Source organism: Rhodococcus sp. Q1 (assembly GCF_004153645.1).
Lineage (GTDB): Bacteria > Actinomycetota > Actinomycetes > Mycobacteriales > Mycobacteriaceae > Rhodococcus > Rhodococcus gordoniae.
Map to the genome: position 1 here is coordinate 1 of NZ_SDMJ01000008.1, position 114421 is coordinate 114421.

The following is a 114421-nucleotide window of genomic DNA, read 5'->3' on the forward strand; positions in this document are numbered from 1 at the left end:
CGGCACACTGTTGAGTTCTCAAAGAACACGCACACACCATCGATCCCGAACCTTCCGGTTCGTTCACTCCGGGGTGAGAAGTTCCATCCGGAAGTCTTTTCAACTTCCGGGGCGGCCACCGACCTTACCAGAAGAATCGGGGACTCGTAAACACGTCCAGGCGCCTTCGTCCAACCTCGTTGTCCCGTTCCTTTCGGCCCGGGTCGGTGTCCGTGTCGCTCTGACCTGGATTAAGTTACGCGAGGATCAACTGCCCGCCAAATCGCCTGGTCAGAGGGGGTGAGTCGCGAGGAATCCCCAGGTGGGCAGGTCCGAGCACCGTCTGCCGGCCCGACATCCCTTCGGGTGACGCCCGCCACAGATGTTCGATCAGGGATGTACGCCTAGCGCGACAGGAGCCGGTCTTCGTCGACACCCACCCGCTCGATGGTTCCCCCGAGCTCCTGGAGGATCTCGACGAATCGCGGATAACCACGATCGATGTGATACACGTCGTGCACTTCCGTGACCCCGTCGGCGCACAGGCCGGCGAGCACCAATCCGGCGCCCGCACGGATGTCCGACGCCCACACAGGAGCACTCGACAACTGCTCCACTCCGCGCACGACCGCGTGGTGTCCGTCGGTGCGGGCGTCCGCTCCGAGACGCACCATCTCCTCGACGAATCGGAATCTGGCTTCGAAGACGTTCTCGGTGATCATCGATGTCCCGTCCGCGACGGCAGCGAGACCGATGGCCATGGGCTGCAGGTCGGTCGGAAATCCCGGGTACGGCAACGTCGCGAAGTTGACGGCACGGGGGCGTTCCTTCTGCACGACGTGGAACCCGTCGGCCAGGGGCGTGACCTCGGCACCGGCGCTGCGTAACTTGTCCAGCACCAACGCCAGGTGCTTCGGGTTCACCCCATGGACGCTGAGCTCGCCTCGCGTCATCACTGCCGCGATCCCCCACGTCGCCGCGACGATCCGGTCGCCGATGCAGCGGTGTTCGGTGGGCCGGAGCGAGGCGACGCCCGAGACCCGAAGCGTCGTACTACCCGCACCGGTGATCCGCGCGCCCATCCGGACGAGCATGGTGCACAGGTCGACGATCTCGGGTTCGCGGGCAGCGTTGTCGATCGTTGTGTCGCCCTTCGCGAGGACTGCTGCCATCAGGATGTTCTCCGTCGCTCCCACCGAGGGGAACGCCAGGCGGATGGTGGCGCCGTGCAGATCGTCCGCTTCGGCGACGACGCATCCGTGTTCGATCGTCGAATGCGCGCCGAGCAGACGCAGACCCGCCTGGTGCATGTCGAGGGGGCGAGAGCCGATGGCGTCACCCCCGGGCAGGGCCACGATCGCCTTGCGGCATCGGGCGACCAGCGGACCCAGCACGCAGACCGATGCCCGGAACTGGCGCACGGCCGCGAAGTCGGCGCGGTACTCCGGTTCGGCAGGTGTCGTGATGCGGACCGCGTCGCCGTCGAGTTCGACCTCGCACCCGAGTCCGCGCAGGACGTCGGCCATCAAGGGCACGTCGAGGATGTCGGGGCAGTTGGTGATCGTGGTCGTGCCTTCGGCCAGCAGAGCTGCGGCCATCAACTTGAGGACACTGTTCTTGGCACCCCCGACGACGACGTCGCCGGAAAGGCGGCTCCCACCTGTGACAAGAAAGCGTTCACTCACAACGACACAGCGTAACGGCGTGTCCGCCGGAAGAGCAGAGCCGGTACCGTGACGCCCATGGCAGTCCACCTCACACGGATCTATACGCGCACCGGAGACGACGGAACGACGGGGCTCAGCGACTTCTCCCGCGTCTCGAAGAACGACCCTCGTCTGATCGCCTACGCCGATTGCGACGAGACCAACGCGGCGATCGGTGTGGCGCTCGCACTGGGCGCGCTGCCGGAACGGCTCGTCTCGGTCCTTCGGCAGATCCAGAACGATCTCTTCGATGCCGGCGCCGACCTGTCGACTCCCGTTGTGGAGAACCCGAAGTACCCGCCGCTACGCATCACGCAGCAGTACATCGATCGACTCGAGGGCTGGTGCGACGAGTTCAACGAAGAGCTGGAACCGCTCGATTCGTTCATTCTTCCGGGTGGCACGCCGGGCGCTGCTCTGCTGCACACCGCCAGGACGGTCGCGCGACGCGCCGAACGGTCGGCGTGGGCGGCGGTGGATGCTGCTCCGGACGACACCGACGTCTTGCCGGCGAAGTACCTGAACCGGCTCTCGGATCTTCTCTTCATCCTGTGCCGGATCGCGAACCCGGACGGAGACGTGCTGTGGAAGCCCGGAGCAGGAGCGTGACGAAGTCTCTCTAGAGGGGGCGGCGGCGCTGCGACCGGCCGTCGGGCCTGGATTCGACCCAGGACATGAAGGCCATCAAAGCGCCGCTGTCGAGCGCGATCTCGTACGAGTCGTCGCGGTCGACCACATCGAGGATCACGATGTCCTCGGTCATGATGTCGAATTCGGTGTTCTTCGGCGACCGCCGCGACCGCACGTCGATGCCCTGACGGGCCAAGCGCAGGTCGGGTCCGGGCCGAAGGCTCGAAAGCCTGTAGAACGCGAGTGTCTCGTCGCCGTAACGGACGATTCCGTGCCTCCAGCCGGAACCCTCGTTCTGAGGCATCACTCGCAGGATCGCGGCGGTACCCCCGCCGCGCAGGGTGAACAGTCGGTACAACAAAGCCGCGACGGAGACCGCGAGCAGCACCACAAGGATAGTGAGAATCAGAAATCCGAGTGACACTGCTCGTCGGCTCCGTCGCGGCTTCTCGTTGTTCGACGATCAGGCTCGTTCGACAGCCCGCAGGCGGCCTCGGGCCGCTGCGATCTCCGACTCGTCGCGATTCTCATCGTTCAGAGCCGACTTGGCTGCCTCGACGTCGATGTCCTCCACGCGGTCGGCGGCTTCGGCGAGCACCGTCACCGTCGTCGCGGTCACCGAGAGGAATCCGCCGTGGACGGCCATGACGATCCGCTGACCGTCCGCGGTCTTGACGGACACGACGCCACCCTCGACGAGCTGGCCGAGCACGGGCTCGTGACCGGGCATGATGCCGATCTCGCCCTCGGTGGTCTGGGCGGTGACGAGAGTCGCCGATCCGGACCACACACGCTCCTCGACGGCAACGATGTCCACGCTCATCTCAGCCACGGTGGCCTACTTTCCGGCGATCTTCTTGGCTGCAGCCTCGACGTCGTCGAGTCCACCGCAGCTGTTGAACGCCTGCTCGGGCAGGTGGTCGAACTCACCCTTGCACACGCGGTCGAAGGCCTCGATGGTGTCGGCGAGCGGCACGACCGAACCCGGTTGACCCGTGAACTTCTCGGCGACGATGAAGTTCTGGCCGAGGAACTTCTGGAGACGACGGGCACGGGCGACCGTGACCTTGTCCTCTTCGGAGAGCTCGTCCATACCGAGGATGGCGATGATGTCCTGCAGTTCCTTGTACTTCTGCAGGATGCGCTTGACCTCGTTGGCCACCCGGAAGTGGTCGGCACCGACGATGCCCGGCTCGAGGATTCGCGAGGTCGACGTCAGCGGGTCCACAGCGGGGTAGATACCCATCTGCGAGATCGGACGCGAAAGCTCGGTGGTCGCATCGAGGTGGGCGAACGTCGTGGCCGGCGCGGGGTCGGTGTAGTCGTCGGCGGGCACGTAGATCGCCTGCAGCGAGGTGATCGAGCGACCACGCGTCGAGGTGATGCGCTCCTGGAGCTCACCCATCTCGTCCGCGAGCGTGGGCTGGTATCCCACGGCCGACGGCATACGGCCGAGGAGGGTCGAAACCTCCGAGCCTGCCTGCGTGAAGCGGAAGATGTTGTCGATGAACAGGAGCACGTCCTGTCCCTGGACGTCGCGGAAGTACTCCGCCATCGTCAGGGCCGACAGAGCGACGCGCATACGCGTTCCCGGCGGCTCGTCCATCTGACCGAAGACAAGGGCGGTGTCCTGGAGGACGCCCATCTCTTCCATCTCGAGGTGGAGGTCGGTGCCCTCACGGGTGCGCTCACCGACGCCGGCGAACACCGACGTGCCGGAGAACTCACGCGCGATACGGGTGATCATCTCCTGGATCAGAACGGTCTTGCCGACACCGGCGCCACCGAACAGGCCGATCTTGCCGCCCTTGACGTACGGGGTCAGCAGGTCGATGACCTTGATGCCGGTCTCGAGGATCTCGGTCTTGCCCTCGAGCTGGTCGAAGGCCGGGGGCTTGCGGTGGATGCCCCACTGCTCGCCGTCGCGGCCGGTGCCCGGCGCGTCGAGGCAGTCGCCCAGCGCGTTGAACACGTGGCCCTTGACGACGTCGCCGACGGGAACCGAGATCGGCTTGCCCGTGTCGGACACCGGGGCACCGCGGACCAGTCCGTCGGTCGGCTGCATGGAGATCGTGCGGACCAGGTTGTCACCCAGGTGCTGCGCGACCTCGAGGGTCAGGGTCTTCGCCACGGACGGCAGAGTGACCTCTGCGTGCAGGGCGTTGAACAGCTCGGGCACGGCGCCACGCGGGAACTCCACGTCGACGACGGCGCCGATGACGCGGACGACGCGCCCGGCAAGGGCCGACGCCGCACCGGCGTTGTTGTCGGTTACTGCTGCGGTCATTGTGGTTCAGTCACTTCCTGCACTCGAGGCGAGCGCACCGGCACCGCCGACGATCTCGCTGATTTCCTGGGTGATCTGGGCCTGGCGGGCCTGGTTCGCCTGACGGCTGAGGGTGTTCACCAGTTCCGTGGCATTGTCCGTCGCGGCCTTCATGGCGGTACGACGGGCCGCCGACTCGGAGGCCGCCGCGTCCAGCAGCGACGCGTAGATACGCGTGCTGATGTACTTCGGCAGGAGAGCCTCGAGCAGGACTCCGGCCTCGGGCTCGAAGTTGTACACCGCCTGAGGTCCCTCGGTGCCCGTGCCACGGTGCCCGTCGGTGAGCATGTCCTCGCCGAGGTCGATCTCGTCCTCGGTGATGCTCACCTCGAGCGGAGCCATTCTGCGGACCTGGGGGGTCTGCGTCAGCATCGACACGAAGCGGGTGTAGACGATGTGCAGTTCGTCGACGCCCTCGACGGTGCCTTCGCCGTTCGGGGCGGGCACCTCGGTGCCCGAACCCGCCATGAACAGCTCGACCAGGTGGCGGCTCGCCTTCGCGGCGTCCGTGTAACGAGGATCCTGCGAGAAACCCGTCCAGGCAGCGACCACTTCACGCTCACGGAACGTGTAGTAACCGAGGCCCTTGCCGCCCATCACGTACAGCACAGGCTCCTTGCCCTCGCTGAGGAGCAGCTGACGCAGCTCCTCGGCTTCCTTGAGGACGTTGGAGTTGTAACCGCCGGCCATACCGCGGTCGCTGGTCACGACCAGCACTGCGGCACGCTTGGGGTTCTCACGCTCGTTGAGCAGGGGGTGATCCAACGAGGCCGACGCACTCGCCAGCTCGGAGAGCACCTTGGTGATCTCCTCGGCGTACGGCTTGGACGCTGCCACTCGGGCCTGGGCCTTCGTGATACGCGACGTCGCGATCAGTTCCTGCGCCTTGGTGATCTTCTTGGTCGAGTTGACCGACTTGATCCGCGAGCGCAGTTCGCGCAAGTTCGCCATTCGTCGATCACACTCCCTTCACTGGACGCTGGGTCATGGACTCCCCGCTCACTTGCGAACGGTGGTGCGCTTGACGGAGACCTGCTCCTGCTCGACCTCGTCGGCACCGAGAGCCTCGGCCTCCGCCTCGTTCACGACACGGCTGCCGTCGGAGGCGATGAAACCCTCCTTGAACTTGGCGGTCGCGGCGTGGAGAGCCTCGATCGACTCGTCGGACAGGGCCTTGCCACCGGCGATCTGCTCGTAGACGCCTGCGGCGTTGCGGTGCAGATCCTCGAGGAGCTCGGCCTCGAAGCGACGCACGTCTCCGACCGGAACCGAGTCGAAGACACCTTCGCCGGCGAGGTAGATCGACACGATCTGGTCCTCGACCGCGATGGGAGCGTACTGGTCCTGCTTGAGCAGCTCGACGAGACGCTGACCGCGCTCGAGCTGAGCCTTCGACGCGGCGTCGAGGTCGGAGGCGAAAGCGGCGAAGCCTTCGAGCTCACGGAACTGGGCGAGCTCCAGACGCAGCGAGCCGGACACCTTCTTCATGCCCTTGGTCTGGGCGGCGCCACCGACTCGGGAAACCGAGATACCCACGTTGATGGCGGGGCGGACACCCTTGTTGAACAGGTCGGACTCGAGGAAGACCTGGCCGTCGGTGATGGAGATGACGTTGGTCGGGATGTACGCCGACACGTCGTTCGCCTTGGTCTCGATGATCGGCAGGGCCGTCAGCGAACCGCCACCGAGCTCGTCGGAGAGCTTGGCGGAGCGCTCCAGCAGACGCGAGTGCAGGTAGAAGACATCGCCGGGGTATGCCTCGCGGCCCGGCGGACGACGCAGCAGCAGGGAGATGGCGCGGTACGCCTCGGCCTGCTTGGTGAGGTCGTCGAACACGATGAGGACGTGCTTGCCCTGGTACATCCAGTGCTGGCCGAGGGCCGAACCGGTGTAGGGGGCGAGCCACTTGAAGCCGGCGGAGTCGGAGGCGGGAGCCGCGACGATGGTGGTGTACTCCATCGCGCCGTTCTCCTCGAGTGCCTGCTTGACACCCGCGATGGTCGAGCCCTTCTGGCCGATCGCGACGTAGATGCAGCGGACCTGCTGCTTCGGGTCGCCGGTCTCCCAGTTCGCCTTCTGGTTCAGGATCGCGTCGATGCAGACCGCGGTCTTGCCGGTCTTGCGGTCGCCGATCACGAGCTGACGCTGGCCACGGCCGATCGGGGTCATCGCGTCGATGGCCTTGATGCCGGTCTGCAGCGGCTCCTCGACCGGCTGGCGCTCCAGCACGGTCGCGGCCTGCAGCTCGAGGGCGCGGGTCTCACCGGCTTCGATGTCGCCGAGACCGTCGATCGGCTGACCGAGCGGGTTCACGACGCGGCCCAGGAAGTTGTCGCTCACCGGCACCGACAGAACGTCGCCGGTCCGCTTGACTTCCTGGCCCTCCTCGATGGTCTGGAAGTCGCCCAGGATAACGGCACCGATCTCGGTGGCCTCGAGGTTGAGGGCCACGCCGAGGACGCCGCCGGGGAACTCCAGCAGCTCGTTGGCCATCGCCGACGGCAGACCGCTGATGTGCGCGATGCCGTCACTGGTGTCGACGACCACGCCGACCTCCTCGCGGGAGGCCTCCGGGGAGTAGCTCGCGGTGTAATTGTCAATCGCGCTACGGATCTCGTCGGAGGAGATCGTCAGCTCCGCCATGTTCTTCCTGCTCTCGGTATCTGGTCTTCGAAAAGATCTATGTGTGTGTTCGGTAGTGGACTACGTGAGGCTCTTGCGCACTGCAGCGAGTCGACCCGCGGCACTACCGTCGATGACCTCGTCGCCCACCCGGACGACCAATCCACTGAGAAGCTCGGGATCGACCTCGACGTGCACCGTCACAGGCTTCCCGTAGATGCGGGTCAGGGTCGCGGAGAGCCGCTCCTCCTGCCGCGCATCGAGCGGTGCCGCGCTACGGACATGCGCAACGGCACGGTCCCGCTGGGCTGCTGCGAGTGCCGACAACTCGTCGAACGTGCCGGCCGGAGACTCGCTCAGCCGACCGACCGCATGGACGGCCAGCGTTTCGGTGACCGCGGTCACCTTTCCGTAGAGCAGGCGCGTCAGCAGATCGCGCTTGGCCGAAGCCGGCGTGCCGCGATCGGAGAGCGTCTGCTCGAGGTCGGGGTTGCCGGCCACGATGCGACCGAGGCGGAACAGTTCGTCCTCGACGGTGTCGAGCTGGTCCTGGTCCGCTGCAGCCTTCAGCAGCGCCTCCCGACCGAGCTGGACGAGAGAGTTCGTCAGATCGGACTGGGCCGACCAGTCCTGCCCCGCTGCTGCCTTGACGGTCGCGAGGGTCTGAGCCGAAACCTTGCCGCCGAAGACCTGCTCGGCCAGCCGCTCACGAACGGCAGCCGGGGCCGAGGCGTCGGCCAGCGCGGTCCGAAGAGCCCGCTGGCTGTCGAGCGCCTCGACCACCGAGAAGAGTTCGGAACCGGCCTGAGCCGCAGCGGCAGTCGCGGCACCCGAGCCCAGGGCGGACTGCAACGCGGAACGCGTATGAGCGAGTGCCTCACGGCTTGCTGCGTACATGGTGCTCACTTTCCGGATGCAGAGTCAGCGCTGAGGGAGTCGAGTTCGTCGAGGAATCGATCGATCGAGCCGGCACGCTTCACGTCGTCCGCGAGCGCTTCGCCGAGGATCTTCTCGGCGAGATCCACGGAGCTGCGTCCGAGATCGCTACGCAGCTCGGCCACGATCTGCTGGCGCTGGGCCTGCAGCTGGTTGTGACCGGCGGCGACGATACGGTCGCTCTCCTCCTGGGCCTGCGCCTTCATGTCGGCGATGATCTGCTGGCCCTGTGCACGGGCCTCTTCACGGATCTGCGCCGCCTCGGTGCGGGCCTCGGCGAGCTGGCTACGGTACTGCTCGAGCGCGGCCGCAGCCTCCGCCTGAGCTTCCTCTGCCTTCTTGATGCCGCCTTCGATCAGCTCCGAACGCTCGTCGAGCACCTTCTGGAACATCGGAAGCACGAACTTCCAGAAGACGAATCCGACGAGAATCAGGGCGACCAGCGACCAGACGATGTCGTATGTCGCGGGAAGGAGGGGGTTGGGAGTCTCCCCTTCCTCGGCCGCGAGAATCAGGATGCTGTCAGCCATGGTGATCGTCGGATCAGAAGATGAAGCCGGCGACGATGCCGATCAGCGCCAGGGCCTCGGTGAACGCGATACCGAGGAACATCGTGGTGCGCAGCTGGCCGGCCATCTCGGGCTGACGAGCCATGCCCTCGATCGCCTTGCCGACGACGATGCCGATGCCGATGCCGGGGCCGATGGCGGCGAGGCCGTAGCCGATGGCGCCTGCACCCGAGATCGTGGTGTCCTGGGCGAGGACGTCTGCTGCCTGAAGCGCAACGCTCATTGGTGTTCCATTCCCTTTCTTGTGGCTCGGCCCCGGGAGTCGGCAACCGAGTCAGTCTGTGTGTAGATGTGGGTCGTGCCGTTCGTCGAGCTAGTGCTCTTCGGCGTGCAGCGCCAGATCGATGTACACCGCGGTGAGCAGCGCGAAGATGTAGGCCTGCAGGACGATCACCAGGAGCTCGAAGAAGGTGAACGCGATTCCGCCGATGAGAGAACCGATGCCGAACACCTTCATGAAGCCGTCGGAATCGAAGAAGAAGAACTGGGTGGCACTGAAGAACAGCACGAGCATGATGTGACCGGCCAGCATGTTGGCCATGAGACGAATGGTCAGCGTGAACGGCCGCAGAATGAACGTCGAGACGAACTCGATCGGGATCACCAGCACGTGGAGAGCGGGCGGCAGGTTCGGAATGACGATGCTGCTCTTGACGTAGCGGAAGAATCCGTACTTCTTGATGCCCACATAGTTGAAGACGATGTAGGCGAGTGCCGCGAGCACGATCGGCATACCGATTCGTGCGTTGGACGAGATGTTGAGGAACGGGATGACCGATGTGAGGTTCAGACCGACCACCAGGAAGAAGATGGTGACGATCACCGGAAGGAACCGGCGTCCCTGTTCCTTACCGAGGATGTCCTCGGCGATATGGATCCGGACGAAGTCGAGCATGATCTCGGCGACGTTCTGCACGCCCCGCGGCACGATCTTCGGACTCCGCAGCGCGAAGAAGAAGAACAGAGCGACGATCAGGGCGACGGCGACGCGGATGAGCATCAACCGGTCCATCTCGAAGGGGGTGCCTTCGAACAGGACTGCCGGTGGGAAAAAATCAGCTAGTGACGGCGCGTGGAATTCTCCGGCTGCCAAGGTGGTGACGCTCAGCGCTCTCTCCCGTAGTCGGCCGCAGGCATGCCGTCTGCGGTTCGATCGGACATTGACGATCCAGAAGTCGACCAGGTCGGCTCGCGTATTCGCCAGTGTTCCGAACCGCGTGAACGGTCCTGCTTCCTGCCGGTGTCGGCGACTCTCGTCGACTCGGCGGCCATTTGAACACGGCCGCCTACGAAGTCACAACTGCGCACCGTTTCCAAACCGGATGCGGCCAGTGTCACTCTCGCAGAACTCACCCTACCAACTGCTCTACGACAGCGCGTAGGTGGGTTCCTACGTGGGGGGTTATGGACATCCGGCGCTACTACCGATCGTCGTTGTTCACCTCGGGCGACGGGCGGGGATCGACGTACAGGGCGCGCTGCGAGAGCACCCCGTAGGTCTCCGCTCCCAGAACGATGACCAGCGCGAAAACGATCGTGAGCACCAGCGCGTTGCGGTTGTAGAAGTCGAGCGAGTCGAGCGAACCCATCACGACGATGGCGAGGATCAACTTCAGCAACCAGGTGCCGAGAAGAACGGCACCGGCGGTCATCGCCGGCATCTTCGACGTCAGGAGCACACCGAGCGCGGTGAAAAGGATGAATCCTCCGCCGACGGCCGCGCCGATCAGCGCGCCCCACAGTCCCGGCATCCCGGCGACGAGCACCGAGACCACCGATGCCACCACGGCGAGCGCGAGAAGACCGAGGACGCCGTAGCGCACCGCCGCGCGCATGGGTGCGATCGGGTCGGGCAGCGAGGGCAGACCGTGGTCGGGTTCGGGATGATCCGGGTTCGTCACGATATCCGAGCCTAACCGACCTCTCGGGAGTGCTCCGGTGGTGTCTCCCCCGACTCGTCGTGCCGCCGCAGCGACGGCACCGCGGTCACGACGAGAGCGAACACGAGACCGCCCGCGAGAATCAGCACCACGGCCCTCCGATCGAGCAGCGAGGAACCGACGGCCCCGAACGCGAGGATGCCGACCCACAGGTAGAGCAGGAGCACCACGCGACGGTGGGAGTGCCCGATCTGCAGGAGGCGGTGATGGAGGTGCATCTTGTCCGGGCTGAACGGGCTGACACCGGCCCGCGTGCGGCGCACGATCGCGAGGAGCAGGTCGAGGATCGGGATGAACATCACCGCACCCATCAGAATGAGCGGTGAGAGCAGACCCAGCAGGTCGCGCGAGCCGTATGCGCTCAACGGGATGAGCCCCGAGGCGCTCGTGGAGATCGCGGCGAGCATCAGGCCGATGAGCATCGATCCGGAGTCGCCCATGAAGATCTTGGCGGGCTGGAAGTTGTGCGGCAGGAAGCCGAGGCACGCACCCGCGAGGGCCGCAGCCATGAGGGCCGGCGGGTAGGCGGAGACGTCGCCACCCTGATCGAGCAGCAGGCCGACGGAGAACGCACAGATCGCCAGCGCGGCGATGAGACCCAGCCCGGCCGCGAGTCCGTCGAGCCCGTCGACGAAGTTCATCGCGTTGATCATCACGGCGGCGACGACGACGGTGATGAGCCCGCCCTGAAGTTGGTCGAGCACGAGCGTCGACGCACTGAAGGGGTCGTAGATGACGATCCAGCTCACGCCCATGACCACGAGCACGCCGGCCGCGGTGACCTGCCCGACGAACTTGGTGAGCGCGTCGAGACCCCACCGGTCGTCGACGATCCCGACGACGACGATGATCGAAGCTGCGACGAGCGCCGCTCCCATGTCCGGGGTGTATTCGAAACCCCTTGTCAGAGCTGGCAACTGCTGAGCGAAGATGATCCCCGCAACGAGACCGATGTACATGCCGACCCCACCCATCCGGGGTGTCGGCGTCACGTGCACGTCGCGATCACGGGGCACCGCGACCGCCCCGAACTTCAGTGCGAGGATCCGCACCACGCCGGTCGCGAGGAAGGTCACCACCGCGGAGGTGAGCAGGACGAGGAGAAGCTCCCGGATGGGAACGCCGGCGCCGCGCCCGGCCTGAGCGAGCAGTACGGCGGTGGTGTCGGCTGCAGTCACGTGCTCCGTTCCTCCGCCGCTACTCCCCGCCGGAACGAAGACGCTCGGGATCGTCGCCGAGCACCTCCGCGAGCGCTTCGGCCGTCACGGCGCCTTCGCGCAGGATGCGCGGACGGTCACCCGTGAGATCGACGATCGTCGAGGCGATGCCGTGTTCGGCGGGACCACCGTCGAGATAGACACTCGCCGACGCTCCGAGTTGCTCGCGCGCCTCGGTGACGTTCGTCGCCGGCGGCCGGCCGGAGACGTTCGCGCTGGACACCGCGAGCGGGCCGACCTCGCGCAGCAGTTCCAGGATCACGGGGTGCAGCGGCATGCGGAGCATGACCGTGCCGCGCGTGTCCCCGAGGTCCCAGGCCAGGGAGGGTGCCTGATGCACCACGAGGCTGAGCCCACCCGGCCAGAAGGCACGGATCAATTCCCGCGCCTCGGGACGTACCGAGGCGACGAGGCCGTCGATGGTCGTCCAGGAGCCGACGAGGACCGGCACCGGCATGTCGCGTCCGCGGCCCTTCGCGCGCAGGAGCGAGGTCACGGCGTCGGAGTCGAACGCATCTGCCGCGATGCCGTACACCGTGTCGGTAGGTACGACGACGAGTCGTCCGGCCTTGAGTGCACCACGCGCCGCGTTGAGTCCGGCGGCGCGCGAAGCTTCGTTGTTGCAGTCGTACACGGTGCTCACGCGCTCATCCTTCCACTTCGGCCGGAGTCGGCACCGGACGGGTCCTGCCCGTCAGCCGTCCGCAGCAGACCGTACCGACTTCATGCGGTCGGCCTCCACCGCGGTGGGAACCCGGTGGGCGGTGACGAACCGGGCCTTACCGGCGAGGTCGGGGTGCCGGACGACATCGCCGAAGACGCGACGCTGTTCGAACAGTTCGGCGACGAGCAGACTGTGTGTGTCGTCGTGCTCGACCGCGGCCGCTCCCCCGATCCGCAGCCATCGCGCGATGTTCGACACCATCGGGCGGATGACGGACAGACCGTCGACCCCTCCGAAGAGCGCCGAGTGCGGGTCGTGCTCGATCACCTCGGGTTCCAGTTCGGCGCCTTCCGGGATGTAGGGCGGGTTGGCGACCACCAGGTCGACGGCGCCTTCGAGGTTGCTGAGCAGGGTGCGGTCGGTGACATCGCCCTGATACAGCCGGATCGGGGTGTCGCCTTCCTGCGCGCGGGTCTCGGCGTTGCGTCGGGCCCACCCGAGGGCCTTCGCTTCGAGTTCGACGGCGTGGACCTCGGCATCGGGCCGGGCGTGCGCGATCGCCAGTGCGAGTGCGCCGGATCCGGTGCACAGATCGAGCACGATCGGATTGCGGCTTCCGTGACGTTCGAGGAAGGCCAGGGCCCATCCGAGGAGCAGTTCGGTCTCGGGTCGGGGCACGAAGACACCCGGTCCCACCGCGAGGTCGATCTCCCCCATCGGCGAGGTGCCGGTGATGTACTGCAGCGGTATTCGTTTCGCTCGCTGTTCGACCATGGATCGATAGGCGTCGATGGTCGCCGCGTCGACGAGCGGGACCAGGCCGAGTCGGCCGCGCTCGATGCCGAGCAGGTGCGCGGCGAGAAGTTCGGCGTCGACCCGGGGACTCGGGACTCCTGCTTCCTCGAGGACCGATGCCGCTTCGATGACGGCCAGGCGCAGAGGTTGACGGCTCACGCCTTACAGCGTGCCACGACTCCGGTCCTGCGCTACGCGGAGGTAGCCCTCACATTGCACGCATACGCCGCGGACCGGACATCCGATGCGTTTCCGGCGACGTGATTGACGGCACGGTGGGGCGGGCACCCGGACAGGGACCGATACCTTGCGGTCGGTTTCATCGACAGAAAGGGATTGCCCATGAAGTCACGGACTGTGCGTGGAATCACCGTTCTCGCCGCAGCGGGCGCGGCCGCTTTCGCGGCCCCCGCCCTCGCGAGCGCGGACCCTATCGATTTCCAGCCGATCCCCGTCGGATGCCCGGCGGGGATCGGTCCGGTCGATACGGAGACCGCCGTCGCCGAGGAGGATGCGGAACCCGGCTCGATCGAGTACGAGATCGAGCAGGAGGGCAGCGGCGGAGGCCGGATCGGCTGGGTGAACCTGAGGACGCTCCAGCTGGGGACGGGTGCGCTGCCGGGACCCCTGGAAGGTGAGGAGCCCGCGGTGGTCCTCGAGACCGGTGAGGGCCTCGTCGTCAGCGCAGTCTGGGGTGCCCATGAGAACTCCGACGGTCAGGGTTGCTTCCTGCTGCCGGGCGTCGATCTCACCGACGTCCCGCCGGCCGCGGCGGCCGATCCGGAGGTACCCGCAGTAACCGATCCTGCGGGCAACGAGTAGCCCTGCTCCCCCGTCGAGGCCCGGCTCCTGCGGTTACTCGGCCGCGAGCCGGGCTTCTCGGTCTGCAGCGCCCAGGGCGTCGAGCAACGCATCGAGTTCGCCGTCGAGCACCGCGTCGAGGTTGTGGGCCTTGAAACCGATGCGGTGATCGGTGATCCGGTTTTCCGGGAAGTTGTAGGTGCGGATGCGCTCCGACCGGTCGACGGTGCGCACCTGGCTGGCCCGACCTGCCGATGCTTCCGCGTCGGCTGCCTCTTCGGCCGCCGCCTGCAGGCGCGCCGCGAGCACCTGCATCGCGCGGGCCTTGTTCTGCAGCTGGGAGCGTTCGTTCTGGCAGGTCACCACGATGCCGGTGGGAAGGTGTGTGATGCGCACGGCCGAGTCGGTGGTGTTGACGCCCTGACCGCCCTTGCCGGACGACCGGTAGACGTCGATGCGCAGGTCGCTCTCGTCGATCTGCACCTGCTCGACCTCGTCGGGCTCGGGGTAGACGAAGACGCCGGCCGCGGAGGTGTGCACGCGGCCCTGCGATTCGGTGACGGGCACCCGCTGGACGCGGTGCACGCCACCCTCGAACTTGAGGCGGGACCACACGCCGTCGCGCACATCGGTCTTCGACTTGACCGACAGGGTGATGTCCTTGTAACCGCCGAGATCGGAGTAGGTGGCGCCGAGAACTTCGACGCGCCACCCGGCGCGTTCGGCATAGCGGGTGTACATCCGGGCGAGGTCGGAGGCGAACAGAGCGGACTCCTCACCGCCCTCACCGGACTTGACCTCGAGGACCACGTCGTCGCTGTCGTGCGGATCACGAGGAGCGAGCAGGTCGGTGAGGGACCGGTCGAGCTCGGCGACCTGCGATTCGAGGTCGTCGACCTCCGACGCGAACGACGAGTCGTCGGTGGCGAGTTCGCGCGCCGCTTCGAGATCGTCGCGGGCCTGCTTCAGAGCGTTGTAGGTCGACATCACCGGGGCGAGTTCGGCGAACCGCTTGCCCACCCGGCGGGCCGCCGCGGGATCGTCGTGCAGCGACGGGTCGGACAATTGCTGCTCCAGACCCGCGTATTCGGCCAGGATGTCGTCGATGGCCGACGGCTTGGTCTGCCCCGCCATGATGTGCTCCGCTCTGATTCGGTCCGTGCAACGAAAATGCCGACGCCCGGCCTGCACGGGGGCAGTACCGGGCGTCGGCGTGACAGCTAGCTGTCGGAATCGGCCTTCTTCGATGCACGCTTGCCGTAGCGAGCCTCGAAGCGCGCGACACGACCGCCGGTGTCGAGGATCTTCTGCTTGCCGGTGTAGAACGGGTGGCAGTTGGAGCAGACTTCGACGGTGATCCGTCCGGCCTCCGACGTGCTGCGGGTCTCGAACGTGTTGCCGCAACCGCAGACGACGGTCGTCGTCACGTAGTTGGGGTGGATTCCTGCCTTCATGGTGTCCCTTTCGTGGCCGCCGGGTCGCCTTCGCGGATCGAAGACGTGAACCGGAGCCGGACTGAGCCTGTCGATTATGCCAAACGTAGGGCCCCGGGAAGAAATTCCCGGGGCGCCGACGTCAGTCGTCGAGTGCCCCCGGTGCGGTCTTCGCCACATTCATGAGGAACTCGATGTTCGTCTTGGACTTCTTGAGCCGGTCGATGAGCAGATCGATCGCCTGGTGCGAATCGAGGCCCGAGAGCACGCGGCGCAGCTTGTGCACCACGGCGAACTCGTCCGGGCTCATGAGCAGCTCGTCCTTGCGCGTACCGGACGGGTTGACGTCGACCGCCGGGAACACGCGACGCTCGGCGATCTTCCGGTCGAGCTTGAGCTCGGCGTTGCCGGTGCCCTTGAACTCCTCGAAGATGACGGTGTCGCCGGTGGAGCCGGTCTCGACCATCGCGGTGGCGATGATCGTGAGCGACCCGCCGTTCTCGATGTTGCGGGCAGCACCGAGGAAACGCTTCGGCGGGTACAGCGCGGTCGAGTCGACACCACCGGAGAGGATGCGTCCGGATGCCGGCGACGAGTTGTTGTACGCGCGGCCGAGACGGGTGATGGAGTCGAGGAGCACCACGACGTCCTGGCCCATCTCCACGAGACGCTTGGCACGCTCGATGGCGAGCTCGGCGACCGAGGTGTGGTCTGACGGCGGCCGGTCGAAGGTCGAGGCGATGACCTCGCCCTTCACCGAACGCTGCATGTCGGTGACCTCTTCGGGACGCTCGTCGACGAGGACGACCATGAGGTAGCACTCGGGGTTGTTGACGGCGATCGCGTTCGCGATGTCCTGGAGGACCGTGGTCTTGCCGGCCTTCGGCGGCGACACGATGAGCGCGCGCTGCCCCTTACCGATCGGCATGACCAGGTCGATCACGCGCGTGGTGAGGATGTTCGGCTGGGTCTCGAGCCGCAGACGCTGGTTCGGGTACAGCGGCGTGAGCTTGTTGAACTCGGGGCGGCGCTTGGCCGAGTCGACGTCGCGGCCGTTGACCGTGTCGAGGCGGACCAGCGGGTTGAACTTCTGGCGCTGGTTGCTCTGCTCGCCCTCGCGGGGAACCCGCACGGCACCGGTGATGGCGTCGCCGCGGCGCAGGCCGTTCTTACGCACCATGTTCATCGACACGTAGACGTCGTTCGGGCCGGCGAGGTAGCCGGACGTGCGCACGAACGCGTAGTTGTCGAGGACGTCGAGGATGCCGGCGACCGGCTGCAGGACGTCGTCCTCGCGGATCTCGGGCTCGCGCGAGTCCGAACCGCCTTCGTTGCGGTCACGTCCACGGCGACGCTCACGGAAGCGACGGCCCCGGCGGCCGCGGCCGCCTTCCTCGTCGTCTCCCCCACGGTTGTCCTGGCTCTGACGCGGGCCCTGGTTTCCGCCGTCACGATCGCCGCCGTCCTGACCGCGATCACCCTGGTTACGGTCACCCTGGTTGCGGTCACCCTGGTTGCGATCGCGCCGCGAGGAGCCGTCGCCGGAGTTGCGGTCCTGGCCCTTCTCGCGCTGCGAGTCGCGGTCCTGGCGGCCGTCCTCGGACGACTCGGCACCTTCGGTCTGCTGGTTCTGGTCGGCGTTGTCGCCACCACGACGTCCGCGACGGCCACGGCCGCGACGGTTTCCGTCGGATTCGTTGTCGCCGCTGGGGGTCTGGCCACCCTGCTGCTTCTCCTGCGAGCCGTCCACGGCCGACTTCGCGTCGGCCTTCTGCTCGGCCGACTTCGCGTCGGCCGGGTTCGCGTCGGCCTTCTGCTCGGGCGCGGCGGTCTCGTCGGAGGCGGCACGGCCACGGCGACCGCGGGTGCCACGCGAGGGCGCTCCCTCGGGCTTGTCTGCCGTCTCGGTCTTCGCTGCCGCTTCGGCCTTCTCGGCGGACGCGGTCTTGTCGGTGCCGGTGTCCGACGCGGCTGCAGGCTGCTCGGTGGCAGGTGCGGCGCCGCCGCCTCCCTGCCGCTCCTTGATGGCAGCGATGAGATCGCCCTTGCGCATCCCGGAGGTGCCCTTGATTCCGAGCTCGGCGGCAAGTGTCCGCAACTCGGCAAGCACCATGCCCGAAAGGCCTGCTCCGCGGCGACCGCGCGTGGTCGTCCGGCTACCGGCCTCGGGAATGTCGAGCGCAGGTGTAGCGATCAGGTCCGTATCTGTCACGGAGATCCTTCCTTCCCTCGCTCGCTTCATGCGCAGCAGAGGGTTCGTCCCGCAGATCAGTTCGTCCACTGAGCTGGGATTTGCCGTACGAGTTCAGGGAAAACGAACGGTCGGCACGTCCGCCACCACACCGAAATCCGGTAGGTGCGGTCTGTCCCCCTCCCGGATCCGGGAGCAGGTGAGGATCGATCCAGGTTCGACGCCCCGATGGAGCTGGAGTGATTGCCCTGGAGAATCCGGCGACTGATACGCACGACGTGCGGACACCCCACAGAATAGCGACGATCTGTACGTAGGGCAAGAATCGCCGTGCCGGACGGGACGTGTGTGTTGCACCACCGTCCACTCCCGCATCCGGCACCGCGCGCCGGTCTCAGTCGACCTCGACGCCCTCGGCGATCTCGAGGTCCAGCACCGTCAGATCGTCGGCCTCGGCCGCGGCTCGCAGCTCATCGGGCAGCGCGGAGGTCGTCAGCGCCAGCACCGTCGGCCCTGCACCGGAGACGACGGCGGAGATACCCGCTTCGCGCAGTGCGGCCACCCATTTGGTGGTGAGCGGAAGGGCAGGGGCCCGCTGGGCCTGGTGGAGCAGATCCTGCGTCGCCGGCATCAGCAGTTCGGGTCGCTCGGTGAGCGCGACGACCGCGAGAGCCGCCCGGCTGACGTTGAACGCCGCGTCCCGATGCGGCACGAGCTCGGGCAGCAGTCCCCGGGTGTGGGCCGTGGAGGAACGGACCGACGGGACGAAGGCGTACGCCTTGATGTCGGGGTGCACGCGCAGGTTCACCGCCCGGTAGGTCCGCTGCTGGGAGTCGACTTCGACCTCGGTCCACGACACCACGGCTCCGCCGAGCACGCTGGCGGAGGCGTTGTCGGGATGTCCCTCGAACTCGGACGCCAGTTGCACGAGCTGCTCGTCGTCGAGGACACGCTCCGGCGCGATCTTGCGGACCAGCCCGTTGGCCGCCGCCAGCCCTCCCACCGCCGCGGAGGCCGAGGACCCGAGCCCGCGGGAGTGCGGGATGACGTTGTGGCACACGACGTCCAATCCGTCGGCCCACACACCGGCGGCCTCGAGTCCGCGCTCGACGGCGCGGACGACGAGGTGGGAAGGTCCCCACGGAACCTCTTGCGCGCCTTCCCCCTCCACCCGCACGTCGAGGCCGGAAGCCGTTGTCGTGACGGTGATCTCGTCGTACAGGCCGAGGGCGAGACCCAGGCAGTCGAAGCCGGGACCGAGGTTCGCGCTCGAGGCCGGAACCCGTGCCGTCACCGAGAGCCCCACGGGCAACGTCTGCGTCATGTCCTGATTCCCAACGGAGGAAGGCGTGGCGGTCAACTCAGGCCAACTCGAGCGCGGAGGCGACCGCGACCGGGTCGACCGGGATCGGCTCGACCACGGGCACATCGCGCAGGGCCGTGTCGGGGTCCTTGAGGCCGTTGCCGGTCACGGTGCACACGACCTTCAGGCCGCGTTCGAGCCAGCCTTCCTTGCTCGCCGCGAGCAGACCGGCGATGGACGCGGCCGACGCCGGCTCGACGAAGATCGACTCGGACTTCGCGAGCAGCCGGTACGCCTCGAGGATCTCCTCGTCGGTCGCCGCGCGGAACGCGCCGTTCGATTCCTCCTTGGCGGCCACCGCGCCGTTCCACGATGCGGGAGCACCGATGCGGATGGCGGTCGCGATGGTCTCGGGATCCTTCACCGGATGGCCGAGGACGAGCGGTGCGGCACCGGCGGCCTGGACGCCGAGCATGCGCGGGCGGCGCGTGCTGAGGCCGTCGGCGGCGTACTCGCTGTAGCCCTTCCAGTAGGCGGTGATGTTGCCGGCGTTGCCCACGGGCAGCACGTGCACGTCGGGCGCGTCGCCGAGCGCGTCGACGATCTCGAAGGCCGCGGTCTTCTGGCCCTCGATACGCACCGGGTTCACGGAGTTGACCAGCCCGATGGTGGAGAACTCCGCGGTGGTCTTGCGTGCCAGCTCGAGGCAGTCGTCGAAGTTGCCCTCGACCTGCACGATCTTCGCGCCGTGCATGACGGCCTGGGCGAGCTTGCCCATCGCGATCTTGCCTTGCGGCACGAGCACCGCGCAGCCGATGCCGGCGCGTGCGGCATAGGCGGCGGCCGAAGCAGAGGTGTTGCCGGTGGACGCGCACAGCACGGCCTGCTTGCCGGTCGCGAGGGCCTCGGTGACCGCCATGGTCATACCGCGGTCCTTGAACGAACCGGTGGGGTTGAGACCCTCGACCTTGACGTGGACCTCGCAGCCGGTGATCTCCGACAGGCGCGGAGCCGGGAGCAGCGGCGTGCCACCCTCGCGCAGCGTGACCGTCTTCCAGTCGTCACCGATCGGCAGGCGCGAACGGTACGCCTCGATCAGGCCCGGCCACGGCGTGTGCACGGGGGTGGTGTTCTTCTCGGCCGCGCTCATTCGGCGGATCCCTCCAGTCTCAGGACGCTGGTCACAGCGATCACGGATTCGAGTTTGTCGAGCGCTGCGACGGTATCCGCCAGCGCACGGTCGGTGGCCTGGTGGGTGAGTACCACCAGACGGGCAGCGTCGCCGGCGCCTTCCTGGCGGACCGCTGCGATGCTCACGTCCCGCGTGGCGAACTCGGCGGCGACCGCCGAGAGCACACCGGCGCGATCGGCGACCTTCAGGTTGACGTAGTAACGCGTGAGGATGTCGCTCATGGGTGCGATCTCCAGTTGCGCATACTTCGACTCGCGCGGACCACGCCCACCCTGAACCCGGTTGCGGGCGGCCATCACGAGGTCGCCCATCACCGCGGAGGCGGTGGGGGCGCCACCTGCACCCTGGCCGTAGAACATGAGCCGGCCCGAGGATTCCGCTTCGACGACGACGGCGTTGAACGCGCCGTTGACCGAAGCCAGCGGATGCTCGCGTGGCACGAGCGCCGGGTAGACGCGGGCGGACACGCGGTCCTTGCCGTCGGCGGACGGGACGCGCTCGCACAGCGCGAGCAACTTGATCGTGCAGTTGAGCGCGCGCGCCGAGGTCAGATCGGCGGCGGTGATCGAGGAGATGCCCTCGCGGTAGACGTCGGCCGCCGTCACACGGGTGTGGAAGGCGATCGACGCGAGGATCGCCGCCTTGGAGGCGGCGTCGAAGCCTTCGACGTCGGCGGTGGGATCGGCTTCGGCGTACCCGAGGCGACTCGCCTCGGCGAGCGTCTCGTCGTAGTCGGCGCCCGTCTCGTCCATGGCCGAAAGGATGTAGTTCGTGGTGCCGTTGACGATGCCGACGACCCGGTTGACCTTGTCGCCCGCGAGCGACTGGGTGAGCGGGCGGATCACCGGGATCGCGCCGGCCACAGAGGCCTCGAAGTACAGGTCGACGTTGCGGGACTCGGCGGCCTCGGCCAGTTCACCGGTGTAGGCGGCGAGCAGCGCCTTGTTCGCGGTGACGACGGACTTGCCTGCGTCGAGCGCCGTACGCACGAGCTTGCGGGGCAGTTCGATGCCACCGATGAGCTCGACGACGATGTCGACGTCGTCACGACGGATCAGCGCCTCGGCGTTCGTCGTGAGCAACTCCGCGGGAAGTCCCCTGTCGCGGGAGACGTCACGGACCGCGACCCCCCGCAACTCGAGGGGCGCACCGATGCGCGCCTCGAGATCCGCGGCGTCCTCGCGGATGATCCGCGCGACCTCGGCACCGACGGTGCCGTGCCCGAGAACCGCCACACCCACCGGACGCCGGCCCGAAGCATCGGTCGCCGTTGCACTGGTCACTCCGAAACCTCCAAGTTGAGCAGATCTTCCACGGTCTCGCGGCGCAGCAGAACGCGCGAGACACCGTCCTTGACCGCCACGACGGCGGGGCGAGGCAGCAGGTTGTACCTGCTCGACATCGAGTAGCAGTATGCACCCGTCGCCGCGACCGCCAGTAAATCACCGGGTGCGACGTCGGCGGGCATCCAGGCGTCGCGGATGACGATGTCGCCGCTCTCACAGTGCTTGCCGACGACCCGCGAGACCACCGGTTCGGCCTCGCTCACACGGGAGACGAGGCGCGATTCGTACTCCGCCTGGTACAGCGATGTGCGGATGTTGTCGCTCATGCCGCCGTCGACGCTGATGTAGCGGCGGACGTGTCCGGAGCCGACCTCGACGTCCTTGAGGGTTCCCACCTCGTAGAGGGTGACGGTGCCCGGTCCGGCGATGGCCCGCCCGGGTTCGACCGCGAGGGTCGGAGCCGGGAGCCCGGCGAGTGCGGACTCGTTCCGGACGATGTCGCCCAGCTTGGCGGCGAGATCGGCGACCGGCGGCGGATCGTCGCTCGGCACGTACGAGATGCCCAGGCCACCGCCGAGGTCGACGATGCTCATCTGCGCGGTCTTGTCGACACCGAATTCGGCGACGATGTCGCGCAGCAGACCGATGACGCGGTGCGCGGCGAGTTCGAAGCCGTCGACGTCGAAGATCTGCGAGCCGATGTGGCTGTGCAGGCCGACGAGTCGGAGGTTGTCGGCGCCGAAGACCCGGCGCACGGCCTGCATGGCATGGCCACCGGCGAGTGAGAGCCCGAACTTCTGGTCCTCGTGCGCGGTGGAGATGAACTCGTGGGTGTGGGCCTCGACGCCCACGGTCACCCGGATCAGCACGTCCTGGACGACACCGGCCTCACCGGCGACCGCATCGAGCCGGTCGATCTCGGCGAGCGAGTCGAGCACGATGTGCCCGACCCCGGCGGTCACGGCGGCCTGCAGTTCGCGGACGGACTTGTTGTTGCCGTGCATCGCGATCTTCTCGGCGGGGAAGCCGGCGTGCAGGGCGACGGCGAGCTCACCGCCGGACGCGACGTCGAGCGAGAGTCCCTCCTGGTGGACCCACCGCGCGATCTCGCTGCACAGGAACGCCTTCGACGCGTAGTGCACCTTCGCCGTCGGACCGAAGGCTTCCGCGATCTCCCGGCAGCGGGAGCGGAAGTCGTCCTCGTCGACGACGAACAGCGGCGTGCCGTACTTCTCGGCGAGCTCGGTCACCGGGATACCGGCGATGCGCATGACGCCGTCCTCGCCGCGCGCGGCGTTGCGGGGCCACACGTGCGGGGCCAGCGTATTGAGCGCCGCGGTGTCGGCCGGACGGTCGGGCAGGTTCGGGGCGTGCGGGATCTGGGCGTGACGCGGTCCCGCGGGGTGCGCGTTCACATGCGCTCCGGAGCGCTGACGCCGAGCAGGCCGAGGCCGTTGGCGAGGACCTGCCGTGCGGCCGCGCACAGCGCGAGTCGCGCGGTGTGCAGCGGGCCGGCCTCCTCGTCGCCCTGCGGCAGGATCCGGCAGGCGTCGTAGAAGCGGTGGTAGGTGCCCGCGAGTTCCTCGAGGTAGCGGGCTACGCGGTGCGGTTCGCGCAGTTCGGCCGCCTTCGCGAGCACCCGGGGGTACTCGCCGAGGGTGCGGATCAGGTCGCCTTCGCGCTCATGGGTGAGCAGCGAGAAGTCGGCGCCCTCGGTGGTCAGACCGAGATCGGCGGCGTTGCGCGCGATCGACGACAGTCGCGCGTGGGCGTACTGCACGTAGTAGACCGGGTTCTCGTTCGTGGTGCTCGCCCACAGTTCGAGATCGATGTCGATGCTCTGGTCGACCGAGGACCTCACGAGCGAGTAGCGCGCGGCGTCGACGCCGATCGCCTCGACGAGGTCGTCGAGGGTGATCACGGTACCGGCCCGCTTGCTCATCTTCACGGCCTCGCCACCGCGGACGAGGTTGACCATCTGGCCGATCATCACCTCGACGGTGTCGGGATCGTCGCCGAACGCCGCCGCGGCGGCCTTCAGGCGGGCGATGTAGCCGTGGTGGTCGGCTCCGAGCATGTAGATGCACAGGTCGAAGCCGCGCGAGCGCTTGTCCTGGAAGTAGGCGATGTCGCCGGCGATGTAGGCGGCGTTGCCGTCGGATTTGATGACGACGCGGTCCTTGTCGTCGCCGTAGTCGGTGCTCTTGAGCCACCAGGCGCCGTCTTCGAAGTACAGATTGCCGGACGCCTTCAGGGTCTCGACGGCCTTCTCGACGGCTCCGCTCTCGAAGAGGGAGTTCTCGTGGAAGTACACGTCGAAGTCGACACCGAACTCGTGGAGGGTACGCGTGATGTGCGCGAACATCAGCTCCACGCCGATCGAGCGGAACGTCTCGTTCCGCTCGTCCTCGGGGAGTTCGAGAGCGTCGGGGCGCTGCTCGAGCACGGAGGAGGCGATGTCGACGATGTAGGCGCCGGCGTAGCCGTCCTCGGGGGCGGGCTGTCCGAGCGCGGAGGCGATGAGCGACCGGGTGAAGCGGTCGATCTGCGCGCCGTGGTCGTTGAAGTAGTACTCGCGGGTGACCTCACCGCCCTGAGCGGTGAGGATGCGTCCGAGCGCATCGCCGACCGCGGCCCAGCGGGTGCCACCGAGGTGGATCGGACCGGTGGGGTTGGCGGAGACGAACTCGAGGTTGATCCTCGTGTTCGCGAGATCGGTGCCGTTGCCGTAGGCGTCGCCCTCGGCGAGCACCTTCGCCACGATCGCTCCCTGGGCGTCGGCGGCGAGCCGGATGTTCAGGAAGCCGGGACCTGCGACCTCGGCCGAGTCGATGCCCTCGGCGGCGGTCAGGGCCTCGGCGAGCCAGGTGGCCAGCGCGCGGGGATCGGCACCGACCTTCTTCGCGACCTGCATCGCGACGTTGGTCGCATAGTCGCCGTGCTCCGGGTTGCGCGGGCGCTCGACGGTGAGGGTCTCGGGAAGAACGGACGCGTCGAGACCACGGTCGGTGAGGACACCGGCGGCGGTTCCGCGGAGCAGCTGAGCAAGGTCGGAGGGAGTCACAGGTATCCATCCTATTGGCTGGTCGATCGTGGCGCCGACGCTCCCCCTACCGGCAGCTCCCACGGCCGCGCGCGGGCACGCCCGTAAAGTTGTGGGTGTTTGTGCGCCCGATGGGCGCGCGTCCGCCTGTCCACCCCGTCGAAAGAGCACACAGCGATGCCCAGCGGTTCGGTTAGTGGCGGCTCCGGTAACAAGAAGACCGGAGCCAAGTCGTCGAAGGCCATCCAGGCCGCCAAGAAGAAGAGCGGCGGCGCGCGCGGGGTCCCCGCCCAGCGCCAGATCCCGTGGCTCACGATCGGCGGCGTGGCCCTGGTCGTCGTCCTGGTCGCCGTGATCGCTGTGAGCCTGATCCCGAAGTATCAGAACCAGCAGGAGCTGTCGGCGTGGACGCCGTCGGAGTCCAACCAGGATCCGTCGGACGACATCGAGGGTGTCCTGAAGCTCGAGTACCCCGCCGGTGTGCACGTCGCAGCGAACCAGCGTGTCGCCTACGACCAGTCGCCGCCGTTCGGTGGCCCTCACGACTCCGTCTGGGCGACCTGCACCGGAACGGTGTACGAGCAGCCGGTGCGGAACGAGAACATGGTGCATTCGCTCGAGCACGGTGCGGTGTGGGTGGCGTACAACCCCGATCTGCTCGAGGACGCCGAGGTCGACACGCTCCGCGCGAAGGTCGACGGCCGCACCTACATGGTGATGTCACCCTATCCGGGACTCGAGGCTCCCGTCTCACTGCAGTCGTGGGGTCACCGGCTCGAGGTCGACAGCGTCGACGACGAACGCATCGACCAGTTCATCAGTGCGCTGCGTCTGAACCAGTACACCTATCCCGAGGTGGGTGCGAGCTGCTCGACGATCCCCGGCTCGTTCGATCCGGCGAACCCGCCGCCCTTCGACGCCTCCGAGCCCGGCCCCGACGCGGTGCCGATGAACGGGGAATCCATCGGCGACATGCAGCAGGCACCGGCCGGGAGCTGACGATGAGCGAAACCTCCCCCACCATCTCCACCTCCGAGCGCGGTGGGCACAACCGGCTGCTGCTGGTGCTGCTCACCGCCACCGCGGTCGCGGTCGGCTTCCTCGCGGGGTTCCTGTCCCGGATCCCGTTCGAGGATTCCGCCCCGGCCGCGCCGGGCGCAGGCTCGGTCGATGTCGGGTTCGCGCAGGACATGATCGTGCACCACGACCAGGCCGTCGAGATGGCCGCCGTCGTGGTCTCCAATTCGGAGGACGATCGGATCCGCAACATCGCGTACGACATCCTCACCACCCAGCAGAACCAGATCGGTCAGATGCAGGGCTGGTTGTCGCTGTGGGGACAGCCTGCGCTGCCGGCAGGTGACTACATGGCGTGGATGACCGAACCGGGTCACGGTCACGGTGATCACGGCACGGCCGCGGACTCCGCGGATTCCGGTGGTTCACCTCTGATGCCGGGTATGGCGACCTCCGAGGATCTCGCGAATCTCCGAGCCGCTCATGGTCCCGCCCTGGACGTGCTCTTCCTCCAGCTGATGCTGCGCCATCACGAGGGTGGCCTGCCGATGATGGAGTACGGCGAGCAGTACGCGAGCACCTCGGCGGTCCGCAACCTGGCGGGCACGATGGTCGCAACGCAGCAGGGAGAATCGGATCTCATGAGGTCTCTGCTCGCCGAGCGCGGCGCCGAAGCCCTGCCTCCGAACTGAGCAATTTGCTCGGACCGACCCCGATTTCAGGCCGAGAACCGGCTCTGACCTGGCGATGTGGAGTTGAGCGCTCGATGCGCTAGGCTAACTCCCGCGCCTCCGGTCATCCGGTGGTCCGGATGCCCTCGTAGCTCAGGGGATAGAGCGCTTGCCTCCGGAGCAAGAAGTCGCAGGTTCGAATCCTGCCGAGGGCACCACGAAGGCCCCGCTTCTCACGAAGCGGGGCCTTCGGTGTTCGTCCGGTCGGTTCGGTGTCCGGTGTCGGTCAGGTGCCGGTGAACGGCGTGGGGTCGAAGTAGTCCCGGCAGGCCGCGATCTTCCCGTCCACGATCTCGAACACGCCCGTGACGGGAAGTTCGATCGTCCGGCCGTTCATGGTGAATACGTCGGTGCGTTCGTTGAGCACGACGGTGCCGGAGACCGCCTGGTGGTGGATGCGGTAGTCGATGGCACCGAAGGACGTCACGAAACCCGCGATGTACTCCTCGATCGCCGCGCGGCCGCGGATCGGTTCCATCGGGATGTTGTGGAAGACAGCATCGTCGGTGAAGAAGGCTGCGAGCTCGGCCGGGTCGGGATCGGCCCACCGCCGGCAGAAGTCGGTGACGATCTCGTCGGGACTCATTCGTTCACCGCGATACGCGCGAAGCGGGCAGGTTCGGTGCCCGGCACGCGACGGACCCGTCCTCGTTCGATGAGCTGGCGCACGTGCGCAGACCCTTCCGCGAGCGCCATCCTCTTACCGTGCACGGGAGTCTCGGTCCACGGCCGGTACCAGCGCATGCGAGCGGTGGCTTCCCACAAGGTGAGTTCCTCGTCGCCGAACGCGTCGTAGAGATCGTCGAGGCGCCGGTCGTGGTGGGCGATCAGTTCGCCCGCGCGATGCGGCAGGTCGTCGATCTGCTGTCGGTGTGCGGGCAGGGCCCGTCGCACGGGCAGATCCGCGACCGCGCGCAGTGAGTCGAAGTACTCGCCGAGCGCATCACGTTGCGGCAGGGGAAAATCGAACTCTCCGACATGCGGTGTCGTGGTGGCCAGGACGTGGTCGCCGGTGAACAGCACACCGTGTTCTTCGAGAAGGAAACAGGCGTGGCCGGGCGTGTGACCCGGGGTGAGCACGGTGCGCAGGGAACGCCCCGACAGCGGGATCGTCTCGTCGGTGCCGAGTTTGCGGTCGGGGAGCACGTCGGGACGGCCGACGGCCGGTACGACGGTGGTGAGCACTTCGTCGATCGCATCCTCCGGTGCTCCGGCGCGGCGCAGCAGTTCGGCCTCCCGGGGACGTCGATCGACATCGGAGAGCATGACTTCGAGGTGGGCGAAGTCGGCCTCGTTCATCGCCACCCAGCATCCGGAGGCTTCCTGGATCCGCCCGGTCAGACCGACATGATCGGGGTGGAAATGGGTGACGACCACTCCTTCGACGTCGGTGACCGACAGACCCGCCGTGGCCAGGCCGTTCTGCAATGCCGCCCACGACCGGTCGTCGTTCCAGCCGACGTCGACGAGGACGACGCCGCGCGGGGATTCCATCACGTAGACCTGGGTATCGCCGACGGGCAGGTCCCCCACCGGGACGGGGACGACATGGATGCCGTCCCCGATATCACGCGCTTCGGCCATGGTGATGCCTCTCGATCATGGTTACTTTCGTTCGAAAGCTACAACAATGACTTCAACTATTACCCTGCACGGGCTCGATGATCGCGACGATCGACCTGATCTCCCCCGCCGGGATGTCGAAGTGCTCCGTCACCGCGACCGATGTCTCGGCCCTCGGACCCGCTGCGATGTCCAGGACGAACCGCGCGACGACGCTGTGGTGCCATTCACGGAACTGCAGGTCGCGGATGCGGCGGATGGGCCGGTACTCCGGGCCGTTCTCGAGGCGATCACGGATCTCGATGCCGCTGTCGCCGGTGCGCTCCCCGTTCTCGACCCGCCAGGCGCCCTCGGCGAGCCGCACATGAGACGCGTCGTGGCTGACCAGGGACCGGATGTACGCGCGTGCCATCGCGACGCGGGGGCTGTCGGTCGGTCCCGTGGCGTACACGGCCAGAGCGGACATCACGTCCGGCGCCCAATCGGCACGGCAGATCACCAGGTCGGGCAGATACGGATGCGGCCGGTTGTATTCGAGTTCGCTGCCGTCGATCCGGGCGCAGTGCAGACCCGCGGCACGCGCGACCGCGACCGGCGCCGCCGAATCCCACTCCCACTGACCGCCGGCGTGGATGTAGGCGTCGGCCTCCCCGCGCACCACCGCCATCGCCTTGGCACCGGCCGAACCCATCCGGATCAGATCGGCACCGAGATCGCGGGCCAGATCGAACACGAAGGCGGGCGGCCTGCTCCCGCTGATGACGATGCGGGGACGGCGCCGGGCCGGTTGCGGTGCCGGAGCCGGATCGGCGGTGCTGTGAACGACGCCGATCGCCGGTTGCGCGACCGCGGCGGCGGTGAGCCCTCGTCCTGCCTCCCAGAGCGCGATGTGGACCGCCCAGTCGACGTGGTCGGGCATCCCGTACTCCTTCGACCCGTCGAGGGGGTCGATGATCCAGACGCGGTCTGCGCCGACCCGGGCCGGATCGTCCGCGGATTCCTCCGAGAGCACCGCGTCACCGGGTCGTGCGGCCGCCAGCCGTTCGAGGATGTACGTGTTGGCGGCGTGGTCGCCGCGTCGGCCCAGCTCGCGCCCGGTGAGGGCATCCGATTCGATGGCACGGACCGTGAGCAGCAGTTCACCTGCGCCGGAGGCCGTCTCGGCCGCGAGCCGGGCGTCGTCACCCTCGCCCGCGAGCCGGGCCGTGTCACCGTTGTCGTGCGTCATGCCCTCAACAATTCCACGACAAGGCCGGCCTGCACGGCAGGCGTGCCGTCGTGGGGGCGCACGACCAGGTCGGGATCGGACGGTGGTTCGTAGGGATCGTCGACGCCGGTGAAGCCGGTGATCTCACCGGCCCGTGCCCGCGCGTACATGCCTTTCGGATCGCGCGCCTCGCAGTCGGCGAGCGGAGTGTCGACGAAGACCTCGACAAAGCGGATCCCGGCCTCCTCGTGTTGCCGGCGGATGCGGTCGCGGTCCTGTCGGTAGGGACTGATGAGCGCGCAGATCGCGACGAGTCCGGCGTCGGCCATCAAGTGTGCGACCGCGCCGACGCGGCGGACGTTCTCCGCGCGGTCCTCCGGACCGAATCCGAGGTCGGCGTTGAGTCCGTGCCTGAGGTTGTCGCCGTCGAGGCGGTAGGCGGGGACGCCCTCGGCGAGCAGCCGTCGTTCGAGTTCGACGGCAAGGGTGGACTTGCCTGAGGCGGACAGCCCGGTGAGCCACACCGTCGTCCCGGCCCTTCCCCGCTCGGCCCGCGAGACCGCCGCCGAGTGCCAGACCACCCGGCTGTCCGCCAGTGTCGGACCGGTGATCATTCCGGCCGCGACGGTGTTGCCGGTGCGTTCGTCGACGAGCACGAAGCTTCCGGTGGTGCGGTTGCGTCGATAGGGATCGAACAGCAGCGGTTGTTGTGTGCGCAGGTGCACGCGGCCGATCTCGTTGAGACCGAGCGTCGTCGCGGCCTCGTCGCGGTGCAGAGTGTTGACGTCGAGACGGTAGTCCAGGCGCGCCACCCGCGCGGTGGTCGAGCGCGTGGTGTGCAGGAGGGCGTAGCGGGCGTCGGGGTCGAGTGCGGAGCGTTCGTCGAACCAGCACACCATGGCGTCGATCTCGTGCCCGACGAGAGGACGATTGTTGGGTCGGCACAGCATGTCGCCACGTCCGACGTCGAGGTCGTCCTCGAGTTCGACGCACACCGCCGCACCGGCGAAGGCGTGCTCGAGTTCCGTTCCGCCCGGCCCCCACAACGTCCGCACCCGCGTTCCGAAACCGGAAGGGAGAACGACCACGTCGTCGCCGGACGCGAATCCGCCGGCCGCGACCGTTCCGGCGTAACCGCGGAAGTCGCGGTGCTCACCCTCACCGGGGCGGATGACGTACTGCACGGGCAGTCGCGCATCGATGAGGTTGACGTCCGAGGCGATGTGCACCTGTTCGAGATGGTGCAGCAGCGAAGTGCCCTCGTACCACGGCATGTTCGCGGTGCGGGAGACGACGTTGTCGCCGTGCAGCGCGGAGACGGGAACGAAGGCGAGGTCGGGCATGTCGAGCTTCGCCGCGAAATTCCGGAATTCGTCGCAGATCTCGTCGAAGCGGCGCTGCGACCAGTCCACCAGGTCCATCTTGTTGATGCACAGCACCACGTGCCGTACCCCGAGCAGCGACGCGAGGAAGGCGTGCCGGCGGGTCTGTTCGACGATGCCGTTACGGGCGTCGACGAGGACGAGCGCCAGGTCGGCGGTGGACGCCCCGGTGACCATGTTGCGCGTGTACTGCTCGTGGCCGGGAGTGTCGGCGATGACGAATGTTCTCTGCGCCGTAGCGAAATAACGATAGGCAACGTCTATCGTGATGCCCTGCTCGCGTTCGGCGCGCAGGCCGTCGGTGAGCAGCGCGAGATCGGCGCGGTCGGACCCGCGGTCGAGGCTCGTGCGGGTCACGGCCTCGAGCTGGTCCTCGAAGACCGCCTTCGAGTCGAACAACAGCCGGCCGATGAGCGTGGACTTGCCGTCGTCGACGCTGCCGGCGGTCGCGATGCGCAGGAGGCGGGACATCAGAAATATCCTTCCCTTTTGCGGTCTTCCATTCCGGCGTCGGAGATCCGGTCGTCCGCCCGGGTCGCGCCGCGCTCGGTGACCCGGCTCGCGGCGACCTCGGCGACCACCTCGTCTGCAGTGGTGGCGGCGGATTCGACGCAGCCGGTACACGTCGCGTCGCCGACCGTGCGGAAACGCACGAGACCTTCGCGCGGCACCTCTCCGCCGTGCAGGGTGAGAAACGGGTTGTGCGCGAGCAGCATTCCGTCACGTTCGACGACGGACCGCCGGTGGGCGTAGTACAGGGAGGGGAGTTCGACGCCCTCGTCGCGGATGTAGCGCCAGATGTCGAGTTCGGTCCAGTTGGACAGCGGGAAGACCCGCATGTGCTCGCCGCGGCGGTGCCGGCCGTTGTACAGGTGCCACAGTTCGGGGCGCTGTGCCTTCGGGTCCCACTGCCCGAATTCGTCGCGCAGGCTGAAGATTCGTTCCTTGGCGCGAGCCTTCTCCTCGTCGCGACGGGCGCCACCGAAAACGGCGTCGAATCCCCCTTCCCGCAGAGCACGCAGGAGGGTACCGGTCTGCAGCCGGTTGCGGGTGGCGTGCGGCCCGTCGTCCTCGACGGCACGCCCGGCGTCGAGGTCGTCCTGCACCGAGGCGACGATCAGCCGGAGCCCGAGGCGTTCGACGGTGTGGTCGCGGAAGTCGATCACCTCGTCGAAGTTGTGTCCGGTGTCGATGTGCAACACGGGGAACGGAAGCGGCGCGGGCCAGAACGCCTTGGTGGCCACGTGCAGCATCACCGCGGAGTCCTTACCGCCGGAGAACAGCAGGACGGGCCGCGAGAAGGTCGCGGCGACCTCGCGGAAGATGTGCACGGACTCGGCCTCGAGCGCACCGAGCAGCGGCAGTTCGTAGATCGGTGGTCGTTGCGGCGGCACCGTGGTCACTCGCGCCCCTCTCACCCGGTGCGGTACACATGTGTACCGACGCGGTCGAAGATTACCCCGCAACAGTAGAACGAGTTTCAATTCCAGGTCAACGGGTGACCGCGGTGACCGTCCGTCAGCGCCCCGGCCGGCGTCCACCGAGATCGGCGGTGATCGCATCGGCGACCGCCACGAGCGCCGCGCCGCACCGCTCGATCCCGGCGGCGTCCACCTCCCGCTCGAGGTGGAGTGTGAGCACGAGCGACTGGTGACCGTCCGGATCGTAGGCGGGGGCCGCCACGAGGTTGACCGCCCGCTTCTCCCCCGCGGCGAAGGCGTCGGGCATCAGCACGCGCTCACCGGGACTGGTCACGAGTTCCGCCAGCATCTCCCGCATCTCGGGTGCCAGGTCGTGCGAGACCACCCCCGCCATGAGCGCATACAGGCGGCGACCTCCGGGCGTGAGGGATTCGGCGAGATAGCCCGCGCGGCGACAGTCGGTGACGATCCGCCACAGGTCGTCGCGGTCGACGGACACGGGCAGGGTCGGCTCCCGCCGCAGCCACTGCTCGATGCGCTCGTCGGTGTCCCACAACACGTACATCAACCCCACCGGCGGTGCGAAGGGATACACCTCCCCCACCCGCGCCGCCGCAGCCGTGCCGTGCCCACCGACGACGTCGAGCACCGCGATGCGGTCGCCGACGACCGCCGACGCGGAGCACATCACGCCGAACTCCTCGGCGAGTGCGACGAGATGCCGGCGCGCGACCGGCCCGGACGCGAATCCACGCTGCGCGGCGCGTCCCGCGACGATCAGCGCCGGCCCGAGCCCGTAGGTCTTGTCGACGGGGTCGCGGATCAGATAACCGGCGTCGGTGAGCGCCGTGAGGATGCCCAGGCAGGTGGGCTTGCTCAGCTCGAGTTCGCGCGCCAGTTCCGACAATCCGAACCGGACGCCGGGTCGCGCGACGAGGTGGTCGAGGACCTGTACGACGCGCTCCGTGGGCGGCGACCGGCGGGCGGTCCCCGCCCCGGCAGCCGACTCCGCGAGCGCCTCGGTCTCGCGACGACCCATTGACCCTCCCTGGAACACGTTCTACTCTCGGCGCAACGGAAGACTACCGCAGCGGTACATATTTGGACCACAGGAGATCGCAGTGCTCACCGATCCGCTCACCGCGGCGATAGCCGAGGCCGAGAAACTCGTCGCCACCGCCCCCCACATCCGCACCGAGCAGGACCTCGTCGAGGGATACGGCTATCTGGCCGGTGGGATCTCCGCGTGCGTCCACGCCACGTTCGCGTACAGCCGCTCCCATCCGGTCTTCGTCACCGGCACCGGCCCCTACACGAAGATGGGCCTCGACAATCCCGACACCCTGTACTGGGGCGCGTCGATCCGAGACGACGCCGAGTACGTCGTCACCGGGCGCCGCGGCACGACCTGCGACCTCAGCTTCCAGGTGCTGGCCGGCAACTACACGGACGCCGAGGTACCCGGCAACGTCACGGCCTTCGACGACCGCGCACTGACCATCGCCGACGACGGCACCTTCGAGGTGCGGTTCGGTCCCGGCCCCCGCGACCCGGATCGGAACTACTTCCCGCTCGCGCCCGGCTCGTCGCAGCTCGTCGTCCGCGAGGTCTACAGCGACTGGACGCAACGCCGCGGCACGCTGAGCATCCACAGGCTCGACAGCCTCGGCGTCCCGGCCCCCGAACCCACCCACCAGGACGTGGTCACCCGTTACGAACGTGCCGGTCGCGCGCTGGTCTCGCGGGTGAAGACCTGGCTGCAGTTCCCCGAGTGGTTCTACCTGAAGCTGCCGGTGAACACGGTGACGGAACCACGCCGCACCCCCGGTGGTCTGGACACGCAGTACTCGTCCGTCGGGCACTACGAACTCGGCGACGACGAGGCGATGGTCCTGACCCTCCCCGCGAGCGACGCGCCCTATCTGGGCTTCCAGATCGGCAGCCTCTGGTACATCTCCCTGGACTACATCCATCACCAGACCTCCCTGAACAACAGCCAGGCGCAGGTCGATCCCGACGGAATGGTCCGGATCGTGGTCTCGGCCCGCAATCCGGGACTGACGAACTGGGTCGAGACCCTCGGCCGCAGCCGCGGGATCCTGCAGTTCCGCTGGCAGCGCCTCGATCGCGAACTGACCGCGGCCGACGGCCCGACCGCCGAGGTGGTGCCGGTCGATCGGCTCTCCGAGGTCCTGCCCTTCCACGAGTCGAACCGCATCACCCCCGACGCCTGGGCGCAGCGCATCGCGGACCGCCAGCGGGGCGTCGCCGATCGGATGCTCGGATGAGCGCGACAGCGGGACTGCTCCGCGACCGAGTCGTCGTGATCTCCGGGGTCGGCCCGGGACTGGGACGCACGCTCGCGCTGCGGTGCGCCGAGCACGGCGCCGACGTGGTGCTCGCCGCCCGGACCCGGGAGCGGCTCGAGAAGGTTGCAGCGGAAGTCGAGGGCACGGGCCGCCGGGCACTGGTCGTACCCACCGACATCACCGACGACGAATCCGCCGCCGCACTCGTCGAGAGGGTGGTCTCGGAATTCGGACGGGCCGACGTGCTCGTGAACAACGCTTTCTCCGTTCCGTCGATGAAGCCGTTGGCTCGCACCGATTTCCAGCAGATCCGGGACAGTGTGGAGCTCACCGTCCTCGGCGCATTGCGACTCACCCAGTTGTTCGCCCCCGCCCTCGCCGAATCGGCCGGTGCGGTGATCAACATCAATTCGATGGTGCTGCGGCACTCCCAGGAACGTTACGGCAGTTACAAACTCGCGAAGTCGGCACTGCTGGCGATGTCCCGATCCCTCGCGACCGAACTCGGAGTCCAGGGCATCCGGGTGAACTCCGTTGCACCGGGCTATATCTGGGGTCCGATCCTGCAAGGGTACTTCGAACACCAGGCGGACAAATACGGTACCACCGTCGAACAGATCTACGAGCACACCGCCGCCGCCTCCGATCTGAAGCGTCTCCCGACCACCGAGGAGATCGCGGATGCGGTGATCTTCCTGGCCTCGCCGATGGCGTCGGCGATCACCGGCCAGTGCCTCGACGTCAACTGCGGCGAATACCACCACTGAACGGGACAGCACATGAGCGAACGCACCACCGTCGGCACCGCCCCGGATCTGCATGCCTCCGCGACCCGCCTGACGGGCCTGACCGATTTCGGCGACGACGCCTACCTCGACGGACTCGAGGTGCTGCTCGAATCGTATGCGCGGGACGAGAAGCTCACCCCGCTCGGCAGCAAGATGTCGCGGGTCTTCCTGCGCGGTGCCCTCGTGGCGCGGTTGCTGTCGGAATCTGCCTGGGCCGCCCATCCCGAGCACACGGACGTCCCGATCACCCGGCCGATCTTCGTCACCGGCCTGCCCCGTACCGGAACGACGGCACTGCACCGCCTGCTCGCCGCGGATCCCGCCCACCAGGGGCTCGAGATGTGGCTGACGGAGATGCCGCAGCCCCGGCCGCCCCGCGAGACCTGGGCGGAGAACCCGGTGTTCGCCGGTATCGAGGCCGGATTCGCGCAGCACCACGTCGAGCACCCCGAGTTCATGGGTGTGCACTACATGTCCGCCGCCGAGGTCGAGGAATGCTGGCAGTTGCTGCGCCAGTCGTTCCGGTCGATCTCCTACGAGTGCCTGGCCCACCTGCCCACCTACTCGCAATGGCTTGCCGGGCAGGACTGGACCGCGGCGTATGCCCGGCATCGGAGGAACCTGCAGCTCATCGGTCTTCCCGATGCCGGCAAGCGGTGGGTGCTGAAGAATCCCAGTCACCTGTTCGCACTGGACGAACTGCTCGAGGTGTACCCGGACGCGCTCGTCGTCGTCACCCATCGCGATCCGCGTACCGTCATCCCGTCGGTGTGCAGCCTCGCGGCGCAGGCCACAGAGGGGTGGTCCGAGGCGTTCGTCGGAGAGACGATCGGTCGCAGTCAGCTCGATCTCTGGGCACGGGGTTTCGACGATTTCACCGAGGCGCGCCGCCGACACGATCCTGCCCGTTTCGTCGACGTGGACTACCGGGATTTCGTCGCCGATCCGCTCGGTACCGTCGGGGGCCTGTACGACCGGTTCGGTCTGCCGTTCACTGCGGAGGCCGAACACGCGATGACCGCACTGCACGAAGAAAGCCGTAGCGGGGCAAGGAAACCCGCACACCGGTACACCCTCGAGGAGTTCGGGCTGAGTGTGGGCGAGGTCGACGAGCGTTTCCGCGACTACGCATACCGCTGAACCCGGCAGGAACGGCACCGGAAACCGGTGTGCCCTGGCTACCTGCGCGTTCGTCCGTGGGATGATGGAGACATGCCCGCACCACTCCCCCTCGACCCCATCGCCGAAGCCCACCGCCAGTGGACCGCCCACGGCTGGGGCGAAGTCGCCGACGGCATGGCCGCGGTCACCTCGGTGATGCGGGCGCAGCAGATCATGATGGCGCGGGTCGAGGAGGTGCTCAAACCCTTCGGCCTGACCTTCGCCCGTTACGAACTGCTCACGCTGCTGCATTTCACCAGGTCCGGAGCGTTGCCGATGGCGAAGGCCAGCGCGCGCCTGCAGGTGCACCCCACCAGCGTCACCAACGCCGTCGACCGCCTCGAGAAGGCCGGGCTGGTCCGGCGCACCCCGCATCCGAGCGATCGACGGGCCACTCTCATCGAACTCACCGACGAGGGACGGGCATCGGCGATCCAGGCGACCGAGAAGCTCAACACGGAGGTCTTCGCCCGGCCCGGCATTCCCGAGGGGCACATCGACACGTTGTTGCGCATCCTCGCGACGATGCGGCACGACGCCGGCGACTTCGACACCGGCGGTGCGCCTTCCAAGTGGTGAGGCGCGAGAACGGTCGAATGCCGAAAACGAGAAGGGCCGCCCCGTTCGGGGCGGCCCTTCGTCGCATGCGGGGTGATGCCTGTCAGGCGTGCTTGAACTCCGGCGCGCGCTTCTCGACGAAGGCCGCCATGCCTTCCTTCTGGTCGGCGGTGGCGAACGTCGAATGGAACACGCGGCGCTCGAACTTCACGCCCTCGGCCAGTGTCGTCTCGAAGGACCGGTTGACGGCCTCCTTCGCCATGATCGCGACAGGCAGCGACATCGACGCGATGGTCGTCGCCGTCTCGAGAGCCACGTCGAACAGTTCCGCGGCGGGAACGATGCGCGAGACGAGTCCGGCGCGCTCGGCCTCCTCGGCGTCCATGTTGCGTCCGGTCAGACACATGTCCATGGCTTTGGCCTTGCCCACCGCGCGGGTGAGGCGCTGCGATCCGCCGATACCGGGGATGACGCCGAGCTTGATCTCGGGCTGACCGAACTTGGCGGTGTCGGACGCGATGATGAAGTCGCACAGCATCGCCAGCTCGCAGCCGCCGCCGAGCGCGTAACCCGACACCGCGGCGACGATCGGCTTGCGGACGGACGAGAGCCGATCCCACTGCGAGAACAGATCTTCCGCGTACGCCTCGGCAAAGGTCTTCGGCGCCATCTCCTTGATGTCGGCGCCGGCGGCGAACGCCTTCTCCGACCCGGTGAGCAGGATCGCACCGATCTCGCTGTCCGCGTCGAGTTCCTCGACGGCAGCAACGACCTCGCGCATCAACTGGCTGTTGAGCGCGTTGAGCGCCTTCGGCCGGTTGAGGGTGACGATGCCGACGCGGCCCTTGCGGTCGAGCAGGATGGTCTCGAAATCTGTCACTTGCTGTCCTTCGCGGTCGAGCGGTCTCGGATATCGGTGATGATGGCGGAGAAGTCGAGTCCTCCACCACCCTCGGTATTGAAACGATGGTAGAGCTCGGCTGCTCGCAACCCGAGTTCGGCTTCGACACCGTTGGACCGCACCGCGTTCGCGGCCAGTCCGAGATCCTTGTCCATGAGCGCGGCCGCGAAACCCGGCTGGTAGTCGTTGTTCGCGGGCGTGGTCGGGACCGGCCCCGGCACCGGGCAGTTGCTCGTCAGCGCCCAGCACTGCCCGGACGCGTTGGACGCGACGTCGAACAGTGCCTGGTTGTCGAGGCCGAGCTTCTCGCCGAGGACGAAGGCCTCGCTGATGGCGATCATCGAGATGCCCAGGATCATGTTGTTGCAGATCTTCGCGGCCTGGCCGTTGCCCGATCCACCGCAGTGGACGATCTTGCGTCCCATCGCCCCGAGCAGGGGTTGCGCGGTGGCGAAGTCGTCCTCGCTGCCGCCGACCATGAAGGCGAGCGTCCCTGCCGTGGCTCCGGCGACACCCCCGGAGACCGGTGCGTCGACGGCGCGGTGGCCGGCCTCGTGCGCCTTTTCCGCGGCGGCGCGGGCGTCGGCGACGTCGATGGTCGAGCTGTCGACGAACAGCGTGTCCGGCTCGGCGGCGGGCAGGATCTCGTCGTACAGGTCGAGGACGAGTTTGCCGTTCGGCAGCATGGTGATCACGACCTCGGCGCCACGCACCGCGTCGACAGCGGCCTCGGCGACGGTGATGCCGTTCTTCGTGGCCTCTTCCTGTGCAGCGGGAACCGGGTCGTAACCCGTGACGGTGTACCCGGCGCGGACCAGGTTCGCGGCCATCGGTCCGCCCATGTGTCCGAGGCCGAGGAAGGCGACGGCGGGAAGTGCACTCATCGGTCGTTCTCCTTGGGAGCGGCGAGCCCGAGTTCGAGATCGCCGAGCGGCTGGAAGTAGGCGTCGACGTCGGCCTCGGTGACATCGGCGAGGGTGGCCGGCGACCACTGCGGGTTGCGGTCCTTGTCGACGACCTGCGCGCGGATGCCCTCGACGAGGTCGTGCGACTTCAGCGAGGCGGCCGAGACCCGGAACTCCTCGTTCAGCACCTCTTCGAGGCTGCCGAGCTGCCGGGCGTGCCGCAGCGACCGCAGGGTCACCTTCAGCGCGACAGGCGATTTCGAGAGCACCTGATCGGCGGTCTCGCGTGCCTCCGGCACGTCCGAGGCCCGGAGGCGCTCGACGATCTCGTCGACGGTGTCGGCGGAGTACGCCGCGTCGATCCACTCACGCTGAGCGAGCAGCGCCGATTCGGGTGCGGGCTGCGAGTATTCGGCGAGTGCGTCCTCCACCGAGCCGGACTCGAGTGCGGCGACGAACTTGTCGAGCGCCTCGGACGGCAGGTAGTGGTCGGCGAAACCCAGGGCGATGGCGTCGCCGGCCTTCATCCGCCCGGTGGTCAGCGCGATGTGGGTACCGATCTCGCCGGGTGTGCGCGAGAGCAGGTAGGTGCCGCCGACGTCGGGGACGAATCCGATTCCGGTCTCGGGCATGGCGATGCTCGAACGTTCGGTGACGATCCGGACGTTGCCGTGCGCCGAGATCCCGACGCCGCCGCCCATGACGATGCCGTCCATGATCGCGATGTACGGCTTCGGGTAGCGGCCGATGGCGGCGTTGAGGATGTATTCGTCGCGCCAGAAGTCCTGCGATCCCGTGCCGCCGTCCTTGGCGTCGTGGTAGATCGAGACGATGTCGCCGCCGGCGCACAGGCCGCGTTCACCGGCACCGCGTACCAGCACGGCACGCACCGAGTCGTCGTTCTCCCAGGCGTTCAGGGCCTTCGACATCTCGAGGACCATGGCGTGGTTGAGGGCGTTGATGGCCTTGGGCCGGTTGAGCGTGATATGGCCGATGCCGTCCTTCACGTCGATGAGGATCTCGGGTTCCTGCCCGGTCATGCCGCTCCGTTCTGCGCTGCGGCCACCACGCTCCGCGCGACGACCACCCGCATGATCTCGTTGGTTCCTTCCAGGATCTGATGCACGCGCAGATCGCGCACGATCTTCTCGATCCCGTACTCGGCAAGGTAACCGTAGCCACCGTGCAACTGCAGCGCCTCGTTCGCGACCTCGAAGCCGGTGTCGGTCGCGAACCGTTTCGCCATCGCGCACAGCTCCACGACGTCGTCGGCGCCGCGGTCGAGCGCGTCGGCGGCGCGCCACAGCAGCGTGCGCGCGGCCTCGAGTTCGATCCGCATGTCGGCGAGGCGGAACTGCAGGGCCTGCGAGTCGAGCAGACGCTCCCCGAAGGCCTTGCGCTCGGCGAGATAGGTGACCGCCCGGTCGAGAGCGGTCTGACCGCCACCGACGGAGCACGCGGCGATGTTGATGCGACCGCCGTTGAGCCCCTGCATGGCGATTCGGAAGCCGCCGCCCTCGGTACCGAGGAGGTTTTCGGCGGGCACCCGGGCACCGTCGAGGATGACCTGCCGGGTGGGCTGGGCGTTCCAGCCCATCTTCTTCTCGTTGGCGCCGAAGGAGAGTCCGGGGGTGTCCTTCGGGACGAGGAACGCGGAGATGCCGCGGGCGCCGGTGTCGCCGGTGCGGGCCATGACCACGTACACGTCGGACGTGCCGGCTCCGGAGATGAACTGTTTGACCCCGGTGAGCACGTACTCGTCACCGTCACGAACGGCCTTGGTGCTCAGGGCCGCCGCATCGGAGCCGGCACCCGGCTCGGTGAGGCAGTAGCTGCCCAGATGCTCCATCGAGCACAGCTTCGGCACCCACTGGTGACGCTGTTCGTCGTTGCCGAACTTGTCGATCATCCACGTGACCATGTTGTGGATGGAGATGTACGCCGCGACGGACGGGCAGCCCTTCGCCAGCTCCTCGAAGATCCGGACGGAATCGAGGCGGCGCAGCCCCGATCCGCCCACGTCCTCGCGGACGTAGATGCCGCCCATGCCCAGCTCGGCCGCCTTGCGCAGTACGTCCACGGGGAAGTGCTTGTTCTGGTCCCAGTCGACCGCGTTCGGGGCCAGATACTCGGTGGCGAAGTCCCGGGCGGTGTCGCGGATCGCCCGGTCGTCGTCGGTGAGGAGAAACATGCCGGCCGCCTAGTCCATCGTCGGGATGACGAAGTGGTCGGTGTCGGCGACGTGCGCACCCTCGATGTCGCCTTCCTTGACACCGGACGGCCAGCGCTGCGTGACCGTCTTCGTCTTGGTGTAGAAGCGGAAGGCGTCGGGGCCGTGCTGGTTGAGATCGCCGAAGCCGGAGGCCTTCCAGCCGCCGAAGGTGTAGTAGGCGATCGGCACCGGGATCGGGACGTTGACGCCCACCATGCCGACCTGGACGCGGTTGGTGAAGTCGCGGGCGGTGTCGCCGTCGCGGGTGAAGATCGCCACGCCGTTGCCGTACTCGTGCTCGGTGGGCAGGGCCAGGGCGTGCTCGTAGTCGCGGGCACGCACGACCGTGAGCACCGGTCCGAAGATCTCTTCCTTGTAGATCGACATGTCGGTGGTGACCTTGTCGAACAGGGTCGCACCGGAGAAGAAACCGTTCTCGTGGCCCTCGAGAACGAAATCACGCCCGTCGACGACGAGTTCGGCACCTTCGTCCACGCCCTGGGCGATGTAACCGTGGACGCGGTCGCGGGCGGCGGCGGTCACGAGCGGACCGAAGTCGGCCTTCTCGTCGAAGCTGGTACCGATCCGCAGGTCGGCGATACGCTCGGTGAGCTTGGCGACGAGACGATCCGCGGTCTCCTCACCGACGGGGACGGCCACCGACAGCGCCATGCAGCGCTCACCGGCCGAGCCGTAGGCGGCACCGACGAGTGCGTCCGCGACCTGGTCGAGGTCGGCGTCGGGCATGACGATCGCGTGGTTCTTCGCACCACCGAAGCACTGTGCGCGCTTGCCGTTCTTGGCGGCCGTCTCGTAGATGTACTGCGCGATCGGGGTCGAGCCGACGAAGCCGACGGCCTTGATGCGCTTGTCGTTCAGCAGGACGTCGACGGCTTCCTTGTCGCCGTTGACGACGTTGAACACCCCGGCGGGCAGGCCGGCCTCGAGGAACAGCTCGGCCAGGCGCAGCGGCACCGAGGGGTCGCGCTCGGAGGGCTTGAGCACGAAGGCGTTGCCGGAGACGAGGGCGGGAGCGGCCTTCCACAGCGGGATCATGGCCGGGAAGTTGAACGGGGTGATGCCCGCGACGACACCGAGGGGCTGACGCATCGAGTACACGTCGATGCCGGTGCCGGCGGATTCGGTGTATTCGCCCTTGAGCAGGTGGGGAGCGCCGAGCGCGACCTCGACGACCTCGAGTCCGCGCTGGATGTCGCCCTTCGCGTCGGGAATCGTCTTACCGTGCTCGCTCGAGAGCATGCGGGCGAGTTCGTCCATGTTGTCCTGGGCGAGCTGGAGAAACCTCATGAGCACGCGGGCCCGCTTCTGCGGGTTCCACGCCGCCCATTCCTTCTGGGCCACTTCGGCATCGGCGATCGCAGCCTCGACCTCGCTCACGGCGGCGAGGGGTACGCGTGCCTGGACCTCGCCGGTGTTGGGGTCGAAGACGTCGGCGTAGCGGCCGGAGGTGCCGCTGACGTGCTGTCCGCCGACGAAGTGGGTCAGTTCTCGAACGCTCATGTCCGATCCCGTCCTTTACTGGTGTGCGATGACGTGGGATGTGCGATTTTCGGCGCGAACGGGCTCAGGCCCGAAGTCTTCGCCCATCCTATAGTTGGAAGTCCACGTATGTCTACCGTCACACCGCACCGGAGCGGCCGGCGCACTTCATGGGGGCTGTATGTCAGCCTTCTGCGATCTGCTGTGCCTTCGCGTAGGCGAGATGCAGGAAATCCGCACCGGTGAGCGCAGCGAACGACCCCGCCACCAGACGCGTGAAACCCGGAGCATAGACCCGGCCGACGACGAGGGCCGTCACCGTCCACAGGTCCAGGCAGAACGGGCACGCCAGCAGTTCCCCGACCGCGTGACGGACCCGCGACGACGTACGGGGCTGCTCCATCACCTCGGCCGGACCACCCGGCCCGTCGAACTTCGTGAACGGCGCCCGGACCGGGCTGGTCACCGCCGCCTTGCTCACGATCCGGGAGATCTTGTGGCCGGCCAGCGCAGTGACGACGAGGTCACCGGCATCGGGCCTGGGCAGCGGTCGGCCCCTCTTCGCCGCGACCGCCGAGAGTGCGCCGACGAGGGTGAGATAAATCGACATCAGGACCGCGTAGCCCCCGAGCGGACGATCCTCGTCGCCCCGATAGGTCTCGGCTTCCTCTTTCACGGCATGAACCGCGCGTTCCGCGTGCTCCTTGGCCGACGGCTTCTCGGATGTTCCCATGAATCCTCCACTCGAGCGGTTCGCGTGCCGGTGCACGAAGGCCACCCGCATCCTCACCCGGGCAGGCATACCCCCGCGTCCCCTGTCGCAACCCGGATCGGAGGGCCGAGGGTCAGCGCATGCGGCGGTACAGGTCCCCGAGATCGGTGATACCGCGGATGACCACGGCCTCGTCCGTTCCGCCGGCCCGCAACGCGCGGCGCAGGAGCATCGGGTCGAGATCCTCGAGCGCGGGCCGGAACCGCTCCGCCGGCAGGTCGGGCAGCTCGGTGTCGTCGCCGTAGAAGTCCTGCACCGCGGCCGCGTCGTCGTCGGGCTCGGCCTCGTCGATGCCGCCGATCAGCGTCGCGAGGTCGACCCCCCGAAGCGTCAGCACGGCGAGCGGTTGATCGTCGACGTGCTCCGCGAGCAGATAGCCGACGGCCGCGGCGTGCTTGCAGGGCCACCCGTCGTCGGGGCACGTGCACTCGAAGTCGAGCTCACCCGCGCGTCGCGGAAGGAGGGAGGATCCGAGTTCCTCGGGGAGGATGCCCGCGGCCAGCCGGGCCAGCATGCCCGGCGACGAGCGGACCAGCGTCACGAGTTCGCGCACCGCATCCTCGTCGAGCATGCGCACACGTACCACCGAGGTGAACGGGGTGAGCCGACTGCCCTGCACGTCTCCCACGGCCGCGCCCGGTTCGAGTCGCATGGAGATCACCTGACCGGCGCGCGCGTACGCGCGTCCCCGTGTCAGGCGTCCCTTCTCGGCGAGCTCCTCCATGACGGAGATCAGTTCCTTCGACCACCAGCTCCGGCCGATCGCGCCACGCTTGGTGCGTGCCTCGATGCCACCGTCGATCCGACGTGCCGTGCCGTAGCGGCGTACATCGCCCCGCGCCATCTAGTCCCCCACCGCGTCGTCGCCGAGGGTGAGCAGGGACTGCAGCTGATCGGTGGGCAACTCGGTGATCCAGTTCTCCCCCGCGCCGACCGCGATCTCGGCCAGTTCCTGCTTGCCGGTGAGCATCTCGTCGATACGCTCCTCCACCGTTCCCACACAGACGAGCTTGCGGACCTGGACGTCGCGGCGTTGCCCGATCCGGAACGCGCGGTCGGTCGCCTGGTTCTCCACCGCGGGATTCCACCACCGGTCGAGATGGACGACGTGGTTGGCGGCGGTGAGATTCAGTCCGGTACCACCCGCCTTGAGGGAGAGCACCATGATCGGCGGGCCGGCCTCACCCTGGAACGCCGTGACCATCGCGTCGCGCCGGCCCTTGGACACTCCCCCGTGCAGGAAGGGCACCGTCGCCGCGAACCGCTCCTCGAGATACGGGACGACGAGTTCGCCGAACTCGCGGAACTGCGTGAACAGCAACACCTTCTCGCCGTCGGCCAGCACGGACTCGACGATGTCCTCGACCAGACCGAGCTTGCCCGAGCGATGCCGGCCGCGGCGCAGGACGGGCGAGCCGTCGCTCAGATAGTGCGCGGGATGGTTGCACACCTGCTTGAGCCGGGTCAGCGCCGCGAGCACCGCTCCCTTGCGGGCCATGCCCTCCTTGTCGCGGATCCGGCGCATCATGTCGTCGACCACTGCCCGGTACAGGGCGGCCTGTTCGGCGGTGAGATTGGCCCGTACGGTCTGCTCGAACTTCTCGGGCAGATCGGAGATCACGTCGGGGTCGGTCTTCACCCGGCGCATCACGAACGGCGCCGACAGGGACCGCAGCCGCGCCGCGGCGACGGCGTCGTGGTCGCGTTCGATCGGCACCGCGAAGCGGGCCCGGAAGGACGCTGCGCTGCCCAGCAGGGACGGATTCGCGAAATCCAGGATCGCGCGCAGTTCCTCGAGGCGGTTCTCCACGGGTGTGCCGGTGAGCGCGATCCGGTGCGCCGCGGGCAGCGCGCGCGTGGCGCGGGACTGCGCGGTCGCGGTGTTCTTCACGTGTTGTGCCTCGTCGAGGACCACGCGTTGCCACGACAACGCCGCGAGTTGCGCGACGTCGCGGGCGGCGATGGCGTAGGTCGTCACCACGAGATCGTGGTCGGCGGCAGCCGCGGCGAGCATCGGTCCGCTCAGTCGCTGTGCGCCGTGGTGGACATGCACCCTCAGATCGGGCACGAACCGCTCGGCCTCGCGTTGCCAGTTGCCCACGACCGACATCGGGCACACGAGCAGTGTCGGTGCGTGCCGCAGGCCCGACTCGCGTTCGTGGGCGAGCAGCGCGAGCACCTGGATGGTCTTGCCCAGGCCCATGTCGTCGGCGAGCACGGCGCCGAGGCCGATCCGGCTCATGAACGCGAGCCAGTCGAGGCCGCGCTGCTGGTACGGCCGCAGTTCGGCGTTCAGGCCCGCCGGCACGGGAACCGGCTCGGGACGCGCCTGTCCGTCGAGCAGCATCTCGACCCAGCCGGAGGCGGAGACCTCGGTGACCTCCGCGGGCGGCGCGTCGTCGCCGGTGAACTGGGCGAACAACGATCCGAGGGTGGCGTTCTCGGCGGAATGCGCCGTCACGTAACGCGCGGCGCGGGCCAGTGCCTCGGCGTCGGCCCGTACCCACTTGCCGCGCAGCTTGACCAGGTCGCTGTTCGCCGCGACGAGCTCTTCCATCTCCGACGGGGTGAGCAGCATGTCGCCGACGGCGAGCTGCCATTCGTACGAGACGATCGCGCTCATCCCGACGACGCTGTCGTCGGCGCTCACGGGTGTCACGGGCGACTCGACCTGCAGGCGCAGGGACGGATCGACCCTCGTCCAGGCGCGCGGCAGCAGCACCGCGATCCCGGCGGCGTCGAGCGCCCGGGCACCGTGCTCGACGAGGTCCACGACGACCGGGGTGGGCAGCAGCAGGTCGAGGCTGTCGGGGTCGCGGGGTACGTCCTGCAGGCGCGGATAGGACTGGAGCGCGATCCCGAGCTTGCGCACGCCGATCTGCAGCAGGTGCGGATCGGTGTCCGCGACGGGCAGGGGCATCGGTGCCTGGCCCTCCGCGCGCAGGCACACCTCGAGACGCCAGAGGGAATCGGCACCGACACCGTCGTCGACGTCGTCGGGCTCGACGAGACGCAGTACCAGATCGGGTTCGTATCCGGCCAGGCTCGCACGCCATTCCTCGAGCGCGTCGGCCATGCGCTGGGTGCCCCGGGGGTGGGGGTTGCCCTCCGCCAGGGCGGCGACGAGCGGATGCAGCGAGGTGGAGGCGCCGTGGAGCGTGCGCACGATCGGGTCGGTCAGTTCGCGGCACAGATCGTCGAGCAGATCGACCGGTCGTCCGAGCTGTCGCTGCGCAGGAGACATCGCGGCCGCCAGTTCCGCGGACCAGGCACGCGTCTTCTCGCCACCGAGCAGACGCCACCGCGCCCACCACTGCTTCTCGACCCGCACCAGCTCCGGTGCGACGCGACCGGCCTGCGCCCACCTCTCGATGCCGCGGGCGACGTGCGCGAGATACCGCAGGTCGCCGCCCACGCCTCCGGGACGCCGGGGTATGTCCAGCAGCAGTTCGGCCGCGTCCGGTGGTGCCACGGCGACGGCGGGCACCGTGCTCGGCTCGGTCTCCGTGGGGAAGGTGAGGGTGACGCGGTGGCGGAACGGGCGGTCGATCCACCGGCGCAGCGCAGACGGCAGCGCGTCGGGATCGGGCTCTGCGGCGGGGTCCCACCACAGCATCAGGCCGGATCCCGGTGACCACAGCCCGTGCAACATGCCCACTATCGTGCCAGCCGCACCCGACCCCGATGGCAGGCTGGGTCCCATGGCACGCGCATACGGCTTCGTGGAGTACGGCGGTCCGGAGACACAGCAGCTGTTCGACACTCCCGTCCCCTCACCCGGCCCGGGGCAACTCCTCGTGGCGGTCCGGGCCGCGGGTGTGAATCCCGCCGACTGGAAGGTGCGGTCCGGACAGCGCAGGAACAGCGTCACGGTGCGCTTTCCGGCCGTGCTCGGCCGGGAGGTCGCGGGCGTGGTGGAGGCGGCCGGTCCGGACGCCGGCTTCACGGCGGGCGACGCCGTCTTCGGAGCCACCGCGGAGGGTCATGGCGGCTACGCCGAGTACACACTCGTCGATACGCGCGCTGCCGCGCACAAGCCCGGGTCCGTGCCGTTCGAGGTGGCGGCCACTCTTCCGGTCGCGGCCGGAACGGCCTTCGACATCGTCGAGCACCTCGACATCGTGGACGCGGACACCGTGCTCGTCCTCGGTGCCGGTGGCGGTGTGGGAACGGCGACCACGCAACTCGCGCACGCCGCGGGCGCCGCCGTGCTCGGCGTGGCGAGTGCGGGGAAACGCGATCTCGTCGAATCGTGCGGCGGGCTGTGGATCGAATCCGGTGCGGGCTTCGGCGAGCGGGTCGCGGCCGCCGCGGAGCGGTGCGGGGCGGTGACCGCGGTCGTCGATCTCGTCGGCGGCGACGTGCTGGAACGGGCGGTCGCGCTGACCCGGGCGCCGGAACGGGTCGCGAGTGTCGCCGATCCTTCCCGCGCACAGGTCCTGGGCGGTTCGGGGATCACCCGGCGACGGACCCGGGCAGTGTTCGAGCAGGTCGCGGAGCTCGTCGAGCGTGGCGTCCTCACGCCTCGCATCGAGCGGACCTTCCCTCTCGGCGAAGCCGGTCGCGCGCTCGAACTCGTCGAATCCGGACATGCGGACGGGAAGGTCGTCGTCACTGTGCCCTGAATCGCTCTGCCGCGAGCGCCCTGTCGGCGCGGTATGCCAGGATCGCCGCGTGCGTGGGGGGAACGCGATGTGGTGGGTGGTGGCCGTGATCGTCGCGGTGGTGCTGTCCTGGCTGTGGGATCGCACCGGACCGGGATCCGGGACGGTGCCGGGCAGCCCCGCCCGAGCCGAGGTGCACGCCCTGCTGGCGCAGGTGACGGTGGTCGAGGAGCGGCATGAGGTGCCCGGTTATCAGCGGGGATGCGGCGCCGGGGAGCGATGCGTGTTCGGGCCGGCCTGGTCCGACGACCATCCCGGCGCCGGCGGGCACGACGGATGCGACACTCGCAACAACGTCCTCGCCCGCGACCTCGTCTCACCCACCTTCCGGGCGGGCAGCGACGACTGTGTCGTGATGTCCGGGGTCCTGAACGATCCGTACACCGGGGCGCGCGTGGAGTTCCGGCGTGCCGAGGCGAACGCCGTGCACATCGACCACATCTATCCTCTCGCCGCGGCATGGGATCTCGGTGCCGCCGGATGGCCCGCCGACCGCCGGCGCCAGTTCGCGAACGACATCACCTACAACCTCGTCGCCGTCGACGGGCAGGCGAACCTCGACAAGCGCGACGGCACGCCGGCGCGGTGGTTACCGCCGGCGCCGGGTTACCGCTGCTGGTTCGCGGGACGGTACCTGACCGTGGCGGTGCGCTACGCACTACCGATCACGATCGGCGACCACCGCGCCCTGATGGGCGCGGCGGAATCGTGCCTGTGACCTCTCGCGCGGTTCGCCAGGCCTGTCGGGCAGGAAGGTCGCGCGGGATCCGGTCGGGATGCCCGAGCGAGAACATCGATGTCTTCGTATGCCGTGGGGCTACGGTGAGGAAATGCTCGAGCGCATCTCCAAGGACACCCGGCTGTGCATCTCGATGTCCGGCCGCCCCAGCAACATCGGCACCCGCTTCCACAACTACCTCTACGAGGAACTCGATCTCGACTTCGTCTACAAGGCGTTCGCGCCCGTGAACATCGAGGACGCGGTGGCCGGGATTTGCGGCCTGGGTATTCGCGGAGCCGGTGTATCCATGCCGTTCAAGGAAGCGGTGTTGCCCCTCGTCGACGTGCTGCACGATTCCGCGCGCGCCATCGAGTCCGTGAACACGATCGTCAACGACGACGGAGTCCTGCACGCCTACAACACCGACTACCAGGCGGTGAGCGATCTGCTCGTCGAGCACGGTGCCGATTCCGCCCTGCCGGTCACGGTGGTGGGCAGCGGTGGAATGGCGAAGGCCGTGACAGCGGCGCTGCGCCACAACGGATTCACCGACGGAACGATCGTCGCCCGCAACGAGGACACCGGACGGCCCCTCGCGCGCAAGTACGGCTACGAGTGGCGCGCCGACACACGCGACGTCGCGCCCGGTCTGATCGTCAACGCAACCCCGATCGGGATGGCGGGCGGGGCCGAATCGGGCGACCTGCCTCTCCCCCACGATTTCGTCGCGGCGGCGTCCACGGTCTTCGACGTCGTGGCCGTCCCGCCGGACACCCCGCTCGTCCGGTTCGCCCGCGAGCACGGCATCCCGGTGATCACGGGCGACGAGGTCATCGCGTTGCAGGCCGCGCTCCAGTTCGAGCTCTACACGGGCGTGACCCCGACGCGCGAGCAGGTGCGCCGCGCGTCGGAGTACTCCCGCTCCTGATCGATCGGTGCCCCGGGGACGGCCCGTCGTCGGACGATCCCACCCTGTTCGAGGCCGTCGAGCACGACCGTGGTCTCTTCTCCGGAACACGTCTGCGCGTTCCGTTTCCGGCCGGACAACGGTCAGCCGCCGGTGGCGACCTCCCGTGCCGGATCGGCCGACCACTGCGACCACGAGCCCGGATACAGGGCGGCGTCGATGCCCGCGATCCCGAGTGCGGCGATCTCGTGTGCGGCGTTGATACCCGACCCGCAGTACACGGCGACGTCGGTGCGCTTCACGCCGAGCTTCGAGAAGCGGTGCGCGAGCTGATCCGCGGGCAGGAACGAGCCGTCCTGCCGAAGGTTCTCACCGGTCGGCGCACTGACCGCACCGGGAATGTGGCCCGCGCGGCGGTCCACCGGTTCCTCGGCGCCGCTGTAGCGCGCGTAGGCCCGCGCGTCGAGCAGAACCCCGTGAGTGGCGAAGGCCGCGGCCTCGTCCGGGCCGATCGTCGGCATGTGACCGGGACTCAACGTCACGTGGCCCGGCTTCCGCTCACCGCCCGGGCCCGCGGCGAGCGGGTGTCCGCCGGCGATCCACGCCTGCAGCCCGCCGTCGAGCAACCGCACCTCGGAATGCCCGGCCCAGCGCAACAACCACCACGCGCGGGCAGCGGCGAGATCACCGGTGTCGTCGTACGCGACGACGGGCGTTCCGTCGTCGATCCCCCATCGGCGCGCGGCGGCCTGGAAGCGATCGATGTCGGGCAGCGGATGACGGCCGAGCTCGGGTGCGGGCGGGGCGGCGAGTTCCTCGTCCAGGTCGACGTAGACCGCGCCGCTGATGTGACCTTCGTGGAATCGGTCCCGTCCGTGCTTGTCGCCGAGTGCCCAGCGGACGTCGAGTATCACCGGAGATCGACCCTGCTCGATCATCTCGGCGAGCTCGACGGTGGTGAGGAGAACGGCGGTATCGGACATGACCCGATCCTGACACGAACCGCAGACGGCGTTCCGGCTTTGGGGCGACACGCCGTGCATGCTGCGACGACCCCCTCGGCGAACACGCCCCGTACACGTCCGATTCGAGGGTTTTGCGTCTCGGTTCGGGATTGTCGTGAGGGTTGGTCTGATTTGCCGTGCCGAGAGCACTATCGTCGAGACGTGAGCAACCGCCAACCGACGAGCCCAGCCGCCCCGCCTGAGCCGGAGCAGTTCCCGGTGTTGTGGCCCATGCAGACACGTTGGGCCGACAACGACCATTACGGCCACGTCAACAACGTCACGTACTACTCGTACTTCGACTCGGCGGTCAACGGGTGGCTCATCTCCACCACCGGTGTCGACATCCGCGAACTCGACGCGATCGGGGTCGTGGCCGAGACCTCCTGCCGATATCTCGCCGAACTGTCCTTCCCCGACCGCCTCCAGGTCGGATTGGCGGTCGAACGTCTGGGGACACAGTCGATCACGTATTCGCTCGCAATCTTCCGGGAATCCGACGACGCGCTGATCGCCGCCGCGACCGGCCGTTTCGTCCACGTCTACGTCGATCCGCAGACGCGCCGTCCCGTCCCCGTCCCTGACCAGATCCGCAAGGCCGCCGCTCAGCTGGCCACCCCGAGCGCCGGCCGGTAGCGGTCTAGTCCGTCTCGCCTCCGCTGCGTCCGGCGGCCCGGGCCAGCAGCGGAGCCGTGCGCTGCGGGACGAGTTCCTGCATGACCAGCGACATGTCCGTGCGCTCGACGCCGCGGATCCTCAGGATCCGGCCGGCCAGCCGATACAGGTCGTCGGCGTCGCGAGCGACCACCTTGACCGACAGGTCGATCTGCCCGGTCAAACCGTAGACCTCGGTGACCTCGGGGATCTGGGCGAGCTCGTCGACGACCTCGTCGAGACGGTGCTGATCGACGCGGGTGGCCACGTAGGCGGCGAGCGGGTAGCCCAGGCTCACGGGATCGACCCGCCGCTCGAACGATGCGAGCACACCTTCGGCTTCCCATCGGGCCAGGCGCGCCTGGACGGTGTTGCGCGACAGCCCGAGACGCTGCGCCAACTCCACGCCCGTGGCCCGGGGTGTGCGTGCGAGTTCGAGCAGCAGACGCGCGTCGGTCGCATCCAGACTGGTCATTCTTCGCAGTCTGCCAGCGCCGGGCACCCGAAAACCGTGCTTTCTGCACGGTCCCGGCCGAATCGATTGCGCATACGCGACGCACCCGGATGATGTGAGGTACGGCACACATCATCCGTTCGTGCCTCACGAGGGCACGCCGGATCCGCACCGACGAGGTGATCCGATGGATGTACCGACCGCCTATCCGGTCCAGTTGATCCAGCCCGACGGGCGACGCGTCCTCGACACCGAGTACGGCCCACTCGTCGCCGACATCGGCCCCGACGAACTGCGCGGGCTCTATCGCGACATGGTCGTCGCACGACGCCTCGACTCGGAGGCGACGGCCCTGCAGCGACAGGGTGAGCTCGGCCTCTGGGCACCGCTCCAGGGCCAGGAAGCCGCGCAGGTCGGCTCCGCCCGGGCCCTCGCGCCCGACGATTACGTCTTCACCAGCTACCGCGAGCACGCCGTCGCGTGGTGTCGCGGCGTCGATCCCGCCGACATGACCCGCCTGTGGCGCGGGTGCGGGTTGTCCGGTTGGGATCCGCACTCGGTGGCCACCACCAACCCGGCCATCGTCGTCGGCGCCCAGGGCCTGCATGCCACCGGGTACGCGATGGGCGCGAAACTCGACGGAGCCGAGATCGCCACCGTCGTGTACTTCGGCGACGGTGCCACGAGCCAGGGCGATCTCTCGGAGGCCCTCGTGTTCTCCGTCAGCTGGGGAGTCGGCGTGGTGTTCATCTGCCAGAACAACCATTGGGCGATCAGCGTGCCCACCCGAGTGCAGAGTCCTGTGCCCCTGGCCCGGCGCGCCGCCGGATTCGGGATGCCGGCCGTGCAGGTCGACGGTAACGACGTCCTTGCAGTCCTCGCGGTGACCCGTCGCGCCGTCCGCCATGCCCGCGACGGAGCCGGACCGTTCTTCGTCGAAGCCCTCACCTACCGCATGGGTCCCCACACGACCTCCGACGACCCCACTCGCTACCGCACGCCCGCCGATCTCGAGGAATGGAAGGCGCGCGACCCCATCGACCGGTTGCGCCGGTTGCTCGAACGCGAAGAGCTCGTCGACGAGACCTTCTTCGACGAGGTCCGGACGGTCGCCGACGAGACCGCTGTGCGGCTGCGGCGGGGAACACTCGGGATGCCCGACCCCGAACCCGCCGCACTGTTCGACCACGTCTACGCGACCGAGCATCCGCTCATCGAGCAGGAACGTGCCGATCACGCCCGGTATCTGGCGAGTTTCGGTACCACGGACGAGGAGGCGCGACGATGACCACCACGACGATGACACTCGGCGGTGCCCTCAACGCCGGACTCCGCCGCGCGCTCGAACACGATCCCAAGGTCGTCGTCATGGGCGAGGACGTCGGCACCCTCGGTGGCGTCTTCCGCATCACCGACACCTTGCAGAAGGATTTCGGTGAGGGACGCGTGATCGACACGCCCCTCGCCGAATCCGGGATCGTGGGAACGGCCTTCGGGATGGCGCTGCGCGGCTACCGGCCGGTGTGCGAGATCCAGTTCGACGGTTTCGTCTACCCCGCCTTCGACCAGATCGTCTCGCAGGTCGCGAAGATCCACTACCGCACGGCGGGCACCGTGACGGCGCCGCTGACCGTCCGTATCCCCTACGGCGGCGGTATCGGTGCGGTCGAACACCACTCGGAGTCACCGGAGGTGTACTTCACCCATACCGCGGGTCTGCGTGTCGTGAGTCCGAGCACTCCGTCCGATGCGTACTGGATGATCCAGCAGGCCGTCGCCCTCGACGACCCGGTGATCTTCCTCGAGCCCAAACACCGTTACTGGGAACGCGGAGAGGTGGATACGAACACCGCACCCGACCTCGCCCTCACCTCCGCGCGGGTCACCCGGTCCGGCACCGAAGCAACGATCGTGACCTTCGGTGCGTTGGTCGCCACCGCGCTCCGTGCGGCGGAGATCGCGGAGGCGGAAGGACATTCGCTCGAGGTCGTCGATCTGAGATCGCTGTCCCCCATCGACTTCGACACGATCGAGGCCTCGGTACGACGGACCGGTCGGCTCGTCGTCGTGCAGGAAGCGCCGGTCTTCTGCGGTATCGGCGCGGAGATCGCCGCCCGCACGAGCGAGCGGTGCTTCTATCAACTCGAAGCGCCGGTGCTGCGGGTCGGCGGATTCGACATCCCCTATCCGCCCGCCAAACTCGAATCCCATCACCGTCCCGATCCGGATCGCATCCTCGACGCGGTCGACCGCGCACTCGCGGCGTGAGGTGCACCGATGACGAATTCCACACGCGTAGTACAGGAATTCCGGCTCCCCGATCTGGGTGAGGGACTCACCGAAGCGGATTGGGTGCAGTGGGCGGTCGAGGTCGGCGACCGGATCGAACTCAACCAGACCATCGGGGAGGTCGAGACCGCCAAGGCCACGGTGGAACTGCCCTCTCCGTATGCGGGCATCGTCACCGAACTGCTGGTCGAACCGGGGCAGACGGTTCCGGTCGGGGCACCGTTGCTGCGGATCGCCACGGAGGACGGACCCGCCGAGGCGTCCGGAGGCGGCAGCGCGTCCCGTCCGTCGGTGCTGGTGGGCTACGGACCCGGCGATGTCCCGCAGAGCAGGCGCGCGGCCCGCCGCGCATCGGCCGACACCGCTCGTGCCCGTGAAGTCGATCCACCGACCGCACGACCCGACGCGAAGCCCGGTGCACGCAAACTCGCAGCCCTTCTCGAGATCGACCTGGACACGGTGACGGGCACCGGACGGGGTGGCGTGATCACGCGTGACGACGTGAGACGCACCGCCGCTCACGGCGAGGGGCCGGCTGCCGGTCCCGGCGACGAACCCGCGGCGGCGTCTCCGCCTCCGCGCACACCCGGGCCCTCCGTCGAGCGGACCACGCGAATACCTGTCGGAGGAGTCCGCAAGCGGACCGCCGAGGCCGTCTCACGCAGCGCCTTCACCGCGCCGCACGCCACGGTCTTCCTCACGTGCGACGCGACCGCCACCGTCGCTCTCGTATCCACACTGCGCGCGTCGCCGGCCTTCGAGGGTGTCCACCCGACCGCACTGAGCATCGTCTCGCGCGCACTGCTGTGCGCGATCGCCGACGAACCGTCGCTCAATGCACACTGGGACGACGACGCGGACGAGATCGTCCTCCACCACGACGTGCACCTCGGCATCGCCACCGCGACGTCCGACGGCCTGAAGGTCCCCGTCGTCCGTGAGGCCCAGCGACTGTCGTTACCGCGATTGGCGAGCTCGATCGCCGAGGTCGCCGACCGTGCGCGGACGGGCCGGGTAACGCCGGCCGAGCTGACCGGTTCGACGGTCTCGGTGACGAACGTGGGGGTGTTCGGGGTGGATGCGGGAACCCCGATCCTCAATCCCGGCGAGTCGGCCATCCTCGCCGTGGGAGCGATCTCCGACCGCCCGTGGGTGGTCGACGGCGCCCTCGCGATCCGGAAGATCGTCACGTTGTCGCTGTCGTTCGACCATCGGCTCGTCGACGGGGAGCAGGCAGGACGGGCCCTCGCGACGATCGGTGCCGTCCTCGGCGATCCCGTGCCCGCACTGCTCGCCGGCATGTGAGAGCTGTGCGGCCTCGGTAGCGTGCATCCACGTGGTGGATACACGACGGACGGCGGACCGGCTCACGCACGCCCGGGCCGCGGTGTTCGCGATCTTCGGGCTCAACGGTTTCCTGCTCGCCCTGTGGGTCGTCCACATCCCGACGATCCGGGAGCGAGTGGGAGTCGATCATGCAGCGCTCGGATCGTTGCTGTTGCTGCTCGCCCTCGGGGCGCTCGGCGGCATGCACGTGACGGGCAGACTCGCCGATCTCCTCGGCAGCCACCGCACCACCGTCGTCTTCGCCGTGGCGCTGGCATTGACGGTGGTGGGGCCGGGTCTGGCCACGGCACCGTGGCAGCTCGGGCTCGCTCTCGCGCTGTTCGGTTTCGCGAACGGCGCCCTGGACGTGTCGATGAACTTCCAGGCGGTGGTGGTCGAACAGCGATACCGGCGACCGATCATGTCGGCTTTCCACGGGTTGTTCTCCGCAGGTGGGATCGCGGGGTCGCTGGTCGGTGCGGCCGTCCTGGCCGCCGATGTCCACCCTGCGATGACGCTCGCGGCGGCCGGGGTCGTGGCGGCTGCGGCGACGTGCTGGGCGGCACCGCGCCTCGTCCGGACAGAAGCGCCGCCCCGCTCGTCGTCACCGGTCTCCCGGGGTGGCTACTCGCGCCGGGTGGTGCTGCTCGGAGGGGTGGCGTTCGCGCTGATGCTGTGCGAAGGGGTCGCGAACGACTGGAGTGCGCTGCAGGTGCAGGAACGTCTCGGCAGCCCGGAGTCTGTGGCCGCGCTCGCGTTCGGCGCGTTCTCGGCGACCATGACGATCGGGCGCTTCGTCGCCGACCGGGTCACCGCCCGATTCGGCAGTGCCGCCGTCATCCGGTACGGAACGCTGGTGGCCGCGGCCGGGATGGGCACGGTGGCACTGTCGCCGTGGCTGGTCCTCACTCTCGCCGGGTGGGCGTTGTTCGGCCTCGGCTTGTCCGGCGCCGTGCCACAACTGTTCACCGCCGCGGGCAATCTCGGCACCGGATCCCCCGGGGCGAACATGTCTCGCGTCGTCGGGCTGGGCTATCTGGGTTTCCTGGCCGGCCCGGCGTGCATCGGCTGGATCTCCGAGGCCACCTCGCTCACGACGGCGATGGCGGTCCCGCTCGCGTGTGTGCTCCTCGCTGCGCTTCTCGCCCCCACGCTGACGCCGACGGCGCCCACGCGGTGATCCGCGTGGGCGCCGTGACGGGGAGCGACGGTCCCGAGGGTCTACAGGGCCTTCAGTTCCTCGGTGACCTCCGAGACCATCTTCTTCGCGTCACCGAACAGCATCGACGTGTTGTCGGCGGTGAACAGCGGGTTGTCGATGCCGGCATAGCCGGAGCTCATCGAGCGCTTGAGCACGATGACCGACTTCGACTGGTCGACGTTGAGGATCGGCATGCCGTAGATCGGGCTCGTCGAGTCGAGGCGGGCCGCCGGGTTGGTGACGTCGTTGGCGCCGATGACGATGGTGACATCGGTGCGGCCGAACTCGCCGTTGATGTCGTCCATCTCCTTCATCGCGTCGTACTCGACGTCGGCTTCGGCGAGCAGGACGTTCATATGACCGGGCATACGACCGGCGACCGGGTGGATCGCGTACTTGACCTCGACGCCGCGGTCCTCGAGCAGTGCCGCCATCTCCTTGACGGCGTGCTGGGCCTGCGCGACGGCCAGACCGTAGCCGGGCACGACGATGACCTGGTTGGCGTACGCCATCTGGATGGCGGCGTCGGAAGCCGAGGTGGCCTTGACCGTGCCACCGGAGGCCGAGGCCACGCCGCCGGCCGCTTCGCCGCCACCGAAGGCGCCGAAGACGATCGCGGGGATCGACCGGTTCATGGCCTTGGCCATGAGGTTGGTCAAAATCGTGCCGGAGGCACCGACGATCATGCCCGCGACGATCATGGCCTGGTTGTTCAGCGCGAGACCTGCGGCGGCGGCCGACAGACCGGTCAGTGCGTTGAGCAGCGAGATGACGACGGGCATGTCGGCGCCGCCGATCGGGAACACCACGAACAGACCCATCAGGCCGGCCACGACGAGCAGCGCGAGGATCCACCACGAGGCCAGCGGCTCACCGTCGGCACTGATGCCGATGTAGACGGCGATCGCGATCGATGCGAGCACCAGCACGATATTGGCCAGCTGGAAGAGCTTCGCCGACGCGACCAGTTTGCGCTCGAGATTCTTGTTCAGCAGTTCCTGCAGCTTGGCGAAGGCGACGAGCGAACCCCAGAACGAGATCGAACCGATGATCGCGGCGAACAGCGAACCGACGATCATGACCACGGTGGGCTGGTCGTCGAGTGTGGTGAAGCTGGTGGACTCGAGGTATTCGGCCCACGCGATGAGCGCGACGGTGCCACCACCGACGCCGTTGAACAGCGCGACCAGCTGCGGCATGGCCGTCATCTTGGTCTTCAGGGCCGGCGGGACGCCGAGGATGATGCCGACGGCCAGACCGCCGATGATCAGGCCCCAGTTCTCCGTGTCGCGGATGTCGATGAGCACGGCGACGACCGCCAGGGCCATACCGGCCGCAGCGATGTAGTTGCCGCGCACGGCGGTCTTCGGGCCGGTCAGACCCGACAGACCGTAGATGAACATCGCGAAGGCGATGATGTACAGGACCGAGACGAGGTAGCTCATCAGGCGTCAGCCCCCTTCTTCTGAGCAGCCGGGGAGTCCTTGCGCTGCTTGAACATCCCGAGCATGCGGTCGGTGACGACGAAGCCACCGACGACGTTCAGGGTGCCGAAGACCAGAGCGACGAACAGGATGATCTTGATGCCCCAGTGGGCATCGCCGGGGAGGTGACCGAGCACGACGAGCGCGCCGAGCACGACGATGCCGTGGATCGCGTTGGTGCCCGACATCAGCGGCGTGTGCAGCGTGTTCGGCACCTTGGAGATGACGGCGAAACCGACGAATCCGGCCAGGACCAGAATCGCGATGTTCGCGAGTAGTTCGTTGTACATCTAGGAGTTCTCCTTCGACCGCGTCACGCAGGCAGCCGCGAGGATCTCGTCCGAGAAATCCGGGGCCAGGGCACCGGACTCGTCGAGGAGCAGCTCGATCAGCGCGTACACGTTCTTCGAGTAGAGCTCGGAGGCATGCTCCGGCATCGTCGCGGGCAGGTTGAGCGGCGAGCAGATGGTGACGTCGTGCTTGACGACGGTCTGCCCCGGCTCGGTGAGTTCGCAGTTGCCACCGGTCTCGCCGGCGAGGTCGACGATCACCGAACCCGGCTTCATCCCCTCGACCGCGGCGGCGGTCACCAGGCGCGGCGCCGGGCGACCCGGCACGAGCGCGGTGGTGATGACGACGTCGAAGCCCTTGATGGCGTCTTCGAGCGCCTGCTGCTGCTGGGCCCGCTCGGCCTCGGTGAGTTCGCGTGCGTAGCCGCCCTCACCGGCGGCGTCGATGCCGAGGTCGAGCCACTGGGCGCCGACCGAGCGCACCTGGTCGGCGACCTCGGGACGCACGTCGTATCCGGTGGTGCGGCCACCGAGACGCTTCGCCGTGGCCAGCGCCTGCAGACCCGCGACGCCCACGCCGAGCACCAGCACGGTCGCCGGCTTCACGGTGCCGGCGGCGGTGGTGAGCATCGGGAAGAAGCGTGTGGATTCGCTCGCCGCGACCAGCACGGCCTTGTAACCGGCGACGTTCGCCTGCGACGACAGGGCATCCATGACCTGCGCGCGGGAGATGCGCGGAATGGCCTCGACGGCGTACGCCTCGACTCCGGCCTGCGTCAGGGCGCCGATCTGATTGTCGGCGTTGCGCGGGGCGAGGAAGCCGATCAGGCGCTGACCGGAGGTCAGGCGGGCGATCTCGGCGTCGCTCGGCGGGGCGACCTTGACGACGATGTCGGCGGACCAGGCGTCACCGACGGTCGCGCCGGTCTCCTTGTACGCCCCGTCCGGAATCAGCGCGCCCTGACCGGCACCGGATTCGACGATGACGTCGAGTCCCTTACCGATCAGCGCGGGCACGATCTTCGGTACGAGCGCGACCCGCCGTTCCCCGTCGTTCGTCTCACGGACCACGCCGACGGTCGGACGGCGGTGCGCTCCGCTCCCCGTGTTCGATCCTTCGGTACTCAATTCTTGACTCCTGCGTCGATGAAAGTGCGCGTCGTGCCGCGGTCGGCGGCGAAAGATGCGTTATCGAAGGCCATGTGACGGCCTGTCATGCACTGAAAGGCTTAAGCAGACCTACCGTGCCCTCCTGTGAGCCCGCAACCTGGTCGGATCATCTGAATCGAGTCCGAACAGCAAGATGGCGAAAGTTTGTGAGGCAGCTCACCTCACAAATGCCATTTTCCTCCGGTGAGCAAGACCGTGGAGGACTATCGGGGTCGAGCCCCGGAACAATTCCGGGAACGTCCTTCGGAGCGAAAGGGCACCGATTGCAAAAAGATTCGCTACACGCATACCGAACGGAGCGGTGTACCGATTCAGAATGCCTCGGAATCGATTCAGAACCCCGGTCGCCGGACCTCTGCTTTGCGCTCGTGCGACAGGAAGCGTAGGAGGCCGCGGATGAGTCCCGGACCTGGAAAGAAACCCGCGAACGGGATCGCCGACGAGCGCACCACCGACGACACGGGCGGCGACCCGGTCTGCTGGCTCCACCTCCTGTGCCCCGACTGTGGAGCGATGCTCACCGCCACCGACGAGCCGTGCCCGCGGTGCGGCAGAGAGCACCCCGAGCCCGGTCCCTTCCCCACCTGAGCCTTTAGCCTGAGCCCCATGAACGTGCCGGACCCCGTCCTCGACCTCGCCCGCTCGGCCCGCCGCGTCGCCGTCCTGACCGGCGCCGGGATGTCCGCCGAGAGCGGCGTGCCCACCTTCCGCGATGCGCAGACCGGACTGTGGGAGAAATTCGACGCGACCGCCCTCGCCACACCGGAGGCCTGGGCGGACGATCCCGCGACGGTCTGGGCCTGGTACCAGTGGCGGGTCGCGCTCGTCCGGGGCGTGCAACCCAATGCCGGACATCGCGCCCTCGCCGACTGGGCACACTCCGTCCGCCTGCGGATCGTGACGCAGAACGTCGACGACCTCCATGAACGGGCGGGAAGCCGTGACGTCACCCATCTGCACGGGAGCCTGTTCGCCCCACGGTGCAGCCGGTGCGAGCGGGCCGTCGATCTTCCCGATCCGCCGGAGGCACCCGTCGCCCGTCTCGATCCGCCTGCGTGCCCCGCGTGTGGAGGTCCCGGGCGGCCCGGCGTCGTGTGGTTCGGTGAGATGCTGCCGCAGGAACCGTGGGAGACCGCGACCGAGTCCCTGCGAGACGCGGATCTGCTCCTGGTGGTCGGCACGTCGGGAGTCGTCCATCCGGCCGCCGGCCTGCCGTCGCTCGCGCGCAGCCACGGCGTGCCGGTGGTGGAGATCGATCCGCGCGAGACCGGCCTCAGCGATCAGGTCGACCACACCTGGCGGACGACGGCAGCCGTGGGACTCCCGGCCCTCGTCGACGCGCTGAAGATCCGGACCCGCACACCGCGTTAAGGTGAGCCGGTGAGTTCTTGTGTGTTCTGCGCCATAGCCGACGGCAGCGGCCCGGCAACACGGGTGTACGAGGACGACGAGGTCGTGGCCTTCCTCGACATCCGACCGATCGCGCGCGGACACCTCCTCGTGATCCCGCGCGTGCACGCGGCGCGGCTCGAGGATCTCGATCCGGTGTCGGGTGCGGCCGTCTTCCGCGCCGGACAGCGGATCGCCCGGGCGATGGCCCGTTCCGAACTTGCCACCGACGGAACCAATCTCGTCCTGAACGACGGACGAGCAGCCTTCCAGACCGTCTTCCACACGCATCTGCACGTGCTGCCCCGCTGGGACGGCGACCGTGTCCGGATGGGTATCGGTCTGGTTCGCCGTCGACTCCACGATCCGGAGACCACCGCGGCACTCGTCCGCGCCGGCCTCGAACGCCTGACCGCCGAGGAGCACCAGTGACATCGCAGCCCGACACCTCCCCCGACAGCTCCGCTGCCGAGTTCCCGATCGACACGATCCGGCCGCTGCTGCTCGAGCAGTTCGCCGCGCTCGACGAACTGCTCTCGGGAGCGACCGAGGACGCGTGGAACACCGCCACCTGCCTACCGGGATGGACCGTCAAGGACATCGCCGCGCATCTCATCGGCACCGAGTCGATGCTCGCGGGCGTCGAGGCTCCGCGCGTCGAACGCGACGTGCGGTCGCTTCCCCACGTGCGCAACGACATCGCGGCCTTCAACGAGTTGTGGGTGGAGTCGCTGCGTCCCGTCCCCGGCGCGGACGTGCTCGAGCGTTACCGGCAGATCGTCGCCCGTCGCACGGACCAGCTCGGCGCGATGACGCAGGAGGACTTCGGGAAGCAGTCGAACACCCCGGTCGGACCGGCGCCCTACGGGCGCTTCATGCGGATCCGCGTGTTCGACTGCTGGCTGCACGAACTCGACATCTGCGACGCGCTCGGCAGGACGGGCACCGAGGGCGGTCCGCGCGCCGAACTCGGGTCGGCGGAGGTCTTCGGCGCGGTTCCGTTCATCGTGGGCAAGCGCGGCAAGGCTCCGGAGGGAGCGCGGATCACGATCGAGCTCTCCGGTCCCCTCGCGCGCACCGTCCATATCGAGGTGCACGGCCGGGCCACCGAGGTACCGGCCCTCTCGGCTCCGGCCACGACGACGATCACGATGGACTCGGGACTGTTCGTGCGCCTCGCCGGCGGACGCGTGCGGGCGCAGGACCGGATCGACGAGATCTGCCTCGGCGGCGACGTCGAGGTCGGACGCCGCATCGTCGACAACCTCGCGTTCACGATCTGACGTCGTGCGACTGTTCCTGTCCTCCTACCGGTTCGGTAGCGATCCCGCGCCCTTCGTCCGGCTGGTGGGCGAACCCGGACGCATCGCGGTCGTCGCGAACGCCGCCGACGCGTGGCCGTCCACGGCCCGGGCGGCGGCGGTCACGAGCGAGATGGGGCCGTTGCGCTCGCTCGGCTTCACGCCGGAGGAGGTGGATCTGCGCGACCACCTCGACGACCCCGACTCGTTGCGGGAACGTCTCGCGGGTTTCCCCGCCGTGTGGGTACGCGGCGGCAACACCTTCGTGTTGCGAGCCCGGCTCGCGCGCAGCGGCGGCGACACCGTGCTCACCGAGCTGGTGCGCGACAACCGGCTGGTGTACGGCGGATACAGCGCCGGGGCCTGCGTCGCGACGCCGTCGCTGCGCGGCATCGAGTTCTCCGACGATCCCGGTGAGGTCGCCTCGACGTGCGGCATTCCGGTGATATGGGACGGTCTCGGCTGGGTCGGCCACGCGATCGTGCCGCACTCCGGGGAGTCGGCTCTCGCCGACGAGGGAATCCGGCAGTGCCTGAGCTACCTGCGCGAGCACGGAGTCGAGCATGTGGCACTGACCGACGACGACGCGATCGTCGTCGACACCCCTCCCGGACGGTCCCCGAGTACGGTGACATCATGACGCAGAACATCGACGGCACCGAACCCCGGATCGAGCACGACGCCGACAAGTCCCGGTTCGCGCTCTATCTCGGCGACGATCTCGCGGCGTACGCCGATTACACGCAGCACGGCGACCTGCGGGACTTCGACCACACCGTCACCGATCCGCAGTTCCGCGGCCGGGGTCTGGCCGGGATCGTGGTGAAGTACGCCCTCGACGAGACCGAGAAGCAGGGACTGAAGATCGGCACGTCCTGCTCGTACGTCGAGAAGTTCGTCTCCGAACATCCCGAATACCGCAACTGAGCCGGGTTCTCCCGAGCCGGGGTCCTCAGGTGAACGCCATCACCTCGGTACCCCAGATCCGGCGCATCTTGCCGTCCGGATCCGATTCCACCCTGTCCGGGGAGTCGATGAGCAGGGTCGAGCGTTCCTCCACCTCGTACTGCGGCCAATGCTTCGAACCGTCCAGCGCCGCAGGCACGCCGTGATGCGCGAACGCCAGCCAGCGCCGCTGCACACGTCCGGAGACCTCGCCGGCAGCCTTACGCCCCCCGAGCCAGAAGCTCGGATCCCGGCCGAGCGTGCCGAAATTACCGAATACATACGGCAACTCGGTCGCGTGACCGGCACCGATCCGGGCGGCCTTCAGCATCGGGGTGGCGTGGTCGAAGCGGTACACCCAGGTCGGCGAATGCGCGCTGTGCGCTTCGGCGACCCAGAGCACCGGCATGCGGAAACCGGCGTCACGCGAGAGCGCCATCGCCCCTGCAGGCTTGGGCAGGTCGGGATACGCCGCGACGATCTCGGCGAGACGCTCGGGAAGCAGATCCGTCCGGTCGTCGGCCAGGGCTGCGAACATCGCCTGCACCGCCGTGTCGTCCACGGGCATCAACGGTGACTTCATGAAACGGAAGATCGACGGTTCGTCCTTGTTCGAGCCGATGATCAGCGGGATCCGATGCGACAGTCCCTTCTGGAAGGCCGCGACCGGATATTTCGGCACGAGGTCGCGGTCGACGACCGGGGTCATGGCGAGTGTGCCCGGCACCTTCGTCGGAGTCTCGGCGACGAGCACCTCCGAGGCCTCGACCAGCCTGTCGGCCGGCATGGTGAGCAGTTCGGCGGCCCGGGACGGCGGCAGGGCGAGGATCTCGAGGAAACGCTCGGCGACCGTCGCGGCGCGTTCGCGGCCGTACACGGACGTCGCGGGCGGCGACTGGGCGATCGCGCGGTGGAACAGACCTTCGGCCCGCGGGACGGTCATGAGCGTGGTGATCGACCCGGCACCCGACGATTCGCCGAAGAGCGTCACGCAGTCCGGGTCGCCGCCGAAGTCGGCGATGCAGTCGCGTACCCATTCGAGGGCGGCGATCTGGTCGCGGAGGCCGACATTGGATTCGAAACCGGCTTCGGGGGTGGAGAACGACGACAGGTCGAGGAAGCCGAGCGCACCGAGCCGGTAGTTGATGGTCACTACTACGACATCGCCGCTCTCGCACAGCATTCGGCTGTCGTAGATCTTCTGCCCGGAGTACCCGAGCACGTAGGCGCCGCCGTGTATCCACACCATGACCGGACGTCGGTGCCCGTCCGGCGGTGGTGCCCAGATGTTGAGCGAGAGACAGTCCTCGCTCAACGTCATCTCGGGATCGATTCCGATCGGGCTCTGCCGGCTCTGCGGAGCGATGGGTCCGTACCGCGCGCCGTCGAGGACTCCGTCCCACGGTTCGGGCGGCAGAGGTGACCGGAACCGCCGAGGTCCGGTCGGAGCCGCGTACGGGACGCCCTTCCAGACGTAGACTTCTCCGTCGCGATATCCGCGGACCTCGCCGTACTTGCAGGCGACGGTGAGCGTGTCGTCCTCCACGGGGCCTCCCACCCGAGCCGGTGCCGCGGTGCGGCACAGATCTCGTCGTTCGTCGACCTACCAATGATGAGGGATGGCGAGGCCGTCCGTCAGCCGGCTGCAGAGAGCGGTTCGGGTGCCACACACTCGACGAGATCGATCACGAGCGCGTCGAGCACGTCGCGCAGGTCGCCACGCGCCGTGTCGGCCAGCGCCGGGAAGACTGTCGCGAGCGCGATCGGCACGAGCGAGGCCTGGCCGAGCAGGATCCCCATGGCCGCATCGAGCTTCACGACCTCGCTGTTCAGTCGGGCGTAGGTGGTGGTGTCCGCGCCGTGGGTCACCGCGATCCGGCCGGGTTCGCATGCCGCTGCATCCGCCACCATCCGGGGCAGATCTTCCGCTGTGATCTCGTAGGCACTGGTGCCTGCAACGTCGAATTTCCGCAACATCTCGCCTTCGCTCGTCCCCCGGAGCGGCGCCGGGCCGCGCGCCGCACGTCGAAACATACAGTCAGTGTGGCCCGAAAAGTATGGAATGTGTAGAAGGTCCGGAAAACTTTTTGCACTGCCGGTACCTGACAGAAGGTACATCGCCGAGAACCCGCCTTCGCCCGGAATCATCACCCTGAGATCAGGACCACAACGATTGCTCGACAGACCCTCGCGACCTGGATGAACGGGCGTATCCTCGTAAATCCGGAGTACGTGCAGCCACCGACCGGGTCCGACCACGACTCCGCGCCGACCGAGGAGGTGCCGGTCGTGAGCGTCGCCCGCGCCGAGTTGCTCCCTCCGCCCGCGCATCGCGCACCCACGCGCGAATTCGCGGGTGTGAGCACACAGTCCCGCGCCCTGTCCTTCTCCGTGCGCCGTACCGTACGGCCCTTCATCGAGGCGTGGTCCTACACCCCGGCTCTTCCCTGGCCGACGACCATGATCGACCGCCTGGCGTTCCCGCTCGTCCCGGTGCCCGGCACGCATCGCCGGCACGTCGATCTCCCGACGTGCCCGGCGGAACTGGTGTGGGCGCCGGGCGCCACGACCCCGGTCGGTCGAGGAGGCCTGCACGGCACCGCACTCCTGTACCTGCACGGCGGCGCGTTCCTGTGCTGCGGTCTCTCCACGCACCGCCATCTGGTCTCGCGCATCTCCGCCGCCACCGGAGCACCGGCCCTGGCGGTCGGTTACCGCATGCTGCCCCGCCATCCGATCCGCCGCGCGGTCGAGGACGGACTCGACGGGTTGCGCTGGCTGGTGGCGCACGGCTGCCCGGCCGAGCGTGTCGTGATCGCCGGGGACTCCGCCGGTGGTTTCCTCACCTTCGCCGTCGCCCACGAGGCCGTGCGCCTCGGCATCGGCCGTCCGGCCGGCACCGTCGCGCTCTCACCTCTCACCGATCTCGATCCGCAGGGCAAGCTCGACCATCCCAACTCCCACCGGTGCGCAGTCTTCCCGCGACGCGCGGTCGGCGTGCTGTCCACCCTCGTCGAGCGCGCCGAGCGGCTCGGCGGCGAAGGTGCCGAACCGGTCGCCTCCCCCGTCGACCTCGACCTGTCGGAGATGCCCCCGGCGCTCATCCAGACCGGATCCGAAGAGATGACCTATGTCGACGCCGAGCTGATGGCCCGGCGTCTGCAACTCGCCGGTGTGGCCGCGGAGCTCCAAGTATGGGAGAAGCAGGTGCACGTCTTCCAGGCAGCGGCGGGCGTCGTGCCGGAGAGCGGACGGGCGATCGCCGAGATCGGCCGCTTCGTGCGTGAACTACGGTGATCCGCTCCCTCGGCCGCCCTCGAATTCGGCGCTGCACACGCGCAGCACCTGCCCTCAGGGCCGGCCGGTGAACAGGTCGTTACGGTCCTGCCGGGCCCCCGCGCGTCTCCCCCGGCCCCATCCGACGACGGCCCGATAGCGTCCGAACTCGCCGGAGGCAGTGAGCGCATCGACATCGCGGTGTGATGAGTTCTCTTCCACTGCGGTCGAGTACGGAGCCACATAGAGGGCGTCGACGGGACAGTGGACCTCGCACATGAAGCAGGTCTGGCAGTCCTCCTGATGGGCGACGACGGGAAGCCCGCCGGGTCCACGATCGAAGACGTCGGTCGGACACACTGCGATGCAGATGTCGCACGAGATGCACCGGTCGGCAACGATCACCTCGATCATCGGCTCGCTCCTCGTCGTGCGGGCCGGCCCTCGGCACGGCCCGCAGGGTCACTTTCGGCACGGCCCCGCAGGGTCACTTTCGGCACGGCCCGCAGGGTCACTTTCGGCACGGACGTCCACCCGGTCCAGACCGCTCGTCACCAGGCGGTACCGGAAGCCGGGATCGGTGTCCGCGTGATCGGCGCGCACGTGCATGCCTCTCGTCTCCGCACGGGCGAGGGCGGTGTGGCTCACCCATCGAGCCACGGCGAGAAGCGCGGCACCGGACCGGGCCCGCACCAGTTCGCGGCCCCGGCCGCCCAGCACCACCGGTGCCGCAGTCCACGCGTCGTCGAGTGCGGCGATGCTGTCCTCGAGACTCCGCGCCGTCCGCCGGAAGCTGCGCTCGAGCGGCAGCGTGTGCTCCTGCACCAGACCTATGATCGACCGGGTGGCGGCGCGATCCGGGTCGCCCACGAGGCCGACCCCGCCGATCGGTGGCGCGACGTCGGCGACACCGCGTCGACGGGCGAACCCCGCGGCGGCCGCCCCCGACCACGAGCCCGACGACATCGCCCAGGCCCCGTTGTGACTGCCTCCGCCGCTGCGTCCACCGGTGATCAGCTCGCGCGTGGCCACGTCGCCGGCGGCGAACAGACCCGGCACCGACGTGCCACAGTCCGTGCCGGTGATCCGCAGGCCACCGGTACCGCGCACCGTTCCCTCGAGCACCGCCCGCACCGGGTACATCTCGGTGAACGGATCGATCCCGGCCTTGTCGAGGGGTAGGAAGTAATTGGGTTGAGAGCGTCGCATCAGGTCGCGGTGGTCGGGATGCGCCCGGTCGAGCCGGGCGTGGACCGGGACGCCGTCGAGCAGGTACCGCATGGCGGTCGCGCGGTCGTCCCCGAGCCGCGCACCCTGATCGTCGTAGAACGTCGCGAACTGCATGAACAGGCCCTTCGTGTGCCCGCTCCAGGACGGTGCGAGCGCGTAGGCCGATGAGAACTCCATGCCCGAGAACTCGGCACCGGCCTCGGCGGCCATCAGATGGCCGTCGCCCGTGTCGACGTCGGTACCGAAGCTGCCGGAGAGGAAGGCGCATCCTCCGGTGGCCAGTACGACGGCGCCGGCACGTACCGTCCACGACTCGTATCCCTGCCGACGGTGAACCCCGGTCGCCCCGGCCACCACCCCTTCGGCGTCGACGAGCAACTGCAGGGCCGGCGACTGGTCCAGGATGCGCACCCCGGCGCGGTGGACCATGCGGCGCATCCGCCGCATGTACTCGGGCCCTTGCAGGCTGCTGCCCCGGCGCCGTCCGGTCTCCGGGTCCACGCCGAAGGGGTAACGCCCGTTCACGGCCAGGTCGTCGACACGCCGGTAGGTCTCGTCGAGCACCCGGTGCATCCAGGCGGGTTCGGAGAGCAGTCCCCCTTCGGCGTGGCGGCGGTCGACGGCCGCGGCACGCTCGGGTCCGGGGGGCAGGTACCAGAGGTTGTTGCCGCCGGACGCGGTCGGACCACTCGTCCCGCAGTAACCCTTGTCGGCGAGGACCACGCGGCTCCCGGCCCGGACGGCCGCCAGCGCTGCCCACGTGCCGGCCGGTCCCCCACCGAGCACAAGGACGTCGGTGTCGATCTCCGTCCCGTCCGTACCGTTCATATCGAGACCCGGATCGCGTAGTCCGCCAGCGCATCCGAAGTGCATACCGGCACGCCGATCGGAGCTGCGGCGTCCCACACGGACGGATCCGCCGACCGGACTCCCGGGAGACGGGTCGGCAGTGTCCGCACGAGACGGATGACGGCGTCGATCATGCGTCGATGCTCGACCACCACCGGACGGACCGACACGGTTTCGCTCGCCGAGATCGGAACACTCCGGCGAGCCGTCGCCGGCCGAGAACCACGCGCTCCGGCGAGCCGTCGCTCGTGCGACCGAGCGAAGGAAGGTCTGTCGGTGCCGGCGACTAGTCTTTCTCTCGGCTCGACCGCACAGAGAAGGGGGTCCGATCATGGCCGACGCGCAGACCCGGTTCGACCAGGATGTCGATGCGGCCTGGCGCGAGTTCCGCACGCGCCTGGCCGATCATGTCGCGGCCATGAGCGACGGCGACGGCCTCGTTCTCGAACCCTTCACCGACGAAGCCGGCGGTCCGGCGGGGCCGTGTGTGCAGTTCTACGCGTGGGGAGATCGGCTCGTCCGCTGCGAGGTGCCCTCCAACGCTCACCTCGCGCCCGACCGGCATCTCACGCCGGTCGACGAACAGATGCTCCTCGAACTCGGCCTGGAGGCGCCCTCCCGCGGACCGGACGATCCGGAGGACGGCGGATCCCCGGCCTTCTGGATCGACCGTCCGGGCAGCTGGGCCGATCAGCTCGCCGTGATCGCCGTGCGTGCCCTGCGTTCGGTGTGGGGTGTTCCCCATCCTCTCTTCCTGCGGGCCGAGACGTTCGGGACGGAACGTTCCGTCGCCGATCTCACGTCGTTCCTCGTGCCCGAGACACCGGACGCGGGTCGCACACAGGCTGCGGAGATGCCGCTCGCGGTCGTACCCACCGGAGACGACCACGTGCGCGAACTGATCGAATCCACCCTGCACGAGCGGATCGGCGATCTTCCCGCCTGGGACGAGGACGGCGATCTCGTCCTGCGGATCGGCGGGGTGCTGGTGTTCGTCGGCGTCGGTCCGGGCGGCGGCACCGTCGACCTGTTCGCTCCGATCGTCCATTCCATCACCGGGCGCACGCGGGCCGCCGAGATCTGCGCCGACCTCAACCGTCGATGGCCGCACCTGAAGTTCGTGCTGGTCGACGATCGTCTCGCGATCGTCGACCACGTCCCTGCCGTGCCGTTCGTGCCGGCCCATCTGCTCGGCTCGCTCGAGACGATCACACAGTTCCTCGACACCGTCGACGGTTCGTTCGCCGCCCATATCGGCGGCGCATTGCTGCGCGATCAAGGATTCGACGGAGCGCAGGCGGGCGCGGACGAGCCGCCCTGGGGAGATGTCTCGCAGTTGCCCGACGCCGAGGACGATCTGCCGGTGGCTCTGCTCGCGGTGCGCGACTTCCATCTCGACGGTTCCACCGATGTCGGAGCGAGCACCGTCGCGGCGATCGGCGATCGCAATCCCGAACAGCTGCGGCGGTTCCTCACCATCAGCACCGAACTGCAGGTGTGGTGGGACGGCGAGTCGCACACCCGCGAAGCGGCGCTCAACACCGACGGCGCTCGCGAGGCCCGGGCGCGAGCCCTCGAATGGGAGGCGACGAGCCGGTCGCTCGCCGAGGCGCTGCAGTTCCTCGAGCAGGGGGACGGTCCCGACCCGGCCGGCCGGCAAGCGTCGAAGTCGGGTTCCGGCCGCGAGGCGGCGCCCGAGCAGCCCGCCCTGTTCGACAATCCCGACGAACCGACCCTCTTCGACGGTTTCGGCGACTACGCCTGAACGGACTACGACCGCGAGACGGCGCGACGGAGCGCGTCGACGGCGGCCGAGTCGAAGCCGACGAGCACGACGGTCTCCACCGCGGTCTGCGTTTCCCGGATCGTCGTGACGGCCTGCCGGGCGGCGTCGTCGAGCGGCCAGCCGTAGATACCGGCCGAGACGAGCGGGAACGACACCGTACGGGCACCGAGATCGTGCGCCACGAGCAGGCTGTTGCGGTACGCCGAGCGCAGTATCCCGGATCGGTCCTCGTGCGCCGACCACACGGGACCGACGGTGTGGATCACCCATCGCGCCGGAAGACGGCCCGCAGGAGTTGCCACCGCACGGCCCGGTTCGAGCCCGTCGGGTAGCGAGGTCGCGCGGAGTTCGCGGCAGGCCGCGAGGATCTCCGGGCCTCCGGCCAGGTGGATCGCACCGTCCACTCCGCCACCTCCGAGCAGGGCGGAGTTCGCGGCGTCGACGATCGCATCCACCGCGATGGTGGTGATGTCGCCGTGCGCGATGTCGAGAGCGCTCACCCTGTCGACCCTATGTTCCGCACGCTGCCCCCGAGCCGTTTTGCTGGCATGATTCAGGACCGTGACGTCCTCGGCGAAACTGCGCGAACTGGCCGGAAAGCACGGTATCTCCACCACCTACACCGGGTGGGGCGGACTCGACCACGATGTCTCCGACGAGACGTTGCGGCGGATACTCGCCGCGCTCGATGTCCCGGCCGGGACGGACGACGACGTCGTGGCGTCGCTCGCCGACTTCGACGACCGCCCGTGGCGCAGCATGCTGCCGCCCGCCCTCGTGGTCGTCGAGGGCGACGACCGGACGTTCCCGGTCCACGTGCCACACGGCGATCCCGTGTCGGTGTGGGTGGTCTCCGAGGACGGCGCGGAGATCGAGGTCGAACAACTCGACGTGTGGGTGGATCCGCGGACGGTCGACGGCCGGCTCGTGGGCCGCGCGACGTTCGCCGTTCCGCGACTGCCGCTCGGCTGGCACGTCGTGCATGCGCGCAGCAACGACATCGAGGCCACCGCGCAACTCGTGGTGACCCCACGGCGTCTGTCCACCGCCGACCGGCTGCTCGAGAAGAAGCGGTGGGGGCTTGCGGCACAGGTCTATTCGGTGCGCAGTCGCCGGTCGTGGGGTATCGGAGATTTCGCCGACCTGGCGGATCTGGCGGCGATCACGGCAGGATACGGCGGCGACTTCGTCCTGATCAATCCCGTGCACGCGGCCGAGCCGGTGCCCCCGCACGAGCCTTCGCCCTATCTGCCGTCGTCTCGGCGCTTCGTCGACCCGCTGTACCTGCGCATCGAGGATGTTCCGGAGACGGCCTATCTCCCCGCGAAACACCGCAAGGAACTCGACGAGCACGCACAGCGCGCGGCGAAGGCGAACCGGAAAGCGCGCCGTCTCGACCGCGATGCGGCCTTCCGCGCGAAGCTCGACGTCCTCGAACGCGTGTACCGGGTGCCGCTCGGCCCCGCCCGGCGGGCACGGTACGAGGCGTTCTGCGCCGAGGGCGGGCAGGCCCTCGACGACTTCGCGTTGTGGTGCGCCCTGTACGAGAAGTTCGGCGACCGCGCCGACCGGTGGGCGTCGCGCGCGCCGAGCCCGGACGACCCGAAGGTCGACCGGTTGCGAGAGCGGCTCGAATCTCGAATCGACTTCCACCGGTGGCTGCAGTGGCTGTGCGACGAGCAGCTCGCGGCGGCTCACACCGCTTCGCTCGCGGCAGGTTCCGACATCGGCATCGTGCACGACCTCGCAGTGGGTGTCGGCCCGCACGGCGCCGACGCGTGGACGCTGGGAGACGCGCTGGCCACGGGCGTCACGGTGGGTGCCCCCGCCGACGACTTCAACCGCAACGGCCAGAACTGGAACCAGCCGCCGTGGCGGCCGGATCGTCTCGCGGAGCTGGGATACATCCCCTTTCGGGATGTGGTGCGCTCGGCATTGCGGCACGCGGGTGGCGTCCGGGCCGATCACATCCTGGGGCTCTTCCGCACCTGGTGGGTGCCGGAGGGGATGTCGCCGGCCGACGGCGCGTACGTCCGCAGCGACCACGAGGCACTCGTCGGCATCCTGGCGCTCGAGGCACATCGCGCCGGTGCCGTGGTCGTGGGTGAGGACCTCGGGGTCTTCGAGGAGTGGGTGCAGGAGTATCTCGCCGAGCGCGGCATCGCCGGTACGTCGATCCTGTGGTTCGAACGCGACGAGGACTCCCCTCGCGAGCCCGAGACCTACCGCTCCCTGTGCCTGACCTCGGTGACCACGCACGACCTTGCGCCCACGGCGGGGTATCTGGCGGGCGACCATATCCGGCTGCGTTCGGAGCTCGGTCTGCTCGAGGGCGATCTCGACACCGAACTCGCCGATGCGGCAGCCGAACGCGATTCGGTTCTGGCGCTGGCAGTCGAGCGGGGCCTGCTCGACGAGGGTGAGACCGACGTCGACCGGCAGGTCGAGGCACTGCACCGGCTGATCGCGGCGAGTCCGTCTGCGCTGCTCGGTGTTTCACTGGCCGATGTAACCGGCGAGCGTCGCAGCCAGAACCAGCCGGGCACGGTCGACGAGTATCCGAACTGGCGGGTTCCGCTCGCCGATGCGCGCGGCAAGGTCGTCCTCGTCGAGGACCTCGTCGAACACGACGGATTCGCGAGGCTCGCCCGCGCGGTGTCCGGAGACATCTCACCGGTGGAGTGACACCGTCCCACGAATGCCGCGACGCGGCGGTGATGTCGCCGAATGCCGCGACGCGGCGGTGATGTCGCCGAATGCCGCGACGCGGCGGTGATGTCGCCGAATGCCGCGACCGCCGACCCGGGAGTCGGATCGGCGGTCGCGGCGGGAGAACACGTCCCTAGGGCGTCACTTCGCGTACAGGGCGTCGATCTCGTGAGCGAAACGTTCGGTGACGACATTGCGCTTGATCTTCAGCGTCGGGGTGAGCTCACCGGATTCCTCGGTGAGATCGCGGTCGAGGATGACGAACTTCTTGATCGCCTCGGTGTGCGAGACGAGCGTGTTGGCGTCGTCCACGATGGTCTGCATCGCGTCCCGCAGCGCGGGATCGTGGCGCAGGTCCGCGATCGTCGCACCGGCCGGCTTGCCGTTCTCGGTCTTCCAGTTCTCGAAGACGTCCGGGTCGACGGTCACGAGAGCGGTGATGAAGCTGCGACCGTCGCCGACGACGACGGCCTGGGAGACGAGGGTGTGCGACCGCATGCGGTCCTCGATCGGCCCGGGCGAGACATTCTTGCCGCCGGCGGTGATGATGAGGTCCTTCTTGCGTCCGGTGATGGACAGGTACCCGTCCTCGTCCAGCGAGCCGAGGTCACCGGTGCGGAACCAGCCGTCGTCGAAGGCGCCGGCGGTGGCCTCCTCGTTGCGCCAGTAACCGTCGAAGACGACCATTCCGCGCAGTTCGATCTCGCCGTCGTCGGCGATACGCGCCGAGTTCCCGCCCATGGGGCGTCCGACGGTACCGATCTTCTGCGAGCCGGGCGTGTTCACGCTGTGTGCGGCCGTGGTCTCGGTGAGGCCGTAGCCCTCGTAGATCGGCACGCCGACGCCGCGGAAGAAGTGACCGAGGCGAGGGCTCAGGGCCCCGCCCCCGGAGATCGCGTACCAGCATTCGTTGCCCATGGCCTGGCGCAGCTTGGAGAAGACCAGCTTGTCGGCGACAGTGCGCTCGGCCTTCAACAGCAGAGTCGGTCCGCCCTGGTCGAGCGACTCGCTGTAGGCGATGGCGGTACGCTCCGCGAACTCGAAGATCGCTGCCTTGACCGGGCCGCCGACCGCAGCTTTGGCCGCTGCCGCGTCGCGCACCTTCTCGAAGACGCGGGGCACACCGAGGATGATGTTGGGCGAGTACCGCGCGAACTGCGCGGACACGGTCGAGAAGTCCGACCAGTGCGCCTGCGCGGCTCCGGCTTCGAACAGTGCGAGCGACACGGCGCGGGCGAGAACGTGTGCGAGGGGCAGGAAGGTCAGGCCCCGGTTGCCGGGCTTGGCGACCACACCGATGTCCGAGGTGAGGATCGACCGGACCTCGGCGAGGAAGTTGCGGTGGGTGAGCATGCATCCCTTGGGACGCCCGGTGGTCCCCGAGGTGTAGACGAGGGAGGCCAGTCCGTCGGAGCGGATTCCGGACAGGCGCGCGGTGATCTCGGCGTCGTCGACGTCGGCGCCGTCGGCCGCGAGGGTGTTCACGGCCCCGTCCTCGATCTGCAGGATGCGACGCAGCGTGGTGGGCATGTCGACGAAGAGCTTCTCGTGCCGCGCGGTCTCGACGACGGCGAGGACGGCCTCGGAGTCCTGGAGGATCCAGCGGATCTGTTCGGTGGACGACGAGTCGTAGATCGGCACCGATACCGCACCCGCCGCCCAGATCGCGTAGTCGAACAACGACCATTCGTACCGGGTGGCGGACAGCAACGCGACGCGATCGCCGGGCTCGACGCCGTTGGCGATCAGGCCCTTGGCGACGGCCTTCACCTGGTCGGCGAACTGCTGCGCGGTGACCGCGACCCAGTCGTCACCCTGCGGCCGGGAGTACATCACTCGATGCGGAGTCTTCTCCGCATGGGTGAACACCGTGTGGACGACCGATTCGTCGTCACCGATGGTGAACGGGGCCGGGGTCGAGTACTCACGCACTGCAATCTCCATCGTTCTGGTCGGAAGTCCGGTCATCGGAATCGATTCCTGCGCGGAAGCGGCGCAGGAGGTCCACGAAGCGGTCGAGGTCGTTCTCGTCCCAGCCCTCGAGGCCGGCGCGCACGTCGTCGAGACGACGCACGACGGCACCTTCGAGAACCGCCGCTCCGTGGTCGGTGAGTCGAAGCGGATGACCGGCGCGTGCCGGACCCGTCCCCGCCTCGACCCAGCCCACATCGACGGCGTGCCGCAATTGGCGCGACACGGTCGAGCGGTGGACACCGAAGACCTCGGATATGTCGGTGGCACGGCAGCCCGGATTTCGCGAGATGAAGCCGAGAAGCGAATGCTGGACCAGCGAGAGACCGTTGTCCTGCGTCCGCGCTCCGGACGTCAGGAAGCGCACGAGGTGTACGAACTCCTCGTATACGCGGGCAACGCCGTCCGCGGACGGCGGCCGGGCCTGCCGATTGTGTTGCACAGGGCAACTATAAACGCGAGTGAGGCAGGGCACGAATCCACTCCGTGTCCGGCCGATCCCGGTCTGCCTCTTCACAGTCCGTGCCCGCGCTCGGCGAACTCGCCCGCCCTGCTCCGCGATCACCGGGCTAGCCTGTCTGACCGTACGGCGTCGGCACGCGGGAGAGGAGGTCGGATGGGCGGACACACCGGTCGCGACCTGTTCCGCTACCTCGTCGCCGACGAAGCGGACGAGTACCTCGCGGTGATGGACAGCTTCACCGGCCTGTTGCTCGCGGATCTGTCCGCGGCCGACATCGCAGCCTCGTGCGCGGCGCGGGGCGCGACACTCGACATCGCGGTCGTCGACGCCCGGTGTCATCGGCTGGTCCGATGGGGGAACCTCGCGCTCGCGGGCCGGGCCGGGGAACGCGACGACGCGGGCACCGAGGGCGGATCCCACCGGCGGAACGTCCGAGGCGCGGTCTCCACCGATGTCGGAGACGTGGTCTCCACCGACGTCAGGGATCGTGCCCGGTACCGGCCGACACCGGCCGGAGTACGGGTGCACCGTGAGGTCGGCAGGTTGCTCGACACCTCCGACGGAGTGCGCGAGGTCGCACGCGAGTCGCTCGGGTGTGTGGCCGACGCACTCGGCCGGATCGACGAACTGCTGGTCGGCGACGGGGTCGTGCTCGACCGGGACGAGTTGGCCGCGCAGGTCACCGCCGTATTCGCGCACCACCGGTTGTTCACGGACAGCGTCGCCGACTTCTACTCGCATCTCGCCGGGATCCTCGGCCGTCTCGAAGACACAGGGGGCGTCGACGACTACACGGAGACCAAGCACCTGCTCCTCGACTACGTCGACGTCATCGGTTCGGACGTCGAGCGTCTCGCCCCACTCGTCACGAGCAGACTGGCTCGGCTGGAACCACGGCTCGACTCCCTGCTCACCGCCCTGCCCGAGTTCGGCCTGCCCGGGGCCGAGCAGTCGGACACCGTTCCGGTCCGCTCCCCCGGTCGACGTCGCGCCGACTGGGAGGCACTGGCGCAGTGGTACGCGGAGGACTCCGGCCCGCGACGCATGCGCGACGCGGCGGCGTCGGCGCTGAGCCGGCTGCTCGCGCGCACACGACGGATCACGGCGAGCACGCCGGGCTTCTCGCACCGCGCGGATCTGTTGCGCCTGGCACGGTGGTTCGCCGAGTCCTCCGACGAGCAGGCCCACCGCGTGTTCGCCGCGACCTTCGGCACCTTCCCGAGCCGGCACCTGTTGCTCGGTCCCGACGAGACCGACCCTCGCGTCGGCGCAGGCACATCGTGGTGGCGGGCCGCTCCCGTCGTGGTGCCGGTGTCGCTGCGCGAACGCGGCGACAACTCGTCCCGAGGAGGTATCGGGCGTCTCCCCGATTCGCTGCCCGGTCGGGTCCGAGCGGACGAACTCGCCCGGCACGAGTCACGTCGACGCGCCGACGCCGTCGCCGAGCTGAGTTCGGCGGGCGACCTGCACGGCGCGCACCTGTCGACGCAGGCACGGGACGTAGTCCTCGGCGTCCTCGCCGCAGCACTCGCGGGCTACCGAACCGTCGGGGGGCCGGTGTACGTGGACGATCCCGATCTCGGGCTGTCGCTGACGGCCGAGCCCGGTGCCGACACGGTGGTGCACTGCCCCGACGGCGATCTCACCGTGCACGGTCTGTCACTGCGCGTTGCGGCGACAGAATCGCTCGACCCCGGCGCGGTGACCCCGTGAGCACCTCGCATCCGGGTGCGGCATCGCTGGATGCCTCCGGCCGCCGCGACGCCGCGCGAGCACTGCTGCAGCAGCCGATCGTCACCGCCGCCGGCGACCGTGAGACGTTCGACCTCGTACGACGTCACGCGCCACCCCTGAAGTCGATGTTCGCCGACCGGCTCGGATACCGCCTCGTCGTCGAACCGACCTTCGTCCGTCTCCTCAAGGCACCGCTCGAACCCATGGCACCGCACCGCGCCCTTCGGCACGCCGACGGCACCGAGTTCGGCGCGATCACCTACGCGTGCCTCGCACTCGTGTGCGCGGCACTGCTCGAACCCGGGGCCGGCGACCGAGTGTCCGTCGGCAGTCTGCTGGAACAGGTGCGCGCCGACGCGCGGGAGAACGGCATCGTGTTCGGCGACCCGGTGTCCGAGGAGCGGAACTTCGCTGCCGTCCTGCGCATCCTCGAGGAATGGGGAGTGATCACCGAGTCCGATCGGGTCGACGAGGAGAACGGCGACGTTCCCCATCTCCGGATCCATCGCGATCTGCTCCCCCACCTGCTCGACGTTCCTCTGCACGAGATGCCCGGGCCTGCGGCCGCACTCACACGCCACGAGCACGAGCCCGCGGGCCGGCGCCTGTACCGGCGGCTCGTCGAGGATCCGTTCGTCGCGCGCGACGAACTGGACGACGAGTCGGCGGCGATACTCGCCCGCGACCGCCACGAACTCGCCCGGATGCTGGAGGAGGACTTCGGTCTCGTCCTCGAGGTGCGTGCCGAAGGTGCGATCGCATACGACCCGGCCGGCGTACTCACCGACGACGCCTTCCCGGGATCGGGGACCCTGCGGCATGCCTGCCTGTTGCTCGTGTCCGAACTCGTCGGACGGTTCGGGGATCGGGCGGCGGCCACACTGCACATCGACGCGCAGACCCTCGACTCGACCCTCGGCGAGCTCGCCGCCTCGCATTCCCGCACGTGGAAGAGCACCTACGTCCGCGACCTCGCACTCCTGCGCCGCGACGTCGTCGCCCTGCTCACTCGTCTCGGCTTGGCGCGCCCGCACGAGGACGGACTCGAACTGACCGCACCCTCCGCCCGTTACCGTCCCGTCTCCGCCGAAAGCCACTGTCGATGACCCACTTGCCCGACTCGTCCGCCGGCGACGGGAACCCTCCACCCCGCTTCCCGGATCGCTGGCGTCTCCACCGCGCCGGGATCGTGAACGTCTGGCACTACCTGGACGTCGAGTTCGTCCTGTCCGGGGGACGGATGATCCTGCGCGGCACCAACGGATCCGGCAAGTCCCGCGCCCTCGAGATGTTGTTGCCGTTCCTGCTCGACGGCGACCGCAGACGCATGGACGCGACGGGTGCCGCGAAGGTCGATCTGGACGAACTCATGCGCACCGGAGCCCCGGATACGACGGATCGTGTCGGATATCTGTGGCTCGAACTGGCGCGTCCCAGTGGGCATCTCACCATCGGCGCTCAGATCCGCCATCGCTCCGACGCACGTCGCAGCGAGGCGTACTTCTTCACGACGCCCCTGCGGGTCGGCACCGACCTGCGTCTCGTCGACGACCTTCGCGCCCCCCTCTCGCGCGAGCGGCTCACCGACCTCGTCGGCGCCGACAATCTCACCCGCGACCCGGAGCGGCATCGCGAGACGGTCCGCAGACTGGTGTTCGGGCTGCACGGTGAGAGCGGACGCGACCGCTACGACGGTCTGCTCCAACTTCTGCACACCCTGCGCTCGCCCGACGTCGGCAACCGGATCGACGAGGGTCACCTTCCACAGATCCTGTCGGACGCGCTGCCACCGCTGACGGAGAACATGCTCACCGAGGCCGGAGGTCGCCTCGACCTGCTCGGCGAGACCCGTCGGGAACAGATCCGCCTCGAGACGGCGCACGCGCACGTGCTGCGCTTCCACGAGGTGTACCTACGGTATGCGGCGGATCTGCTTCGCGCCGACGCCGACGCTGCTGTCGAGGCCGCGCGGCGGGTCGTCGAGACCCGACGCGCACTCGCCGCCGCGGAGGCCGAGGCGACCGACCTCGATGCCCAGGTCGCTGCCGCGGACACCCGTCTCCGGGAGCGCCGCGATCAAGTGGCCGAACTCGACCGCGCGATCCGCGGACTCGAAACCCACGCCCTGTTCCGAGCGGCGGACGATCTCGCGCAGCGGCAGCTCGCCGTCGATGCGCTCCACCGCGCGGCCGAACACTCGGCCGCCGCGGCCGAACGCAGTCGCCTGCGGGAACGCCGCGACGCAGACCGTGCGGCCGGAGTCCTCGATGAACTGACCTGCGTGGTCACGCGCGCCGTGCGGCGTCTCGCGACGGCGGGTCGCGACCTGCCGGCGGTGGGCCTTCCGCACGACACCGTGCCGGCTACGCTGCACTTCTCCGTCGACCACCCACCAGCCGTGCTCGAACCCGTCCGGACCGGTGTCCACGACACCCCCGAGCAGGTGGTGAGGCCGGTCGTGGCGACGGTGTCCCTCGACCCCGGACAGGTCGGCGACGCCCGGGATGCCGTCCTGCGCGCCGCCGAGGCGACCCGTCGCAGGCGGGACCAGGCCGACCGGCGACTGCTCGAGGCGCGTCGTCTCGACGCCGCCGCGCACGCGGTCCGGGAGGCCGAGGCGGCCGCCGACCGCGCGGCCCACGACGCCGAACACCGTGCGGTCGAAGCCGCCGAGACGGATGCCGGTGTCGGCGCGGTCGCCGCCGGTCTGCAGCACCGGTGGCGCGAGTGGATCACCGCCGACCGCACGACGGCGTTGCTGCCGGAACTCGACCGGGACCGGGTCGTTCTGATGCGCCGACTGTCCACGCAGCTCGACGTGCTGATCGACACGGCGCCGGCCGACACCGGCTCCGATGGTGTCGACCTCGATCCGGCACTCGCGGAGCTGGATTCGCTACCGGCGGCCGCCGCGCGCTCCGCGCTGAGCTACCTCCACAACGCCCCGGACGAGCGGGAGAGTCGAGAACGCGACGCACGGATCGCACGCGAGCACCTCGTCCGGGAGCAGGCGGCGCTCGAAGCAGCAGGCGAGGGACCCGAGCAGGCGCCCTGGCACGTGCGCACCGACGGTGCCCCACTGTGGCAGGCAGTGGAATTCGTCGACACCCTCGGGGACGACGACCGCGCCGGAATCGAAGCCGCGTTGCTCGCCGCGGGTTTCCTCACCGCCACGGTCGACGGGGAGGGCCGATTACGTGCACTCGGCGGCCAGGTCCTCGTCTCGCCGCGCGGCGAACCACCGACGCAGCCCTTGGCGACGGTCCTGCGTCCCGACCTCGACGCCGGCGTACCGCGGCCGGCGATCGACGCCGTCCTGAACACGATCGGTTTCGAGGACGCCACCGCTGTGGCCTCGGTCTCGCGGGACGGCCGCTGGCACAACGGTGTTCTGCGTGGACGGCACACCGCCGAGACCCCGCGCTTCATCGGCAGGGCGGCCCGCGAGGCTGCCACCGCGGCCCGCCGCGTGCGCCTCGACGAGATCCGTGCCGAACTCATCCGGATCGACCTCGCGACGGAACAGCTGCGCGTCGACTTCCCCGACGCGGCGCACCGGCGGGCGGAGATCGACGCCCACCTGTCGACCGCACCGACCTCGCACGCGCTGCGAGCCGCGCTCGAACGACGTCGGCACGCGTACGAGCGCGCGCGTTCCGCGGCGGACACGGCGGTGGAGCTGCGCGATCAGGCGACGGTGCTGCGCGCCCGATGGAGCGCCGACCTCGACGCCCATCGCACCGCATGCGCGCATTTCGGCGTGCCCGGTGAGGTTCCGGAACTCGAGGCGCTGGTCGCCGGATGTGCCTCCGCCGAAGCACTGTGCGCCGAACTGGCCCGCGCTCTCGGTGACGTCCTCGCCGCACACACCCGGTTCACGGATGTCGCCGAGCGGTGCGCGCAGGCCACGGCCGAGCGGATCGAGGCGGAGGAGATCGCCGAATCGTGCCGCTACGAATGGCACGCGAAGGCCGCGGTGGTCGCAGCCCAGACCGCGGCCGTGGACGTCGACGCAAGCGACCTGGCGCGGGAACTGCGTAACTCGGAGACCGAACGGGCACGTGCCGACGAGCAGTTCCGGCGCACGGTCGCTCATCGCGAGCACCTCGGCCGTGCCGTCGCGGAGGTGCTGCAACGATGCGCGGCAGCGCGCGAGCGGCTCGACCGTGACCGTCGCGAACTCGCCGCGGCCGCCGAACTGCTCGCCGCGCACCTGCAGCTGCCCGAGCTGCGCGCCGCGCTCGAGGAAGATCCCGATCCGGCCGCTGTGTCCTCGCGGACGCTGCTCCCTCCCGTCCACCTCGAGGATCCGGATCATGTGCTCTCGGTGGCCGGGCACCTCTCGGCCACGCTGCCGCCACGCACCGGAATCGACGAGAACGCGATGCTGGTCGCGCTGCAGCAGTTCGACCGCGACATCACCGCGCGCTTCGACGTCGAGCACACGGTGACGCACGGTGCCCATCGCGTACGGATCGCTGGAGCGGTCGACGACAGCACACCTGCGGGTGTCTCGGCCGCACTCACCCGGCAGGTCGAGGAGGGCCGCCGGGTCCTGTCGCAACGTGAGCACGACGTGTTCACCGGCTTCGTGCTCGGCGGTGTGGCCGACGAACTGCGCCGGCGGATCGACCGGGCACGGCAGCTGATCGCGGCGATGAACGACAGTCTCGCCGACAGCCGCACGACGCACGGGATCGGCGTGCGGATCGAGTGGCGACCCGGCGGTGAGGACACCGACGCGGCTCGCATGACGCGACTGCTCACCGACACCGACCGCTCGGCCGAGGATGCGGCCGAACTGGTCGAGATGCTGCGCCGCCGGGTGGAGTCCGCGCACGTCGCAGACCCGTCCGCCGGGTACGCGCTGCACCTGTCGCAGGCACTGGACTACCGGCGCTGGCACGAGGTCGAGGTCACGATCGTCGGTCCCGGACCGGACCAGGAGCGGCGGATCTCCGCGCGCGCCAAGATATCCCAGGGCGAGACACGCTTCGTGTCGTACGTCTCGCTGTTCGCCGCGGCGGACGGCTATCTCTCGGGTCTTCCCGACACCGGTACCGCATTGCGGCTGGTGCTGCTCGACGACGCGTTTGCCAAGATCGACGATCCCACGATCGGTGAACTGATGGGCCTGCTCGTACGGCAGGACATCGATTTCGTCATGACCGGGCACGCGCTGTGGGGTTGTGTGCCCGAGGTACCCGAACTCGACGTCTACGAGGTCCGCCGGCTCGGCGACGGAACGGCTGTGACGACCCGGGTGCACTGGGACGGCCGCGTGCGGCACCTGCGGCCGCTCACCGATCTACCGACGTAGCAGCGGCGGGCGCGATACCGATATCACGCCCGCCACCGCCGGGATCCTGAGAAGGTGCCGGATCAGGACACGCGACGCAGCAGCGCTGCGAGTGCCTGTCCGCCACCGATGCACATGGTGACGACGCCGAGCTCGAGGTCGCGTCGGATCAGGTCCTTGGCGACGCGCAGCGTGAGGATCGCGCCGGTCGCGCCGACCGGGTGCCCCAGGGCGATGGCACCGCCGTAGGGGTTGGTCTTCTCCGGGTCGAGCTTGGCGTCGCGCGCCACCGCGAGGGCCTGCGAGGCGAAGGCCTCGTTGAGCTCGACGGTGTCGATGTCGGCCGGGGTCAGACCGTTCTGCTCGAACAGCTTCGCCAGGGCGAGAGTGGGTGCGTAGCCCATCAACTCGGGTTCCATCGCCGCGGTGACGACGGACTCGAGCACGACCGAGCCGGCAAGGCCGCGTTCGCGGGCCACCGATTCTCGGGCGAGGACGAGGGCGGCCGCGCCGTCGTTGATGCCGGACGCGTTACCGGCGGTGACGGTGCCGTCCTTGATGAACGCCGAACGCAGCTTGCCGAGCACCTCGAGGGTGGTGTCGGGCTTGGGATGCTCGTCCTCGGTCACGGTGACGGGCTTGCGGCCACCGATCTCGACCGGGGTGATCTCCTCGGCGAAGACGGCCTTCGCCGCATCGGTGGCAGCGCGCCGCTGCGATTCGAGGGCGAACTCGTCCTGCTGCTCACGGCTGACGCCGTACTCGCGGGCGACGTTCTCGGCGGTGACGCCCATGTGCAGTCCGCTGAACGGATCGGTGAGCATCCCGACGGTGCCGTCGACGAGCTCGCGGTTGCCGAGCTTGTAACCGCTGCGGGCACCGAAGTCGTAGAACGGCATGCGGGACATGCTCTCGTCGCCGCCGGCGACGGTGATCTCGGCAGCACCCCAACGGATCTCCTGGGCGGCGGACCACACGGCCTGCAGTCCGGATCCGCACAACCGGTTGACGGTCAGGGCCGGGGTGGAGACGGGCAGTCCGGCGGCGAGGGTCACGCGACGGGCGTTGTAGGCGTCGGCTCCGACTTGCCCGATGCAGCCCATGACGACCTCGTCGATGTCCTCACCCGCGACATCCGCACGCCGCAGCGCCTCGCGCACCGCGGTGGCGCCGAGTTCGTGGGCGGGTACGTCCTTCAGGGCGCCACCGAAGCTGCCGACGGGGGTGCGTGCGCCGTCGACGATGACGATGCGTTCCGGAGCGGTCATTTCTCGTCCAATCTGGTCGAACACCTGGGGTCCACACGCCGGCACCGGCCGAGCGCACGGCTCTTCGAGAGGCTGGCCCTCCCGAAGGGTCCGATTCATGCTACGGCACCGAGTGCCGCAGTCTCGTGGGCTCGAACGCGCGCTGCAGGAACAGGTGCGGAAACGCCATTCTACAGTAGGAGCTACGTTGTTTTCACGCGTCGTCCACAGCGAACGGGAGACCCGCCGCGAGACGATCCGCGGCCGCCGGCGTGCCCAGCTCGCGACGGTGCCGGGGGTGCTCCACGTAGAACTCGAGGAAGCGGTACAACTGCACGGGGTCGACGGCCAGATACCGTGAGTCCAGCTCGATCCGGGGCTCCTGCGGCAATCGCTCGAAACGGAACACACGACTGGTCCGCCGGCGCGCCCACGCCGCCGACTCGTGCCCCTCGATCCAGATCACCGGGACCCCCCGGTCGACCGCCCGGAGCCCCCGCACCGACACCCAGGGCAGGTAGGACTCCACGAACCAGCCGCGCAGCCTGATGCCGTCGGGTCCGAGAACGAGCGATCCGGCCCGGATGCGCCCGAGTGCCACCTCGGCGAGGAAGGTCAGGCACACCCCGGCGACGAGTGCCAGCGCCACCGCCACCACGGGAAGCCCGTCGTTCCCCACCAGGATCTCCACGGCCGCCCCGAGCGAAAGGAAGGCGCCGCACACCACCATCGCGAGCAGCAGACCGAAGACGACGTGGCGTCCTCCGATCTCGGTACTCCCGCGACCCGCCGCGTCGACATGCCTCACCCGGGGTCTGCGCCCCGGTGGCGACCAGAAGGCAGCGCCGAAGGCCGCCGTCAGCAACATCAGCACCGCCAGGATCGAATAGAAGCGGTCGGCGCCCACCGAGCCGGCGCGCCACACACCTACTCCGCGGGTCGCGGCGAAGACCGACACGAGCACGGCCGCACCGGCCGCTGCGTATACACGCAGAGTATGTGCGCCGTGCCGCCATTCGCTCGGCGGTTCGGTATCGGATGTCCGTTCGGTGTCCGAAGTCGCAGCCTCCGTGCCGCGCCCACCCCACGGGACAACAGGTCGTTGCATCGGTCTCCCCTCCCGGTGTACCGAGGAGCCTCGACGCTCTCGGCCGTGCCGGTCGGCCGGAACGCTACCTCGAGCGGCCGATCGGATGCGGACCCTCCGGGCGCTCCGCCACGACCGGGCACGCGAGTTGGCACCGGCCGGTGTGACGATTAACATACCCCCCGGTCATCACTGTGTTATTCCAGGTCACGGCTGTTTTTGGAGGGACGGGACGCGTATGGGGGAAGCTGGCGAGAATATTTCCCTACGTGTCGGTAACACCTACAGGCGAGATCGCGACACAATCTGTGACGATTCAGACGAGACCGGAGGAGTCTGCATGACTGTCCAGCTTGATTCGCCTGGCATCGCGTCCGTCGGCGAAGCTTCGTCGGCCGCGGCAGAGCTCGGCGAGCTCTTCGAGCAGATCAGGGAGCTCGACGCCCAGTTGCTCGCGGTGATCAAGCGGCGTTCCGAACTCGTTCAGCGCGTCGGAGCATCGGCCAAGGGCACCGACGCGAGCCGCGAGGCACAGTCCGAGGAAATGGCCGTCCTCGGACGGTTCGACGAACTCGGCGCCGACGGAAGCACGCTCGCCATGACGCTGCTGCGCCTCGGCCGCACCCGCAAGGCCTGAGACCCACCCCGACGGCCCCCGCACCACACGGAGCGGGGGCCGTCGGCGTACCCGCGCCGTCCGCCGATTCGAGTCACGCCGGTCGCAGACGTGGACGCACCCTGCCTGTCGGAGGTCCCGGTATCAGACAGGAGCAGTATGGATCTCGGGCTCACTGCGAAGCGGGCCGTCGACCGGTCCCCGAACGACACAGCACCGGCCGGAGCGACTCCGGCCGGTGCTGTGCACTTCCGTCAGCGCAGGATCGTCTTGATCTCCAGGAACTCCTCGAGCCCGAAGACACCCGCTTCGCGTCCGATACCCGACTGCTTGTAACCACCGAAAGGTGCGTCGGTGTTGAAGGCGCCACCGTTGACGTAGACCTGACCGGTGCGCATGCGGCGGGCCACGGCCTCCGCTCGCGCCGGGTCGGCCGACCACACGCCGCCCGACAGGCCGTAGTCGCCGGCGTTGGCGATGCGCACGGCGTCGTCCTCGTCCCGGTAACCGATGATCGACAGCACCGGACCGAAGATCTCCTCACGGGCGATCGTCATCTCCGGCGCGACGTTCGTGAAGACGGTCGGCCCGACGAAGTAGCCGGTAGAGAACTCGGTCTCGCGCCCGTCGAGCACCAGTTCGGCCCCCTCCTCGACCCCCTTGTCGATGTACGACTTCACCCGTGCCTGCTGCGTACCGCTGACGAGCGGGCCGAGCTTCGACGACGGATCGTCGGGCAGTCCGACGGTGTAGGCCCGCGCGACCTGCTCGGCGATGGCGGTGGCCTCCGGCAGACGGTCGGCGGGGACGAGCATGCGGGTCAGCGCGGTGCAGGTCTGGCCGGAGTTGAGGAAGCACTTGCCGACACCCTCGGTGACAGCGGCGATGAGGTCGGCGTCGTCGAGGATGATGTTGGCCGACTTGCCGCCGAGTTCGAGCGCCACCTTCTTCACCGTCTCGGCCGCGACGACCGAGACCCGCTTGCCGGCGCGCGTCGACCCCGTGAACGACACCATGTCGACATCGGGGTGGGCGGCGATGGCCTCGCCGACGACCGGTCCGTAACCACTGACGACGTTGAGCACACCCGGCGGCAGCCCGGCCTCGTCGACGATGTCGACGAGGGCGTAGGTCACGAGCGGCGCGACCTCCGTGGGCTTGAGCACCACGGTGCATCCTGCCGCGAGCGCGGCGAACACCTTCAGCACCACCTGGTGCAGCGGATAGTTCCACGGGGTGATCGCCCCGACGACCCCGATGGGTTCGCGGACGACCAGGGCGTTGCCGATCTCCCGGTCGTCGAAGTCGTAGTTTCCGGCCAGCGACGCGTAGGCCGCGATGTTCTTCAGCGGCATCCCGACCTGGATGGCGCGTGCGAAGTGCGCGGGCATCCCCAGGTCCTGCGAGACGACGGCCGTGAGTTCGTCGGCGCGCTCGTTCGCCAGGGAGGAGACCTTCTCCAGGTAGGCGGCGCGTGATGTACCGCTGAGCGCGGACCAGGCCGGGAATGCTTGTTTCGCCGCGGCGACGGCCCGATCGACATCGGAGGGGACACCCTCGGCAACAACAGCGACGACCTCCTCGGTCGCCGGGTTCACGACCTCGATCCGGCCGGTGCCGTCGGAATCGACCCATTGCCCGTCGATGTAGATCTTCGTGCGGTCGAGAATGTCCGTCATCTCGGTCTCCCTGCTCGTAGGACGCCCTTGCGCGAGGGTAACGAAGACCACACCGCAATGCGGGGTCGATCTCGTCGAGCCCGAAGGTGTGCGACGGCTCGGTCGCCGGCGGCGTTGCGAGCCTCGAGCGTGTGTCGGCAACCTCCCCGGAGGGACGATCGGAATGCCCTAGACTGTGCTGCAGGTCACACGAGGGAGTAGCTCGATGCCCGATCGCTCCGCAGCACGCAGCCGGCAGGCACCGACCGCCGACAGTCCCGACCGGATCCGCAACGTTGCCCTGGTGGGGTGCAGCGGATCCGGGAAGACCACCCTCGCCGAATCCCTCGCCGTGGCAGCGGGCGCCGTCGGGCGTGCCGGGCGCGTGGCCGAGGGCACGACGGTGTCCGACTACGAGGAGATCGAACAGCGGCACCGCCGGTCGGTGCAGCTGTCCGTGGTGCCCCTCGAATGGAACGGCATCAAGATCAACCTGATCGACACGCCCGGCCACCCCGACTTCGACGCGGAGGTCCGCGCGGGTCTGCATGCGGCCGACGCGGCGATCTTCGTCGTCTCCGCCACCGATCCGATCAGCGCCGCGACCCGCGCCCTCTGGCGTGAGTGCGACGACGAGGCCGTTCCTCGCGCGATCGTGGTGAACAAACTCGATGTCGCCCGGCACGGCTACGACGACATGCTCTCGGACTGCCACGATGCCTTCGGGCTGGGGCCCGACACCCTGCGGGCCCTGTTCTATCCCGTCTACGACGGCGACCGCCCGATCGGATCGATGGGGCTGCTGACGGGCCGCAACTACGGCGAACCGGGCCCGTGCCCGGTCTCCACCGAGGCACGGGAAAGCCTGGTGGAGGCCATCTCCGGCCAGGACGACACGCTCATGGAGCGGTTCATCGCCGGCGAGCAACTCGACACCGCCTCCCTGCAGGAAGGGCTCACCCGCGAGATCCTGGCCTGCACCCTGCACCCGGCCGTCCCCGCGGACGAGACGGGTATCGGGTCCGTCGAACTGCTCGAATTGATCACCACCGGCTTCCCTGCCCCGACACACCGCGGGCGCGGGGCACCGCCGTGCGACCCGGAAGGTCCGCTCACAGCGCAGGTCGTGCGCGTGGCCGGCGACTCCTATGTGGGCCGGATCAGCCTGGTGCGCGTGTACTCCGGCACGCTCCGGCCCGACACGATCGTGGCGCTGGCCGACGGCGACCGCGACAGCCGCGAACGCATCCCTGCCCTGACGAGCCCGTTCGGCAAACAGCAACGCCCGGTCGGTGAGGCGGTCGCGGGAGACATCGTCTCCGTCGGGAAACTCGCAACGGCGCAACCCGGAGACGTCCTGCACGACCCCGACCGTCCGGTCTCGCTCGACCGGTGGCCGACCCCGACACCGCTGCTGCCCGTCGCGATCGAAGCGCACACCCGCACCGACGACGACAAACTGTCCCAGGCCCTCTCGCGACTGGCCGCCGAGGATCCGGCGCTGCGCGTCGAGCAGAATCCCGAGACCCACCAGCTCGTGTTGTGGTGCACGGGTGAAGCACACTCGGAGCTGGTCCTCGAACGGCTGCGTACCCGGCACGGTGTGCAGGTCGACACGGTCGAGCATCGGGTGCCGCTGAAGGAAACCTTCGCCGCCTCAGCGAAAGGTCACGGCCGGCTCGTCAAACAGTCCGGCGGACACGGTCAGTACGCCGTCGTCGACGTCGAGGTCGAGCCGCTGCCGGTGGGGAGCGGTGTCGTCTTCGCCGAGCGGGTGGTCGGCGGTGCGGTTCCACGTCAGTTCATCCCGTCCGTGGAGAAGGGCGTGTACGCACAGGCGGAGAAGGGGGTGACGACGGGATATCCGCTCGTCGACGTGCAGGTCACCCTGGTCGACGGTAAAGCCCACTCGGTGGATTCGTCCGACGCGGCCTTCCAGGCGGCAGCGGGACTCGCCCTGCGGGACGCGGCCTCGCACAGCACGGTTCGAGTGCTCGAGCCGGTCGCTGCCGTACGGGTGATCGTGCCCGAGGAGTTCCTCGGAGCCGTCCTGGGCGATCTGTCCGCCCGGCGCGGCCGGGTACTCGGCACCGAATCACCGGCACCGGGAATCGCACTGCTGCGCGCGGAGGTTCCCGAACTCGAACTCGGCCGCTATCCGGTGGAACTGCGGTCCATCACGCAGGGCACCGCCGACTTCGCGCGCCAGTACCTGCGGCACGAGCCGATGCCCGAGAACCTCGCCGCCCGATACGGGGGGTCGGACTAGCCGCCACACCTTCCGGACAACGTGCCAGCATGAACGCCATGAGCGTTCTGCTGTGCTTCCACGCGCACCCCGACGACGAGGTGTTCCTCACCGGCGGCGTGATGCGCCTGGCCGCCGACGCCGGACACCGGGTCGTGCTCGTCGTCGCCACCGACGGAGCCCGCGGTGAGTATCCCGACGGACTGCTCGCACCCGGCGAATCTCTCGCCGCACGGCGCACGAAGGAACTCGAAGAGTCCGCTCGCGCGCTGGGTGCCGCCCGGGTGGTGTCCTTCGGCTACGGCGATTCGGGGATGGCCGGCACGAGCGGCAACCAGGACCCCGACGCCTTCGCGAACGCCGATCCGGGCGAGGCGGGAGCACGGCTGGCCGCGGTGATCGAGCAGGAACGCGCCGATGTCGTCACCATCTACGACGCGCACGGCGGATACGGCCATCCCGACCACATCCAGGTCCACCGCGCCGGGGTCCACGCCGAACGCATGACCGGGCACGACACCGTCTACGAGGCCTCGACGAACCGGGATCACCTGAAGCGGCTGTTCTCGGCGCTGCCGGACGCACCGGACGATGTGCGGCCTCCGGACCTCGAGACCTTCGGTCTGCCGGAGTCGGAATTGACCACCGCGGTGGATGTGTCGACGGCGCTGGACGCCAAACGCGCGGCGATGGTCGGTTACGAGTCGCAGATCGGCGACTTCGGACCGATGCTGACCATGCCCGAGGAACATCTGCGGGCCGCGTTCGGTGTCGAATGGTTCCGGCGACGCGGTGGTGCGCCCGGTCTGCGGGAGACCGGTCTCCCGCTCCGACCGCCGACATCGACGTGAGCAGAACCGTTGCAGCCGTTTGATCGTCCCGGCGTTCGGGTACCGCTCCCCTGCACCTACGAACGAAGGACGGACGTCGATGGACAACGCCCCCAAGCACGGCTCCGGCCGCCCCGAGGACAACGACGACCTCACCGGCCGGAAGATCGAGAACCTCGTCGACAAGCTCGAACAGAAGGTCGAGAACGAACGCGAGGAGGAAGGCGCGGCCGGCAGCATCTCGGACCGGGTGAAGACGGAGAAGGTCGAGCCCGACGATCAGGCCCCCGAGTGAGCCGCGTTCAGCCGTAGATCCGTGCGTAGAGCTCGCGGATCTCGTCGGCCGTCGGGATCCTGGGGTTGTTGTTCGGAGATCCCGACGCCAGTGCCTGCTCGGCCATGACCGGGACCCGCTCGTCCCAGGTCCGCCTGTCGATGCCGTAGGACTTGGGCGTGGGCACCTCCACGTCGCGGCACAGTTCTTTCAGCGCGACGAGCAGATCGGCAGCGGCCGTCGCGTCCGAAGCGTCCGCCGACGTCGCGCCGAGAGCGCGGGCACAGTCGGCGTAACGGGATTCGGCCGCATCCACCGAGAACTCGGTGACCGCCGGGAACAGCATCGCGTTCGACAGGCCGTGCGCGACGTGGAAGTGCGCCCCGATCGGCCGGCTCATGCCGTGCACGAGCGCGACGCTGGAGTTGGAGAATGCGATCCCGGCCTGCGTGGCGGCCAGCATCATCTGCTCGCGCGCCGCGGCATCCTGTCCGTCCGCGTAGACGCGCCGCAGCACCCGTCCGATGGTGCCGATCGCGACGAGCGCGAGACCGTCGGAGAACGGGTTCGCCTTCCTGCTGACGTAGGCCTCGATGGCGTGGGTGAGTGCGTCCACGCCGGTGTCCGCGGTCAGCCGCGGGGGCATCGTCATGGTGAGCCGGTAGTCGACGATCGCCGCGACCGGCAGGAAGGCCAGGCCGGGGCACAGCATCTTCTCGTCGGTCTCGCTGTCGCTGATGACTGTGAACTGCGTTGCCTCGGAGCCACTTCCCGCCGTGGTGGGCACGGCGATCACCGGTAACGCCGGACCGGTGTTGTCGCGCGGCGCCTTGTAGTCGCGCATGTGCCCGCCCTGCCGGGCGAGCAGGCCCAGCGCCTTCGCGGTGTCCATCGGGCTCCCCCCGCCGAACCCGATCACGCAGTCGGCGTCGTGCTCGGCGACCGCCGCGACACCCGCGTCGAGTGAGGCGGTGGTGGGGTCGGGCACGGTGTCGGCGAAGACCGCGGGGTGCAGTCCGGCGGCGTCGAGCTGCGCGACCATCCGATCCACCGCACCCGTACCGACCAGGAACTTGTCGGTCACCACCAGGGGCCGGGCGAGTCCGAGTCCGGCGACGACCTCCCCGATCTCGGCGACGGCACCTCCGCCGACGCGCATGATGCGTGGAAGTGCGATGGAAGCCACGTGCGATCCCCCTCGAATATCCGGCCGACAGGTCGTGTCTACCGCATCACAGTCGCGAGCGGAGGCATCCGGCGGATCTCGGGGAGTCTCAGCTCTCGACGACCCGCAACCGTGCGCCGTGTTCGCCGGAGCCCTTCCGTGCGGTGAGCAGCCCGAGGCGCTCGAGGTCGTCCGCGCGGTAACCGGGCCACCCGTGCAGCATGCGACGCCACCGCTCCGGAACCGCGGACGCACCCCAGCGTGCGCCCAGCAGTCCGCCCGCGATGGCCGCGACCGTGTCGGTGTCGTTGCCGGCGCGCACGGCGAGTTCGAGTGCCTCGGGCAGGTGTCCGGGGCCGTCGGTGCGGGCGTGTGTGATAGCCCACCACGCGGTCTGCAGGGCGTGGACGACCCAGCCGTTGTTGTCGAACACGCGGGGGCTCGGCGCGGCCTCGGCCTCGTCGAGCAACACCGTCCACCGCTGCTCGGCAGGTCGCGGCAGGTGGGACAACGCGATCCGCACCCCGTCGAAGGTGCCGTGGAGGACGGCGTGACGGATCGCGAACGACCACAGGCGGCACGCTTCGGATGCCTGCTCGTCCGCGTGGGTGAGGCTGCTGATCGCATGGGCCGCGGCCAGGCACCGTTCGGCGTCGTCGAGGAAGGCGAGCCCGACGGGTGCGGTGCGCATGAGCGATCCGTTACCGCCGGTGCGTCCCGGGAGGCTGCGGGCGCGCGCCGTCATGCCGGCGGCGGTGGGGCCCGCCTCGCGCAGGACGGCACGCGTCTGGTTGCCGATGTCCTTGGGGTCGGTGGCGTACCAGCGGAGGAACTGCGCCGCGACCGCGTCGAGTCCGGCACCCTGTCCGATGTCGACGCCGGTCGCCGAGACCTCGGCGATGGCGAGGGCCATGGAGGTGTCGTCGGTCCACTCGCCGGGCGCGAACGGCCCGAGTCCGCCGCCGATCATGTCGACGGGTGTGGTGGCCGCCGGATACGTGAATTCGTATCCCGCCCCGAGTGCGTCGCCTGCTGCGGTGGCGAGCAGGACTCCGGCGGCCCGGTCGTTCTGTGCTGCGGTCGTTTCCATGAACCCCTCAATTCGATCAAGTCTGCGCTAAAGTTAGCGCATCAATGATTGAATGTCCACCATGGGCACACCGACCGATTCGACCGGCAGGTCGCTCACCGACTACCCGCGCCCCTCGGTGGCCGTGGACGTCGCGGTCCTCACCGTCGACGAAGTCCTGAAGGTACTGGTCGTCGAACGTCCCGAGGGCAGCTTCGCCCTGCCGGGCACCTTCCTGCACCCCGGCGAGCGACTCGCCGAAGCCGCCAAACGCGCCTTGCGCGACAAGGCCGGGCTCACGGGCGTCGACTTCCACCAGCTGGCCATGCTCGACGATCCCGAGCGCGACGACCGCGGATGGGTGCTGTCGATGGCCCACGGCGCCGCAGTGCCGGTCGCCGAAATCCCCGCCGAGGCGCATCTCGTGCCGACGACCGAGACCACCGGCCTCGCCTTCGACCATGCCGAGATCGTCGACCTGGCCGTCGCCGACCTGCGTCGCCGGTACTCCGCCGCAGTCGACCCCGGCAACTTCCTCGGCGAGCAGTTCACCGTGCTCGACCTGCGGATGCTGTACGAAACCGTCTATGCCCGCAGCTATCCCAAGGACACCTTCCGCCGGCACCTGCTGCACGGCCTCGAACCCACCGGCGAACTGCGCAGGGAGGGCACAGGTCGCCCCGCCGAGATCTACCGCCGGCGCGACACTCCCCTGCCGTCGTCCACCGCCGCCTTCCTGCTGCAGTGACGCCTCAGGCCACCAGCGCGAGCGCGATCTCGGCGGCTACAGCGACATTCCCGCGATAGACCGCGACATTCGTCTCGAGCGAGCGCCCCTCGGTGGCCCGATGCATGTGGTCGAGCAGGAACGGGGTGAGCGCCTTACCGCGCATCCCGGTCTCAACGGCCGCGCGCTCGGCCTCCGCGAGCACCCGGTCGTGCAGTTCCGGATCGATCTGCGCCTCGGCCGCCACCGGATTCCCCACGAGCACCGCCGAGCGCAGTCCCAGCCCGTCCCGCGCCCGCGCCACCTCCGCGGCCTGCTGTGCCGACTCCACCGCGTCGACGTCGCAACCGCTGTCGCGCACGTAGAAACCGGGGAAGCGCGGGGTTCGGTAGCCGACCACGATCACCCCGAGCGTCTCGAGCCGTTCGAGTGTCGCGGGGATGTCGAGGACGGACTTGACGCCGCCACTCACCACGAGAATCGGAAGTGTCGCCAGCGCAACGAGATCCGCGCTCTCGTCGAATGTCGACGAAGCTCCTCGGTGAACGCCGCCGAGGCCGCCCGTGGCGAAGACGGCGATCCCGGCACGATGCGCGAGCAGCGCCGTCGCCGACACCGTCGTCCCGCCGTGCCACCCCTTGGCCGCTGCGACCGGCAGGTCGCGGAGGCCGAGCTTGACGACCGGGAAATCGTCCGCGCCGAGCATACGGATCTGCTGCTCCGACAGACCGACCGTCGGCGTACCGTCGACGACCCCGATGGTCGCGGGCACCACCCCGGAGTCGCGCAGACGCTGTTCGGCGTCGAGCGCGACCTCGACGTTGCGTGGACGCGTGAGACCGTGCGTGAAGATCGTCGATTCGAGCGCCACGACGGGCCGACGGCCCGCGATCGCCTCGCGCACGAAGTCCGCGACGCGGATCGATTCGCTCATACGACCGACGATAACGCGGCCTATCGAAGCGCCGCGGCCGTGCGCCGGCCCATCTTCGCGAGAATGCGGGTCGTGCGGTCGGCATCGTCGGGAGCGTCCACCGCCGGCGCGCAGACACCGTCCATGTAGAGCGCGTCGCCGAAACTGTCGGCGCCCGCCTCCATCCGATCGAGTTCGGCGTCGGAGAAGACCACATCGGCCCCCGCGCTGCGCGCGATGTCCCAGCGGTGCACGAGCATGTCCCAGATGTAGAACTGTTCGAAGGTCGCGCCCACCGTCGTCGGCCCGAAGTACCCGTCGTAGGTCGTCGAGACGAGTGCGTCGTCGGCGAGGATCTCGGCGATACGCGCCGTGTGTACCTGCCAGGCCTCGGCGGGACGGCCGGTGTCGGGCCGCTCCCCCGTCTCGACACCGCGACCGTCGAAGAACTCCCGCTGCGTGTCGATGATGTGGGCCAGGACGTCGCGCGCCGTCCACCCCTCACACGGCGACGGTGCGTCCCACTCGGCGTCGCGCAGGGACGAGATCACGTCGGTGAGCGGCTTGTCGGCCTCTGCGTGTCGCAGTGCTGTTGTATTCATGACTCGATACTGACGACCACCGAGGGCGAGGTATTGATGAAACCCGACGGCGGCGACCCGGCGGCGCGGCGTCTCGGCGGTCGCGACGACATCGAACGCGCCCACCTGAAGGATCCGCACGACGCCTCGCACACCATCGATCGCTATCCCGCCGGGCCCGACCTCACGGACCTGGTGCAGCGGTACTGGATTCCGGTCTGGTCGGTGCCGCCCGGCCGGGAGGCACCCCAGCGGGTGCTGCGGTATCCGGTCTGCCAGATGGTGGTCGGGCACGATTACGCGCGCTTCTACGGTGTCGAGCACGGACTGTCCACCGTCACACTCACCGGTGAGGGCTGGGCGGTCGGGTGCATGCTCAGCCCTGCGGCCGGCGCCCTGCTCACCGGCACCTCGCTCGCGGCGTTCACCGACCGGGCCGTCGACCTCACCGACGTCCTCGACGACCCCGGCACGCGCCTGACCACACGGGTACGCGAGGCGATGGCATCCGACCCCCGTTCACCGGAGTCGCATCGCTCCGCGACGGAGGCGTTCGACGAGGTGCTTCGCGCCCACCTCCCGATCGACGAGGAAGGACGACTCGTCAATCGGCTGGTGGCGTTCGTGGAGGAGAACCCCGACGTCCTGCGCGTCGAGCAGATCCGGGCGGAGTTCGATCTCGGTGAGCGGGCCCTGCAACGCCTCGTCCAGCGGCGGATCGGCCTGACCCCGAAGTGGCTCATCCAGCGACGGCGACTGCAGGAGGCCGCCGGCCGCCTGCGCGAGAGGCCCGGCTCGTTGTCGGAGGTCGCCGCCGTCCTCGGTTATGCCGACCAACCCCACTTCGTGCGAGATTTCGCGAAGGTCGTGGGCATGACCCCCGGTGCGTTCGCTGCTCGCTACGGCGATACACGACCGCCTTCTTCGGATGGGTCCCGCGAGCCCGGCGCGCGTACCACATAGTGGAACCTCCCGAACCCACGACCCTTCGCGATCAGGTAAATGTAACGAAGCGCACAGGGAGGACGACCTACCTGTCGAAGCACGACGAAGAACGAAGGGGTTCATCGTGGGACACGACCGCCTACTTTTCATCGGACGTCCGGACGCGGACGAGGTCGCGCACTGGAGCACTCTGCGCGAGCTCGCACCCCAGCGAGGATGGAAGCCCACTCGGACATTCGAGCCCGGCGAAGTCGCCTGGGCCGTCGCCGCCGGCAGCGCCTTCGAGCAGTCCGGCCCGACCGCCGAGGTGATCCACTCGCTGCAGGAAGCCCACATTCCCTGCACCAGCGCACTCGACGCGATCCGCCACGCGTACTCGGCCTCACGCCTGTCGCTCTGATTCGCATGCGGGTGGCCGTGCCTCGACGTCGCGGTGCGGCCACCCGCTGCGCGTTCCGACCTACGGCTGGCCGAAGGGACTGACGTCGAGCCAGGTCGCCAGGAACTCGGTGTCGCCGAAGACCTTCACGTCGGCCGCGTCCACCGCGCGCCGCCGGTAGAGCACCAGCAGTAGCTCCGTCAGCGGTCCGCGTACCGCGACGGCACTCTTCTCGTGGGCGTGCCGCCACACGAACTCTTCTCCGGTCAGATCCACGACCCACTCCGCCGACGTGTCCGTCGCATGGAAGTGCAGTGTCCGGTCCGGACCGTGCAGCGCACGGTGCCGTTCCGCATCGCGTCGCGGCCAGGTGACCACGGCCAGGTCGAGCCACTCGTCCACGCTGTCGACCGCGAGGTCGTGTGCCATCGTGAATTCCACACCCAGCGCAAGCGCAGCGTCGGCGCGGTGCACGACCGTCTCGTGGGTGAACCGCCGGGCGAAGAACTCCGGGGTTTTCTTGCCACCGGGGATCGGTGTCCACACCCGCATGTTCGGGCCGATCTCCCGCAGCGCGGTCCCGAGCTCGTGCGCCCCTTCCCGCAACCACGGGATCACCTCGTCCGGATCCTCGTCGACGTAATCCGCCAACTCCCGCATCGCGCGGTCGGTGCGGGGCATCGTCCCGTTCCCCCGGACCGCCTCGGCCGCCCACCGGTGCCCGTAGCCGATGTGCCGGGCGAGCTGACCGAGGTTCCATCCCGGGCACGACGGCACCGGTGTGGTCATGTCCTGCCCGGTCAGTGAGTCCACCAGCAGTTCCGTCTGTTCGACGATCTCTCCGCAGTAACGCGCGTAGTCCAGCATGCCTACCCTTCGTACTCGGCCCGATACCCGCCCCGATTCTGCACGGTCGGTGTCCTGTCACGATTTCGGTGTTTCCGACGTCGCCGAGCGCGGTCGGAAACACCGAAGTTCGCGATCGGTCTCGAAAGCGTCGTCTTCCAGTGTCACGTACTGCCGTCGGATTTCGACGAGATTCTCGCGGGGCGACCGTAAGCTGAACGGATGTACTCGTACAAGGTGATCGAGATCCGCGAAGGCATGCTCGGTGGGAAGATGTCCGGCGGCAAGCTCGAGAAGATCCTCAACGATCATGCCCGAGACGGGTGGCGCCTGAAGGCGATCACCTCCGCCGACATCAAGGGACGGATCGGCCCCGGTGGCGTCGAGGGAATGCTCGTGACGTTCGAACGCGAAGAGTAGAAGCGATGTCGCGCCGAATGCCGGCACCTGTCGGTAGCGGCAGTGGATTCTTCCCGCCTCTCCCGGCGACCTGAGCCGAAGGACGGACAGGTGTCGTCGCAGCCGGAGATCCGCTCGGGTTCATCACTGGTGCTCGCAGTACTGGCGTCGGGCCAGTTCCTGATGACGCTCGACAGCTCGGTGATGAACGTGTCGATGGCGACCGTCGCACAGGACGTCGGCACCACGATCACCGGCATCCAGACCGCGATCACCCTCTACACCCTGGTGATGGCGTCCCTCATGATCACCGGGGGCAAGGTCGGCACGATCCTCGGTCGACGCCGCGCGTTCGGTATCGGACTGGTGATCTACGGCATCGGCTCGTTCACCACCGGACTCGCCCCGAACCTCGCGGTCCTGCTGGTGGGGTGGTCGTTGCTCGAAGGTATCGGCGCGGCTCTGATCATGCCGGCGATCGTCTCGCTCGTCGCGGCCAACTTCGCTCCCGAGCGGCGTTCCGCAGCATACGGTCTGGTCGCGGCGGCCGGTGCATCGGCCGTGGCCGTGGGTCCGTTGCTGGGCGGGGCCGTCACGACGTTCGCGTCGTGGCGTTACGTCTTCTTCGGCGAGGTCGTCCTGGTGGTGCTGATCCTGCTGGTGCTGCGCCGTATCGAGGACGTTCCCCCTCACCGCGTCCACCTCGACCTCGTGGGATCCGCACTGTCCGTACTCGGTCTGGGATCCGTCGTCTACGGCGTCCTGCGTTCGAGCGAATGGGGCTGGGTGCGGGCCGAGCCGGGCGCACCCGCCGTACTGGGTCTGTCCCCGGTCATCTGGCTTCTCGTCGCGGGCTCGCTGGTGCTCTATGCATTCATGCGGTGGCAGAGCGCTCTCGTCAGCAGGGGCCGCGACCCGCTGGTCGATCCGGGGCTGTTCGCCAACCGCCAGCTCGTCGGCGGTCTGACGATGTTCTTCGCGCAGTTCGCGGTGCAGGCCGGAGTCTTCTTCTCCGTCCCTCTCTTCCTGTCGGTCGTACTCGAACTCAGCGCGGTCGAGACCGGTGTCCGAATCCTGCCGTTATCGGTCGCTCTGGTGCTGGCCGCAACGGTGATCCCGAAAGTGCGACCCCACGCCGACCCCCGGCGTGTGGTGCGCATGGGTCTGGGTTCGATGATCCTGGGGATCCTGATCCTCGTTGCCGGTATGGACCCGGGTGCCGATGCGGCCGTGGTGTCGATACCCATGTTGTTGATGGGTCTCGGTCTGGGGGCGATGGCTTCCCAGCTCGGCGCGGTCACGGTTTCGTCGGTACCGGATTCCCAGAGCGCCGAAGTCGGCGGTGTGCAGAACACCGCAACCAATCTCGGGGCGTCGCTGGGCACCGCGCTGATCGGGTCGATCCTCATCGCGACCCTCACCACGTCGGTCGTCGCCGGAATCGAGAACAACCCCGACGTCCCGCCTTCGGTACAGCAGCAGGCGACCACCGAGCTGGCCGGCGGGGTGCCGTTCCTGTCCACGACCCAGTTACGGACTGCGCTCGACGAGGCGAATGTCGACCCCTCCACAACGGAAGCGCTCGTCGCGGTCAACGCCGATGCGCGACTCGAAGCACTGCGCGCCGCGTTCGCCGTGACAGCGCTCCTCGCGATCGCGGCGCTGTTCGGAACCGGACGGCTGCCGCGACGATCGGTCGGAACACGACCGCCCTAGAAATTCGCGGGGAATCGGTGCCCGGCGAACAGGACGCGAGCAGTCCCCGCACCGAGTGTGACCACGTCCACAACGTGATCGGGCTCTCGTCCGGCGAGAGCCGCGGCGAGACGGGCTGCGGCGTCGAGGGGGCGGGATGCGGGCTGCGGGTTGCCCGCGACGCCAACGATCGTCACGGGAGATCGCCTTCCGGATCGGCCCTCCGTGCGGAGAGCGACATACACCGCCGTCCTTCTCGCCGGCCGAACAGACCGGAGCCGTTTCGATCCGTACGAGCGGAAACCTCGACGACCCCTCGGTAGGGTCGGGTGGATGAGTGTCGCGGATTCACAGTCAGCCCCCACCGACGGTCTCGCAGGATGGGCACTCGAGTTGATGGACCGCCTCGGCGGTGTCGGTGCCGGCATCGCGATCGCTCTCGAGAACTTCTTTCCGCCGCTCCCCAGCGAGGTCATCCTGCCGCTCGCCGGGTTCGCCGCGAGCCTGGGCAGTTTCACCCTGTTCGGTGCGCTGTTCTGGACGACCCTCGGTTCCGTGCTCGGCGCTCTCGGTCTCTATTCGATCGGCCGTTGGGTGGGTGAGGACAGGATTCGCGCGGTCGTGCGGAAGCTTCCACTCGTCGATGTCGAGGACCTCGACCGTTCGACCGCCTGGTTCCAGCGGCACGGACGCAAGGCCGTCTTCTTCGGCCGGATGGTGCCCGTCTTCCGGAGCCTCATCTCCATCCCCGCCGGTGTCACGCGGATGCCGATCTGGCAGTTCCTCGCGTTCACCACCGCGGGCAGCCTCATCTGGAACTCGATCTTCGTGCTGGCCGGTTATCAGCTCGGCGAGAACTGGAGCGCCGTCGAACCGTACGCCTCGGCACTGCAGTACGTCGTGATCGCCGTCGTCGTCGCGGTGCTCGGCTACGGGATCGTCCGGCGCATCCGCTCGCGTTCGGAGGACACCGCTTCGGACAACCGCAGCTGACGGGTCATCCCCACACGGTGATCGCCGTGCACGCGCCCGCCACGACCAGCACCGTCAGGACGTCCCCGAGCCGCAGTCGCAGCGGCGGGCGGGTCGCCGATCGTGGTCCCCGTACCGCCAGCGCGTCGCCGAGATCGCGGACCTGGCGCATGGATACCGACACCACCGCGCCGACGGAGTCGGCCACCTCCTGCCACCATCCCGCCGGAGTGCGGATGCCGGGCCGGCCGCGGACCTTGCGCGCGGCGAACAGCACCCGCATCTCGGCGCGGACGGTCGGCAGCATCCGCAGCGCCAGCGCGCACACCGTCACCCATTCGTCGACGGGCATCCGTAGCAGTCGCAGCGGGGCGAACAGCACCGGCAGGGCGTCGACGAGATCGGACAGTCGCGTCGTCCACCCGACCAGCGACGCGAGCACCAACAAACCCACGCCGAGCAGCATCGTCCGAACGTAGGCGGTGAGCCCGCCACCCGCAGCGTTGAGGACCAGGCCGACGGCGAGGACCGCGAACACCCACCACGGAATCGTCGGGACCACCCCGCGGGGAATCCGCGCGACGAGCAGACCCACCACCAGCACGGCGAGCAGGATGCCGAGCCCGGTCCAGCTCGGAGCGAAGCTCACCGCCACCGACAGCGCCGCTGCCGACAGGACCTTCGTGCCGGCCCACACCCGGTGCAGGGGTGTCTCCCGAGGCACGGGGCGCAGCAGGATGATCGGGCGTCGCTGGCGCGTGCGTGTGCGACTCATGCGATCACCGCTCCCGTCTGCTCCACGATGCGTCCGTCCTCGAGCACCACGGTGCGCGAACACACCTCTTCCATTCCGTGCAGGTCGTGGGAGATGACGACGACGGTGACGTGCTCGACCGCGCGTAGATGGGCGAGGATCGACACGACCTCGCGGCGGCCCCGCACGTCCAGTCCGGCCAGCGGTTCGTCGAGCACCAGCACCCGCGGGGTGCGGGCGAGTTGGGCGGCGATCGCGACCCGCCGCATCTCGCCGCCGCTGAGCCGGTCGATCGGCCGGTCGATCAGTTCGGGACGCAGACCCACCCGGTGCAGGACGGCGGCGACGTAGCCGCGGTCGGTGTGCGGAAGCCCGGCCACCTCGGAGATCTCCTGGGCCACGGTCGGTCGTTGCAACTGCAGCCGTGCCTGCTGGAAGACCATGCCCACTTCTCCGTGCAGATCGGCCGTCGGGGTGTCGTGCAGCACGGCCGTTCCGCGCGTGGGGCGCATCAGTCCGGCGACGATCCACGCGAGCGTGGACTTGCCCGAACCGTTCTCCCCGACGACCAGCACCCCTTCGCCGCGGCAGATCGTCAGCGACACCTCGCGCAGCGCGGTGTGTGCCCAGGGTGTGCCGGCCGCATAGATGTGCGTGACGTCGCGCAGTTCGAGGACCGGCTGCGGGAACGCGGGCGCGGTCGCCGCGACCGGTGCCGGCAGCGATGGCGCGGCGATCCTCGGGACGATGCGTCCGTCGGCGATGTGCACGATGCGGTCGGCCGCGCGGGCCTCGTCGTCGAGATGAGTGACGAGCACGACTGCGGTGCCCTCCCGCGCGACGTCCGCGAGCAATCGGATCAGTTCCACGCGACTGTCGGCGTCGACCATCGCGGTGATCTCGTCGGCGATGAGCAGTGCAGGTCGCCGGGCGAGTGCGCCCGCCAGCGCCAGCCGCTGCAGTTGCCCGCCCGACAGATCTTCCGTGGCGCGGTCCGCCATCCCTGCCAGGCCGACCCGCGCGAGCAGATCGGCGACGTCGACGTCCTCGAGTCCCCACCGCAGATCCTCGGCGACGGTGCGGCCGAGCACCTGACTCTCGGGATGCTGCAGGATCATGGCCGTGCCACCGGGGCGTCCCGGACCGACGGATCCGGGCCGGTCGATCAGGCCGACGGTCGGCTCGAGTCCCGCGAGCAACCGTACGAGCGTCGACTTGCCCGAGCCGTTGCCGCCGACGATCGCGACGAACTCCCCCGGCCCGATCGTGAGGTCGATGTCCGAGAGGGCGTCGCGGTCGGTTCCCGGATACCGGTAACCGACGAGGCGCAGTGCGACGGGAAGCGGAGCCGGGTCGGCGGTCGGGTCCTGCTCGGGCCAGTCGACCGACCGGGTCGCCCACGTGCTGCGCAGGGCCACCACGCGGAAGATCCCGAAGCACAACAGCGCGGTCCCCACGGTGCCGACCAGCACCGCACCGCCGATCCACACCCACCACAGCCGCACCATGATCTCGAGGGTCCGTTCCCAGGTGTCGACGAAATGCTGCCCCGCACCGGCCACCTCGAACGCCCGGATCGTGCCGCGCATCGACGCTTCGAGCGCCTCGAGCAGCAGCACCCGGGTCCGGTCGAACAACAGCAGCAGACCGCAGGCGGCGGCCGCGAGCAGCAGCCCCGCGGGGACGGATCCGGCCAGCACCGCGAACACCGCCGCGTGACCCCACCGCCGGTGCGCGAACCCGACGAGCGTTCCGATCCCGGAGAGGACGACGACCGCGGCGACGGCGAACGGCCCACCGGCCACGAGCGCCACGACACCTGCGGCGACCGTCGCAGCGACGATCGCGCGCAGGCGGCCGGTGGCGGCGAGGAAAGCGACGGGGAGCGCGACGAGCACCTGGGCGACACCGACGGGTATCAGCCCGGTGACGACCGACAGCACAGCCGTCAACGTCCCGAAGACCGCCGCTGCGGCGGCCTCCGGTGGTCGAAGAGGTCCCCGTGTCCTGGTCACCGATCGCACCGGCCCCAGTGTGCCAGCCGCTAACGCGACTGCTTCTCCGGTGGCGTCATCTCCACCCGCACGCCGACGAGGCGAACCTCGCGGTCGTGATCGAAGCGGCCGAGCAGTCCGACGGCCGCATCGGTGACGGCTGCGAGATCCGTGGTGGGCGACGGCAGGGCGACACTCGCGGTGTGGGTGACGAACGGCGCGTAGCGGATCTTCAGCGCGACCCGCACTCCCGCTCGTCCCTCACCGCGGACGTCGTCGACCGCCCGCGCCGCGAGATCGCGCACGCACTCCGCGAGTGCATTCCAGTCGCCGACGTTGTGCTGGAAGGTCGTCTCCCGGCTGCGCGACCGGGCCACCCACGGTTCCGCCGACACCTCCGTCGAGCCGGCACCGGCACCCAGGCCGACGAGCCACGGACCGGTCCTGGGCCCGAACCGCGCCGCCATCTCGTCGACGGAAGCCCGGGCGAGTTCGCGGACCGTGCGGATGCCCATGTCGTCGAGTTTCTTCACCGTGCGTGAGCCGATGCCCCACAGCGAATCGGGCGAAAGTTCGCCCATCACCGCGAACCAGTTGTCGCGCGTCAGCCGGAAGACACCGCGGGGTTTTCCGAAACCCGTTGCGATCTTCGCGCGCAGGACGTTGTCGCCGATCCCGATGGAGCAGTGCAGACCGGTCGCGTCGAGCACCGCGGCCTGCACGCGCTGCGCGAACGCCTCCGGATCGTCGGTCTCCACTCCGAGAAACGCTTCGTCCCAGCCGAGTACGTCGACGACCACACCGAACCCACGGAGTGTGTCCATCACGACATGCGACACCTCGTTGTAGGTGTCGGCGTCGACGGGCAGGAAGACCGCGTCGGGGATCTTGCGCGCCGCGACCCGCAGCGGCATTCCCGACCCCACCCCGTGCTCGCGCGCCTCGTACGACGCCGTGGAGACGACTCCGCGCTCGGTGGGGTCGCCGCGACCGCCGACCACCACCGGTCGGCCCGCCAACTCCGGGTTGCGCAGCACCTCGACCGCGGCGATGAACTGGTCGAGGTCGACGTGGAGGACCCACTGGTCGATGCCGGGCGCGCCCATGCCGACAACCGTAGGACGTTCACCGCGGTGCGGGCACGGATTCCGGGCGAGCGGTTCGGTTCGACCGAACAGTCCTTGCCTCGAGCATTCGCTACCGCTCTTGCCGTCCGCTATGGCAATTGCCGTAGCGGACGACCAATGGTGTAGCGGACGGACGATCACATGATGTGGTGCCGACCCACGGGCAGCACGAGCGGCTTGCCGGAGACCGGATCGGAGATCACGCAGCTGTCCAGACCGAAGACCGCCTTCACCGTCTCACCGGTGAGCACCTCCGAGGGATCCCCCGACGCGTAGATACTGCCGTCGGCCATCGCGACGAGATGGTCGGCGTATCGCGCGGCGAGGTTGAGGTCGTGCAGCACCATCACGATGGTCGTCCCGCGGTCGCGGTTGAGATCGGTGAGCAGATCGAGCACCTCCACCTGGTGGCTGACGTCGAGGAAGGTGGTGGGTTCGTCGAGCAGCAGCAGGTCGGTCTGCTGCGCGAGCACCATCGCGATCCACACGCGCTGCCGCTGCCCGCCCGACAACTCGTCCACCGACCGCTCCGCGAGTTCGGTGGTGTGGGTGGCGGCGAGTGCGTCGGCAACCGCAGCGTCGTCCTCCCGGCTCCAGCGCGACAGCACCCGCTGGTGCGGATGCCGGCCGCGGCCCACGAGGTCGGCGACGACGATGCCCTCCGGGGCGATCGGCGATTGCGGCAGCAACCCGAGGGTGCGGGCGAGTTTCTTCGCGGGCAGCCGGTGGACGTCCTTGCCGTCGAGCAGGACGTGCCCGCCGCGCGGCGACAGCAGTCGTGACATCGACCGCAGCAACGTCGATTTCCCGCACGCATTGGCGCCGACGATGCACGTGATCCGCCCCGGTGGCACCTCGAGATCGAGGCTCTCCACGACGGTGCGGTTGCCGTACCCGAGTTCGAGTTTCTCGGCGATCAGAGTGTGCGATGCGGTCACAGCGAGCCTCCCGCGCGGTTGGAACGAATGATGAGGTAGACGAGATAGGGCGCGCCGAGCGCACCCGTCACCACCCCCACCGGGTAGCGCGTGTCGAAGGCGTACTGGCCGACGAAGTCCGCGACCAGCACCAGCAGTGCGCCGACGAGTGCCGCCGGGACGAACAGCGACGTTCCCCGTCCGACGATGCGGGCGGCGATGGGCCCGGCCAGGAAGGCGACGAACGCGATGGGTCCGGTCGCGGCGGTGGCGAAGGCGATGAGCCCGACCGCCGAGACGATCGCGATCAGACGCGTGCGTTCGACCCGCACACCGAGCGCCTGCGCGGCGTCGTCCCCGAGCTGGATCATCGACAGGTTGCGGATCTGTACGAGCAGCACCGGCCCGAGCACGGCGAGGGCGACGACGACGGGCACCGTCGCACCCCACGTCGCGCCGTTGAGGCTGCCGGTGAGCCAGCGCATCGTCTCCTGCAGATCCCAGGTCGCCGCAGTGCTCAGGAGATAGGAGGTGACGCTGTCGAGCATGGCGGCGATGCCGATGCCGATGAGGATCAGGCGTGTGCCCGCCACACCACCGCGATAGGACAGGCCGTAGATCAGCAGGGCCACGGCCAGACCGGCGACGATCGCGAAGATCGACACGCCGGTACCACCGAGACCCAGCACGATGATGGCGAAGGCCGCCGCGGCACCGGCCCCGGAGCTGATGCCGATGATGTCGGGGCTCGCGAGCGGGTTGCGGAGCATCGTCTGGAAGGTGATGCCGCCGAGCCCGAAGCAGATTCCGGCGACCACCGCGAGGACCGCGCGGGGAAGTCTCAGGCGTCCGACGGTGAAGGTCGCGCCGGCCACGTCCTCTCCGAGGACGACACGCAGCACGTCCGCGGGCGGATAGAACGTCTTGCCGAACATCAGATTCGCGGCGAAGGCTGCGGCCACGAGAGTCGTGAGCACGGCGATGACGAGGTGTCGACGCCGTCCGCGCCGCACTCTGCTCGCGGCGAGTTCGTCGATGTCGGGTTGGGTGGTCTCGAGTGTGATTGTCACAGTTCGCGCAGCTTCTGCCGTCGGACGATGTACACGAAGAAGGGCGCCCCGATGAGCGCGGTGATGATGCCGACGTCGATCTCGGCGGGTCGCGCCACGATGCGGCCGACGACATCGGCGGCGGTGAGCAGTCCCGCGCCGACGAGAGCCGAGAACGGCAGCAACCACCGGTTGTCGATGCCGATGAGCAACCGGCACAGGTGCGGCACGACGAGACCGACGAACGCGATGGGACCGGCGATCGCGGTCGCCGCCCCGCACAGCAGGACGGCACCGAACGAGGCGACGCCGCGGGCGAGAGCGACCCGTTCGCCGAGACCGGCGGCCATGTCGTCGCCGAGTGCGAGGGAGTTGAGGCTGCGCGCCGACAGCAGGCAGACGGCGAAGCCGACGCCGAAGAACGGCAGGGCCTGCGAGATGGCCTCGAAGTTCGCTCCGCCCACCCCGCCGATCTGCCACGACCGCACGCTGCCCGCGATGTCGCCGCGGGGCAGGATGACGGCGGTGACGAACGACGCGAGCGCCGCCGAGGTGGCGGCACCGGCGAGCGCAAGTTTGAGGGGTGTCGCTCCCCCACGGCCGAGCGATCCGATCGTGTAGACGAACAGCGCGGCCGCCGCGGCACCCACGATCGCGACCCAGATCATGGAGGTCTGGCTCCACAATCCGAACCAGGCCATGCCGATCACCACGGCGAGCGAGGCACCCATGTTGACACCGAGAATGCCGGGATCCGCCAAGGGATTACGGGTGACACCCTGCATCACGGCACCGGCGAGCCCGAGCGCTGCTCCGACGACCAGCGCGAGCACCGTGCGCGGAATGCGTTTGGCGATCGCGCCCTGACCGATGTTGTCGGTCGCGCCTCCGAGAGCCGCGACGATGTCGGCCCAGTCGACGTTGCGCGAGCCGATGGTGATCGACGCGATCACCAGCAGAACGAGCACCCCGAGCAGGGCCAGAAGCCAGACGGAATTGCCGACGGCCGAGCGCCCCCGTTCGTGAGCGCTCGGCGTCGACTGCCGGTGTGGTGCGGTCACTCCGCGTTCGACTTGCCGGCTGCGTCGGCGAGCAGATCGACGTAGTCGGAGAGCACCCAGGAGATGGCCAGAGGAGTGGGGTTCGCGGCGGTGCCGAGCGGGCCGGAACCGTCGAGGAAGACGATCGAACCGTTGCGGACCGCGGGCATCTGCGACAGCAGCGGGTCGGCTTCGAGCGCGTCGACGAGCGCCCGGTCACCGTAGGTGACGATGATCTGCACGTCGTCGAAGACGTCGACCTGCTCGGCGCTGACCTTCTTCGAGAACGCGTCGTCGGTGGAGGCGTCCGCCACGCTCTTCGGGGTGGCCAGACCGAGATCCTCGAAGAAGGCCGCTCGCGTGTCGTTGGCGGTGTAGAAGCTGACCTGGCTCAGGTCGGCGGTGTCGACGTGGGTGAGGAACATCGTGGCCTTGCCCTCGAGTTCGGGGTGCGCGGCGGCGGCGTCGGCGATCTCCTGTTCCAGGATCGCGACGAGTTCCTCGCCTTCCTCGGCCATGCCGAGGCCGGCGCTGTTGAGCTCGATCATGTCGCGCCACGAGGTCGCCCACGGCGCTTCGGGGTACGCGACGACCGGCGCGATCTCGCTGAGGGTCTCGTAGTCCTCCTGCGTCAGACCGGAGTAGGCGGCGAGGATGACGTCGGGGTTCGTGTCGGAGACGGCTTCGAAGTCGATTCCGTCGGTCTCGTCGAACAGGACCGGGGTCTCGGCGCCGAGTTCTTCGAGTCGCTCTTCGACCCACGGGAGCATGCCGTTGCCGTCGTCGTCGCCGAAGTTGGCGGCCGCCATACCCACGGGCACGACGCCGAGCGCGAGCGGCACCTCGTGGTTGGCCCAGTTCACCGTGGCGACGCGTTCGGGCTTCTCGTCGAGGGTGACGGTGCCGAGCGCGTGCTCGATGGTGATCGGGTATTCGCCCGAACCGGCGGAGCCGGAGCCGGTGGTGTCCGAGGATTCGGAGGATCCACAGGCGGTGAGACCGAGGGCGACCGCGACGGATGCGGCGGCGATCGTCAGAAAGCGCTTCGAACGCATGGAGGCAGAACTCACTCTCGTACGGGGTGGGGGCTCGGCCTTACTACCGGCGGCAGTTAGGCGAGGTTTGCCTAAACCGTAATGTTCGCCCGAATCCTGCGCAATCGCTCGATCGGGACAGCTCCTGTAGCGATCGGGACATCAGCCCGCGCGGAACACCCCGGGCGTCGTGCCGGTGACCCTACGGAAGGCCGCCCCGAATGCGCTCGCCGATCGGTAGCCCACCCGTTCGGCAACCTCGTCGACATCCGTGCCGTGGCCGAGCAGCATCACCGCTCGCTGCGCACGGACCGCCGCAACCCACCGGCCGAGACTCAGTCCGGTCTCCGACCGGAACGTACGGGTGATGGTGCGGGTGCTCACCCCGAGCTCGGCCGCCCAATCCGAGAGCGTCCGCGGATCGCTCGGGTCCTCGGCGATCGCCTCGACGATCGGCCGCACGACCGGCGAGGAGGGCACCTGCACCATCAATTCGTTTTCGGCGGGGGCGAGCACGTCGATCACCATGCGTTCGGTCAGCGAGCGCGACCCGTCGCGGAGATGCTCGTCCGCCAGCCGGTCGAGCAACAATCGCAGCAGCGGTGTCATCTCCACCGCGACCGGGCCGTCGGACAACGACGGGGCGGAGTCGATCCCGAAATGCGCGGTGCGGTACCAGGTTCCGGCAGGCATGACTCCCCAGTGGAGCATGCCCGCCGGAATCCACAGTCCCATGGTCGGGGTGATGGTCCACGTGCGCGAACCGATGGTCGCGGTGGAGGCACCCCGGTCGTTCCACAGCAGTTCGTGCGTCGGATGCGAATGCGCCTCGAAGCGGGTCTCGCGGGAGACGAGCTCGTCCATGCCCGCGATGACGAAGGGCACGTCGATCTCGCCGGCCTCGTAGACCGGCAACGTCCTGCTCTCCACCGCCTCGACGCTCTTCACCCGACGCCCTCCTCCGCTCCGCGACGACGACAATCCTCACATGTGCCGCCGCCGCGGCTCAGGTCAGGATCTCGACGTACCCTTCCGTGCCGTGCACGCGGATGCGCTGTCCGTCGCAGATGATGCGGGTGGCGTCCTCCACGCCCACCACGGCCGGCAGCCCGTACTCGCGCGCGATCACCGCGCCGTGCGTCATCACCCCGCCGACCTCCGTCACCAGCGCGCTGACGGTCACGAACGCCGGGGTCCAGCTGGGGTCGGTGAACGCGGTCACCAGGATGTCGCCCGGTTCGAGGTCGGCTCGGTCCATATCGGCGACCACGCGGGCGCGTCCTTCCACGACACCGGTGGACACCGCGATACCGGGCAGCGCCCCGTCGGGGAGACCGTCGCGGCTGTACGCGCCGGTGAGCGTCTCCCCTGTCGACAGCAGCACCCGCGGCGGCGAGAGCCTGCCGAACGATGCGAACTCCCGCTTCCGGTCGGCGACGAGGTCGCCGACCGGTCGTGGTGCGCGGACCACGTCCTCGAGTTCGTCGAACCGCAGGAAGAAGATGTCCTCCTTCTCGTCGATCACTCCCGCGTCCACGAGATTCTCGGCCTCCCGCAGGAGGGCCTGTTTGTAGAGGAGGTAGCGCCCGACCATGCCGTACTTCGGGTACTCCCGATAGCCCGCGAAGGCCCGCACACGGTGGACGAGCCTCTCGATCTCTCGGGCCTTCCGCTCTCCGTCCGGCAACGACCGCACGCGTTCGAGGAGTTCGCGCCTCTTCTCCTCGGCCTGCCGCCGACCGTCGTCGAATCGCTGTTTCGCCGCGCCGGGCCCGAAGTTGTCCAGATTGCTCACGATCGTCGGCACCAGCATGGTGGGGCGTTCGGCCCACCGCGGGCGGGTGATGTCGATTTCGGCGACGCATCGCCTGCCGTACTTGCCGAGAAAATCCTCGAACGCCGCTCGTACCTGCGGTCCGCCCGTGTGTGCGCCGAGTTCGTCGAGGAAACGTGCGTCGTCGAAGCCCTCCTCGTCGACCTGCCGGAGGAATGTCACGACGTCGGGATGCGGACGAACCACATCGGCGACGTCCAGCAGCGCCAGCCCCATCTCCGAGGTGACGTTGTAGGGCACCGAGCGGGCAATCACGTCCGCCACGTTCTTCTCCCCCAACCATTCCCGACCCAGTTCGTTGAGCCGTTCGGCCGCTTCCATGCCCGCCGCGATCACCTCACCGACCTGCCGGCCGAACAACGCCTCCTGCAGATCGCGAATGTCGGCGCGAATGACATCGAGCAACGCCGAACCGGTCTCGTTCTCGACGCGACGCGCGGATTCGGCGATCGCGGCCTCACTCTGCGCCACGAGTTCGGGGACGACGGCCGGGTCGATCTCGTCCGGGGCGGGTGGCAGACCGGCCCGTGCGACGGCAGGGTCGTCCGGGCGCGTCGGGACGAATCCCCGATCGAGCACGGTCTGCAGCGCGTCGCCGAAGAGCGGGTCGGACTTACCGATCATTCCGACGATGCCCGGCCCCTGGGTGGGTGAAGCCAACATGGCCGTGATGTCGACGAACAACCGTCCGCCCGCGTGACGCATGGGCGCACGGCTGGTCGACTGCCACATCGAGATTCCCAGCGGCTTCATCGGATCGGTCATCATCTGTTGGTGACCGACGGAGACGTACACGCGGTTCTCGTCGTCACCGGACTCCGGGACGGGAAACAGCGTGGTGATCGGGCGGCTCTGCACGATGTGGAAAACACCGCCGGCCAGGCACCATTCGATGTCCTGGGGGTGCCCGAAGTGTGCTTCGATGCGCCTGCCCAGCCGCACGAGTTCGACGAGGTGCGTGTCGGTCAGCACCGGTGCCTCCTGCCGCTGTGTCCTGTCCACGACCTCGCCGGCACGCACCGCGTACGCATCGGCGTTCACCAGGCCGGACACCAGGTCGTCCCCGAGGCCGAATCCCGCATCCACCCGGGCCACCGTGCGGTCGGACGTCACCGGATCGGCGGTGAACAGCACACCCGACGCCTGCGGGGACACCATCCGCTGCACGACCACTGCCATGTGCACCTTCCGGTGGTCGACGCCGTTGCCGAACCGGTAGGTCACGGCGCGCTCGGTGAACAGCGACGCCCAGCACATGCGGAGATGCCGGAGCACCTCTGCCGCACCGACGACGTCCAGGTAGCTGTCCTGTTGCCCTGCAAAGGAAGCCGTCGGCAGGTCTTCGGCGGTCGCGCTGGAACGCACCGCGACGGGCACCCCCTCACCGAGTTCGCGAACGTGCGCGGCGATCTCCCCGGCGATGTCGTCCGGGATCGAGCACTCGCCGATCTCCGTGCGGATCTGCGCGCTCACCGCTCCGATATCGCCGGGGTCGACCTTCGCGAGTCGCTCGAGCAGGTCGTCGACGTGCGGTAGATCGGAAAGCACCTTTCGATAGGCATCCGTCGTCACACAGAACCCGTCGGGCACGTCGACGCCGTCGATGCGCCGCAACTCCCCGAGGTTCGCTCCCTTGCCACCGACGATCGACACCGCCGTGCGGTCGATCTCCCGAAAATTGTGTACATATCCCATTCCGGCTCCCCACCTGCTGATTCGATGCTGTGTGGGCGAGTATGAACCGAATCGCCGATCCTCATGAGGGCCGAGGATCCGGTATAACGTGAGAGGGGGAAGACGAATCCTGGCTCTACAGCGGCGCACCGAACTGCGAGCCCAGCAGCCATGCCCGGTCCGCCACCCGTTCCGCCAGGTCCACCCGCTCCTCGAGGCTTCCGGTGAGCAGCACCCAGGAGCGGCCCGTGGCCGTGAGCGCGTCGACGAACCACTCCGTCATCTCCGCTCGGATGTGTTCACCGTCCCGGATGCCGTCCTGCACGAACGGAACCCCGTGGTGATCGGTGAGCAGGTACAACGCTCGCCGGCCGCGGACGCCGCGCCAGGCCCGTTCGCTGCTGCCGAGATACCGCCGCTCCCACACGGTCGTCGCGAACGCGTCGGTGTCGCAGACGAGCAGCGGAGACCCTTCCCGTGCCGCGTCCTCCTCGAGGCGCGTCTGTTCGACGGCAATGTTCTCGAAATCGTCTCCGGTCCAGACGATGTCGTTCACGTCTCCGGTGCCGAGCTTGTCGTGGGTGGCCTGTCGTCCGTATTCCGGCACCCACCGGGTTCGTTCCCAGACCCCTCCCCGTTTCCGGTACCGGCGTACCAGTTCGCGGCTGACGGTGGTGGTGCCCGTCGACTCGGCGCCGAGGACGACGATGCGGGTCGTGAGGCCGGCCCGGGCGGGTGCGTCCAGATCGTCCCAGCGCCCGGCGAGGTCGCCGCGACAGGCCGTGCCGGATGCGGGATGCGCGACACGCAGCGGGTCGACGCACACGTGAGTGGCCGAGAAGCGTCGAGCGAGTTCGTCACCGTACTTCTCGCTCGAGACCACCGCGTCGACCGGAATATCGGTGACGGTACGCGCGGCTGCTTTCATGCAGGCGACCTGCGCGGTCCATACGGTGTCCGATTCGAGGTCCATCGGCGCGTCGCACGGTATTCCCGTCACCGTGACCGTCGCCTCGGCGGCGTGCGATTCCCGCATCCACGACACGCGTGCACCCAGCGGAATCGTCTCCGCCGCAGAGGACATGACAACGACGGTGACGCGCTCGGCGAGCTCCGCGGCACGGCGGACGAGGTGATGGTGACCGACATGGGGTGGATAGAACTTTCCGATGACGAGTGCGTGCCGGTACATCAGCGCACCTCCACCGGTTCCCGCTCGGCCGCCATCGAGCGTCGCCAGGCGAGCAGACCCCGGACGCACAGAAGCAGGAAGCCTCCGTACAGCAGCGCGGTGAGCGTCAGCCCCTTGTGCAGGTAGAGCGGGATGTAGATCAGGTCGGCGGCGATCCACAACAGCCACGACTCCCACCGTTTCTTCGCCTGTCCCCACGTCGCGAGCAGGGACAACACGGTGGTGGTCGCGTCCCAGAACGCGACGGTCGAGTTCGTCGCGACCTCCAACAGCGCCGTCAGCCCGATGACCGCAGCGACACCCACGACGGCAAGTACGCTCCATTCGGTCGCGTTCGTGCTCGTCACCGGCAGGGCATCCCCGTTCCTGCCCCGCGACCAGTTGCTCCACCCCCACACGGCAAGTGCGATGTACACAACCTGCAATCCGGAATCGGCGTAGAGTCCGGCGGTCGCGAAGAGCAGGATCCACACGAGGTTGTTGACGATCCCGATCGGCCAGTTGAGGATCGACTGCCGGCCCACCAGGTACACGCACCAGGCGCCGCTGACGAAGCCGAACACCTCCGCCCAGGTGGTGGGCGCACCGAGTGCGGTGAATGCTGTCGAGTTCAGAAATGCGATCATCGTCGCCGCCTTTCGCTTGTGACGGCAATTAGATCATATTTGCTCTAAGTGGGGCAACGGTGAAGTGCACTTCGGTGTTCTCGACAGCGCTGTGCGACGTCGAGAACACCGAAGTGTCGGAGAATCAGCGGGGTTCGGGGCCCTCCACGAGCGGCAGGGACTCGTCGGCGGTCCACGCGTTGAGCGAACCGTCGTACACCGCGACATCCGACCGGCCCGCGACCGCGAGTGCATGCGCGAGTCCCGAGGCTGCGATGCCGCCACCGCAGTAGGTCACCGGCGTGACGTCCGGGTTCAGTGCGCCCGCCTCGTCGAAGATCTCCCGCAGTTCCGCCGCCGGCTTCAGGCGCCCGGTCGACGGATCGACGAGTTCGCCGAAGGGAATGTTGATGCTGCCGGGGATGTGCCCGCGCCGTGGATAGGACGGGCTCTCACCACGGTAGGTCGCAGGATCCAAGGCGTTGATGATCAGCGTGTTCGGGTCGTCGAGCGACGCCGCAACCTCCTCCGTCGACCGCACCAACTCCGGACGATGCCGCGAGGTGAAGGTCGCGCCGTGTGGCACCACCTGCTCGTCGGAGACCGGGTAGCCGGCGGCCTTCCAGGCGGGCAGCCCGCCGTCGAGCACGGCGGCATCGTCGAAACCTTCGAGTCGCAGCTGCCACCACAGCCGCGCCGCCCAGATACCGTTCTTCTGGTCGTACAGCACGACGCGGCGACCTTCACCGATACCGACGGCGCCCGCGGCTGTGGCGAAGCGCTCCGACGGCGCCGCAGTGAACGGTTGCGGGGCTTGATGATCGGAGAAGTCCGTGAACAGGTCGGCGTAGACCGCACCGGGGATGTGTTCCTCCAGGTAGGTCGCCAAGCCGGGTTCGACGTGCACGGACCCGTCCGGCGGCATGCTCAGGTGCACGGTGGCATCGACGATGACGAGATCTTCGTCGCCCAACTGCTCGTACAACCACTCCGGAGAGACGGTGCTCGGCTTCGTGTCGCTCATCGAGGTCCTCCTCTGCACTCGGTATCTCCCTCCAGTAGAGCAGCCGTACGACCTGGGTGGGCCCGGCCCCGCTCAGCGGGGATCAACCCACCCGAATCGATTCGACTGTCACTCCGCCGGGCCGGTTCCGGTGGCCGGGACCCCGCCGGGCGGGGTCTACCCCACCGAAATCGGGCGGGCGTTCCAGCTGTCCTCGACCACCCGCGGCTTGCACGCCTGGTAGGCGCCGGTCACCAGCACCGCGACGGCGACCGTCATGAAGATGAACGAAGCGGTCCAGCCCGAAGTGAGGTCGTGGAAGACGCCGAACAGCAGCGGGCCGAGGCACGCGGCGCTGTAGCCCACACCCT

Annotated in this window: 109 protein-coding genes and 1 tRNA gene (1 of these 110 cut by a window edge); 39 read left to right on the forward strand and 71 right to left on the reverse strand. The window is 68.7% G+C overall.

Annotation, left to right across the window (positions count from 1 at the left end; genetic code table 11):
- Positions 1–383: 383 nt before the first annotated feature.
- Positions 384–1664, reverse strand: a complete 1281-nt coding sequence (murA, locus tag EQ874_RS19380) for a UDP-N-acetylglucosamine 1-carboxyvinyltransferase (RefSeq protein ID WP_064063585.1) — start codon at positions 1662–1664, stop codon at positions 384–386.
- Positions 1665–1721: 57 nt separating this feature from the next.
- Between murA and EQ874_RS19385 the strand changes: the two genes are divergently transcribed.
- A complete protein-coding gene (locus EQ874_RS19385) occupies positions 1722–2294 on the forward strand; it encodes a cob(I)yrinic acid a,c-diamide adenosyltransferase (protein WP_064063586.1) in 573 nt (190 codons plus the stop codon).
- A gap of 10 nt (positions 2295–2304) precedes the next feature.
- On the opposite strand, the gene EQ874_RS19390 is transcribed toward EQ874_RS19385, so the two are convergent.
- The 13 genes from EQ874_RS19390 to prmC form a co-directional block, all read right to left on the reverse strand.
- Positions 2305–2739 carry a DUF2550 domain-containing protein gene (locus EQ874_RS19390; protein ID WP_064063587.1) on the reverse strand — a complete coding sequence of 145 codons (435 nt, stop codon included), beginning with the start codon at positions 2737–2739 and terminating at the stop codon, positions 2305–2307.
- Between the two features lie 39 nt (positions 2740–2778).
- The gene (locus tag EQ874_RS19395) at positions 2779–3147 is read right to left on the reverse strand and encodes a F0F1 ATP synthase subunit epsilon (protein ID WP_207213590.1); all 369 of its coding nucleotides are present in this window, start codon (positions 3145–3147) and stop codon (positions 2779–2781) included.
- A 6-nt stretch (positions 3148–3153) separates the two neighbouring features.
- Positions 3154–4602 (reverse strand): F0F1 ATP synthase subunit beta, encoded by a 1449-nt coding sequence (atpD, locus tag EQ874_RS19400; protein ID WP_016692470.1) that lies wholly within the window; start codon positions 4600–4602, stop codon positions 3154–3156.
- A gap of 6 nt (positions 4603–4608) precedes the next feature.
- Complete coding sequence (locus tag EQ874_RS19405) at positions 4609–5592, reverse strand: F0F1 ATP synthase subunit gamma (RefSeq protein ID WP_016934669.1); 984 nt, start codon at positions 5590–5592, stop codon at positions 4609–4611.
- Positions 5593–5640: 48 nt separating this feature from the next.
- A complete protein-coding gene (gene atpA / locus EQ874_RS19410) occupies positions 5641–7284 on the reverse strand; it encodes a F0F1 ATP synthase subunit alpha (protein ID WP_016934668.1) in 1644 nt (547 codons plus the stop codon).
- 60 nt (positions 7285–7344) lie between these two features.
- Positions 7345–8160 (reverse strand): F0F1 ATP synthase subunit delta, encoded by an 816-nt coding sequence (locus tag EQ874_RS19415; RefSeq protein WP_064063640.1) that lies wholly within the window; start codon positions 8158–8160, stop codon positions 7345–7347.
- A gap of 5 nt (positions 8161–8165) precedes the next feature.
- Positions 8166–8729: a F0F1 ATP synthase subunit B gene (locus EQ874_RS19420; protein ID WP_006552592.1), complete on the reverse strand. Its 564-nt coding sequence runs from the start codon at positions 8727–8729 to the stop codon at positions 8166–8168.
- A gap of 13 nt (positions 8730–8742) precedes the next feature.
- Entirely contained in the window at positions 8743–8991 is a 249-nt protein-coding gene (locus tag EQ874_RS19425) for an ATP synthase F0 subunit C (RefSeq protein WP_016935169.1), read from the reverse strand.
- Between the two features lie 90 nt (positions 8992–9081).
- Entirely contained in the window at positions 9082–9780 is a 699-nt protein-coding gene (gene atpB / locus EQ874_RS19430; RefSeq protein WP_006552590.1) for a F0F1 ATP synthase subunit A, read from the reverse strand.
- Between the two features lie 409 nt (positions 9781–10189).
- Complete coding sequence (locus EQ874_RS19440; protein ID WP_064063590.1) at positions 10190–10669, reverse strand: hypothetical protein; 480 nt, start codon at positions 10667–10669, stop codon at positions 10190–10192.
- An 11-nt stretch (positions 10670–10680) separates the two neighbouring features.
- Entirely contained in the window at positions 10681–11886 is a 1206-nt protein-coding gene (locus EQ874_RS19445; RefSeq protein ID WP_064063591.1) for an MraY family glycosyltransferase, read from the reverse strand.
- A gap of 19 nt (positions 11887–11905) precedes the next feature.
- Positions 11906–12568 carry an L-threonylcarbamoyladenylate synthase gene (locus EQ874_RS19450; RefSeq protein ID WP_064063592.1) on the reverse strand — a complete coding sequence of 221 codons (663 nt, stop codon included), beginning with the start codon at positions 12566–12568 and terminating at the stop codon, positions 11906–11908.
- A gap of 51 nt (positions 12569–12619) precedes the next feature.
- Positions 12620–13543, reverse strand: a complete 924-nt coding sequence (prmC, locus tag EQ874_RS19455; protein WP_129977813.1) for a peptide chain release factor N(5)-glutamine methyltransferase — start codon at positions 13541–13543, stop codon at positions 12620–12622.
- 183 nt (positions 13544–13726) lie between these two features.
- Between prmC and EQ874_RS19460 the strand changes: the two genes are divergently transcribed.
- Positions 13727–14206, forward strand: a complete 480-nt coding sequence (locus tag EQ874_RS19460) for a hypothetical protein (protein ID WP_129977814.1) — start codon at positions 13727–13729, stop codon at positions 14204–14206.
- 33 nt (positions 14207–14239) lie between these two features.
- On the opposite strand, the gene prfA is transcribed toward EQ874_RS19460, so the two are convergent.
- From prfA to argS, 8 genes are all read right to left on the reverse strand, one after another.
- A complete protein-coding gene (prfA, locus tag EQ874_RS19465) occupies positions 14240–15319 on the reverse strand; it encodes a peptide chain release factor 1 (protein WP_064063595.1) in 1080 nt (359 codons plus the stop codon).
- 86 nt (positions 15320–15405) lie between these two features.
- Complete coding sequence (gene rpmE, locus EQ874_RS19470) at positions 15406–15639, reverse strand: 50S ribosomal protein L31 (protein WP_016933591.1); 234 nt, start codon at positions 15637–15639, stop codon at positions 15406–15408.
- 121 nt (positions 15640–15760) lie between these two features.
- Entirely contained in the window at positions 15761–17731 is a 1971-nt protein-coding gene (gene rho / locus EQ874_RS19475) for a transcription termination factor Rho (protein ID WP_242496829.1), read from the reverse strand.
- 472 nt (positions 17732–18203) lie between these two features.
- Positions 18204–19133: a homoserine kinase gene (gene thrB / locus EQ874_RS19480; RefSeq protein WP_129977816.1), complete on the reverse strand. Its 930-nt coding sequence runs from the start codon at positions 19131–19133 to the stop codon at positions 18204–18206.
- A 37-nt stretch (positions 19134–19170) separates the two neighbouring features.
- The gene (thrC, locus tag EQ874_RS19485) at positions 19171–20262 is read right to left on the reverse strand and encodes a threonine synthase (RefSeq protein WP_006552580.1); all 1092 of its coding nucleotides are present in this window, start codon (positions 20260–20262) and stop codon (positions 19171–19173) included.
- Positions 20259–21545, reverse strand: a complete 1287-nt coding sequence (locus EQ874_RS19490) for a homoserine dehydrogenase (protein ID WP_016933588.1) — start codon at positions 21543–21545, stop codon at positions 20259–20261. Before EQ874_RS19490 ends, thrC begins: the two co-directional genes overlap by 4 nt.
- 38 nt (positions 21546–21583) lie before the next feature.
- On the reverse strand, positions 21584–23005 hold the full coding sequence (lysA, locus tag EQ874_RS19495) for a diaminopimelate decarboxylase (RefSeq protein ID WP_129977817.1): 1422 nt from the start codon (positions 23003–23005) through the stop codon (positions 21584–21586).
- Positions 23002–24654, reverse strand: a complete 1653-nt coding sequence (gene argS, locus EQ874_RS19500; RefSeq protein ID WP_129977818.1) for an arginine--tRNA ligase — start codon at positions 24652–24654, stop codon at positions 23002–23004. Before argS ends, lysA begins: the two co-directional genes overlap by 4 nt.
- Before the next feature lie 156 nt (positions 24655–24810).
- Between argS and EQ874_RS19505 the strand changes: the two genes are divergently transcribed.
- The 3 genes from EQ874_RS19505 to EQ874_RS19515 all read left to right on the forward strand — a co-directional run bounded on the left by EQ874_RS19505 (position 24811) and on the right by EQ874_RS19515 (position 26539).
- Positions 24811–25632 carry a DUF3105 domain-containing protein gene (locus EQ874_RS19505; RefSeq protein WP_129977819.1) on the forward strand — a complete coding sequence of 274 codons (822 nt, stop codon included), beginning with the start codon at positions 24811–24813 and terminating at the stop codon, positions 25630–25632.
- A 2-nt stretch (positions 25633–25634) separates the two neighbouring features.
- Entirely contained in the window at positions 25635–26342 is a 708-nt protein-coding gene (locus EQ874_RS19510; RefSeq protein ID WP_129977820.1) for a DUF305 domain-containing protein, read from the forward strand.
- A 121-nt stretch (positions 26343–26463) separates the two neighbouring features.
- A tRNA-Arg gene (locus EQ874_RS19515) sits at positions 26464–26539 on the forward strand.
- Positions 26540–26607: 68 nt separating this feature from the next.
- Here EQ874_RS19515 and EQ874_RS19520 read toward each other — a convergent pair.
- From EQ874_RS19520 to EQ874_RS19545, 6 genes are all read right to left on the reverse strand, one after another.
- Positions 26608–26967 (reverse strand): limonene-1,2-epoxide hydrolase family protein, encoded by a 360-nt coding sequence (locus tag EQ874_RS19520; RefSeq protein WP_129977821.1) that lies wholly within the window; start codon positions 26965–26967, stop codon positions 26608–26610.
- Positions 26964–27965 (reverse strand): MBL fold metallo-hydrolase, encoded by a 1002-nt coding sequence (locus tag EQ874_RS19525; protein WP_129977822.1) that lies wholly within the window; start codon positions 27963–27965, stop codon positions 26964–26966. Before EQ874_RS19525 ends, EQ874_RS19520 begins: the two co-directional genes overlap by 4 nt.
- A gap of 52 nt (positions 27966–28017) precedes the next feature.
- Positions 28018–29172 carry a 3'(2'),5'-bisphosphate nucleotidase CysQ gene (locus EQ874_RS19530; RefSeq protein WP_129977823.1) on the reverse strand — a complete coding sequence of 385 codons (1155 nt, stop codon included), beginning with the start codon at positions 29170–29172 and terminating at the stop codon, positions 28018–28020.
- Positions 29169–31004 (reverse strand): adenylyl-sulfate kinase, encoded by a 1836-nt coding sequence (gene cysC / locus EQ874_RS19535; RefSeq protein WP_129977824.1) that lies wholly within the window; start codon positions 31002–31004, stop codon positions 29169–29171. The genes EQ874_RS19530 and cysC overlap by 4 nt, the downstream gene beginning before the upstream one ends.
- Positions 31004–31936 (reverse strand): sulfate adenylyltransferase subunit CysD, encoded by a 933-nt coding sequence (gene cysD, locus EQ874_RS19540; protein WP_129977825.1) that lies wholly within the window; start codon positions 31934–31936, stop codon positions 31004–31006. The genes cysC and cysD overlap by 1 nt, the downstream gene beginning before the upstream one ends.
- A 115-nt stretch (positions 31937–32051) precedes the next feature.
- On the reverse strand, positions 32052–32993 hold the full coding sequence (locus tag EQ874_RS19545; RefSeq protein WP_129977826.1) for a helix-turn-helix domain-containing protein: 942 nt from the start codon (positions 32991–32993) through the stop codon (positions 32052–32054).
- A gap of 82 nt (positions 32994–33075) precedes the next feature.
- Here EQ874_RS19545 and EQ874_RS19550 point away from each other — a divergent pair, with 82 nt between their 5' ends.
- The 4 genes from EQ874_RS19550 to EQ874_RS19565 all read left to right on the forward strand — a co-directional run bounded on the left by EQ874_RS19550 (position 33076) and on the right by EQ874_RS19565 (position 36791).
- Complete coding sequence (locus tag EQ874_RS19550) at positions 33076–34242, forward strand: hypothetical protein (protein WP_129977827.1); 1167 nt, start codon at positions 33076–33078, stop codon at positions 34240–34242.
- Positions 34239–35030 carry an SDR family oxidoreductase gene (locus tag EQ874_RS19555; RefSeq protein WP_064063608.1) on the forward strand — a complete coding sequence of 264 codons (792 nt, stop codon included), beginning with the start codon at positions 34239–34241 and terminating at the stop codon, positions 35028–35030. Before EQ874_RS19550 ends, EQ874_RS19555 begins: the two co-directional genes overlap by 4 nt.
- A gap of 12 nt (positions 35031–35042) precedes the next feature.
- Positions 35043–36191 (forward strand): sulfotransferase, encoded by a 1149-nt coding sequence (locus EQ874_RS19560; RefSeq protein WP_064063609.1) that lies wholly within the window; start codon positions 35043–35045, stop codon positions 36189–36191.
- 72 nt (positions 36192–36263) lie between these two features.
- Positions 36264–36791 (forward strand): MarR family transcriptional regulator, encoded by a 528-nt coding sequence (locus tag EQ874_RS19565; protein WP_016932086.1) that lies wholly within the window; start codon positions 36264–36266, stop codon positions 36789–36791.
- A gap of 82 nt (positions 36792–36873) precedes the next feature.
- Here the strand turns inward: EQ874_RS19565 and EQ874_RS19570 are convergent, their stop codons facing one another.
- The 8 genes from EQ874_RS19570 to EQ874_RS19605 all read right to left on the reverse strand — a co-directional run bounded on the left by EQ874_RS19570 (position 36874) and on the right by EQ874_RS19605 (position 46712).
- The gene (locus tag EQ874_RS19570) at positions 36874–37650 is read right to left on the reverse strand and encodes an enoyl-CoA hydratase (RefSeq protein ID WP_016932087.1); all 777 of its coding nucleotides are present in this window, start codon (positions 37648–37650) and stop codon (positions 36874–36876) included.
- Positions 37647–38555: a 3-hydroxyisobutyrate dehydrogenase gene (mmsB, locus tag EQ874_RS19575; RefSeq protein WP_129977828.1), complete on the reverse strand. Its 909-nt coding sequence runs from the start codon at positions 38553–38555 to the stop codon at positions 37647–37649. The genes EQ874_RS19570 and mmsB overlap by 4 nt, the downstream gene beginning before the upstream one ends.
- Positions 38552–39616: an enoyl-CoA hydratase/isomerase family protein gene (locus tag EQ874_RS19580; RefSeq protein WP_129977829.1), complete on the reverse strand. Its 1065-nt coding sequence runs from the start codon at positions 39614–39616 to the stop codon at positions 38552–38554. Before EQ874_RS19580 ends, mmsB begins: the two co-directional genes overlap by 4 nt.
- The gene (locus EQ874_RS19585) at positions 39613–40767 is read right to left on the reverse strand and encodes an isobutyryl-CoA dehydrogenase (protein ID WP_129977830.1); all 1155 of its coding nucleotides are present in this window, start codon (positions 40765–40767) and stop codon (positions 39613–39615) included. Before EQ874_RS19585 ends, EQ874_RS19580 begins: the two co-directional genes overlap by 4 nt.
- Positions 40768–40776: 9 nt before the next feature.
- Positions 40777–42309, reverse strand: coding sequence for a CoA-acylating methylmalonate-semialdehyde dehydrogenase (locus EQ874_RS19590; RefSeq protein ID WP_129977831.1), 1533 nt, complete (start codon positions 42307–42309; stop codon positions 40777–40779).
- A gap of 163 nt (positions 42310–42472) precedes the next feature.
- Positions 42473–43021 (reverse strand): DUF1360 domain-containing protein, encoded by a 549-nt coding sequence (locus tag EQ874_RS19595; protein ID WP_129977832.1) that lies wholly within the window; start codon positions 43019–43021, stop codon positions 42473–42475.
- Positions 43022–43133: 112 nt separating this feature from the next.
- Complete coding sequence (locus tag EQ874_RS19600) at positions 43134–43904, reverse strand: SWIM zinc finger family protein (RefSeq protein ID WP_129977833.1); 771 nt, start codon at positions 43902–43904, stop codon at positions 43134–43136.
- Complete coding sequence (locus tag EQ874_RS19605; RefSeq protein WP_165369281.1) at positions 43905–46712, reverse strand: DEAD/DEAH box helicase; 2808 nt, start codon at positions 46710–46712, stop codon at positions 43905–43907.
- Positions 46713–46761: 49 nt separating this feature from the next.
- On the opposite strand from EQ874_RS19605, the gene EQ874_RS19610 reads away from it, so the two are divergent.
- The 3 genes from EQ874_RS19610 to EQ874_RS19620 all read left to right on the forward strand — a co-directional run bounded on the left by EQ874_RS19610 (position 46762) and on the right by EQ874_RS19620 (position 49373).
- Entirely contained in the window at positions 46762–47685 is a 924-nt protein-coding gene (locus tag EQ874_RS19610; RefSeq protein ID WP_129977834.1) for an NADP-dependent oxidoreductase, read from the forward strand.
- Between the two features lie 67 nt (positions 47686–47752).
- Positions 47753–48442 (forward strand): HNH endonuclease family protein, encoded by a 690-nt coding sequence (locus EQ874_RS19615; RefSeq protein WP_242496830.1) that lies wholly within the window; start codon positions 47753–47755, stop codon positions 48440–48442.
- A gap of 112 nt (positions 48443–48554) precedes the next feature.
- A complete protein-coding gene (locus EQ874_RS19620) occupies positions 48555–49373 on the forward strand; it encodes a shikimate 5-dehydrogenase (protein WP_129977835.1) in 819 nt (272 codons plus the stop codon).
- A 122-nt stretch (positions 49374–49495) separates the two neighbouring features.
- Here EQ874_RS19620 and EQ874_RS19625 read toward each other — a convergent pair whose 3' ends face one another.
- The gene (locus tag EQ874_RS19625) at positions 49496–50335 is read right to left on the reverse strand and encodes a sulfurtransferase (RefSeq protein ID WP_129977836.1); all 840 of its coding nucleotides are present in this window, start codon (positions 50333–50335) and stop codon (positions 49496–49498) included.
- A gap of 183 nt (positions 50336–50518) precedes the next feature.
- On the opposite strand from EQ874_RS19625, the gene EQ874_RS19630 reads away from it, so the two are divergent.
- Entirely contained in the window at positions 50519–50992 is a 474-nt protein-coding gene (locus tag EQ874_RS19630) for a thioesterase family protein (RefSeq protein ID WP_026003570.1), read from the forward strand.
- A 4-nt stretch (positions 50993–50996) separates the two neighbouring features.
- Here EQ874_RS19630 and EQ874_RS19635 read toward each other — a convergent pair whose 3' ends face one another.
- A complete protein-coding gene (locus EQ874_RS19635) occupies positions 50997–51485 on the reverse strand; it encodes an Lrp/AsnC family transcriptional regulator (RefSeq protein WP_129977837.1) in 489 nt (162 codons plus the stop codon).
- 166 nt (positions 51486–51651) lie between these two features.
- On the opposite strand from EQ874_RS19635, the gene pdhA reads away from it, so the two are divergent.
- Genes pdhA through EQ874_RS19655 form a run of 4 tightly spaced genes read left to right on the forward strand, consistent with a single transcriptional unit; the run spans position 51652 to position 56259 of the window.
- Positions 51652–52752 (forward strand): pyruvate dehydrogenase (acetyl-transferring) E1 component subunit alpha, encoded by a 1101-nt coding sequence (pdhA, locus tag EQ874_RS19640; RefSeq protein WP_064063646.1) that lies wholly within the window; start codon positions 51652–51654, stop codon positions 52750–52752.
- Positions 52749–53732, forward strand: a complete 984-nt coding sequence (locus tag EQ874_RS19645) for an alpha-ketoacid dehydrogenase subunit beta (RefSeq protein ID WP_064063617.1) — start codon at positions 52749–52751, stop codon at positions 53730–53732. Before pdhA ends, EQ874_RS19645 begins: the two co-directional genes overlap by 4 nt.
- A gap of 9 nt (positions 53733–53741) precedes the next feature.
- Positions 53742–55058, forward strand: coding sequence for a dihydrolipoamide acetyltransferase family protein (locus EQ874_RS19650; RefSeq protein ID WP_129977838.1), 1317 nt, complete (start codon positions 53742–53744; stop codon positions 55056–55058).
- 31 nt (positions 55059–55089) lie between these two features.
- Positions 55090–56259, forward strand: a complete 1170-nt coding sequence (locus tag EQ874_RS19655) for an MFS transporter (RefSeq protein ID WP_084421633.1) — start codon at positions 55090–55092, stop codon at positions 56257–56259.
- Positions 56260–56300: 41 nt separating this feature from the next.
- On the opposite strand, the gene EQ874_RS19660 is transcribed toward EQ874_RS19655, so the two are convergent.
- The 3 genes from EQ874_RS19660 to EQ874_RS19670 are packed head-to-tail and all read right to left on the reverse strand — an operon-like array spanning position 56301 to position 59182.
- Positions 56301–57725: an NAD(P)(+) transhydrogenase (Re/Si-specific) subunit beta gene (locus EQ874_RS19660; RefSeq protein WP_064063620.1), complete on the reverse strand. Its 1425-nt coding sequence runs from the start codon at positions 57723–57725 to the stop codon at positions 56301–56303.
- Positions 57725–58054 carry an NAD(P) transhydrogenase subunit alpha gene (locus tag EQ874_RS19665; RefSeq protein WP_006552916.1) on the reverse strand — a complete coding sequence of 110 codons (330 nt, stop codon included), beginning with the start codon at positions 58052–58054 and terminating at the stop codon, positions 57725–57727. Before EQ874_RS19665 ends, EQ874_RS19660 begins: the two co-directional genes overlap by 1 nt.
- Entirely contained in the window at positions 58055–59182 is a 1128-nt protein-coding gene (locus EQ874_RS19670) for a Re/Si-specific NAD(P)(+) transhydrogenase subunit alpha (RefSeq protein WP_129977839.1), read from the reverse strand. It lies immediately after the preceding gene.
- A 438-nt stretch (positions 59183–59620) separates the two neighbouring features.
- Between EQ874_RS19670 and EQ874_RS19675 the strand changes: the two genes are divergently transcribed.
- Genes EQ874_RS19675 through EQ874_RS19700 form a run of 6 tightly spaced genes read left to right on the forward strand, consistent with a single transcriptional unit; the run spans position 59621 to position 62841 of the window.
- A complete protein-coding gene (locus EQ874_RS19675; protein ID WP_129977840.1) occupies positions 59621–59812 on the forward strand; it encodes a hypothetical protein in 192 nt (63 codons plus the stop codon).
- An 18-nt stretch (positions 59813–59830) separates the two neighbouring features.
- Positions 59831–60595, forward strand: a complete 765-nt coding sequence (locus tag EQ874_RS19680; protein WP_129977841.1) for an NAD-dependent deacylase — start codon at positions 59831–59833, stop codon at positions 60593–60595.
- A 9-nt stretch (positions 60596–60604) separates the two neighbouring features.
- On the forward strand, positions 60605–61045 hold the full coding sequence (locus EQ874_RS19685; protein ID WP_129977842.1) for an HIT family protein: 441 nt from the start codon (positions 60605–60607) through the stop codon (positions 61043–61045).
- Complete coding sequence (locus EQ874_RS19690) at positions 61042–61896, forward strand: maleylpyruvate isomerase family mycothiol-dependent enzyme (RefSeq protein WP_129977843.1); 855 nt, start codon at positions 61042–61044, stop codon at positions 61894–61896. Before EQ874_RS19685 ends, EQ874_RS19690 begins: the two co-directional genes overlap by 4 nt.
- 4 nt (positions 61897–61900) lie before the next feature.
- Positions 61901–62554: a Type 1 glutamine amidotransferase-like domain-containing protein gene (locus tag EQ874_RS19695; RefSeq protein WP_129977844.1), complete on the forward strand. Its 654-nt coding sequence runs from the start codon at positions 61901–61903 to the stop codon at positions 62552–62554.
- Entirely contained in the window at positions 62551–62841 is a 291-nt protein-coding gene (locus tag EQ874_RS19700) for a GNAT family N-acetyltransferase (protein ID WP_016932592.1), read from the forward strand. The genes EQ874_RS19695 and EQ874_RS19700 overlap by 4 nt, the downstream gene beginning before the upstream one ends.
- Before the next feature lie 25 nt (positions 62842–62866).
- Here EQ874_RS19700 and EQ874_RS19705 read toward each other — a convergent pair whose 3' ends face one another.
- Together EQ874_RS19705 and EQ874_RS19710 are read right to left on the reverse strand one after the other, a co-directional pair.
- On the reverse strand, positions 62867–64405 hold the full coding sequence (locus tag EQ874_RS19705) for a carboxylesterase/lipase family protein (protein WP_129977845.1): 1539 nt from the start codon (positions 64403–64405) through the stop codon (positions 62867–62869).
- Between the two features lie 89 nt (positions 64406–64494).
- Positions 64495–64893: a non-ribosomal peptide synthetase gene (locus EQ874_RS19710; RefSeq protein WP_242496824.1), complete on the reverse strand. Its 399-nt coding sequence runs from the start codon at positions 64891–64893 to the stop codon at positions 64495–64497.
- Between the two features lie 255 nt (positions 64894–65148).
- Between EQ874_RS19710 and EQ874_RS19715 the strand changes: the two genes are divergently transcribed.
- Complete coding sequence (locus EQ874_RS19715) at positions 65149–66156, forward strand: alpha/beta hydrolase (protein WP_242496825.1); 1008 nt, start codon at positions 65149–65151, stop codon at positions 66154–66156.
- A gap of 54 nt (positions 66157–66210) precedes the next feature.
- On the opposite strand, the gene EQ874_RS19720 is transcribed toward EQ874_RS19715, so the two are convergent.
- From EQ874_RS19720 to EQ874_RS19730, 3 genes are read right to left on the reverse strand one after another with little or no spacing between them, the layout of a single operon-like run.
- Complete coding sequence (locus EQ874_RS19720) at positions 66211–66549, reverse strand: ferredoxin family protein (RefSeq protein WP_129977846.1); 339 nt, start codon at positions 66547–66549, stop codon at positions 66211–66213.
- 48 nt (positions 66550–66597) lie between these two features.
- Positions 66598–68193, reverse strand: coding sequence for an FAD-binding protein (locus EQ874_RS19725; RefSeq protein ID WP_129977847.1), 1596 nt, complete (start codon positions 68191–68193; stop codon positions 66598–66600).
- Positions 68190–68348: a hypothetical protein gene (locus tag EQ874_RS19730; protein WP_242496826.1), complete on the reverse strand. Its 159-nt coding sequence runs from the start codon at positions 68346–68348 to the stop codon at positions 68190–68192. Before EQ874_RS19730 ends, EQ874_RS19725 begins: the two co-directional genes overlap by 4 nt.
- Positions 68349–68545: 197 nt before the next feature.
- On the opposite strand from EQ874_RS19730, the gene EQ874_RS19735 reads away from it, so the two are divergent.
- Entirely contained in the window at positions 68546–69979 is a 1434-nt protein-coding gene (locus tag EQ874_RS19735; protein ID WP_129977849.1) for a hypothetical protein, read from the forward strand.
- Between the two features lie 5 nt (positions 69980–69984).
- Here EQ874_RS19735 and EQ874_RS19740 read toward each other — a convergent pair whose 3' ends face one another.
- Positions 69985–70500: an O-acetyl-ADP-ribose deacetylase gene (locus EQ874_RS19740; protein WP_129977850.1), complete on the reverse strand. Its 516-nt coding sequence runs from the start codon at positions 70498–70500 to the stop codon at positions 69985–69987.
- Positions 70501–70561: 61 nt separating this feature from the next.
- Between EQ874_RS19740 and malQ the strand changes: the two genes are divergently transcribed.
- On the forward strand, positions 70562–72685 hold the full coding sequence (gene malQ / locus EQ874_RS19745) for a 4-alpha-glucanotransferase (RefSeq protein WP_129977851.1): 2124 nt from the start codon (positions 70562–70564) through the stop codon (positions 72683–72685).
- A 165-nt stretch (positions 72686–72850) separates the two neighbouring features.
- Here the strand turns inward: malQ and EQ874_RS19750 are convergent, their stop codons facing one another.
- Positions 72851–74641 carry a long-chain fatty acid--CoA ligase gene (locus EQ874_RS19750; RefSeq protein WP_129977904.1) on the reverse strand — a complete coding sequence of 597 codons (1791 nt, stop codon included), beginning with the start codon at positions 74639–74641 and terminating at the stop codon, positions 72851–72853.
- Entirely contained in the window at positions 74634–75122 is a 489-nt protein-coding gene (locus EQ874_RS19755; RefSeq protein ID WP_129977852.1) for a MarR family winged helix-turn-helix transcriptional regulator, read from the reverse strand. The genes EQ874_RS19750 and EQ874_RS19755 overlap by 8 nt, the downstream gene beginning before the upstream one ends.
- Positions 75123–75296: 174 nt before the next feature.
- Here EQ874_RS19755 and EQ874_RS19760 point away from each other — a divergent pair, with 174 nt between their 5' ends.
- Genes EQ874_RS19760 through EQ874_RS19770 form a run of 3 tightly spaced genes read left to right on the forward strand, consistent with a single transcriptional unit; the run spans position 75297 to position 82197 of the window.
- The gene (locus EQ874_RS19760; RefSeq protein ID WP_129977853.1) at positions 75297–76856 is read left to right on the forward strand and encodes a DUF2397 domain-containing protein; all 1560 of its coding nucleotides are present in this window, start codon (positions 75297–75299) and stop codon (positions 76854–76856) included.
- Positions 76853–77983, forward strand: coding sequence for a TIGR02678 family protein (locus EQ874_RS19765; protein WP_129977854.1), 1131 nt, complete (start codon positions 76853–76855; stop codon positions 77981–77983). The genes EQ874_RS19760 and EQ874_RS19765 overlap by 4 nt, the downstream gene beginning before the upstream one ends.
- Entirely contained in the window at positions 77980–82197 is a 4218-nt protein-coding gene (locus tag EQ874_RS19770; RefSeq protein WP_129977855.1) for a TIGR02680 family protein, read from the forward strand. The genes EQ874_RS19765 and EQ874_RS19770 overlap by 4 nt, the downstream gene beginning before the upstream one ends.
- Before the next feature lie 62 nt (positions 82198–82259).
- Here the strand turns inward: EQ874_RS19770 and EQ874_RS19775 are convergent, their stop codons facing one another.
- Both EQ874_RS19775 and EQ874_RS19780 read right to left on the reverse strand, forming a co-directional pair.
- Positions 82260–83444 carry a thiolase family protein gene (locus tag EQ874_RS19775; RefSeq protein WP_129977856.1) on the reverse strand — a complete coding sequence of 395 codons (1185 nt, stop codon included), beginning with the start codon at positions 83442–83444 and terminating at the stop codon, positions 82260–82262.
- A 193-nt stretch (positions 83445–83637) separates the two neighbouring features.
- A complete protein-coding gene (locus tag EQ874_RS19780; protein ID WP_129977857.1) occupies positions 83638–84531 on the reverse strand; it encodes a hypothetical protein in 894 nt (297 codons plus the stop codon).
- 319 nt (positions 84532–84850) lie between these two features.
- Between EQ874_RS19780 and EQ874_RS19785 the strand changes: the two genes are divergently transcribed.
- A complete protein-coding gene (locus tag EQ874_RS19785) occupies positions 84851–85147 on the forward strand; it encodes a chorismate mutase (protein WP_016934680.1) in 297 nt (98 codons plus the stop codon).
- 233 nt (positions 85148–85380) lie between these two features.
- Here EQ874_RS19785 and EQ874_RS19790 read toward each other — a convergent pair whose 3' ends face one another.
- On the reverse strand, positions 85381–86805 hold the full coding sequence (locus tag EQ874_RS19790; protein ID WP_129977858.1) for an aldehyde dehydrogenase family protein: 1425 nt from the start codon (positions 86803–86805) through the stop codon (positions 85381–85383).
- Between the two features lie 205 nt (positions 86806–87010).
- Here EQ874_RS19790 and EQ874_RS19795 point away from each other — a divergent pair, with 205 nt between their 5' ends.
- The 3 genes from EQ874_RS19795 (at position 87011) to EQ874_RS19805 (ending at position 90157) form a co-directional block, all read left to right on the forward strand.
- A complete protein-coding gene (locus EQ874_RS19795; protein WP_129977859.1) occupies positions 87011–89053 on the forward strand; it encodes an elongation factor G-like protein EF-G2 in 2043 nt (680 codons plus the stop codon).
- A 38-nt stretch (positions 89054–89091) separates the two neighbouring features.
- A complete protein-coding gene (locus EQ874_RS19800) occupies positions 89092–89883 on the forward strand; it encodes a PIG-L family deacetylase (protein ID WP_064063651.1) in 792 nt (263 codons plus the stop codon).
- Between the two features lie 79 nt (positions 89884–89962).
- Positions 89963–90157: a hypothetical protein gene (locus EQ874_RS19805; protein WP_064063637.1), complete on the forward strand. Its 195-nt coding sequence runs from the start codon at positions 89963–89965 to the stop codon at positions 90155–90157.
- A 7-nt stretch (positions 90158–90164) separates the two neighbouring features.
- Here the strand turns inward: EQ874_RS19805 and EQ874_RS19810 are convergent, their stop codons facing one another.
- The gene (locus EQ874_RS19810; protein ID WP_129977905.1) at positions 90165–91295 is read right to left on the reverse strand and encodes an iron-containing alcohol dehydrogenase; all 1131 of its coding nucleotides are present in this window, start codon (positions 91293–91295) and stop codon (positions 90165–90167) included.
- Between the two features lie 115 nt (positions 91296–91410).
- Positions 91411–92391 (reverse strand): ADP-ribosylglycohydrolase family protein, encoded by a 981-nt coding sequence (locus tag EQ874_RS19815; RefSeq protein WP_129977860.1) that lies wholly within the window; start codon positions 92389–92391, stop codon positions 91411–91413.
- 61 nt (positions 92392–92452) lie between these two features.
- Between EQ874_RS19815 and EQ874_RS19820 the strand changes: the two genes are divergently transcribed.
- Positions 92453–93118 carry an NUDIX domain-containing protein gene (locus EQ874_RS19820; protein WP_129977861.1) on the forward strand — a complete coding sequence of 222 codons (666 nt, stop codon included), beginning with the start codon at positions 92453–92455 and terminating at the stop codon, positions 93116–93118.
- A gap of 4 nt (positions 93119–93122) precedes the next feature.
- Here the strand turns inward: EQ874_RS19820 and EQ874_RS19825 are convergent, their stop codons facing one another.
- Positions 93123–94031 carry a pseudouridine-5'-phosphate glycosidase gene (locus tag EQ874_RS19825; protein ID WP_129977862.1) on the reverse strand — a complete coding sequence of 303 codons (909 nt, stop codon included), beginning with the start codon at positions 94029–94031 and terminating at the stop codon, positions 93123–93125.
- A 20-nt stretch (positions 94032–94051) separates the two neighbouring features.
- Positions 94052–94612: a TIGR03086 family metal-binding protein gene (locus EQ874_RS19830; RefSeq protein ID WP_064063250.1), complete on the reverse strand. Its 561-nt coding sequence runs from the start codon at positions 94610–94612 to the stop codon at positions 94052–94054.
- A gap of 36 nt (positions 94613–94648) precedes the next feature.
- On the opposite strand from EQ874_RS19830, the gene EQ874_RS19835 reads away from it, so the two are divergent.
- Both EQ874_RS19835 and EQ874_RS19840 read left to right on the forward strand, forming a co-directional pair.
- Entirely contained in the window at positions 94649–95554 is a 906-nt protein-coding gene (locus tag EQ874_RS19835; protein ID WP_129977863.1) for an AraC family transcriptional regulator, read from the forward strand.
- 106 nt (positions 95555–95660) lie between these two features.
- Positions 95661–95936, forward strand: a complete 276-nt coding sequence (locus EQ874_RS19840; protein ID WP_016933472.1) for a hypothetical protein — start codon at positions 95661–95663, stop codon at positions 95934–95936.
- A 60-nt stretch (positions 95937–95996) separates the two neighbouring features.
- On the opposite strand, the gene EQ874_RS19845 is transcribed toward EQ874_RS19840, so the two are convergent.
- Entirely contained in the window at positions 95997–96782 is a 786-nt protein-coding gene (locus EQ874_RS19845) for a maleylpyruvate isomerase family mycothiol-dependent enzyme (protein WP_129977864.1), read from the reverse strand.
- A 201-nt stretch (positions 96783–96983) separates the two neighbouring features.
- Between EQ874_RS19845 and EQ874_RS19850 the strand changes: the two genes are divergently transcribed.
- Positions 96984–97181 carry a DUF4177 domain-containing protein gene (locus EQ874_RS19850; protein WP_006552868.1) on the forward strand — a complete coding sequence of 66 codons (198 nt, stop codon included), beginning with the start codon at positions 96984–96986 and terminating at the stop codon, positions 97179–97181.
- A gap of 90 nt (positions 97182–97271) precedes the next feature.
- A complete protein-coding gene (locus EQ874_RS19855; protein ID WP_129977865.1) occupies positions 97272–98876 on the forward strand; it encodes an MFS transporter in 1605 nt (534 codons plus the stop codon).
- Here EQ874_RS19855 and EQ874_RS19860 read toward each other — a convergent pair.
- Positions 98873–99052 (reverse strand): hypothetical protein, encoded by a 180-nt coding sequence (locus tag EQ874_RS19860; RefSeq protein ID WP_129977866.1) that lies wholly within the window; start codon positions 99050–99052, stop codon positions 98873–98875. The genes EQ874_RS19855 and EQ874_RS19860 overlap by 4 nt on opposite strands.
- Before the next feature lie 136 nt (positions 99053–99188).
- Here EQ874_RS19860 and EQ874_RS19865 point away from each other — a divergent pair, with 136 nt between their 5' ends.
- Positions 99189–99848 carry a DedA family protein gene (locus EQ874_RS19865; protein ID WP_129977867.1) on the forward strand — a complete coding sequence of 220 codons (660 nt, stop codon included), beginning with the start codon at positions 99189–99191 and terminating at the stop codon, positions 99846–99848.
- Between the two features lie 4 nt (positions 99849–99852).
- On the opposite strand, the gene EQ874_RS19870 is transcribed toward EQ874_RS19865, so the two are convergent.
- From EQ874_RS19870 to EQ874_RS19930, 13 genes are all read right to left on the reverse strand, one after another.
- Positions 99853–100602 (reverse strand): energy-coupling factor transporter transmembrane protein EcfT, encoded by a 750-nt coding sequence (locus tag EQ874_RS19870; protein ID WP_064063233.1) that lies wholly within the window; start codon positions 100600–100602, stop codon positions 99853–99855.
- Positions 100599–102596: a DUF2232 domain-containing protein gene (locus EQ874_RS19875; protein WP_207213591.1), complete on the reverse strand. Its 1998-nt coding sequence runs from the start codon at positions 102594–102596 to the stop codon at positions 100599–100601. The genes EQ874_RS19870 and EQ874_RS19875 overlap by 4 nt, the downstream gene beginning before the upstream one ends.
- A 29-nt stretch (positions 102597–102625) precedes the next feature.
- On the reverse strand, positions 102626–103681 hold the full coding sequence (locus tag EQ874_RS19880; protein ID WP_129977868.1) for a DNA polymerase IV: 1056 nt from the start codon (positions 103679–103681) through the stop codon (positions 102626–102628).
- A gap of 158 nt (positions 103682–103839) precedes the next feature.
- Positions 103840–104640, reverse strand: a complete 801-nt coding sequence (locus tag EQ874_RS19885) for an ABC transporter ATP-binding protein (protein WP_129977869.1) — start codon at positions 104638–104640, stop codon at positions 103840–103842.
- Entirely contained in the window at positions 104637–105689 is a 1053-nt protein-coding gene (locus tag EQ874_RS19890; protein WP_129977870.1) for an iron chelate uptake ABC transporter family permease subunit, read from the reverse strand. The genes EQ874_RS19885 and EQ874_RS19890 overlap by 4 nt, the downstream gene beginning before the upstream one ends.
- Positions 105686–106729, reverse strand: coding sequence for an iron ABC transporter permease (locus EQ874_RS19895; protein ID WP_129977871.1), 1044 nt, complete (start codon positions 106727–106729; stop codon positions 105686–105688). The genes EQ874_RS19890 and EQ874_RS19895 overlap by 4 nt, the downstream gene beginning before the upstream one ends.
- Entirely contained in the window at positions 106726–107763 is a 1038-nt protein-coding gene (locus EQ874_RS19900) for an iron-siderophore ABC transporter substrate-binding protein (RefSeq protein ID WP_129977907.1), read from the reverse strand. The genes EQ874_RS19895 and EQ874_RS19900 overlap by 4 nt, the downstream gene beginning before the upstream one ends.
- A 141-nt stretch (positions 107764–107904) precedes the next feature.
- Positions 107905–108690 carry an AraC family transcriptional regulator gene (locus EQ874_RS19905; RefSeq protein WP_129977872.1) on the reverse strand — a complete coding sequence of 262 codons (786 nt, stop codon included), beginning with the start codon at positions 108688–108690 and terminating at the stop codon, positions 107905–107907.
- 58 nt (positions 108691–108748) lie between these two features.
- Positions 108749–111271 carry a phosphoenolpyruvate synthase gene (gene ppsA, locus EQ874_RS19910; protein ID WP_129977873.1) on the reverse strand — a complete coding sequence of 841 codons (2523 nt, stop codon included), beginning with the start codon at positions 111269–111271 and terminating at the stop codon, positions 108749–108751.
- 115 nt (positions 111272–111386) lie between these two features.
- Positions 111387–112442 carry an AAA family ATPase gene (locus EQ874_RS19915; protein WP_129977874.1) on the reverse strand — a complete coding sequence of 352 codons (1056 nt, stop codon included), beginning with the start codon at positions 112440–112442 and terminating at the stop codon, positions 111387–111389.
- Entirely contained in the window at positions 112442–113068 is a 627-nt protein-coding gene (pnuC, locus tag EQ874_RS19920) for a nicotinamide riboside transporter PnuC (protein WP_129977875.1), read from the reverse strand. Before pnuC ends, EQ874_RS19915 begins: the two co-directional genes overlap by 1 nt.
- Positions 113069–113192: 124 nt before the next feature.
- Positions 113193–114071: a sulfurtransferase gene (locus EQ874_RS19925; RefSeq protein ID WP_129977876.1), complete on the reverse strand. Its 879-nt coding sequence runs from the start codon at positions 114069–114071 to the stop codon at positions 113193–113195.
- A 156-nt stretch (positions 114072–114227) separates the two neighbouring features.
- A protein-coding gene (locus EQ874_RS19930) for an MFS transporter (RefSeq protein WP_129977877.1) crosses the window boundary here: on the reverse strand, positions 114228–114421 show its 3' portion. The gene runs 1027 nt beyond the window's last position; the window shows 194 of its 1221 coding nt (coding positions 1028–1221); the start codon falls outside the window, past its right edge — the gene reads right to left on this strand; its stop codon occupies positions 114228–114230.

Bases quoted from the DNA above. Each gene is read 5' to 3' on its own strand.
- EQ874_RS19850 (WP_006552868.1), top strand. From the start codon at position 96,984: ATGTACTCGTACAAGGTGATCGAGATCCGCGAAGGCATGCTCGGTGGG.
- EQ874_RS19460 (WP_129977814.1), top strand. From the start codon at position 13,727: ATGAAGTCACGGACTGTGCGTGGAATCACCGTTCTCGCCGCAGCGGGC.
- EQ874_RS19680 (WP_129977841.1), top strand. From the start codon at position 59,831: ATGAACGTGCCGGACCCCGTCCTCGACCTCGCCCGCTCGGCCCGCCGC.
- EQ874_RS19590 (WP_129977831.1), bottom strand. From the start codon at position 42,309: ATGAGCGTTCGAGAACTGACCCACTTCGTCGGCGGACAGCACGTCAGC.
- atpB (WP_006552590.1), bottom strand. From the start codon at position 9,780: ATGGACCGGTTGATGCTCATCCGCGTCGCCGTCGCCCTGATCGTCGCT.
- EQ874_RS19620 (WP_129977835.1), top strand. From the start codon at position 48,555: ATGCTCGAGCGCATCTCCAAGGACACCCGGCTGTGCATCTCGATGTCC.
- EQ874_RS19720 (WP_129977846.1), bottom strand. From the start codon at position 66,549: ATGATCGAGGTGATCGTTGCCGACCGGTGCATCTCGTGCGACATCTGC.
- EQ874_RS19520 (WP_129977821.1), bottom strand. From the start codon at position 26,967: ATGAGTCCCGACGAGATCGTCACCGACTTCTGCCGGCGGTGGGCCGAT.
- EQ874_RS19600 (WP_129977833.1), bottom strand. From the start codon at position 43,904: ATGGCGCGGGGCGATGTACGCCGCTACGGCACGGCACGTCGGATCGAC.
- EQ874_RS19820 (WP_129977861.1), top strand. From the start codon at position 92,453: ATGGGCACACCGACCGATTCGACCGGCAGGTCGCTCACCGACTACCCG.
- EQ874_RS19650 (WP_129977838.1), top strand. From the start codon at position 53,742: ATGACGAATTCCACACGCGTAGTACAGGAATTCCGGCTCCCCGATCTG.
- EQ874_RS19405 (WP_016934669.1), bottom strand. From the start codon at position 5,592: ATGGCGAACTTGCGCGAACTGCGCTCGCGGATCAAGTCGGTCAACTCG.
- EQ874_RS19565 (WP_016932086.1), top strand. From the start codon at position 36,264: ATGCCCGCACCACTCCCCCTCGACCCCATCGCCGAAGCCCACCGCCAG.
- EQ874_RS19780 (WP_129977857.1), bottom strand. From the start codon at position 84,531: ATGCAACGACCTGTTGTCCCGTGGGGTGGGCGCGGCACGGAGGCTGCG.
- thrC (WP_006552580.1), bottom strand. From the start codon at position 20,262: ATGAGCGCGGCCGAGAAGAACACCACCCCCGTGCACACGCCGTGGCCG.
- EQ874_RS19770 (WP_129977855.1), top strand. From the start codon at position 77,980: ATGACCCACTTGCCCGACTCGTCCGCCGGCGACGGGAACCCTCCACCC.
- EQ874_RS19880 (WP_129977868.1), bottom strand. From the start codon at position 103,681: ATGGGCGCGCCCGGCATCGACCAGTGGGTCCTCCACGTCGACCTCGAC.
- rho (WP_242496829.1), bottom strand. From the start codon at position 17,731: ATGGTGCTTGCCGAGTTGCGGACACTTGCCGCCGAGCTCGGAATCAAG.
- pnuC (WP_129977875.1), bottom strand. From the start codon at position 113,068: ATGATCGCATTTCTGAACTCGACAGCATTCACCGCACTCGGTGCGCCC.
- EQ874_RS19805 (WP_064063637.1), top strand. From the start codon at position 89,963: ATGGACAACGCCCCCAAGCACGGCTCCGGCCGCCCCGAGGACAACGAC.
- EQ874_RS19615 (WP_242496830.1), top strand. From the start codon at position 47,753: ATGTGGTGGGTGGTGGCCGTGATCGTCGCGGTGGTGCTGTCCTGGCTG.
- EQ874_RS19925 (WP_129977876.1), bottom strand. From the start codon at position 114,071: ATGAGCGACACGAAGCCGAGCACCGTCTCTCCGGAGTGGTTGTACGAG.
- EQ874_RS19665 (WP_006552916.1), bottom strand. From the start codon at position 58,054: ATGTACAACGAACTACTCGCGAACATCGCGATTCTGGTCCTGGCCGGA.
- EQ874_RS19635 (WP_129977837.1), bottom strand. From the start codon at position 51,485: ATGACCAGTCTGGATGCGACCGACGCGCGTCTGCTGCTCGAACTCGCA.
- EQ874_RS19585 (WP_129977830.1), bottom strand. From the start codon at position 40,767: ATGTTTCTCCTCACCGACGACGACCGGGCGATCCGCGACACCGCCCGG.
- EQ874_RS19790 (WP_129977858.1), bottom strand. From the start codon at position 86,805: ATGACGGACATTCTCGACCGCACGAAGATCTACATCGACGGGCAATGG.
- pdhA (WP_064063646.1), top strand. From the start codon at position 51,652: ATGGATGTACCGACCGCCTATCCGGTCCAGTTGATCCAGCCCGACGGG.
- EQ874_RS19560 (WP_064063609.1), top strand. From the start codon at position 35,043: ATGAGCGAACGCACCACCGTCGGCACCGCCCCGGATCTGCATGCCTCC.
- EQ874_RS19835 (WP_129977863.1), top strand. From the start codon at position 94,649: ATGAAACCCGACGGCGGCGACCCGGCGGCGCGGCGTCTCGGCGGTCGC.
- atpD (WP_016692470.1), bottom strand. From the start codon at position 4,602: ATGACCGCAGCAGTAACCGACAACAACGCCGGTGCGGCGTCGGCCCTT.
- EQ874_RS19760 (WP_129977853.1), top strand. From the start codon at position 75,297: ATGGGCGGACACACCGGTCGCGACCTGTTCCGCTACCTCGTCGCCGAC.
- EQ874_RS19830 (WP_064063250.1), bottom strand. From the start codon at position 94,612: ATGAATACAACAGCACTGCGACACGCAGAGGCCGACAAGCCGCTCACC.
- ppsA (WP_129977873.1), bottom strand. From the start codon at position 111,271: ATGGGATATGTACACAATTTTCGGGAGATCGACCGCACGGCGGTGTCG.
- EQ874_RS19800 (WP_064063651.1), top strand. From the start codon at position 89,092: ATGAGCGTTCTGCTGTGCTTCCACGCGCACCCCGACGACGAGGTGTTC.
- EQ874_RS19915 (WP_129977874.1), bottom strand. From the start codon at position 112,442: ATGTACCGGCACGCACTCGTCATCGGAAAGTTCTATCCACCCCATGTC.
- EQ874_RS19725 (WP_129977847.1), bottom strand. From the start codon at position 68,193: ATGAACGGTACGGACGGGACGGAGATCGACACCGACGTCCTTGTGCTC.
- EQ874_RS19385 (WP_064063586.1), top strand. From the start codon at position 1,722: ATGGCAGTCCACCTCACACGGATCTATACGCGCACCGGAGACGACGGA.
- mmsB (WP_129977828.1), bottom strand. From the start codon at position 38,555: ATGAGTGCACTTCCCGCCGTCGCCTTCCTCGGCCTCGGACACATGGGC.
- EQ874_RS19580 (WP_129977829.1), bottom strand. From the start codon at position 39,616: ATGACCGGGCAGGAACCCGAGATCCTCATCGACGTGAAGGACGGCATC.
- EQ874_RS19730 (WP_242496826.1), bottom strand. From the start codon at position 68,348: ATGATCGACGCCGTCATCCGTCTCGTGCGGACACTGCCGACCCGTCTC.
- EQ874_RS19700 (WP_016932592.1), top strand. From the start codon at position 62,551: ATGACGCAGAACATCGACGGCACCGAACCCCGGATCGAGCACGACGCC.
- EQ874_RS19605 (WP_165369281.1), bottom strand. From the start codon at position 46,712: ATGTTGCACGGGCTGTGGTCACCGGGATCCGGCCTGATGCTGTGGTGG.
- cysC (WP_129977824.1), bottom strand. From the start codon at position 31,004: ATGTCCCGCCTCCTGCGCATCGCGACCGCCGGCAGCGTCGACGACGGC.
- EQ874_RS19595 (WP_129977832.1), bottom strand. From the start codon at position 43,021: ATGGGAACATCCGAGAAGCCGTCGGCCAAGGAGCACGCGGAACGCGCG.
- EQ874_RS19645 (WP_064063617.1), top strand. From the start codon at position 52,749: ATGACCACCACGACGATGACACTCGGCGGTGCCCTCAACGCCGGACTC.
- EQ874_RS19625 (WP_129977836.1), bottom strand. From the start codon at position 50,335: ATGTCCGATACCGCCGTTCTCCTCACCACCGTCGAGCTCGCCGAGATG.
- thrB (WP_129977816.1), bottom strand. From the start codon at position 19,133: ATGACGCAGACGTTGCCCGTGGGGCTCTCGGTGACGGCACGGGTTCCG.
- EQ874_RS19870 (WP_064063233.1), bottom strand. From the start codon at position 100,602: ATGAGTCGCACACGCACGCGCCAGCGACGCCCGATCATCCTGCTGCGC.
- EQ874_RS19510 (WP_129977820.1), top strand. From the start codon at position 25,635: ATGAGCGAAACCTCCCCCACCATCTCCACCTCCGAGCGCGGTGGGCAC.
- EQ874_RS19505 (WP_129977819.1), top strand. From the start codon at position 24,811: ATGCCCAGCGGTTCGGTTAGTGGCGGCTCCGGTAACAAGAAGACCGGA.
- EQ874_RS19865 (WP_129977867.1), top strand. From the start codon at position 99,189: ATGAGTGTCGCGGATTCACAGTCAGCCCCCACCGACGGTCTCGCAGGA.
- EQ874_RS19795 (WP_129977859.1), top strand. From the start codon at position 87,011: ATGCCCGATCGCTCCGCAGCACGCAGCCGGCAGGCACCGACCGCCGAC.
- EQ874_RS19815 (WP_129977860.1), bottom strand. From the start codon at position 92,391: ATGGAAACGACCGCAGCACAGAACGACCGGGCCGCCGGAGTCCTGCTC.
- EQ874_RS19530 (WP_129977823.1), bottom strand. From the start codon at position 29,172: ATGACGCACGACAACGGTGACACGGCCCGGCTCGCGGGCGAGGGTGAC.
- EQ874_RS19425 (WP_016935169.1), bottom strand. From the start codon at position 8,991: ATGAGCGTTGCGCTTCAGGCAGCAGACGTCCTCGCCCAGGACACCACG.
- EQ874_RS19545 (WP_129977826.1), bottom strand. From the start codon at position 32,993: ATGGGTCGTCGCGAGACCGAGGCGCTCGCGGAGTCGGCTGCCGGGGCG.
- EQ874_RS19845 (WP_129977864.1), bottom strand. From the start codon at position 96,782: ATGCTGGACTACGCGCGTTACTGCGGAGAGATCGTCGAACAGACGGAA.
- EQ874_RS19420 (WP_006552592.1), bottom strand. From the start codon at position 8,729: ATGGCTGACAGCATCCTGATTCTCGCGGCCGAGGAAGGGGAGACTCCC.
- EQ874_RS19785 (WP_016934680.1), top strand. From the start codon at position 84,851: ATGACTGTCCAGCTTGATTCGCCTGGCATCGCGTCCGTCGGCGAAGCT.
- EQ874_RS19610 (WP_129977834.1), top strand. From the start codon at position 46,762: ATGGCACGCGCATACGGCTTCGTGGAGTACGGCGGTCCGGAGACACAG.
- EQ874_RS19710 (WP_242496824.1), bottom strand. From the start codon at position 64,893: ATGTTTCGACGTGCGGCGCGCGGCCCGGCGCCGCTCCGGGGGACGAGC.
- EQ874_RS19675 (WP_129977840.1), top strand. From the start codon at position 59,621: ATGAGTCCCGGACCTGGAAAGAAACCCGCGAACGGGATCGCCGACGAG.
- EQ874_RS19660 (WP_064063620.1), bottom strand. From the start codon at position 57,725: ATGAGCTACCTCGTCTCGGTCCTGTACATCATCGCCTTCGCGATGTTC.
- EQ874_RS19525 (WP_129977822.1), bottom strand. From the start codon at position 27,965: ATGGCCGAAGCGCGTGATATCGGGGACGGCATCCATGTCGTCCCCGTC.
- atpA (WP_016934668.1), bottom strand. From the start codon at position 7,284: ATGGCGGAGCTGACGATCTCCTCCGACGAGATCCGTAGCGCGATTGAC.
- rpmE (WP_016933591.1), bottom strand. From the start codon at position 15,639: ATGAAGGCAGGAATCCACCCCAACTACGTGACGACGACCGTCGTCTGC.
- EQ874_RS19900 (WP_129977907.1), bottom strand. From the start codon at position 107,763: ATGCGTTCGAAGCGCTTTCTGACGATCGCCGCCGCATCCGTCGCGGTC.
- EQ874_RS19735 (WP_129977849.1), top strand. From the start codon at position 68,546: ATGGCCGACGCGCAGACCCGGTTCGACCAGGATGTCGATGCGGCCTGG.
- EQ874_RS19825 (WP_129977862.1), bottom strand. From the start codon at position 94,031: ATGAGCGAATCGATCCGCGTCGCGGACTTCGTGCGCGAGGCGATCGCG.
- EQ874_RS19775 (WP_129977856.1), bottom strand. From the start codon at position 83,444: ATGACCGCTCCGGAACGCATCGTCATCGTCGACGGCGCACGCACCCCC.
- EQ874_RS19810 (WP_129977905.1), bottom strand. From the start codon at position 91,295: ATGCGCGTCGGCGGAGGTGCCGTCGCCGAGATCGGGGAGGTCGTCGCC.
- prfA (WP_064063595.1), bottom strand. From the start codon at position 15,319: ATGGCGGGGCAGACCAAGCCGTCGGCCATCGACGACATCCTGGCCGAA.
- EQ874_RS19555 (WP_064063608.1), top strand. From the start codon at position 34,239: ATGAGCGCGACAGCGGGACTGCTCCGCGACCGAGTCGTCGTGATCTCC.
- EQ874_RS19415 (WP_064063640.1), bottom strand. From the start codon at position 8,160: ATGTACGCAGCAAGCCGTGAGGCACTCGCTCATACGCGTTCCGCGTTG.